Origin of the sequence: Bailinhaonella thermotolerans, from assembly GCF_003594875.1 — a bacterium.
Taxonomy (GTDB): domain Bacteria; phylum Actinomycetota; class Actinomycetes; order Streptosporangiales; family Streptosporangiaceae; genus Bailinhaonella; species Bailinhaonella thermotolerans.
In genome coordinates this window covers 55,663-164,947 of sequence record NZ_QZEY01000020.1, presented here as the reverse complement: position 1 = coordinate 164,947, position 109,285 = coordinate 55,663, and the positions used below count along the sequence as shown (strand labels likewise).

The 109,285-nt window shown below is 74.2% G+C and carries 119 protein-coding genes (2 of these 119 running past the window's edge); 61 read left to right on the top strand and 58 right to left on the bottom strand.

Annotated features, from left to right (window positions below):
• From D5H75_RS34465 to D5H75_RS34445, 6 genes are all read right to left on the bottom strand, one after another.
• A protein-coding gene (locus D5H75_RS34465) for a nucleoside deaminase (RefSeq protein ID WP_119930771.1) crosses the window boundary here: on the bottom strand, positions 1-117 show its 5' portion. Its footprint begins 366 nt before the window's first position; 117 of the gene's 483 nt are visible here — the first part of the coding sequence; the start codon lies at positions 115-117; its stop codon lies off the left edge, out of view.
• A 230-nt stretch (positions 118-347) separates the two neighbouring features.
• Entirely contained in the window at positions 348-956 is a 609-nt protein-coding gene (locus D5H75_RS34460) for a hypothetical protein (RefSeq protein ID WP_119930770.1), read from the bottom strand.
• Positions 957-966: 10 nt separating this feature from the next.
• Entirely contained in the window at positions 967-2,484 is a 1,518-nt protein-coding gene (locus tag D5H75_RS34455; RefSeq protein WP_119930769.1) for a sialidase family protein, read from the bottom strand.
• Positions 2,485-2,871: 387 nt separating this feature from the next.
• Complete coding sequence (locus D5H75_RS42220) at positions 2,872-3,012, bottom strand: hypothetical protein (protein ID WP_202638782.1); 141 nt, start codon at positions 3,010-3,012, stop codon at positions 2,872-2,874.
• Positions 2,982-3,275: a hypothetical protein gene (locus tag D5H75_RS34450; RefSeq protein WP_119930768.1), complete on the bottom strand. Its 294-nt coding sequence runs from the start codon at positions 3,273-3,275 to the stop codon at positions 2,982-2,984. Before D5H75_RS34450 ends, D5H75_RS42220 begins: the two co-directional genes overlap by 31 nt.
• 94 nt (positions 3,276-3,369) lie before the next feature.
• A complete protein-coding gene (locus D5H75_RS34445; RefSeq protein WP_119930796.1) occupies positions 3,370-4,227 on the bottom strand; it encodes a maleylpyruvate isomerase family mycothiol-dependent enzyme in 858 nt (285 codons plus the stop codon).
• A gap of 594 nt (positions 4,228-4,821) precedes the next feature.
• Between D5H75_RS34445 and D5H75_RS34440 the strand changes: the two genes are divergently transcribed.
• A complete protein-coding gene (locus D5H75_RS34440; RefSeq protein ID WP_202638781.1) occupies positions 4,822-6,414 on the top strand; it encodes a DHA2 family efflux MFS transporter permease subunit in 1,593 nt (530 codons plus the stop codon).
• 102 nt (positions 6,415-6,516) lie between these two features.
• Here D5H75_RS34440 and D5H75_RS34435 read toward each other — a convergent pair whose 3' ends face one another.
• Positions 6,517-7,692 carry an amidohydrolase family protein gene (locus D5H75_RS34435; protein ID WP_119930766.1) on the bottom strand — a complete coding sequence of 392 codons (1,176 nt, stop codon included), beginning with the start codon at positions 7,690-7,692 and terminating at the stop codon, positions 6,517-6,519.
• A gap of 58 nt (positions 7,693-7,750) precedes the next feature.
• On the opposite strand from D5H75_RS34435, the gene D5H75_RS34430 reads away from it, so the two are divergent.
• Positions 7,751-8,185: a tautomerase family protein gene (locus D5H75_RS34430; protein ID WP_242454677.1), complete on the top strand. Its 435-nt coding sequence runs from the start codon at positions 7,751-7,753 to the stop codon at positions 8,183-8,185.
• Between the two features lie 47 nt (positions 8,186-8,232).
• Here the strand turns inward: D5H75_RS34430 and D5H75_RS34425 are convergent, their stop codons facing one another.
• The gene (locus D5H75_RS34425; RefSeq protein ID WP_119930765.1) at positions 8,233-8,859 is read right to left on the bottom strand and encodes a LysE family translocator; all 627 of its coding nucleotides are present in this window, start codon (positions 8,857-8,859) and stop codon (positions 8,233-8,235) included.
• Positions 8,860-9,058: 199 nt separating this feature from the next.
• On the opposite strand from D5H75_RS34425, the gene D5H75_RS34420 reads away from it, so the two are divergent.
• The 5 genes from D5H75_RS34420 to D5H75_RS34400 all read left to right on the top strand — a co-directional run bounded on the left by D5H75_RS34420 (position 9,059) and on the right by D5H75_RS34400 (position 13,484).
• Complete coding sequence (locus tag D5H75_RS34420) at positions 9,059-10,003, top strand: ribose-phosphate diphosphokinase (protein ID WP_119930764.1); 945 nt, start codon at positions 9,059-9,061, stop codon at positions 10,001-10,003.
• Between the two features lie 9 nt (positions 10,004-10,012).
• Entirely contained in the window at positions 10,013-10,654 is a 642-nt protein-coding gene (locus D5H75_RS34415) for an NUDIX hydrolase (protein WP_119930763.1), read from the top strand.
• Between the two features lie 39 nt (positions 10,655-10,693).
• A complete protein-coding gene (locus tag D5H75_RS34410; RefSeq protein WP_422674072.1) occupies positions 10,694-11,440 on the top strand; it encodes an alpha-ketoglutarate-dependent dioxygenase AlkB family protein in 747 nt (248 codons plus the stop codon).
• An 85-nt stretch (positions 11,441-11,525) separates the two neighbouring features.
• Complete coding sequence (locus D5H75_RS34405) at positions 11,526-12,479, top strand: DMT family transporter (protein WP_119930761.1); 954 nt, start codon at positions 11,526-11,528, stop codon at positions 12,477-12,479.
• Positions 12,480-12,548: 69 nt separating this feature from the next.
• A complete protein-coding gene (locus D5H75_RS34400) occupies positions 12,549-13,484 on the top strand; it encodes a LysR family transcriptional regulator (protein ID WP_119930760.1) in 936 nt (311 codons plus the stop codon).
• A 120-nt stretch (positions 13,485-13,604) separates the two neighbouring features.
• Here D5H75_RS34400 and D5H75_RS34395 read toward each other — a convergent pair whose 3' ends face one another.
• Complete coding sequence (locus D5H75_RS34395) at positions 13,605-14,312, bottom strand: CTP synthase C-terminal region-related (seleno)protein (protein ID WP_119930759.1); 708 nt, start codon at positions 14,310-14,312, stop codon at positions 13,605-13,607.
• A gap of 78 nt (positions 14,313-14,390) precedes the next feature.
• Between D5H75_RS34395 and D5H75_RS34390 the strand changes: the two genes are divergently transcribed.
• A complete protein-coding gene (locus tag D5H75_RS34390) occupies positions 14,391-15,275 on the top strand; it encodes a LysR family transcriptional regulator (RefSeq protein WP_119930758.1) in 885 nt (294 codons plus the stop codon).
• A 66-nt stretch (positions 15,276-15,341) separates the two neighbouring features.
• On the top strand, positions 15,342-15,503 hold the full coding sequence (locus D5H75_RS34385; protein ID WP_119930794.1) for a DUF397 domain-containing protein: 162 nt from the start codon (positions 15,342-15,344) through the stop codon (positions 15,501-15,503).
• Positions 15,504-15,599: 96 nt separating this feature from the next.
• On the opposite strand, the gene D5H75_RS34380 is transcribed toward D5H75_RS34385, so the two are convergent.
• Both D5H75_RS34380 and D5H75_RS34375 read right to left on the bottom strand, forming a co-directional pair.
• The gene (locus D5H75_RS34380; RefSeq protein ID WP_119930757.1) at positions 15,600-16,286 is read right to left on the bottom strand and encodes a hypothetical protein; all 687 of its coding nucleotides are present in this window, start codon (positions 16,284-16,286) and stop codon (positions 15,600-15,602) included.
• 279 nt (positions 16,287-16,565) lie between these two features.
• Positions 16,566-17,429: a helix-turn-helix domain-containing protein gene (locus D5H75_RS34375; protein WP_119930756.1), complete on the bottom strand. Its 864-nt coding sequence runs from the start codon at positions 17,427-17,429 to the stop codon at positions 16,566-16,568.
• A gap of 102 nt (positions 17,430-17,531) precedes the next feature.
• Here D5H75_RS34375 and D5H75_RS34370 point away from each other — a divergent pair, with 102 nt between their 5' ends.
• Positions 17,532-18,716, top strand: coding sequence for an MFS transporter (locus D5H75_RS34370; RefSeq protein ID WP_202638780.1), 1,185 nt, complete (start codon positions 17,532-17,534; stop codon positions 18,714-18,716).
• A 399-nt stretch (positions 18,717-19,115) separates the two neighbouring features.
• Positions 19,116-20,747, top strand: a complete 1,632-nt coding sequence (locus D5H75_RS34365) for a penicillin-binding transpeptidase domain-containing protein (protein WP_119930754.1) — start codon at positions 19,116-19,118, stop codon at positions 20,745-20,747.
• An 85-nt stretch (positions 20,748-20,832) separates the two neighbouring features.
• On the opposite strand, the gene D5H75_RS34360 is transcribed toward D5H75_RS34365, so the two are convergent.
• Positions 20,833-21,093: a DUF3040 domain-containing protein gene (locus tag D5H75_RS34360; protein WP_119930753.1), complete on the bottom strand. Its 261-nt coding sequence runs from the start codon at positions 21,091-21,093 to the stop codon at positions 20,833-20,835.
• Between the two features lie 155 nt (positions 21,094-21,248).
• Between D5H75_RS34360 and D5H75_RS34355 the strand changes: the two genes are divergently transcribed.
• The 3 genes from D5H75_RS34355 to D5H75_RS34345 all read left to right on the top strand — a co-directional run bounded on the left by D5H75_RS34355 (position 21,249) and on the right by D5H75_RS34345 (position 25,196).
• Positions 21,249-22,166, top strand: coding sequence for a MerR family transcriptional regulator (locus D5H75_RS34355; protein WP_119930752.1), 918 nt, complete (start codon positions 21,249-21,251; stop codon positions 22,164-22,166).
• A 193-nt stretch (positions 22,167-22,359) separates the two neighbouring features.
• Positions 22,360-23,790: an alpha/beta hydrolase family protein gene (locus tag D5H75_RS34350; protein ID WP_119930751.1), complete on the top strand. Its 1,431-nt coding sequence runs from the start codon at positions 22,360-22,362 to the stop codon at positions 23,788-23,790.
• Between the two features lie 161 nt (positions 23,791-23,951).
• The gene (locus tag D5H75_RS34345; RefSeq protein ID WP_119930750.1) at positions 23,952-25,196 is read left to right on the top strand and encodes an MFS transporter; all 1,245 of its coding nucleotides are present in this window, start codon (positions 23,952-23,954) and stop codon (positions 25,194-25,196) included.
• Positions 25,197-25,579: 383 nt separating this feature from the next.
• On the opposite strand, the gene D5H75_RS34340 is transcribed toward D5H75_RS34345, so the two are convergent.
• Positions 25,580-26,086 (bottom strand): winged helix-turn-helix transcriptional regulator, encoded by a 507-nt coding sequence (locus D5H75_RS34340; protein WP_119930793.1) that lies wholly within the window; start codon positions 26,084-26,086, stop codon positions 25,580-25,582.
• Positions 26,087-26,167: 81 nt separating this feature from the next.
• Between D5H75_RS34340 and D5H75_RS34335 the strand changes: the two genes are divergently transcribed.
• The 7 genes from D5H75_RS34335 (at position 26,168) to D5H75_RS34305 (ending at position 33,295) form a co-directional block, all read left to right on the top strand.
• Positions 26,168-26,584, top strand: coding sequence for a nuclear transport factor 2 family protein (locus D5H75_RS34335; protein WP_119930749.1), 417 nt, complete (start codon positions 26,168-26,170; stop codon positions 26,582-26,584).
• 83 nt (positions 26,585-26,667) lie between these two features.
• Entirely contained in the window at positions 26,668-28,125 is a 1,458-nt protein-coding gene (locus tag D5H75_RS34330) for a multicopper oxidase family protein (protein ID WP_119930748.1), read from the top strand.
• Positions 28,126-28,284: 159 nt separating this feature from the next.
• Positions 28,285-29,325 carry an Rv2578c family radical SAM protein gene (locus D5H75_RS34325; RefSeq protein ID WP_119930747.1) on the top strand — a complete coding sequence of 347 codons (1,041 nt, stop codon included), beginning with the start codon at positions 28,285-28,287 and terminating at the stop codon, positions 29,323-29,325.
• A gap of 211 nt (positions 29,326-29,536) precedes the next feature.
• On the top strand, positions 29,537-30,034 hold the full coding sequence (locus D5H75_RS34320; RefSeq protein ID WP_119930746.1) for a pyridoxamine 5'-phosphate oxidase family protein: 498 nt from the start codon (positions 29,537-29,539) through the stop codon (positions 30,032-30,034).
• A 110-nt stretch (positions 30,035-30,144) separates the two neighbouring features.
• On the top strand, positions 30,145-30,621 hold the full coding sequence (locus D5H75_RS34315) for a hypothetical protein (RefSeq protein WP_119930745.1): 477 nt from the start codon (positions 30,145-30,147) through the stop codon (positions 30,619-30,621).
• A 163-nt stretch (positions 30,622-30,784) separates the two neighbouring features.
• On the top strand, positions 30,785-32,116 hold the full coding sequence (locus D5H75_RS42215; RefSeq protein ID WP_202638779.1) for a hypothetical protein: 1,332 nt from the start codon (positions 30,785-30,787) through the stop codon (positions 32,114-32,116).
• A gap of 54 nt (positions 32,117-32,170) precedes the next feature.
• The gene (locus tag D5H75_RS34305; protein WP_119930744.1) at positions 32,171-33,295 is read left to right on the top strand and encodes a helix-turn-helix transcriptional regulator; all 1,125 of its coding nucleotides are present in this window, start codon (positions 32,171-32,173) and stop codon (positions 33,293-33,295) included.
• 104 nt (positions 33,296-33,399) lie between these two features.
• Here D5H75_RS34305 and sigJ read toward each other — a convergent pair whose 3' ends face one another.
• Positions 33,400-34,329 carry an RNA polymerase sigma factor SigJ gene (sigJ, locus tag D5H75_RS34300; RefSeq protein ID WP_119930743.1) on the bottom strand — a complete coding sequence of 310 codons (930 nt, stop codon included), beginning with the start codon at positions 34,327-34,329 and terminating at the stop codon, positions 33,400-33,402.
• A gap of 170 nt (positions 34,330-34,499) precedes the next feature.
• Here sigJ and D5H75_RS34295 point away from each other — a divergent pair, with 170 nt between their 5' ends.
• The gene (locus D5H75_RS34295) at positions 34,500-34,892 is read left to right on the top strand and encodes a hypothetical protein (protein ID WP_119930742.1); all 393 of its coding nucleotides are present in this window, start codon (positions 34,500-34,502) and stop codon (positions 34,890-34,892) included.
• Between the two features lie 81 nt (positions 34,893-34,973).
• Here D5H75_RS34295 and D5H75_RS34290 read toward each other — a convergent pair whose 3' ends face one another.
• Positions 34,974-35,318 (bottom strand): winged helix-turn-helix transcriptional regulator, encoded by a 345-nt coding sequence (locus tag D5H75_RS34290; RefSeq protein ID WP_119930741.1) that lies wholly within the window; start codon positions 35,316-35,318, stop codon positions 34,974-34,976.
• A 157-nt stretch (positions 35,319-35,475) separates the two neighbouring features.
• On the opposite strand from D5H75_RS34290, the gene D5H75_RS34285 reads away from it, so the two are divergent.
• Entirely contained in the window at positions 35,476-36,360 is an 885-nt protein-coding gene (locus D5H75_RS34285; protein WP_119930792.1) for an NAD(P)-dependent oxidoreductase, read from the top strand.
• A 43-nt stretch (positions 36,361-36,403) separates the two neighbouring features.
• Here the strand turns inward: D5H75_RS34285 and D5H75_RS34280 are convergent, their stop codons facing one another.
• Entirely contained in the window at positions 36,404-37,345 is a 942-nt protein-coding gene (locus D5H75_RS34280; protein WP_119930740.1) for a S1C family serine protease, read from the bottom strand.
• Between the two features lie 592 nt (positions 37,346-37,937).
• Here D5H75_RS34280 and D5H75_RS34275 point away from each other — a divergent pair.
• The 3 genes from D5H75_RS34275 (at position 37,938) to D5H75_RS34265 (ending at position 40,787) form a co-directional block, all read left to right on the top strand.
• Positions 37,938-38,573: a GOLPH3/VPS74 family protein gene (locus D5H75_RS34275; protein ID WP_119930739.1), complete on the top strand. Its 636-nt coding sequence runs from the start codon at positions 37,938-37,940 to the stop codon at positions 38,571-38,573.
• Positions 38,574-38,682: 109 nt separating this feature from the next.
• The gene (locus D5H75_RS34270; RefSeq protein ID WP_119930738.1) at positions 38,683-40,185 is read left to right on the top strand and encodes an APC family permease; all 1,503 of its coding nucleotides are present in this window, start codon (positions 38,683-38,685) and stop codon (positions 40,183-40,185) included.
• The gene (locus tag D5H75_RS34265) at positions 40,182-40,787 is read left to right on the top strand and encodes a GNAT family N-acetyltransferase (protein ID WP_202638778.1); all 606 of its coding nucleotides are present in this window, start codon (positions 40,182-40,184) and stop codon (positions 40,785-40,787) included. The genes D5H75_RS34270 and D5H75_RS34265 overlap by 4 nt, the downstream gene beginning before the upstream one ends.
• A 116-nt stretch (positions 40,788-40,903) precedes the next feature.
• Here D5H75_RS34265 and D5H75_RS34260 read toward each other — a convergent pair whose 3' ends face one another.
• A complete protein-coding gene (locus D5H75_RS34260) occupies positions 40,904-41,443 on the bottom strand; it encodes an SRPBCC family protein (RefSeq protein ID WP_119930737.1) in 540 nt (179 codons plus the stop codon).
• Between the two features lie 223 nt (positions 41,444-41,666).
• Here D5H75_RS34260 and D5H75_RS34255 point away from each other — a divergent pair, with 223 nt between their 5' ends.
• A complete protein-coding gene (locus D5H75_RS34255) occupies positions 41,667-42,653 on the top strand; it encodes a DUF5996 family protein (RefSeq protein ID WP_119930736.1) in 987 nt (328 codons plus the stop codon).
• Positions 42,654-42,738: 85 nt separating this feature from the next.
• On the opposite strand, the gene D5H75_RS34250 is transcribed toward D5H75_RS34255, so the two are convergent.
• Entirely contained in the window at positions 42,739-43,947 is a 1,209-nt protein-coding gene (locus D5H75_RS34250; RefSeq protein WP_242454676.1) for an MFS transporter, read from the bottom strand.
• 171 nt (positions 43,948-44,118) lie between these two features.
• Between D5H75_RS34250 and D5H75_RS34245 the strand changes: the two genes are divergently transcribed.
• The 3 genes from D5H75_RS34245 to D5H75_RS34235 all read left to right on the top strand — a co-directional run bounded on the left by D5H75_RS34245 (position 44,119) and on the right by D5H75_RS34235 (position 46,692).
• Complete coding sequence (locus D5H75_RS34245) at positions 44,119-44,991, top strand: alpha/beta fold hydrolase (protein WP_119930789.1); 873 nt, start codon at positions 44,119-44,121, stop codon at positions 44,989-44,991.
• A 22-nt stretch (positions 44,992-45,013) separates the two neighbouring features.
• A complete protein-coding gene (locus D5H75_RS34240) occupies positions 45,014-45,799 on the top strand; it encodes a MerR family transcriptional regulator (protein WP_119930735.1) in 786 nt (261 codons plus the stop codon).
• Between the two features lie 143 nt (positions 45,800-45,942).
• Entirely contained in the window at positions 45,943-46,692 is a 750-nt protein-coding gene (locus D5H75_RS34235) for a dioxygenase family protein (RefSeq protein ID WP_119930788.1), read from the top strand.
• Between the two features lie 15 nt (positions 46,693-46,707).
• Here D5H75_RS34235 and cutA read toward each other — a convergent pair whose 3' ends face one another.
• On the bottom strand, positions 46,708-47,028 hold the full coding sequence (gene cutA, locus D5H75_RS34230) for a divalent-cation tolerance protein CutA (protein WP_242454675.1): 321 nt from the start codon (positions 47,026-47,028) through the stop codon (positions 46,708-46,710).
• A gap of 218 nt (positions 47,029-47,246) precedes the next feature.
• Here cutA and D5H75_RS34225 point away from each other — a divergent pair, with 218 nt between their 5' ends.
• Complete coding sequence (locus D5H75_RS34225) at positions 47,247-47,699, top strand: MarR family winged helix-turn-helix transcriptional regulator (RefSeq protein ID WP_119930734.1); 453 nt, start codon at positions 47,247-47,249, stop codon at positions 47,697-47,699.
• 36 nt (positions 47,700-47,735) lie between these two features.
• Here the strand turns inward: D5H75_RS34225 and D5H75_RS34220 are convergent, their stop codons facing one another.
• The 4 genes from D5H75_RS34220 to D5H75_RS34205 all read right to left on the bottom strand — a co-directional run bounded on the left by D5H75_RS34220 (position 47,736) and on the right by D5H75_RS34205 (position 51,194).
• Complete coding sequence (locus tag D5H75_RS34220) at positions 47,736-48,647, bottom strand: LLM class flavin-dependent oxidoreductase (RefSeq protein WP_119930733.1); 912 nt, start codon at positions 48,645-48,647, stop codon at positions 47,736-47,738.
• Complete coding sequence (locus D5H75_RS34215) at positions 48,640-49,047, bottom strand: PPOX class F420-dependent oxidoreductase (RefSeq protein WP_119930732.1); 408 nt, start codon at positions 49,045-49,047, stop codon at positions 48,640-48,642. Before D5H75_RS34215 ends, D5H75_RS34220 begins: the two co-directional genes overlap by 8 nt.
• Positions 49,048-49,055: 8 nt before the next feature.
• Positions 49,056-50,531: an MFS transporter gene (locus D5H75_RS34210; RefSeq protein ID WP_119930731.1), complete on the bottom strand. Its 1,476-nt coding sequence runs from the start codon at positions 50,529-50,531 to the stop codon at positions 49,056-49,058.
• A gap of 183 nt (positions 50,532-50,714) precedes the next feature.
• The gene (locus tag D5H75_RS34205; protein ID WP_119930730.1) at positions 50,715-51,194 is read right to left on the bottom strand and encodes a DUF2000 domain-containing protein; all 480 of its coding nucleotides are present in this window, start codon (positions 51,192-51,194) and stop codon (positions 50,715-50,717) included.
• A 104-nt stretch (positions 51,195-51,298) separates the two neighbouring features.
• On the opposite strand from D5H75_RS34205, the gene D5H75_RS34200 reads away from it, so the two are divergent.
• Complete coding sequence (locus D5H75_RS34200) at positions 51,299-51,766, top strand: Lrp/AsnC family transcriptional regulator (RefSeq protein WP_242454674.1); 468 nt, start codon at positions 51,299-51,301, stop codon at positions 51,764-51,766.
• Between the two features lie 94 nt (positions 51,767-51,860).
• On the opposite strand, the gene D5H75_RS34195 is transcribed toward D5H75_RS34200, so the two are convergent.
• On the bottom strand, positions 51,861-52,775 hold the full coding sequence (locus D5H75_RS34195) for an alpha/beta fold hydrolase (RefSeq protein ID WP_340137785.1): 915 nt from the start codon (positions 52,773-52,775) through the stop codon (positions 51,861-51,863).
• Positions 52,776-52,889: 114 nt separating this feature from the next.
• Between D5H75_RS34195 and D5H75_RS34190 the strand changes: the two genes are divergently transcribed.
• Complete coding sequence (locus D5H75_RS34190; RefSeq protein WP_242454680.1) at positions 52,890-53,459, top strand: TOPRIM nucleotidyl transferase/hydrolase domain-containing protein; 570 nt, start codon at positions 52,890-52,892, stop codon at positions 53,457-53,459.
• Between the two features lie 51 nt (positions 53,460-53,510).
• Here the strand turns inward: D5H75_RS34190 and D5H75_RS34185 are convergent, their stop codons facing one another.
• Positions 53,511-54,209, bottom strand: coding sequence for a response regulator (locus tag D5H75_RS34185; RefSeq protein WP_202638776.1), 699 nt, complete (start codon positions 54,207-54,209; stop codon positions 53,511-53,513).
• Positions 54,206-55,420, bottom strand: coding sequence for a sensor histidine kinase (locus D5H75_RS34180; RefSeq protein WP_119930725.1), 1,215 nt, complete (start codon positions 55,418-55,420; stop codon positions 54,206-54,208). The genes D5H75_RS34185 and D5H75_RS34180 overlap by 4 nt, the downstream gene beginning before the upstream one ends.
• A gap of 133 nt (positions 55,421-55,553) precedes the next feature.
• Between D5H75_RS34180 and D5H75_RS34175 the strand changes: the two genes are divergently transcribed.
• The 3 genes from D5H75_RS34175 to D5H75_RS34165 are packed head-to-tail and all read left to right on the top strand — an operon-like array spanning position 55,554 to position 58,441.
• Entirely contained in the window at positions 55,554-56,048 is a 495-nt protein-coding gene (locus tag D5H75_RS34175) for a PH domain-containing protein (RefSeq protein ID WP_119930724.1), read from the top strand.
• Between the two features lie 44 nt (positions 56,049-56,092).
• On the top strand, positions 56,093-57,754 hold the full coding sequence (locus D5H75_RS34170; protein ID WP_147425375.1) for a PH domain-containing protein: 1,662 nt from the start codon (positions 56,093-56,095) through the stop codon (positions 57,752-57,754).
• A 9-nt stretch (positions 57,755-57,763) separates the two neighbouring features.
• Complete coding sequence (locus tag D5H75_RS34165; RefSeq protein ID WP_119930722.1) at positions 57,764-58,441, top strand: class I SAM-dependent methyltransferase; 678 nt, start codon at positions 57,764-57,766, stop codon at positions 58,439-58,441.
• A gap of 52 nt (positions 58,442-58,493) precedes the next feature.
• On the opposite strand, the gene D5H75_RS34160 is transcribed toward D5H75_RS34165, so the two are convergent.
• Positions 58,494-59,411: a threonine ammonia-lyase gene (locus D5H75_RS34160; protein ID WP_119930721.1), complete on the bottom strand. Its 918-nt coding sequence runs from the start codon at positions 59,409-59,411 to the stop codon at positions 58,494-58,496.
• Positions 59,412-59,481: 70 nt separating this feature from the next.
• Between D5H75_RS34160 and D5H75_RS34155 the strand changes: the two genes are divergently transcribed.
• Entirely contained in the window at positions 59,482-59,946 is a 465-nt protein-coding gene (locus tag D5H75_RS34155) for an Lrp/AsnC family transcriptional regulator (RefSeq protein WP_119930720.1), read from the top strand.
• A 24-nt stretch (positions 59,947-59,970) separates the two neighbouring features.
• Here D5H75_RS34155 and D5H75_RS34150 read toward each other — a convergent pair whose 3' ends face one another.
• Positions 59,971-61,176 (bottom strand): MFS transporter, encoded by a 1,206-nt coding sequence (locus D5H75_RS34150; protein WP_119930719.1) that lies wholly within the window; start codon positions 61,174-61,176, stop codon positions 59,971-59,973.
• Between the two features lie 57 nt (positions 61,177-61,233).
• On the opposite strand from D5H75_RS34150, the gene D5H75_RS34145 reads away from it, so the two are divergent.
• A complete protein-coding gene (locus tag D5H75_RS34145) occupies positions 61,234-61,746 on the top strand; it encodes an ArsR/SmtB family transcription factor (RefSeq protein ID WP_242454673.1) in 513 nt (170 codons plus the stop codon).
• A 121-nt stretch (positions 61,747-61,867) separates the two neighbouring features.
• Here the strand turns inward: D5H75_RS34145 and D5H75_RS34140 are convergent, their stop codons facing one another.
• Positions 61,868-62,470, bottom strand: coding sequence for a TetR/AcrR family transcriptional regulator (locus tag D5H75_RS34140; protein ID WP_119930717.1), 603 nt, complete (start codon positions 62,468-62,470; stop codon positions 61,868-61,870).
• 101 nt (positions 62,471-62,571) lie between these two features.
• On the opposite strand from D5H75_RS34140, the gene D5H75_RS34135 reads away from it, so the two are divergent.
• A complete protein-coding gene (locus D5H75_RS34135; RefSeq protein WP_242454672.1) occupies positions 62,572-63,498 on the top strand; it encodes a zinc-binding dehydrogenase in 927 nt (308 codons plus the stop codon).
• Positions 63,499-63,594: 96 nt separating this feature from the next.
• A complete protein-coding gene (locus tag D5H75_RS34130) occupies positions 63,595-63,795 on the top strand; it encodes an Lrp/AsnC family transcriptional regulator (protein ID WP_119930716.1) in 201 nt (66 codons plus the stop codon).
• Between the two features lie 133 nt (positions 63,796-63,928).
• On the opposite strand, the gene D5H75_RS34125 is transcribed toward D5H75_RS34130, so the two are convergent.
• From D5H75_RS34125 to D5H75_RS34105, 5 genes are all read right to left on the bottom strand, one after another.
• Positions 63,929-64,336: a nuclear transport factor 2-like protein gene (locus D5H75_RS34125; RefSeq protein ID WP_119930715.1), complete on the bottom strand. Its 408-nt coding sequence runs from the start codon at positions 64,334-64,336 to the stop codon at positions 63,929-63,931.
• Positions 64,337-64,729: 393 nt separating this feature from the next.
• Complete coding sequence (gene nrfD / locus D5H75_RS34120; protein WP_119930714.1) at positions 64,730-65,695, bottom strand: NrfD/PsrC family molybdoenzyme membrane anchor subunit; 966 nt, start codon at positions 65,693-65,695, stop codon at positions 64,730-64,732.
• Positions 65,692-66,774 (bottom strand): 4Fe-4S dicluster domain-containing protein, encoded by a 1,083-nt coding sequence (locus D5H75_RS34115; protein WP_119930713.1) that lies wholly within the window; start codon positions 66,772-66,774, stop codon positions 65,692-65,694. Before D5H75_RS34115 ends, nrfD begins: the two co-directional genes overlap by 4 nt.
• Positions 66,771-70,019 carry a formate dehydrogenase gene (gene fdh / locus D5H75_RS34110; protein WP_119930712.1) on the bottom strand — a complete coding sequence of 1,083 codons (3,249 nt, stop codon included), beginning with the start codon at positions 70,017-70,019 and terminating at the stop codon, positions 66,771-66,773. The genes D5H75_RS34115 and fdh overlap by 4 nt, the downstream gene beginning before the upstream one ends.
• Positions 70,020-70,208: 189 nt before the next feature.
• A complete protein-coding gene (locus tag D5H75_RS34105) occupies positions 70,209-70,826 on the bottom strand; it encodes a TetR/AcrR family transcriptional regulator (RefSeq protein WP_119930711.1) in 618 nt (205 codons plus the stop codon).
• 59 nt (positions 70,827-70,885) lie between these two features.
• Here D5H75_RS34105 and D5H75_RS34100 point away from each other — a divergent pair, with 59 nt between their 5' ends.
• Positions 70,886-71,293, top strand: a complete 408-nt coding sequence (locus D5H75_RS34100) for a RidA family protein (RefSeq protein ID WP_119930710.1) — start codon at positions 70,886-70,888, stop codon at positions 71,291-71,293.
• 61 nt (positions 71,294-71,354) lie between these two features.
• Here the strand turns inward: D5H75_RS34100 and D5H75_RS34095 are convergent, their stop codons facing one another.
• Together D5H75_RS34095 and D5H75_RS34090 are read right to left on the bottom strand one after the other, a co-directional pair.
• A complete protein-coding gene (locus D5H75_RS34095) occupies positions 71,355-71,987 on the bottom strand; it encodes a DUF2867 domain-containing protein (protein WP_119930709.1) in 633 nt (210 codons plus the stop codon).
• A 12-nt stretch (positions 71,988-71,999) separates the two neighbouring features.
• Complete coding sequence (locus D5H75_RS34090; RefSeq protein WP_119930708.1) at positions 72,000-72,287, bottom strand: antibiotic biosynthesis monooxygenase; 288 nt, start codon at positions 72,285-72,287, stop codon at positions 72,000-72,002.
• Positions 72,288-72,384: 97 nt separating this feature from the next.
• On the opposite strand from D5H75_RS34090, the gene D5H75_RS34085 reads away from it, so the two are divergent.
• Entirely contained in the window at positions 72,385-72,945 is a 561-nt protein-coding gene (locus D5H75_RS34085; protein WP_119930707.1) for a TetR/AcrR family transcriptional regulator, read from the top strand.
• A 28-nt stretch (positions 72,946-72,973) separates the two neighbouring features.
• On the opposite strand, the gene D5H75_RS34080 is transcribed toward D5H75_RS34085, so the two are convergent.
• The gene (locus D5H75_RS34080; protein WP_119930706.1) at positions 72,974-73,630 is read right to left on the bottom strand and encodes an SRPBCC domain-containing protein; all 657 of its coding nucleotides are present in this window, start codon (positions 73,628-73,630) and stop codon (positions 72,974-72,976) included.
• Positions 73,631-73,832: 202 nt separating this feature from the next.
• Between D5H75_RS34080 and D5H75_RS34075 the strand changes: the two genes are divergently transcribed.
• Positions 73,833-74,486: a DUF4142 domain-containing protein gene (locus D5H75_RS34075; protein ID WP_202638775.1), complete on the top strand. Its 654-nt coding sequence runs from the start codon at positions 73,833-73,835 to the stop codon at positions 74,484-74,486.
• A gap of 268 nt (positions 74,487-74,754) precedes the next feature.
• A complete protein-coding gene (locus D5H75_RS34070; protein WP_202638774.1) occupies positions 74,755-75,237 on the top strand; it encodes a DUF6098 family protein in 483 nt (160 codons plus the stop codon).
• A gap of 43 nt (positions 75,238-75,280) precedes the next feature.
• Here D5H75_RS34070 and D5H75_RS34065 read toward each other — a convergent pair whose 3' ends face one another.
• From D5H75_RS34065 to D5H75_RS34050, 4 genes are all read right to left on the bottom strand, one after another.
• Positions 75,281-75,691: a VOC family protein gene (locus D5H75_RS34065; RefSeq protein ID WP_119930784.1), complete on the bottom strand. Its 411-nt coding sequence runs from the start codon at positions 75,689-75,691 to the stop codon at positions 75,281-75,283.
• Positions 75,692-75,701: 10 nt separating this feature from the next.
• On the bottom strand, positions 75,702-76,145 hold the full coding sequence (locus D5H75_RS34060; protein ID WP_119930704.1) for a helix-turn-helix transcriptional regulator: 444 nt from the start codon (positions 76,143-76,145) through the stop codon (positions 75,702-75,704).
• An 83-nt stretch (positions 76,146-76,228) separates the two neighbouring features.
• Positions 76,229-77,239, bottom strand: coding sequence for a hypothetical protein (locus tag D5H75_RS34055; protein ID WP_119930703.1), 1,011 nt, complete (start codon positions 77,237-77,239; stop codon positions 76,229-76,231).
• Positions 77,236-77,589, bottom strand: coding sequence for a PadR family transcriptional regulator (locus D5H75_RS34050; protein WP_242454671.1), 354 nt, complete (start codon positions 77,587-77,589; stop codon positions 77,236-77,238). Before D5H75_RS34050 ends, D5H75_RS34055 begins: the two co-directional genes overlap by 4 nt.
• Positions 77,590-77,800: 211 nt before the next feature.
• On the opposite strand from D5H75_RS34050, the gene D5H75_RS34045 reads away from it, so the two are divergent.
• Complete coding sequence (locus tag D5H75_RS34045) at positions 77,801-78,367, top strand: hypothetical protein (protein ID WP_119930701.1); 567 nt, start codon at positions 77,801-77,803, stop codon at positions 78,365-78,367.
• An 85-nt stretch (positions 78,368-78,452) separates the two neighbouring features.
• On the opposite strand, the gene D5H75_RS42210 is transcribed toward D5H75_RS34045, so the two are convergent.
• The 3 genes from D5H75_RS42210 to D5H75_RS34030 form a co-directional block, all read right to left on the bottom strand.
• A complete protein-coding gene (locus D5H75_RS42210) occupies positions 78,453-78,902 on the bottom strand; it encodes a hypothetical protein (protein WP_202638773.1) in 450 nt (149 codons plus the stop codon).
• Positions 78,899-79,306, bottom strand: coding sequence for an SgcJ/EcaC family oxidoreductase (locus D5H75_RS34035; protein ID WP_119930700.1), 408 nt, complete (start codon positions 79,304-79,306; stop codon positions 78,899-78,901). The genes D5H75_RS42210 and D5H75_RS34035 overlap by 4 nt, the downstream gene beginning before the upstream one ends.
• Before the next feature lie 171 nt (positions 79,307-79,477).
• Positions 79,478-80,110, bottom strand: coding sequence for a PadR family transcriptional regulator (locus tag D5H75_RS34030; RefSeq protein ID WP_119930783.1), 633 nt, complete (start codon positions 80,108-80,110; stop codon positions 79,478-79,480).
• A 195-nt stretch (positions 80,111-80,305) separates the two neighbouring features.
• Between D5H75_RS34030 and D5H75_RS34025 the strand changes: the two genes are divergently transcribed.
• Positions 80,306-80,662 (top strand): YciI family protein, encoded by a 357-nt coding sequence (locus tag D5H75_RS34025; protein ID WP_119930699.1) that lies wholly within the window; start codon positions 80,306-80,308, stop codon positions 80,660-80,662.
• On the top strand, positions 80,662-81,906 hold the full coding sequence (locus tag D5H75_RS34020) for an RNA polymerase sigma factor (RefSeq protein ID WP_202638786.1): 1,245 nt from the start codon (positions 80,662-80,664) through the stop codon (positions 81,904-81,906). The genes D5H75_RS34025 and D5H75_RS34020 overlap by 1 nt, the downstream gene beginning before the upstream one ends.
• Before the next feature lie 146 nt (positions 81,907-82,052).
• Here D5H75_RS34020 and D5H75_RS34015 read toward each other — a convergent pair whose 3' ends face one another.
• On the bottom strand, positions 82,053-82,487 hold the full coding sequence (locus tag D5H75_RS34015; RefSeq protein ID WP_119930697.1) for a hypothetical protein: 435 nt from the start codon (positions 82,485-82,487) through the stop codon (positions 82,053-82,055).
• A 489-nt stretch (positions 82,488-82,976) separates the two neighbouring features.
• Between D5H75_RS34015 and D5H75_RS34010 the strand changes: the two genes are divergently transcribed.
• On the top strand, positions 82,977-83,519 hold the full coding sequence (locus D5H75_RS34010; RefSeq protein ID WP_119930782.1) for a dihydrofolate reductase family protein: 543 nt from the start codon (positions 82,977-82,979) through the stop codon (positions 83,517-83,519).
• Positions 83,520-83,732: 213 nt separating this feature from the next.
• Here the strand turns inward: D5H75_RS34010 and D5H75_RS34005 are convergent, their stop codons facing one another.
• The 4 genes from D5H75_RS34005 to D5H75_RS33990 all read right to left on the bottom strand — a co-directional run bounded on the left by D5H75_RS34005 (position 83,733) and on the right by D5H75_RS33990 (position 87,176).
• On the bottom strand, positions 83,733-84,563 hold the full coding sequence (locus D5H75_RS34005) for a hypothetical protein (RefSeq protein WP_119930696.1): 831 nt from the start codon (positions 84,561-84,563) through the stop codon (positions 83,733-83,735).
• On the bottom strand, positions 84,560-85,210 hold the full coding sequence (locus D5H75_RS34000; RefSeq protein WP_147425374.1) for a zinc metalloprotease: 651 nt from the start codon (positions 85,208-85,210) through the stop codon (positions 84,560-84,562). Before D5H75_RS34000 ends, D5H75_RS34005 begins: the two co-directional genes overlap by 4 nt.
• A 147-nt stretch (positions 85,211-85,357) precedes the next feature.
• Complete coding sequence (locus tag D5H75_RS33995) at positions 85,358-86,134, bottom strand: GNAT family N-acetyltransferase (protein WP_119930694.1); 777 nt, start codon at positions 86,132-86,134, stop codon at positions 85,358-85,360.
• Between the two features lie 94 nt (positions 86,135-86,228).
• Positions 86,229-87,176, bottom strand: coding sequence for a GbsR/MarR family transcriptional regulator (locus D5H75_RS33990; protein ID WP_119930693.1), 948 nt, complete (start codon positions 87,174-87,176; stop codon positions 86,229-86,231).
• A 182-nt stretch (positions 87,177-87,358) separates the two neighbouring features.
• On the opposite strand from D5H75_RS33990, the gene D5H75_RS33985 reads away from it, so the two are divergent.
• Entirely contained in the window at positions 87,359-89,020 is a 1,662-nt protein-coding gene (locus D5H75_RS33985; protein WP_242454670.1) for a serine hydrolase domain-containing protein, read from the top strand.
• A gap of 135 nt (positions 89,021-89,155) precedes the next feature.
• Here the strand turns inward: D5H75_RS33985 and D5H75_RS33980 are convergent, their stop codons facing one another.
• A complete protein-coding gene (locus D5H75_RS33980) occupies positions 89,156-90,154 on the bottom strand; it encodes an RNA polymerase subunit sigma-70 (RefSeq protein ID WP_119930691.1) in 999 nt (332 codons plus the stop codon).
• A 232-nt stretch (positions 90,155-90,386) separates the two neighbouring features.
• On the opposite strand from D5H75_RS33980, the gene D5H75_RS33975 reads away from it, so the two are divergent.
• The 5 genes from D5H75_RS33975 to D5H75_RS33955 all read left to right on the top strand — a co-directional run bounded on the left by D5H75_RS33975 (position 90,387) and on the right by D5H75_RS33955 (position 93,674).
• Entirely contained in the window at positions 90,387-90,815 is a 429-nt protein-coding gene (locus tag D5H75_RS33975) for a MarR family winged helix-turn-helix transcriptional regulator (RefSeq protein ID WP_119930781.1), read from the top strand.
• Between the two features lie 91 nt (positions 90,816-90,906).
• Positions 90,907-91,353 (top strand): hypothetical protein, encoded by a 447-nt coding sequence (locus D5H75_RS33970; protein WP_119930690.1) that lies wholly within the window; start codon positions 90,907-90,909, stop codon positions 91,351-91,353.
• Complete coding sequence (locus D5H75_RS33965; protein WP_202638771.1) at positions 91,350-91,622, top strand: hypothetical protein; 273 nt, start codon at positions 91,350-91,352, stop codon at positions 91,620-91,622. Before D5H75_RS33970 ends, D5H75_RS33965 begins: the two co-directional genes overlap by 4 nt.
• 7 nt (positions 91,623-91,629) lie before the next feature.
• A complete protein-coding gene (locus D5H75_RS33960; RefSeq protein ID WP_119930689.1) occupies positions 91,630-92,325 on the top strand; it encodes an HD domain-containing protein in 696 nt (231 codons plus the stop codon).
• A complete protein-coding gene (locus D5H75_RS33955) occupies positions 92,322-93,674 on the top strand; it encodes a Dyp-type peroxidase (RefSeq protein ID WP_119930688.1) in 1,353 nt (450 codons plus the stop codon). Before D5H75_RS33960 ends, D5H75_RS33955 begins: the two co-directional genes overlap by 4 nt.
• A gap of 232 nt (positions 93,675-93,906) precedes the next feature.
• Here the strand turns inward: D5H75_RS33955 and D5H75_RS33950 are convergent, their stop codons facing one another.
• Complete coding sequence (locus tag D5H75_RS33950; protein ID WP_119930687.1) at positions 93,907-94,560, bottom strand: TetR/AcrR family transcriptional regulator; 654 nt, start codon at positions 94,558-94,560, stop codon at positions 93,907-93,909.
• Positions 94,561-94,777: 217 nt separating this feature from the next.
• On the opposite strand from D5H75_RS33950, the gene D5H75_RS33945 reads away from it, so the two are divergent.
• From D5H75_RS33945 to D5H75_RS33935, 3 genes are all read left to right on the top strand, one after another.
• Positions 94,778-96,247, top strand: a complete 1,470-nt coding sequence (locus D5H75_RS33945; protein WP_119930686.1) for an aldehyde dehydrogenase family protein — start codon at positions 94,778-94,780, stop codon at positions 96,245-96,247.
• A gap of 30 nt (positions 96,248-96,277) precedes the next feature.
• Positions 96,278-96,832, top strand: coding sequence for a TetR/AcrR family transcriptional regulator (locus D5H75_RS33940; RefSeq protein WP_119930685.1), 555 nt, complete (start codon positions 96,278-96,280; stop codon positions 96,830-96,832).
• Positions 96,833-96,924: 92 nt separating this feature from the next.
• The gene (locus D5H75_RS33935) at positions 96,925-97,689 is read left to right on the top strand and encodes an NAD(P)-binding domain-containing protein (protein WP_119930684.1); all 765 of its coding nucleotides are present in this window, start codon (positions 96,925-96,927) and stop codon (positions 97,687-97,689) included.
• A gap of 238 nt (positions 97,690-97,927) precedes the next feature.
• On the opposite strand, the gene D5H75_RS33930 is transcribed toward D5H75_RS33935, so the two are convergent.
• The 4 genes from D5H75_RS33930 to D5H75_RS33915 form a co-directional block, all read right to left on the bottom strand.
• On the bottom strand, positions 97,928-99,511 hold the full coding sequence (locus tag D5H75_RS33930) for an ABC transporter permease (RefSeq protein ID WP_119930683.1): 1,584 nt from the start codon (positions 99,509-99,511) through the stop codon (positions 97,928-97,930).
• Positions 99,508-100,398 carry an ABC transporter ATP-binding protein gene (locus D5H75_RS33925; protein ID WP_119930682.1) on the bottom strand — a complete coding sequence of 297 codons (891 nt, stop codon included), beginning with the start codon at positions 100,396-100,398 and terminating at the stop codon, positions 99,508-99,510. Before D5H75_RS33925 ends, D5H75_RS33930 begins: the two co-directional genes overlap by 4 nt.
• Entirely contained in the window at positions 100,395-101,021 is a 627-nt protein-coding gene (locus D5H75_RS33920) for a TetR/AcrR family transcriptional regulator (RefSeq protein ID WP_147425373.1), read from the bottom strand. The genes D5H75_RS33925 and D5H75_RS33920 overlap by 4 nt, the downstream gene beginning before the upstream one ends.
• Before the next feature lie 226 nt (positions 101,022-101,247).
• Positions 101,248-102,426, bottom strand: a complete 1,179-nt coding sequence (locus tag D5H75_RS33915) for a coiled-coil domain-containing protein (protein WP_119930680.1) — start codon at positions 102,424-102,426, stop codon at positions 101,248-101,250.
• Positions 102,427-102,736: 310 nt separating this feature from the next.
• Here D5H75_RS33915 and D5H75_RS33910 point away from each other — a divergent pair, with 310 nt between their 5' ends.
• A complete protein-coding gene (locus D5H75_RS33910; RefSeq protein ID WP_119930679.1) occupies positions 102,737-103,744 on the top strand; it encodes an RNA polymerase subunit sigma-70 in 1,008 nt (335 codons plus the stop codon).
• Positions 103,745-103,884: 140 nt separating this feature from the next.
• Here D5H75_RS33910 and D5H75_RS33905 read toward each other — a convergent pair whose 3' ends face one another.
• The gene (locus tag D5H75_RS33905) at positions 103,885-104,469 is read right to left on the bottom strand and encodes a dihydrofolate reductase family protein (RefSeq protein WP_119930779.1); all 585 of its coding nucleotides are present in this window, start codon (positions 104,467-104,469) and stop codon (positions 103,885-103,887) included.
• A gap of 491 nt (positions 104,470-104,960) precedes the next feature.
• Here D5H75_RS33905 and D5H75_RS33900 point away from each other — a divergent pair, with 491 nt between their 5' ends.
• Complete coding sequence (locus D5H75_RS33900) at positions 104,961-105,608, top strand: maleylpyruvate isomerase N-terminal domain-containing protein (protein ID WP_242454668.1); 648 nt, start codon at positions 104,961-104,963, stop codon at positions 105,606-105,608.
• 435 nt (positions 105,609-106,043) lie between these two features.
• Here the strand turns inward: D5H75_RS33900 and D5H75_RS33895 are convergent, their stop codons facing one another.
• Positions 106,044-106,853: a helix-turn-helix domain-containing protein gene (locus D5H75_RS33895; RefSeq protein ID WP_119930678.1), complete on the bottom strand. Its 810-nt coding sequence runs from the start codon at positions 106,851-106,853 to the stop codon at positions 106,044-106,046.
• Between the two features lie 143 nt (positions 106,854-106,996).
• Here D5H75_RS33895 and D5H75_RS33890 point away from each other — a divergent pair, with 143 nt between their 5' ends.
• On the top strand, positions 106,997-108,013 hold the full coding sequence (locus D5H75_RS33890) for a zinc-dependent alcohol dehydrogenase family protein (protein WP_119930677.1): 1,017 nt from the start codon (positions 106,997-106,999) through the stop codon (positions 108,011-108,013).
• Positions 108,014-108,136: 123 nt separating this feature from the next.
• Here D5H75_RS33890 and D5H75_RS33885 read toward each other — a convergent pair whose 3' ends face one another.
• On the bottom strand, positions 108,137-108,721 hold the full coding sequence (locus D5H75_RS33885) for a TetR/AcrR family transcriptional regulator (RefSeq protein WP_119930676.1): 585 nt from the start codon (positions 108,719-108,721) through the stop codon (positions 108,137-108,139).
• A 238-nt stretch (positions 108,722-108,959) separates the two neighbouring features.
• Between D5H75_RS33885 and D5H75_RS33880 the strand changes: the two genes are divergently transcribed.
• Positions 108,960-109,285, top strand: partial view of an FAD-dependent oxidoreductase gene (locus tag D5H75_RS33880; RefSeq protein WP_119930675.1) — the 5' portion only. 820 nt of this gene lie beyond the right edge of the window; the window shows 326 of its 1,146 coding nt (coding positions 1-326); the start codon lies at positions 108,960-108,962; its stop codon lies beyond the right edge, outside the window.

The following is a 109,285-nucleotide window of genomic DNA, read 5'->3' as shown; positions in this document are numbered from 1 at the left end:
CAGGACGGTCCCGTCCCCGCCGACCAGCACCGACCCGAACGGCTCGTCCCCGTCCGCCAGCGCCTCCTCGGCCAGCTCGACGCACCGCCGCAGATGCGCCAGATCGATCTCCTCCACGTCCCGTTCCTCCCCCGCCGTCTCGCGTACGCGATCAAGGATAGGCGGCGCCCCCGGACCGCCGCACCCGGCCGTACGGCGGGCGGCCCGCCGTACGGCGCAGGGCGGAAAGGGGCAGGGCGGAACCGGGCAGGGCGCGGCAGGACTGATCGGGCGGGATGAAAAGGGGCGACACGGGGCGAGACGGGGCGGCGCGGGCGGGATCTCCCCGGCCCGCGCCGCCGCGGCGGTCAGGGGGTGCCGGGCTCGGCGTGCCGGGGGCCGTCCTGGCCGGGATCGCCGGTGGGACCGGCCGCCGGGGCGTCGGGACCGGCCGCGTCGGTCACCTCGCGGGGCCGGGCGGGATCGGCCTCGGCGGGCTCGTGCCGCAGGAGCAGGGCCCGCGACTCGGCCTCGCGGCGCTCCTCGGCCTCGACCAGGGCGGCCAGGTCCGCGAGGGTCAGGCCCCCGGCCGACGCCTCGGGATCCTCCCGCAGGTCCCCGGTCAGCAGCAGGCGGTCGCCGTCCAGCGGGAACACCCCGCCGTAGAGCGGGACGTACCGGTCCTCGCCCAGGTCGCGCTGGAGGAAGGCGACCGCGGGACGGGCGTCCTCGACGTACGCCGGCCAGGCCGCGCCGCGCGGCTCGGGGCTGATGACGGTGACGCGCGCGGAGCCGGCGATCTCGCCCTTCAGGACGCGCTCGGGGGTGATGCGGGCGTGGCCGAGGGTGCGCACCCCGTGGTCGTCCAGGGCGTCGTGCCAGGCGTCCTCGATGCGCCAGCCGGAGGCGATCACGATGACGTCGGCCAGGCGGACGCGCTCGCGCAGGCCGGGGAAGGTCGTGACGTAGGTGGTCATCGCAGGTCTCCTATTCCGCGCCGTACCACAGCAGCAGGTCGCGCTGGACGGGGCCGTACCCGAGGGCGGGTCCGGTGTGGGTGGTGGAGGAGGGGATCTGCCGCCCCGAAGGCCAGTCCTGCTTGGCCCAGTCCTTGGAGGTGATCCGCAGCGAGGTGAGGAAGTTCTGCTCCCGGAAGGCCAGGACGAACTGGTCGCTGGGCTGGTGGTACGCCAGGGCGGGCTGGACCCGGGTGCGGTCTCCGGAGTAGCCGATGGAGCGCAGGGCCAGGGAGCCCTGGTCGATGGCGCAACTGAAGCTGCGGATGAGGTTCATGGAGGTCTCCGAGGGGGCCGCCCACGCGATGGCCAGCATGACCCGGTTGTCCGGGGCGGCGGCCGCGGCGACCCCGGCCAGGCTCTTGTAGGCGAACTGGCCCCACGGCGCGGCGTAGCTGCCGATGCCGACCGGAGCGCTCCAGGTGGCGCCGTCATTGAAGGAGACGCTGGCGCGCACGTCCCCGGTGATGCCGTGGTTGCCCCGGTCCAGGTGGGACCAGGCCAGCACCCACGCGCGCTGCCCGTTGACCGTGGTGCAGGCCAGCGCGGGGGTCCCGCCGGTCTGGGCGCCGGCGGGCGTGCCGACCCAGTGAAAGGTGGACGCGCCGTCGGTGCTGCGGACCAGGCGGATCGTGCCGTTGCGGTCGTTGTGCACCCAGGCCCACAGCAGGGTCCCGTCGGGGGCCGAGGCGTAGGCGGGGCCGTGGTGGGAGCGCTCGCCGCCGTAGGCGACCCACCCGTCGAAGAACACGTTGACGCCGTCGCCGCGCAGCCAGGTCGGGACGCGGTTGGGCATGCTCCAGCCGATCACGTGCCGGCCGGAGGTCCCGATCGGCGTCGTGCCCGGCGTCAGGCAGGTCCGGGTCTGGTAGAGGGAGTGCGAGGTGAGCTGGTTGTTCTGGACCGCCCAGGAGGTGCCGCCGTCCAGGGAGCGGAACTGGCGCACCCGGTTGCGGTCCATGTCCCGGAAGATCGCCTTGAGCGCGAGGACGTCCCCGTCGTACGGGCCGAACCGCTGCCGCTGGTAGTCGTAGTTGCCGTTCATGGTCCGGTCGGCGTCGGCCACGTCCTCCAGCCAGAAGGTGTGCCCGAACTCGTGCGTGAGCACGGCCTGCATGTCCAGCTCGCCGGGCCGGGCGTTGTGGGTGACCCAGGGCCACAGGCTCAGGTCGGCGCCGTTGCGGCGGTGGATGACGATCGACGCCTTGCGCCAGCTCGTGAACGTCGAGGCCGCGCGGGTGGTGTTGAAGTGCCGCTCGTTCATCGTGATCAGGATCTCGCCGTCGGCCGGGGCCGTCCGGTCGGTCCAGTTCCAGAACTTGGGGCGGCAGTCCACGCCCGCGATCATCATCCAGCGGGTGTAGGCGTTCATCACCGCGTCGGCGACGCCTGCCTGCCACCCGGCGGGGATGCCCTGATCGAGGAAGGTCTGCCAGTTGATGAAGACCTTCGGCTGGTCTCCGTTGTTCCAGTAGGCGGCGTCTGCCATGGGAACCCCTAACGGTTCGCGGGTGCCGACCTTGCCCGGCGCGCGGAGGCGGCCGGAGAAGGGCCCGCGCGCCGCCCGCCTCCGGACCGGCCTCGGCCGCGCCCTACCTACCTCATCGCGGGCGATCACCCCACCGCTACAGATCGTGCATAAACGATCTCCATTCGTCACCACCCGCGCCGACGGACCACCCGGGCCGGCCCATCAGCGCGGGCTCACCCATGACCCGGTGGACAGACCGCGCCGGCCGGGCTGGAACGGCACACGCAGTCCCCGAGTCCGCGGGCGAGGTCGCACCCCTGACCTCCTGGCCCGCAGATGTACGCACTGATGCAGGTGAGCCGGCTGGAAAACTGGCGGGTGGGGCTTGGCGGCGTGGAAGGCAGATCAGCGCGCGGGAGTCCGTCCGGGCTCGTTCGCATCGGCCTGCCGCTCGGTGGCCTGACGATGGAGTTCGGCGAGACCTTGCTCGACGTCGACCGTGGCCTCCAGGAACGTCAGCAGGGCGACCGAGGATCGCTGGAGCATCTGTGGGTGGCGTGGGCGGCGGCGATCTCCTGGTGCCGCTGCCGCCGGAACGCGAGCATCAGCGCGATCGCCGCGCCCACCCCGGTGCCGGCGGCCAGGGCGGTGCGCACGATCTCGATCCGGGCGGTGGCCGGTTCGGCGTCGGGCAGGGCGGGCAGGGCGGGCAGGGCCGCCGGCAGCCACCAGGCGGTCAGCCCGATCGCGCCGCCGATGCCCAGCGCGGCCGGGACGATCCACCACGACGCCGGCCGCGGCTTCCGCACGGGTGCCGAGGCCGGTTTCCCCCACCGCTGACCTTCGGCCGCGATGAATGATCGGCGGTGTCAGCGAACCCATGCTGGAGGCGTCGGGATGGGGTCAGTAGACGATGGACACGATCTGGCAGGCGGCCCTGGCCAACCGCGGGTCACCGTGGATGCGGGCACGGGCCAGGGCGGTGTCCGGCTGGATGCCTCGGGTGCACAGGCGCCAGGCGGTCTCCGCGTCCAGGTGGACGGTCGCGGCGGGCTCTCCGGTGACCGGCTCGGCGAGGGACCAGCCGGGCTCGGTGGCGGTGGCGGTCCAGGCGCCACCGGCCGGGCCGTCGATCCGCACCTGGATCTGCGTGCCGGCGGGGGCGTCGACCGCGCGCAGGGTGTGGGGCAGGGCCCGCAGGAAGGTGTCCAGGACCACGGACAGGAACGGCGCGTGAAGGTCGGTGTCCTGGCCGACGGCGTGACGGATCTGCTGGCGGTGAGTCCAGAACTCGGTGAACTCGCGGGCACTGTCCAGCCACATCGGCGCCGGATCGACGCCCGCCCAGGACACCCCCAGCGACGGCGCGTCCGGATCGGTCGTCTCGAAGAAGCGGCAGACCTGCCCGCCGACCAGATCCAGGGTGTCGGTCAGCGCTGACGGGCTCACCCGGCGGAAGGCGTCCACCCATTCCTGATTGATGCGGTGGATGAACGTCTCCAGCGTCTCGCCTGGGCCGAACGCGGGTCCTTCCCGGTATCCGTCGCGGTCGCGGGCGAGACGTCCGTAGAAGTCGCCCAGGAGGTGGGCGGCCACATCATGCACGCTCCAGCCCGGCACCGCTTCCTTGCGCCAGTCAGCGGGCCCCAGGTCACGCAGCGTGGCCATCAGCGCGGCATGCTCCGGAGCGAAGAGAGAACGGGCATCGATCGGGTCGCCTAGCCACGAACGGCCCGGCGTGTCATCTAGCTGGGAGCGCATGCCCAAAGCCTGCCAGCCGGGTGCCCGGTCGACCACCGAATATCCCCTCTGGTCGATCACGGCGCGCTGTTCCCGCCGGCCGATCGCCTCCATCCTCGCCAGGCCGGCTCCCCGCGTCGGCGGCGTGTTGCCATAGATCACGGGCCTTGTTAGCCTCCCGATCGAGACCTCTCACCGCGGGCTCACGCCTCGCCGACCAGCTTCTCCGGGCCCCGACGGCCCGGACCAGGTGGGAGTCGCACCCACGCCTGGAAGAGAGTCTCCCCGCGATGGTGCCGTCAGTACGGCCAGCGGCCCGGCCCCGCCCCGGTCCCGCCATGATCCGATCGATCTCGTCCCCGGGCCCACGGCCCGCCGCGCGCTCCGGCGATCCCGGACCGGCACCGCGCCGCTGACGCGGCCGGTCCGGGTTCTCACCGCACTCAGTGCCACCCCGCGGCGTCCCACGTCGCCGCCGGGCAGAATCCCCCACCGGTCGCGGGCCCCGGGCTCGCCACCGAGACAGCCTCACCGCGCCCCTCCCCGGACGAGGGCGCGGGCTGGAGCGCGCCCACGCCCATGGCCGGAATCCCGCGTCCATGGAGGTCATCAACCATGACGACAACCGACCCCGCGCAGACGCCGGCCACGCCGCGCCCGTGGCTGGTCCTCGGCGTCTACTGCGCCGGCTTCTTCACCGCCCTGCTGGACGGCACCATCGTCAACATCGCCGTCCCCGCGCTCATCGGCGGCCTCGGCGCCACCTACGACCAGGTGCTGTGGGTGCTCGACGCCTACCTGCTGGTCTTCACCGTGCTGCTGATCACCGCCGGGCGGCTCGGGGACGTCTTCGGCCACCGCCGGCTGTTCCTGACCGGCGTCACGCTCTTCACCGCGGCCTCGGCGCTGTGCGGCCTGGCCGGCTCCGGAGGCTGGCTGCTGGCCGCGCGGGTGCTGCAGGCGGTGGGCGCGGCGCTGCTGTTCCCCCAGGTCATCTCCACGATCCTGACGGTCTTCCCGGGACCGGTGCGCGGCCGCGCGTTCGGCGTCTTCGGCGCGATCGCGGGCCTGGCCCCGGTGGCCGGCCCGATCGCCGGCGGCCTCATCCTCGACCACCTCGGCTGGCGCTGGATCTTCCTCATCAACGTCCCGATCGGCGTGGTCACCATCGCGCTGGCCCTGATCCACGCCCCGGCCGGCCGCCCCGCCGCCGGGCAGGGGCTCGACCTGACCGGCGTGGCCCTGGCCACCGCCGGGCTGACCGCCGTCGTCTTCGGCCTGATCGAGGGCGAGCGCCATGACTGGGGAACCATCGCCGGCCCGATCAGCATCGGCTCGGTGCTCGTCGCCGGCGTCGCGCTGCTGGCCCTGTTCGGGCTCTGGGAGCGCCGCAGGGGCGGCCGGGCCCTCATACCGCCGGCGCTGTTCGCCGCGCGCGACTTCGCCCTCGGCAACGGCGTCGGGTTCGCCTTCCACGCCGGCATGATGGCGATCCCGCTCGTCGTGGTCCTCTACCTGCAGACCGCCCGAGGGCACGGCCCGCTGGAGACCGGCCTGACGCTGCTCCCCGGCGCCGCCCTCACGGCGCTCGGCTCGGCCTGGAGCGGGCGGCTGTCCGACCGGTACGGCGGCGCGCCCATCCTGGCAGCCGGGCTGGCCACGCTCGCCGCCGGGCTGGTCGTCCTGGTCCTCACCGCCGGCCCGCGCGGCGGCGCCTGGAGCGCGCTCCCCGGCCTGATCGTCATCGGGATCGGCAACGGCGCCACCTACGCGCCGCTCCAGCAGGTCACCATGGACGGCGTGGACCCCCGCCTGGCCGGCGCCGCCTCCGGGGTCGCCAACACCATTCGCCAGGTCGGCGCCGTCGTCGGGCTGGCCGTCCTGGGCGCCCTGCTCTCCACCCGGCTGAGCGCCGCCGTCCCGGACGAGGCCGCCCGCCAGGCCGCCCTGCTGCCCGCGCACCTGCGCGAAGGGTTCCTGGCCGCCGCCGCCGACGGCGCCGCGCGCTTCAGCCCGCCCGCCCCACCTCCGGGCCTCGGCGCCGGCGAGGCCGCCCTCTTCCGGCGGCTGGGCCAGGAGGCCTTCACCACGGCCTTCACCGCTGCCATGCACACCACCCTGCTGGTCACCGCCGCCGTCCTCGCCGCCGCGGCCGCCTGCTGCGTCCTCCTGCTCCGGCGTCCGGAGCTCGCCGTACGGCGGGGCTGACCGGCCGGCCGGGTCCCGCCGGAAGTCGGGGCCCGGCCCACCGGGCGAACACGGGAACACGGGCCGCCCGGCGGCCGGGCCAGGCGGGTCAGGCGGCGACGGTCAGACGACGCGGTGGCCGGCGCGGAAGACGGCGGCCGGGGTGGCCAGCACGGACAGGTCGCGCAGCGGGTCGCCGGGCACCGCCAGCAGGTCGGCGTCCAGGCCGGGCGCGATCCGGCCCGCCCGGTGCGACAGCCCGCAGGCGCGCGCGGCCGTCGCGGTGGCGGCGGTGATCGCCGCGCGCGGGGACGCGCCGGTGATCTGGGCCAGATGGGCGATCGAGTGCGGCAGCACGTCGTGCGGCTTGGCCGGGTTGATGCCGGCGTCGCTGCTCACCACCAGGGTCACCCCCGCGCGGTGCAGGTCGGCGAACCCCTTCTCCAGCGCGGGCAGCAGGGCCGCGATGCGCGGGGGCGGCGGCGGGGAGCCCGGGGCCAGCCCCAGCGTGAGCGAGGCCGCCACCCCGCTGGCCGCCAGCCGTTCCACCAGCCACGGATCGAACACCGGCCCGTCGGCCGTCAGGAACGTGGCGTGCTCGACCCCGTCGAACCCCGCGTCGATCACCTGCGCGATCCCGGCGGCGGCGTGCGCGTGCGCGGTGATCGGCAGCCCCAGCCGGTGCGCCTCGTCCACCGCCGCGTGCAGCTCGGCCGGGCTGAAGGCGGGCTCGTGGACGGGGATCCCGGGGGTCAGCTCCCCGCCGCTGGCCATCACCTTGATCACCCCGGCGCCGCGCTCGGCCCGCTCCCGCACGGCCCGCCGTACGGCCGCCGGGCCGGAGACCTCGCCGCCGAGGTACCAGCAGTGCCCGCCCGGCACGGTGATCGGCGCCCCGGCCGACAGCACGCGCGGCCCGGCGGCCGGATCGGCCCGTGTCTCCTCCGCCAGGCGCAGCGCCAGGTGGTCGCGGTCGCCCAGGTCCCGCACCGTCGTCACCCCGGCGAGCAGCGCCCGCCGCGCGGCCCGCCGCATCCGCTCCAGCACCGCGTCCGGGCCCGCCTCGGCCCGGGCGGCCAGGCTCCCCACCGGATCGGCCGAGGCGTCGAACGCCAGGTGCGTGTGCGCGTCCACCAGTCCCGGCAGCAGCGTCACGTCCCCCAGGTCCACCACCTCGGCGCCCTCCGGCGCGGCCCCGCCCGAGGTCACCGCCGTGATCCGCCCGTCCTCCACCAGCACCAGGGGATCGGCCGCCGCCGAGAGCCCGTCGAACAGCCGCGCCGCCCGTATCGCCCGCATGGCCCCAGTGTCCCCCGCGCGCCCCGGCCCCGCAGCCCCTCCCGCGAACTCTGCGCGGGTGCCGGTACTGTTGCGGGTCCACGAGGACGATCTTGGAGGGGTGGCCGTGGCGCAGGTGAAGGTGTACGGGCGGCGGGACGTGTGGGCCGGGCGGCAGCGGGAGGTGTCCGACCTGATCCACGGCTGCCTGACCAGCGCCTGGGGGCTGCCGGACGGCAAGCGGTTCCACCGGTTCCTGCTGCTGGACGAGGACGACCTGATCTGCCCGGCCCGTGGCGAGCGCTACCTGATCGTGGAGATCCTCTGCTTCGAGGGGCGCAGCGACGACGCCAAGCGCGTCCTGATCCGCGCGGTCTTCGCCGCCCTCGGGACCGGGCTCGGCCTGGACGCCGAGGACGTGGAGCTGACCATCGTCGAGACGCCCAAGGTCAACTGGGGCATCCGCGGCCTCCCCGGCGACGAGCTGGCCCTGCCGTACCGAGTCGAGGTCTGAGAGCCGCGCACTGCCGGAGAGCCGGGCACTGCCGGAGAGGCGGGCGCTCAGCGGGTGACGGCCAGGCGGACGCCCAGGGCGACCAGGGCCGTCCCCATGACCGCGTCCATGCCCCGCCGTACGGCGTCGCGCGCGAACACCCGGCGGAACACGGCCACCAGGTTGGCCACCAGCAGGAACCAGGCCACGGCGGTGGCCATGGCCACGCCCGACAGCAGCAGCGTGTCGCCCAGCGCCGCGTCGCCGGGCAGGAACTGCGGCACCAGCGCGATGAAGAACGCCGCGGCCTTGGGGTTGAGCAGGTTGGTGAGCAGCCCCTGCCGGAACCCCGCCCACGCGCTCACCGCCCGCGGCGGCTGCCCGTCCTGCCCGGCGGGGGCACGGCGGGCGGCCGAGCGCAGCGCCCGCACCCCCAGGTACACCAGGTACACCGCGCCGACGATCTTGACGATGGTGAAGGCCAGGGCGGAGGCGGCCAGCAGCGCGGCCACGCCCAGCACGGCGGCCAGCACCCAGGCGAAGATGCCCAGGCCGATCCCGAGGGCGGTGACCATCCCGGCGCGGCGGCCCGCGACCACGGACTGGCGCATCACGATCGCCAGGTCCGGGCCGGGGGCCATGGCGCCGGCGGCGACCACACCGGCGAAAGCGATCACGTGCGCGGCTGAGGACATGACGGGGTTCCCTCCGGAGGCGACCCGATCATCCTAGGAGCGCGCCCGAGCACGAGGGCGTGGCGGGCGGTGCCGTACCCGATGACCCAGGTCAGCGGCGGGTGCGGGTAGCATGTGCGCCGCCGGGTCGGCGTGCGCGCCCGGGGCGGGGATCAGCGGCGGCCGGGCGCACCGGCCGGAGTGTGGCAAGGAGCCATCTGTGCGAGACATCGCGGTGTTCAGCGGCAGCGCTCATCCGGAGCTGGCGGCCGAGATCTGCGAGCATCTGGCGGTGCCGCTGCACCCGGTGCGCGTCAAGCGGTTCGCCAACGACTGCATCGAGGTGCAGTTGCAGGCCAACTGCCGCGAGCGCGACGTGTTCGTGATCCAGCCGCTCGTGCCGCCGGTCCAGGAGAACCTGGTCGAGCTGCTGCTCATGCTCGACGCCGCGCGCGGGGCCTCGGCGGCCCGCACGACCGTGGTCATGCCGCACTACGCCTACGCCCGCTCGGACAAGAAGGACGCCCCGCGCGTGTCGATCGGCGGGCGGCTGGTGGCCGACCTGCTGGTGGCGGCCGGGGCCAGCCGCGTGCTGACCATGACGCTGCACTCCCCGCAGGTGCACGGCTTCTTCAGCGTCCCGGTGGACCACCTGCACGCGCTGCGCGAGCTGGCCGCGCACTTCCGCCAGTACGACCTGTCCAACACCGTCGTCGTCTCCCCCGACCTGGGCAACGCCAAGGAGGCCGCCTCCTTCGCCCGCCTGCTCGGCGTCGGCGTCGCGGCCGGGGCCAAGCAGCGCTTCAGCGACTCCAAGGTCGCCATCAGCTCGGTCATCGGCGACGTCGCCGGCAAGGACGTCATCGTCCTGGACGACGAGATCGCCCGCGGCACCACGGTCATCGAGCTGCTGGACCGGCTGCGCGAGCTCAAGGTCAACTCCGTGCGCGTCGCCTGCACCCACGGCCTGTTCTCCGACGGCGCGATCGACCGCCTGGCCGCCCAGCCGGAGGTCGAGGAGATCGTCTGCACCAACACCGTGCCCCTCCCGCAGGACAAGCGCGGCCCCAAGCTCAAGGTGCTGTCCATCGCCCCGGCCCTGGCCGAGGCCATGCGCCGCATCCACGACGGCGAGTCCGTCAGCGCCCTGTTCGACAACCACTAGGCCCCGGCCATGGACGCCGGCCTGGCCGAGCTGCGCGAGCGGATCGCCGCCAACCTGACCGCCTTCCCCCGCCGCGCCGTACGGCATGAGCCCGCCGGGGGTGCCGGCGTGGGCGGCGGGCTGCGGCGGGCGGCGGTGGTGGTGCTGGTGTTCGCCGACACCGGGGTCCCGTGCGTGCTGCTCCTGCGGCGCGGGCCCGGAGGGCGCAACGCCGGCCAGTGGGCCCTGCCCGGCGGCCGGCTGGAGCCCGGCGAGGACGAGGTCACCGCCGCCCTGCGCGAACTGCGCGAGGAGACCGGGGCCGTCCTCGCCCCGGCGGACGTGGCCGGGCTGCTGGACGACTACGTCACCGACTCCGGGTTCGTGATCACCCCCGTCGTCGCCGTCCGGCCCGGCCCGATCGAGCTGCGTCCCGACCCCGTCGAGGTCGCCTCCCTGCACCCCGTCCCGCTCGACCGGCTGCTGGCGCCCGGGGTGCCCCGCTGGCACGACGCCGGCGACGGGCGGCCCCTGCTCCAGATGCCGCTCGGGCCCGGCATCCTCGTCCACGCGCCCACCGGGGCCCTGCTCTACCAGTTCCGCGAGGCCGCCCTGCTCGGCCGCCCCACCCGCGTCCACGACACCGCCCAGCCGGACTGGACGCGCGACTGAGGCGCGTTCTCCGCTCCCCGCGGGGGTGCCTAACCTGGGGTGATGGACAGCCTGCTGCCGCGTGAACGCGTCGAGGTCGCGCCCGGGGCCGTGCTCGTCCCCGGCTGGCTCGATCCCGACCGGCAGCACGAGCTGCTGGCGGCCTGCCGCGCCTGGGCCCGCCCGCCCGCGGGGCTGCGCCGCACCCGGCTGCCCGGGGGCGGCGTCATGTCCGTCCGCACCGTCTGCCTGGGCTGGCACTGGCAGGACTACCGCTACAGCCGCACGGTGGACGGCGTCCCCGTCAAGCCCTTCCCCGCCTGGCTCGCCGACCTCGGGCGCGCGGCCGTCCTGGCCGCCTACTCCCCCGGCGGCGCGGGCGCGGGCCGTACGGCGGAGCCGGGGCAGGGCGCGAACGGCGCGGACTCCGGCGGGGCCGCCGGGCCGGGCTCGGGCGATGGGGAGGGCGGCGCGGCGGCCGGCCGGTACCGGCCCGACATCGCGCTGGTGAACTTCTACGACGACAACGCGCGCATGGGCCTGCACCAGGACAAGGACGAGCGCTCCCCCGCCCCCGTGGTGTCGCTCAGCCTCGGCGACACCGGCCTGTTCCGCTTCGGCAACACCGAGTCCCGCCGCCGCCCCTGGACCGACATCCCCCTGGAGTCGGGCGACCTGTTCGTCTTCGGCGGTCCGTCGCGCCTGGCCTACCACGGGGTCACCCGGGTCCTCCCGGGCACCGCCCCCGTCTGGCTGGGCCTGCGCGGCCGTCTCAACATCACCCTGCGCGAGTCCGGACTTCCGTAGTGACCAGGACGAATAAGTACGACTGAGGCTTTTGGAAACAAATACTAACTTTTTCTTTTCCTTGTGAGCCGGGATCCTGGGGCGCATGCTCCCGCGCCTCGTCTCCCCCCACGTCCTCGCCCTGGCCGGCACCGTCGTGCTCTGGGCCTCGGCCTTCCCCGCCATCCGGGTCGGCATCGACGGGCTGGGGGTGCAGGCGCTGTCGTTCCTGCGGATCGCGATCGCGGCCGTGGCGCTGCTGCTGGTGGCGCCTCTGGCGAAGGTCCGCCTGCCCCGGCGCCGCGACCTCCCCATGATCGCATTGTGCGGGGCCACCGGCGTCACCGCCTACCAGGTCCTGCTCAACTGGGGCGAGGTGGAGGTGGCGGCCGGGACGGCGAGCCTGCTGATCGCGATCGCCCCCGTCTTCAGCGTGCTGCTGGGAAGCCTCTTCCTCAAGGAGCGGCTGAGCCGGAACATCGTCCTGGGCAGCGTCATCGCGATCGCCGGCGCGGCCATCGTCAGCCTGGCCGCGGGCACCGGCGGCTTCACCGTCTCCGCCCTCATCGTCCTGGCCGCCGCCGTGTGCCAGGGGGTGTACCACTTCGCCACCAAGCCCCTGCTGCGCCGCTACACCGGCCTGGAGGTCGCCACCTACGCGATGGCCGCCGGCACCGTCCTCGCCCTGCCGCTGATCCCCGCCACCTGGCACGCGACCCTGCGCGCACCGGCCGACGCGCTGGTCTCCGCGGTCTACCTGGGCCTGCTCCCCTCCGCGCTCGGCTTCGTCATCTGGGCCTACGCCGTCGCCCGCCTGCCGCTCGCGGCCTCCACCGCCGCGCTGTACCTCGTGCCGCCGGCGGCCCTGGTCATCTCCCTCCTCTGGCTGGGCGAGGTCCCCGACCCCGTCGAACTGGCGGGCGGCGCGGTCAGCGTCGCGGGAGTCGTCCTGATCAACCGGCGCAGGCCGGCGCGGCCCCCGTCCGCCCCTGAGGACGGGGACCCGCCCGCCGCCGGCCCGGGCCGCCGCGCGGCCGACCCCTCCCTGACGGCACGATGAGGACGCCGGCCGTACGGCGCCCGCCGCGCCGCCGGACCCCCGCCGGCCCGGACCGACCAAGGAGCCGCCGTGCTTGACGTACACCGCCTGCGGATCCTCCAGCACCTCGCCGCGTACGGGACCGTCGCGGCCACCGCGGAGGCCCTGCACCTGACCCCGCCGGCCGTCTCCCAGCACCTGGCGGCGCTGCAGAAGGAGACCGGCATGCCGGTGGTGGAGAAGCGGGGACGCACCCTGCGGCTGACCCCGGCAGGGGAGCTGCTCGTGGCCCACGCCGAGATCATCCTGGCCGAGCTGGCGGCGGCCGAGTCCGGCCTGGCCGCCCTGCGCAGCGGCCGGCACGGGGTGGTGCGGATCACCGCCTTCGCCTCGGCGGCCCGCGCCCTCATCGCGCCCCTGTGGGAACGCCTCGCCGGCGCCGGCGGGGCCCCGTCCCTGTCACTGCGCCTGACGGTCCAGGAGCCCGACGAGGCCCTCGACGAACTGCGCAAGCGCGCGACCGACCTGGCCCTGGTCCACAGCTACACCGTGCTGCCGCGCGGCTTCCCCACCGCCTGCGAGCAGGCCGTCCTCATGGAGGAACCGGTGCTGCTCGCCCTGCACCCGCACGAGGCCGCCGCGCTGGGGCTGGCGGCCGGGCAGCCGGCCGACCTGTCCCGGACGGCGCACCTGCCGTGGCTGACCCCGGGGCCGGAGACCTCCTGCTACGAGATGATCCAGCGGGCCTGCGGGGCTGCCGGTTTCGTCCCGGACATCAGGGCGCGCAGCACCGACTTCGCCGTGCTGGCGGCCATGGTGGGCGCGGGCGCGGGCGCGGCCCTCATCCCGCGGATGGCGCTGCCGGAGGCGACCGCGCCCCTCAGCCTGCACCCGCTGGTCCATCCCATCTCCCGGACCGTCTTCACCGTCAGCCGCGCGGGAACCCGCGAACACCCCGACCTGCGGCGCGTGCTCGACCTGCTCCACGACCTGGCCACGTCCCCCGGCGCCGCCGACCCCGCCTGAACCGCCGGCGCCCCCGCCGCCGGAGCGGGCCCGCCTGCGCGGTCTCGCCCGGCGCCGCCCCCGCCCCGCGCCGCGAGGCGCTCCGGCCGTACGGCCTGAAGGCCCCGCCGGCCGTACGGCCTAGAGGCGGGCGGCCGCGTGGGCGGTGGCCGCCTCGGCGAAGGCGCGGATGAAGGGGTGGGGCCGGGGGCCGTCGCCGGACAGCTCGGGCTGGAAGAGGGTGGCCAGGTAGAAGGGGTGGCCGGGGAGCTCGGCGACGCGGATCTCGCCGTCGTCGTCGTGACCGGTGAAGCGCAGCCCCGCCTCCTGCAGGGCCTGGGTGTGACGGGGGCTGGGGCCGTAGGCGCAGTGGTAGCGGCCGGTGGTGGACTCCGCGCCCAGCAGGCGCTCGGCGACAGAGCCGGGGGTCAGGTGGACGGCGGACTCGTGCCCGGCCAGGGAGCACGCCAGCGGCACGATCAGCAGGTCCTCCTCGGGGGCGTCGCTCACCTCGCCGTGGGCCAGGCGGGTCAGGCCGCACACGCCGCGGGCGTACTCCAGCAGGGCGTGCTGGAACCCGCCGCAGGTGCCCAGGAAGGGGATCTCGCGCTCGCGGGCGACCCGCGCGGCGGTGATCGCGCCGGCCTCGCTGCGGTACGGGCTCCCCGGCATGATCCAGATCCCGTCGAAGCCGGCCAGCAGGCCGGCGTCCTCGGCGTCGGGCGTCGCGATCCAGTACGGGTCCACCGCCAGACCCTCGCCCTCCCGCAGCGCCTCGATCAGGGCGGGGACGCGGGCGTGGGCGTGGACGTGCGGGGACCGGTCGGCCACCAGGGCGATTCTCGTCATGCGCCCCATCGTGGCGCGCCTCCCCCGTTCAGCGCCAACGATGATCCGTGAGGTGGGTATCAGGAATACTTATGCGTCGTGGATACGCACCTGCTGCGCACGTTCGTCACCGTCGCCCGGCTCGGCTCGTTCTCGGCCGCCGCCGCCGAACTCGGCTACACGCAGTCGGCCGTCTCCCAGCACATCGCCGCGCTGGAGGCCGACCTGAAGACCCCGCTGCTCGGCCGCCGCCCCGTCGCCCCCACCGAGGCCGGGGCCCGGCTGCTCGACCACGCCGGCCCGATCCTGCTGCGCCTGGCCGCCGCCCGCACCGACCTGGCCCGGCTCGTGCGCACCCCGCCCGAGCGCCTGCTCGTGGCCGCCTCCCCCGGCGCGTTCGGTACGGCCGCCGCCCGCGCGCTCGCCGTCGCCGCCGCCGCGAACCCCCGCGCCCGGACCGGCGTGCGCCTGCTGGCCCGTGAGGCCGTGGCCGGACAGGTGGCCGCGGGAGAGGTGGACGCCGGGCTGGTCAGCGGCGTGGCGGCGCCCACCGACCCCCTCCCGGGCGTCGGCGGCGTGGAGGCGCGGCGGGTGAGCGAGGATCCGCTGGCCGTCCTGCTCCCGGCCGGTCACCCCCTGGCCACCCGCCCCGGGCTGGACCTGACCACGCTCGCCGACGCCCGCTGGATCGACGCCCCCGCCTGCCCCGCCCCGCTCGCCGACCTGCGCGCCGCCGCCGGACCCGGCGCCTTCCCGCCCGGGCCCGTCTTCGAGGGCGCCGACCCCGCCGTACTCGCCGCACTCGTGGCCGCCGGACACGGCCTGACCCTCCTCCCCCTCCCCGCCGCCACCGGGTTCCCCGGCACCACCGCCGTCCCCCTCACCTCCCCCCGCCTGGTCCACCGGGTGGAACTCCTCCTCTGCGGCACCCCCACCCCCACAACCGGCACCTTCACCCAAACCCTGACCACCCCACCCCCCTGACCCTCACCCGCGCCCCGCCCGACGACGACCGCAGCCGTCCCGGCCGCGGGATAGGTACAGCGCTGTCTGAGACGGGGCGAAGGGGCGTGCGTCGAAGTCGCCGCCGCTCCGTCGGACATCGTCGCCGTCCGCGACTCCAAGGACCCCCACGGTCCCGTGCTCACGTTCTCGCCGGCGGCCTGGCACGGCTTCCTGCGGGCCGTCAAGGGCGGGCAGGTGCGGCCGTAGCGGCAGATCTGCCAGTCGTCCGAGTTCTCTACGCGCTTGTTGAGTTCCCGCTTGAGGTGATCGCGCCGCACGGCCGCCATGTCCTGGGCGCTGTTCTCAGCCCAGCGTCTTCCGGAACCAGTCGGGGAGCACTTCGTCGGGGCGGCCGTCATACCACTCCGGCGTCATCAGCACGAGGGGCTGCGGCCGCAGAACCCAGTCCAGCTCCAGGTGGACACCGGTGCGCAGTTCGACGATGGCCAGGGCGGCGGCCTTCCAGCTCGTGTGCCCGAGGCGCTGAGCCTCGGCGACCAGTGTTAGCCCCTCGTCCAGGACGTGGGGTCGGCCGCCCCGGCGCCCGCCGGTGCCCCCCACCCAGTAGTCCCACATGTTCATGCGAAGCAGCACCTGGCCGTCCTCGGCGTACACCAGATCATTGGACGAGTTGATCGACCACCATGTGCCGCACAGCCGCACCCCGCGGCTCAGCTCGGCCAGCACGTCGTCATCCAGCACCCGCGCGCCGTTGCCCTGCGTGAAGACGGTGGCCTCCCCCATGCGCCCGTAGTGCACGGAATCCAACGGAAAGAAGTCACTCTCCCCGGATGGCAACCCCTCGGGTTCATAGGGCTCCAGCAACTCGGCGGCCCGCGGATGCTCCCACCGCCGCAATCGCGCCACCAACTCGCCGGTTCCCGGACCGCCTTCCAGCGGTACGGCCACCGCCCACGCGAACCCTTCCGACAGCGCGGAGTCCAGCAATCCTTCGTAGTACTCCAGCAGCTCAAGCCGATCCATCACCACACCCGCCTCCCTCGAACCCGCACAAGTCGCCACATGATCTCGTAGAGCCGTCGGAGCCCGCCCCCGTCGGCATGCCGGGCTGGAACCGGCCCAGGTCACCGTCGCCACCACTCTTGTGGGTCATCGGCCGCGCCGACCCCGCTGATCTGGGAGATTTGTGATGCCTTTCGGCGACACGCCCCTGACCGCCCCCATGCGGCGGGCGGTCCTGGACGCCTGGGGAAGGCGCATCGACGGTGAGCCGGTACGGCCGAGAGCGGCGGGAGCGACCGCCGCGACTCAGGGAGCCGGTGCCCGGGATGCCGTTGGCGACCGTCGGGCGAGCTCGAGGAGCAGGTTCCGCGCTTCGGGTGTGGTCGGGTAGTAGACGAAGAGCTCGATGTCCGGGGTCGCCGCGGGTCGCAGAACGTGGAAATCGAGGGTGATCGGCCCGATCACGGGGTGGTTGAGGGTTTTCGTGCCGGCGGTCTTCTCGTGGACTCGCCGGTCCGGCCACCACTGGACGAATTCCGGGGAGGCGGTGCCGAGCCGGCCGACGAGTCGCTCGATGCGTGGATCGCCGGGGTGCTGCCCGCCGGCCCGGCGGAGCATGGCGACCTGCTCTTGCGCGCCGGTCCTCCAGTCGGCGTAGAGATCACGCATTCGGGGGTCGGTCAGCATCAGCCACACCATGTTCCGATCCTGCGCAGGGAGCGACGCGAAGTCGGTGACCAGGGCCGCGCCGAGCCGGTTCCACGCCAGGACGTCCCGGCAGTGGTTCAACGCGAAGGCGGGCCCGGAGAAGGATTCCAAGAGATCCTTGAGGCCTCGCATCTTCGGATCGGAGCGCCTCGCGCCGGGCCTGATGGCGAGCGGCGCCCGCAGGTTCTCGGCAAGGGTGTGCAGGTGGGCGCGTTCGACGTCGTCAAGGGCGAGTGCGGTGGCGATGGCATCGAGGACCTGAGCCGACGGACGGACCCGGCCCTGCTCGATGCGCTGGTAGTGGTCAGGGCTGACCCCGGCGACGATGGCCAGTTCCTCCCGCCGCAGCCCCGGCACCCGTCGTCCGCCCGATCGCGGCAGCCCCACCTGCTCGGGTGAGACCTGTGCGCGGCGGTGGCGGAGAAAGGCGGCCAGTTCCTCACGGGGATCGTCCAGCGTCATGCCTCCACCGTGGCATGCCCCGGGACCGGGATGGGTGGCCACGCCATGGCCAGGCACATCTCGGCCTGCCGCGTCCCCGGCGGCCCGCCGAGGATGGGCCGCATGACGATCACCGAATCCACGCACGTCAGGGCGGGGCTGCTCGCGTTCGTCGCGGCCGGCACCGTGGCCAACCTGTACTACAGCCAACCGATCCTGGCCTCCCTGGCCGCTTCGCTGTCCACCTCGGCGAGCCGGGCGGCCCTGGTCGTCGTGGCGACCCTCATCGGCAACGGTCTGGCCCAGTCGCTGCTGGTTCCGCTGGCCGATCTGGTGGAGCGGCGGCGCCTGACGCAGGCGCTGCTGGCGGTCCAGGCGGCCGCGATGCTGGTCATGGCCCTGTGCAACCAGCTCGTCATCGCGGTGGCCGCCAGCGTCGCGGTGGGACTGGGCGGTGCCGCCGCGATGGTCCTGCTGCCCTACGCCGCGGCCCTCACCCCGCCCCAGCAGCGTGGGCGCTCGACCGGTGTCGTCATGAGCGGTGTCCTGTTGGGGATCCTGTTCTCCCGCAGCATCAGCGGGTTCATCAGCACCGCCTTCGATTGGCGCGTCACCTATCTCGCCGGCGCCGTTCTCACCGTGGCCGCCGCCATCCTCCTGTCCGCCTTCCCCCCGTCCCGGGCCGTCCGGCCCCCCTCCGGTTACACCCGCCTGCTCGCCTCGGTGGCGCGCCTCGCCGCCCGGGACCGGTTCGTCCAGCGCCGCATGCTGATCGGCGCCCTCGGATTCGTCTCGTTCAACCTCCTGTGGACCGGCTTGACGCTCCGGCTGTCCGAGCCTCCGTACCGCTTCACCGACCTGACCATCGGGCTGTTCGGCCTCATCGGGCTCGCCGGAGCACTGGTCGCCAAGAACACCGGCGCCTGGTTCGACCACGGTCACGGGGCGCTGGTCTCCCGGATCGGCTGGGCGGCCACAGCGACCGCCTGGGCCGTCTCCGTGGCCTCCGACGGCGGCGGACTCGCCGGAGTGGCAGTCGTGATCTTGGCTGTGGCGCTGCTCGACGCTGGGATGCAAGCCCAGCACATCACCAACCAGTCCGCGCTCATCACCGCGCGCCCCACCCAGACGGCCCGCGTCACCACCGCCTACATGTCCGCCAATGTCCTCGCCGGCGCCGTCGGCAGCACTCTGGCCTCGGCTCTCTACCCCGCCCATGGCTGGAACGCCCTGGCCGCCCTCGGACTGGCCTGCAGCGCCACGGCCCTGCTGGTCCTGCTCACCGGCCGCCCCCGCCATCAGGCATGACCGCCGGAACACCCCCCTTGCGGATGGTCCTCCAGCGCCTCGCGGCGAAGCTCAGCCGGGACCTCATCCACGCCGCGCCGGCACATGCCGATGCCGGTGACCGCCCCAAGCGGGTAAAGGTTGGGGCTGGGGCGGGGACCGCGGGCGGGGATCGGTTAGAGTCGGGGGGCCGATGTGGTCTGTGTCCCCCGGGCCGCAAATAAAGCCTTCACGGAATACCGTTCGGCTGGAGCCGTGTTGTGCCACTCGCCGAGGAGGCGACCGCCACATCGGCACCACGCGTGGGGCGCCCCGCCGGAGATCGGCGGGGCGCCCGGCTTTTGTCCGTTTTGTTACAGTCACTCGGCAGGTGGGGCTAGGGTCGTTAGGCGTTCCGACACTTGCACGAGGGGGGAAGACGTGCCGCGACCACGTACCGTCGTGATCACCTCCGCCGCCGTGGCGCTGGTCCTGGCCGCCGGCGCCGGAGGGGCCTACTACGTCCTGCACACCCGCGGCACCCCGCAGGAGACGGCCCGGGAGTTCACCCAGGCCTGGCAGCGCGGCGACATCGCGGCCATGCGCGCGCGGACCGCGGCCCCGCCGGCCTCCTTCGCCTCGCAGTACCAGGCCCTCGCCAAGGGACTGGGCGTCACCCGCACCGCCGTACGGCTGGACTCCGTCACCCCCGCCCGCGACGACACCGCCACCGCCGTCTACACCGCCACGCTGACCCTCGGCTCGGCCGGGACCTGGAGCTACCAGGGCTCCATCCCGCTCACCGTGCACGAACGCCACTGGCGCGTGAAGTGGTCCCCCCAGGTCGTGCACCCCGAGCTCGACGGCACCCGCCGCCTGGGCCTGGCCACCACCTGGCCGCAGCGCGGCGCCCTGACCGCCGCCGACGGCGAGCGCCTGGACACCGGCGGCCACGGCGGCTCCGTCCAGCAGCTCACCGGGTTCATCGACAAGGCCACCGCCAAGGACGTCGCCCGCCTCGGCCCCGCCTACAAGGCCGGCGACCCGGTCGGCCGCGGCGGCCTGCAGGAGACCTTCGAGAAGCGGCTGGCCGGAACGCCCGCCACCCACATTCGCGTCCTGGACGCCGCGGGCAAGCCCGTCAAGACCCTGGCCAAGCTCGGCGGCAAGCCCGGCCAGAGCGTGCGCACCTCCCTGGACCTGCGCGTCCAGCGCGCCGCCGCCAGCGCCGTCAGCTCCTCGGGCAAGGTCGCCTCCCTGGTCGCCGTCCGCCCCTCCACCGGCGAGATCCTGGCCGTGGCCAACAACCGCGGCGGCTTCAACCGCGCCCTGGAGGGCCGCTACCCGCCGGGCTCCACCTTCAAGACGATCACCGCCGCCGCCCTCCTCGCGGACGGCGTGAAGGCCGGGGACACCACCACCTGCCCCAAGTACGTCACCGTCGGCGGCATGAAGATCCGCAACTCCGAGCACGCCGAGTACGGCTCGCTGCCGTTCTCCGAGGCCTACGCCCACTCCTGCAACACCACGGTCGCCCCCATGACCCAGCAGCGCCTGTCCGGGGACGCGCTCAAGAAGATGGCCGAGACCTTCGGCTTCAACCAGCCGCTCAACCCCGGCGTGCCCGCTCAGCGCGGCAGCTTCCCCACGCCCACCGGCGACGCCGACCTGGCCGCCTCCTCCTTCGGCCAGGGCCGCCTGCTGGCCAGTCCCCTGGTCATGGCCTCGGCCGCCGCCGCCGTCGCCGACGGCACCTGGCGTCCCCCGACGCTGGTCCGCTCCCTGGACCAGAAGGCCGAACCCCACGAGCTGCCCGGCGGCGTCGCCGACCAGCTCCGCTCGATGATGCGCCTGGTCGTCACCGCCGGCACCGCCAAGTCCGCCGGCCTGCCCTCGGGCACCGCGGGCAAGACCGGCACCGCCGAGTTCGGCACCGGCGAGAAGCTCGACACCCACGCCTGGTTCCACGGCTTCCGCGGCGATCTGGCCTTCGCCGTCATCGTCGAGAACGGCGAGGGCGGCGGCAAGGTGGCGGCCCCCCTCGCCGCCCGCTTCCTGCGCGCCCTGGGCTGACCACGAGATCCCCGGCTCCGCCTCGTCCGCGCCGGTCCGCGTCCCGTACGGCGAGCCGCCATGGCCGTACGGCGGGGCTCCGGGGTCAGGGGACGGCGGTGGGCGTGGTCGGGGGCAGGGCGGCCGGGTGGTTGAGGGCGATCACGATCAGGGCCACGACCAGCGCCGTCACCAGCAGCCAGGTCACCGTCAGCAGCACCACGCCGCGCCGTGACATGGGCCTGCCCCGGCGCTCCACGCGCGCGTTGAAGGACTCCAGGCGCGCGGCCAGCCGCGGATCGTCGCGCAGCAGGTGCTCCTCGATCTCGGCGAGCAACCGGCGCTGCTCATCCTGCGACCAGGTCATTCCCGCACCTCCCTGGAGCAAGGTGTGTGCGGTCATTCCTGCCCACGATCAAGATCATTAGCCTCGGCGGCAGGTCTCGATTCCCGCCTTCCCGTCGGCGCCGCCGGGGCCCCTCGCGTTGCCCCTGCCCCAGGGGCGGGGGCGATACTGGCGCGATGTCCGACCTGCCCCGCCCGGCCGCGCCGCCCGAGCCGTCTCCCGCCGCCCCTCCGGCTTGCCCGTCCGGGCTGATGACCTCGGGCGAGTTCTCCGTCCGCAGCGCCCTGTCCATCAAGGCGCTGCGGCTCTACGACGCCAACGGGCTGCTGCGGCCCGCCCTCGTGGACCCCCGCACCGGGGCCCGCCGGTACGGGCGCGACCAACTCGACCTGGCCCGGCGCATCACCGCGCTGCGGGCGCTGGATCTGCCGCTGGCCCAGGTCGCCCGGGTGCTCGGCCTGCCCGCGCGGCAGGCGGTGGCCGAGGTCGAGGAGCACTGGCGGCGCGGCGAGGAACGGCGGCGCGCGCAGCGGGACCTGCTCGCGCACGTGCGCCGCCTGCTGCTGGGCGACGACGCCCCGGATCCGGCGTTCGAGGTGCGTGAGCGGGACGTGCCCGAACAGCGCGTCATCTCCATCCAGGGGCACGTGACCGAGGACCGCCTGGGCGCCTTCATCACCGAGTCCTCCCAGGCCCTGTTCGCGCACCTGGCCGAGGCCGGGGCCTGTCTGTCCGGGCCGCCCTTCACCGTGTTCCACGGCGCCGTCACCCGGGACTCCCACGGCCCCGTCGAGGTGTGCCTGCCCACCCGCTCCCCGATCGAGCCCGCCGGGCGGATCGGCCTGCGCCTGGAACCCGCCCACCGCCAGGCCTACGCCGAGCTCACCCGCGCCCAGTGCGCCCACCCGGCGATCCTGACCGCTCACGACGCCGTGCGCGGCTGGCTGGAGGACCACGGCCTGGCCCAGTGCCTGCCGGCCCGCGAGATCTACCACCCCGGCTGGGCCACCGCCGCCCCCGGCGATCACGCGGCCGACGTCGCCTTCCCCTTCGTCCCGGCACGGGACCTCCACCAGAACCGGGGCGCGCGCTAGGCCACCGGATCGCGCGCCGGGCCGGTCCGGGGGCGGCGCGGAGGTGAGCGGGGCGTGCGCGGTTCGCCCGCGCGTCCCGGTTCGGCCTCCTCCCCCGGTCGCGGGCCGGTCGTGGGAGTCATACCGAAGTCGAGGGCAGATCTCCGCATCGGGGCCGTTGTCCGGCCGAGGTCGCTCCGCCACGGTGATCAACATGACTGTGACCGTGTTCTTCGGCCTGTCCCTCGCCGAGCTCTCGGCCGTGGCGGCGGCCGTCGTGCTGGTGTCGGCCCGCTGGCTGCCGCCCGGCGCGCGCCGGCCCGCGACATGGGCCGGCGCGGCCGCCCTCGCGGTGTCCGCGATCGCGCTGGCCGTGCTCGGGATCCGCTGGCAGCTCACACCCGTCCTCGCGGGCGGGGCGATCGCGCTGGCGTTCGCCGTTCCCACCCTGCTGGGGCGGTGTCCCGGGCGGCCCGTACGGCGGGCGCGATGGTGGGCGGCCCTGCCGGGGTCGGCGGCGTGCCTGGCCCTGATCCTCGCGGGCGTGACCGCGGCCTGGGCCCTGCCCCGGCCCGTGTTCCCCGAGCCCTCGGGGCCGTACGCCGTCGGCACGACGGTCGCGCAGTGGACCGACCCCGATCGGGCCGAGACCGCCACGTCCCGGACCGAGGACAAACGGACGGTCGTCGTCCAGCTCTGGTATCCCGCGCGGCGCGATCCGGCCGCCGGCCGGGCGTGGTATCTGGGCCGCACGGAGCGGGAGGCGCGGCTCGTCGCCCGCGGCGAGGCCGACTACCTAGGCCTTCCGAGCCTGATCCTCGACGAGGCGGCGCGCGCCCGCACGCGCTCGGCGCCTGACGCCCCCGTGGCCGCCGGAGGCGGCCGGTTCCCCGTGGTCCTGTTCTCGCCCGGGCTCGGAGGCGTGCGCACCCAGAGCACCGCCTGGGCCGAGGAACTGGCCAGCCGCGGCTACGTCGTGGCGGCCCTCGACCACCCGTACGACTCGGCCGTCGTCACCCTGGCCGACGGCCGTACGATCCGCACCCGGGTCGCGGCAACCGGCGACCGGGCGGAGGACGACAGGCGCGCGGCCGGGTGGACGGCGGTCAGGGCCGCCGACCTCAGCTTCGTCCTCACCCGGCTCGGCCGCCTGGACCGCGGTGAGATCCCGGGCCCGCTGACCGGCCGGCTCGACATCCGCCGGGCCGCTGCGACCGGCCACTCCCTCGGGGGCGCCGCCGCCCTGCGGGCCGCCCGCCAGGACCCGCGGTTCGCCGCCGTCATCAATGTGGACGGCTTCCCGAGAGACCCCGCGCCGGGACCGTTCCACCAGCCCGTGCTCGCGCTCACCCACGACGTGAGGCCGGGCGAGACGCCGGACTACATCCCCGGCCTCACGCGGGTGCTCCGGCTCAGCACCGCGACGGGCTACCGGCTCACCGTCCCCGGGTCGGCGCACCTCACCTTCACCGACGCCCCGCTCTTCCTGCCACCCCTGCCCGCGCTCGTCGGCTCCCTCGGGCGGACCGCCGGGCCACGTATCACCACGGCGGCCACCGCCGCCTTCCTCGACGCCACGCTCCGCGGCGAATCCGGCGACCTGGCCGCGGCCCTGTCCAGGCACGGCCGCCTCGCCGTCCTGTAGGCCCCGAACGCGACCGGTCCGGATCGGGGTCCGTGGCGAGACCCTGGGGGAACAACCAGTGGTTGTGCCCACCCGGCTCCGCGGTTGTTTGATCCCCAGGTACGGCGCCCGCTTTGATGCTTCCGGTCACGGATCGGTTGTACGAGCGACGGGGGGCGGGCATGCGGAACGGGCACCGGCTGGGACGGCGGTTCGGATGGCTGTGGGCGGCGTACGGCACCAGCGCGCTCGGCACCTGGCTCGCCTTCGGCGCGTTCCCCCTGATCGCCATCCAGGTGCTGCACGCCGGGCCCGCCGAGGTCGCGGCCCTGTCCTCGGCCGGGGCCCTGGCGGGCGCAGCCCTGGCGGTGCCGCTGGGCCCGTGGGTGGAGTTCCGCCGCAAACGGCCGGTGCTGATCGGAATGGACCTCGTGCGGTTCGCGGCGCTGCTGTCGATCCCCGCCGCGTACGCGCTCGGCGTGCTCTCCTTCGCCCAGCTCCTGCTGGTCGCGGTCATCGCCGCGACGGCCGACATCGCCTTCCGCGCCGCCTCCGGGGCGTACCTGAAGACCCTGCTGCCGCCCGAGCACCTGCTCATCGCCAGCGCCCGGTTCGAATCCACGACCTGGACCACCACCATCGTCGGACCACCGCTGGGCGCCGCCGCGCTCGGGCTCCTCGGTCCGGTGGCCACGGTGACCGCCGACGCGGTCAGCTACCTGCTCTCGGCCCTGGGCATCCGGGCCGGCGGCGGACAGGAGCCGCGGCCCGAGCCCCGCCAGGGCGCGCGGACGCGGGCCGGGGACCTGCTCGACGGCTGGCGGCACATCCTCGCCGACCCGGCGCTGCGTCCGCTGTTCTTCAACACCGCCCTGTTCAACGGCCTGGTCATGGCCGCCGACGCGCTGCTGGCCGTCCTGCTCCTCGGCCGGCTCGGGTTCACCCCCTGGCAGTACGGCCTGGCCTTCGCCGCGCCCGCGATCGGCGGGCTGCTCGGATCCCGGCTGGCCCGGCCGCTCGTCACCCGGTTCGGGCAGCACCGGGTCCTGGTCGTGGCCGGGACGCTGCGCGCGATCTGGCTCGTCGGGCTGACCCTCGTGGGGCCGGGCACCGGCGGACTGATCCTGGTGATGACCGTCGAGCTCGGACTGATCTTCTGCTGCGGGGTCTTCAATCCCGTCTGCGCCACCTATCGCCTGGAACGCACCCCCACCGGCCACCTCACCCGCACCCTGACCGCCTGGTCGGTCACCACCAAGGCCACCACCGCGCTCCTGACCGCCACCTGGGGCGTCCTGGGCACCCTGCTCGGCCCGCGCACCGCCATCGGCCTGGCCGGCGCGCTCCTGCTCGCGACCCCCCTTCTCCTCCCCCGGCGCGCCGCAGCGCCCCTCACCGAACCGGACTCAGCGCCGAGCCGCGCCTGAAAGACGCCTCTGGGGAGCGGTCCGCCCTCCGCGCACAGCTCGACGACGACCTCCTCCGTTACGCGGCGGCACCTCACGACTCACGCCCGGCACGCGGGCAGCGGAACGTGATCTCACGTGTCAGGCGCCCTCATCACCCCAAGGGGAGAAATGACCTCCACGCCCCCGGCGCCACCATCGCCTCCCACGTCATCGACACCGCCGAACCGGGCTCCCTCCTGCGCGAGAGCCATCTCGATCGGGCCAGGCGCGGCACCGCACAACCGTCAAGGGAGAACCTGGCGGACCGGCCGGCCGCCTGAACACCCGCCGCGCAGCCCGTGGCGGGCCGCCGGCCGTGCCGGATGGGCGCTCCGGCACGGCGGGCGGCGCCGTACGACGGGTCAGGCCGGGCCGAGCGAGGTGGGGAGGCGGCCGGGGACCAGGGCGGTGCCGGGGGCGGCGCGGCCGCCGGGACCGGGGGCGGCGGTGGTCGTCTCCGGCGTGAGCGCGCCGCCGCAGTGGGAGCAGGTCAGCGAGGGCACGGCGGGGTGGCCGCAGTCCGCGTGCAGCAGTCGCAGCGGCGGTCCGCCCTCCGAGCGGTGGCGGTCGCCCCAGGCCAGCAGGGTGAGCAGGACGGGGTACAGGTCGCGGCCCGCCGGGGTGAGCCGGTAGGCGTGGCGGAGGGGGTTGTCCTGGTAGGCGTGGCGTTCGGCCAGGCCGTCGGCGACCAGGCGGTCCAGGCGGTCGGCCAGCACGTTGGTGGCGATCCCCAGGTCGCGGCGCAGTTCCTCGTACCGGTTCAGGCCCAGGAACAGGTCGCGCAGGATCAGCAGCGTCCACGGGTCGGCCGCCACCCCCGCCGCGCGTGACACCGAGCAGTGGATGTCGGCGAAACGATTACGGTCCACCGCCACAGCCTAGTCGCTTGCTGTTCGCAAGTGACCCGCCGTAGGATCACTTGCAAGTAGCAAGCGACCGAAGGGGTAGCCATGTACCACGCCATCGTCCGTGCCAGGGTGCGCAGCCTGTGGCGCCGCGTCGGCAGCGGAGACTACGCCGCCGCCGTACGGCTGGCCGCGCCCGACGTGCGCTTCCGGTTCGTCGGCGAGCCTCCGCTCGGGGCCGAGCTGCGCGGGCGGGAGGCGTTCGCCCGCTGGTTCGAGGAGACCGGGGCCCGGCTGCCCGGCCTGCGCATGCGCCTGACCGACGTCGTGGTCAAGGGCTGGCCCTGGGACACCACCGTCGTCGCGCGCCTGGCCATCACCGCCACCCCCGCCCACGACCCGCACTACACCAACGAGGCCATCCAGTGGATCCGCCTGCGCTGGGGCCGCATGGTCTCCGACGAGGTCATGGAGGACACGCAGCGCCTGGCCCGCGCCATCCGCGCCGCCGGCCCGGCCTGACCGGGTAGGGCGTCACGACCCGGCGGACATATCCGGACAAAACCGGATGCGTGAGGGCGGGGGAAAGATCGTAGAGTTTCGCCGTGCAACGACGTAGGTTCCTCACGGTCGTGGCCCTGTCCGGCCTGGCCGCCGCGTGCGGCTCCGGATCGGGCTCCGGCGCCGCCTCCCCGCCCAAGCTCGAATTCCGCAACCCCCTGCGGATCCCCCCGCTGCTCCAGCCCAGGCCCGGCAAGGACGGCGTGCGCCGCTTCGAGCTGACCATGCAGGCCGGCCGGACGCAGATCCTGGCCGGCAAGCAGACCCCCACCTGGGGTTTCAATGGAACGTTCCTCGGGCCCACGCTCCGCGCCCGCCGCGGCGACAAGGTCCAGATGACCGTCCGCAACCGGCTGCCGGAGGTCAGCACCGTGCACTGGCACGGCATGCGCCTGCCGGCCCGGATGGACGGAGGGCCCCACCAGCCCATCCAGCCCGGCGCCGAGTGGACGCCGCACTGGACCATCGACCAGCCCGCCGCCACCTCGTGGTACCATCCGCACCCCCACGGGTCGACCGCCCGGCACGTCTACCGCGGGCTGGCCGGGATGTTCATCCTCGACGACGACCTGGACCTCGAACTGCCCGCGGAGTACGGCGTCGACGACATCCCCCTCATCCTGCAGGACAAGGAGTTCGCCGAGGACGGCTCCTTCGGCGGCGACCCGCTGAAGGGCACCTTCGGCATCCTGGGCGACCACATCCTCGTCAACGGCACCCACGACCCACACCTCACCGTCACCACCGAGCGCGTCCGCTTCCGCGTGCTCAACGGGTCCAACGCCCGGATGTACCGGCTGACCTTCGCCGACAAGCGCCGCTTCCACGTCATCGCCAACGACGCCGGACTGCTCGCCGCCCCGGTCGAGGTCGAGGCCATCGAGCTCACCCCCGGCGAGCGCGCGGAGATCGTCGTGGCCTTCGCGCCGGGCGAGCAGGTGGTCCTGCGCAGCGCCGACAACGGGGTGGACATCGGCGAGGGCGACTTCGACCTGCTCAAGCTCGTCGCCGCCGCCAAGCTCAAGCCGGCCCCCGCCGTGCCCGCGCGGCTGGCCGCCCTCGCCCCGATCACCCCGCCGGCCGGCGCCAAGGTGCGGCGCTTCAAGCTCGGCGGGCACGACTCCATCAACGGCCAGGAGATGGACATGACCCGCATCGACGAGGTGGTGCCCGCCGGCGCCGTGGAGATCTGGGAGATCGAGAACACCGTCTACAGCCACAACTTCCACATCCACGAGGTCGCCTTCCAGGTGCTCGACGTGGACGGCTCCGCGCCGCCCGTCTACTCGCGCGGGCACAAGGACACCGTCTACGTGCCCGCCAAGAGCGTCGTGCGGCTGGCGGTCCAGTTCGGGCACTTCACCGATCCGACCTCGCCGTACATGTACCACTGCCACCTGCTGCGGCACGAGGACTCAGGGATGATGGGCCAGTTCGTGCTGGTCAAGCCCGGCACCGAGAGCCAGGTCAACCGCACCCTCCCCGGCCACGGGGCGCACTGACCCGCCGGGGCCCCGCCGTACCCGCATCCGCCGGGGCCCCGCCGTACCCGCATCCGCCGTGCCCTCGGGCTCCCGCCGTACCCGCCGGAAAGGCCGCGGTACGGCGGGGCGCCCGGCGCCCGGTTGCGATCAAGTCGAACAGGTGTTCTACTGGTCGCCATGCGTTGGGACAACCTGCGGCTGACCGGGGAGGCCGAGGACCGGGCGGCCCCGCTGATCGGGCGGGGCGCGGTCACGCGCACCTTCGACACCCCCGAGTTCCGGGGCATCACCTTCCACGAGGTGCATGCCAGGTCGATCATCAACCGGGTGCCGTCGGCCTCGCGGGTGCCGTTCGAGTGGACGATCAACCCCTACCGGGGCTGCTCGCACGCGTGCACCTACTGCTTCGCCCGCAAGACGCACGAATACCTCGACCTGGACTCCGGGCGCGACTTCGACTCCCAGATCGTGGTCAAGGTCAACGCCGCCGAGCTGGTCCGCAAGGAGCTCGCCGCCCCCCGCTGGCGCGGCGAGCACATCGCCATGGGCACCAACGTCGACTGCTACCAGCGCGCCGAGGGGCGCTACCGCCTCATGCCCGGCATCCTGGCCGCGCTGCGCGACGCCGCCAACCCCTTCTCCATCCTCACCAAGGGCTCGCTCATCCTGCGCGACCTCGACCTGCTCGCCGAGGCCGCCCAGGTCACCGACGTCTCGGCCAACGTGTCGGTCGGGTTCACCGACCCCGCCCTGTGGCGCGCCGTCGAACCCGGCACCCCCTCCCCGCGCAAGCGCCTGGAGGTCTGCGCCACGCTCAACGAGCACGGCATCCGCTGCGGCGTCCTGATGGCCCCGATCCTGCCCCACCTCACCGACTCACCCCAGGCGCTGGACGCCACCGTGCGCCAGATCGCCGAGGCCGGCGCCACGCACGTGGTCCCCATCGTCCTGCACCTGCGCCCCGGCGCCCGCGAGTGGTTCCTGGCCTGGCTCCGCCGCGAGCACCCCCGCCTCCTCCCCCGCTACCAGGAGCTCTACGGCCGGGGCGCCTACGCCCCCAAGTCCTATCAGCAGCGCGTCACCGACCAGGTCCGCGCGCTGGCCGCACGCCACGGCGTCGGCCGCGCCACCCCGGCCGCCGCCCGCCGCCTTCCCGTGCGCCCCCGCCCGGCATCCCGGCCCGGCGGCGAGGGCCCCACCCAGCTCAGCCTCCTGTGAGGCCGCCCGCGACGATGCCCCGCGCGAGCGGTGAGAACGGCAGGGGCACGGGCTGAGCCACCGGCCCGGCGGCGTGGACGGCTTGCCATCGCGGCGGCGGCCGGACAGGATTTCGGCCACTTGGGACCGGCTGATGTCGAGAACGCTCCGGCGGCTCCGCCCCGGGGGCGGATCACGACGCGGATCACGACGACGACCTGGAGGGACGGCGATGCGAGCTCACGAGGTAGCCGAGATCCTGGACCGGCCGCTCAGCCGGGAGCTGCTGGCGCGCCCCCTGACCCGGCTGGCGTACGTCGCCAAGGACGGGACACCCCGCAACGTCCCGATCGCGTTCGTCTGGAACGGGTCGGAGATCGTCATGTGCACCACGAAGAACGCCCCCAAGCTCCCGGCCCTGCGCGAGAACCCGATGGTCGCCCTGACGATCGACACCGAGGTGCACCCGCCCAAGATCCTGCTGATCCGCGGCCGCGCCGAGCTCGACGTCGTCGACGGCATCCCGGAGGAGTACCTCCAGGCCAACACCTCGTACGCCATGACGCCCGAGCAGCGGGCCGAGTGGGAGGCCGAGGTCCGCTCGCTCTACGACGGCATGGTCCGGATCGTGGTGACCCCGACGTGGGCGAAGCTGATCGACTTCGAGACCACCCTGCCGAGCGCGGTCGAGGAACTGGTCCGCCGGCGGGCCGAGCGCGAGCGCTCCTGAACGCGGCCGCGAGCCGTACGGCCCGTGAGCGGCGTGGGGTGTGAGAGACGCGTGGGAAAACGTCCCGCGAGGGCTGCCGCCGGGCGGGGCGCCGGGCATAAGATCGTGGTATGGATGCCCTCCCCACCATCCTGGTCCTGGCCGCGGCGGCGCTGGCGGCGATCTTCTGGATGCTGCGGAGGGCGGGCCGGAGCCGGCTCACCGTGCCGGCCCCGGCGACCCCGGCCGACCCCGAGCCGCCCGGTGAGACGCCGATCGCCGAGGGCAGCCCCGACGAGTTCGTCGTGACGCCCGGCAGCACCATCGAGGTGAGCGAGGAGCTCGTCGAGCGCATCCAGGAGCTCCTGGCCCAGGGCATGCCGCTGGAGGCGATCGCGATGGTGGAGGAGGCGACCGGCTTCAGCCCCCGCGAGGCCAAGGCCATCGTCGACGCCGTCCGCGACGCCACCGAGGGCTCCGACCTGGCCGACGCCGCCCGCACCCTCAAGGCCGAGGGCCGCGTCGGCGACGCCATCGAACTCGTCCGCGACCGCACCGGCATGACGCTGACCGAGGCGGCCGCCTTCGTCCAGGGACTGCGCCCCTGACCAGGGCCGATTCGGCCGTACGTCAAGAGAGGGCCGCCTGCCGGCCGCGCATGCCGTGCCCCTGCCAAGAGCGGGTCACGTCTCGCCGCGCCCGGGCGTGAGCACGCCACGGCCGGGTAGCCGGAGCGCGTACGGAGCGTGGGGGGAAGCGTGGGGGAACAGCATGTCCAGACCCGACCAGCCCCATGAAGGCGCGGCGCGCCGCCCCGCGCCGCCCGGCGAGCGTCACCCCTCCCCGGACCGGCCCGCGCCGCCCGGGCCCTGGAGCGGCCGCCTCGACCGGCACGGCGCGCACGAGGCGCCCCGGCCGGGCGACGGGCACGAGCCGGGGAGCGGGCACGAGCCGGAAGGCGGGGGGAGGGACGGCGGGAACGAGCCCGACGTCGTGCTCGACGCCCCGATGGTCAAGGTCGGCGAGATCGACCTGGAGGTGGACGACCTCTGCGCCAAGATCTCCCTCCAGGCCGAGGTCCTGGATCTGGTCAAGCTCAACGTCGGCGCCGACGTGCGCCTGGACCGCGTCAAGGTCACCATCCGGGACGCCGAGACCCAGACCCGTCTCAAGGTCCACCTCGACAACGTCGTCCGCATCCTGGAACGCGTCTTCCAGACCCTCGACGACCACCCCGAGATCGTCGGCGACCTGACCCGTGCCCGGACCGCCGCCCAGCACCCCGGCGAGGAGCCGTCCGCCCGCGCGGGCTCAGGCCGTACGGCGCCGGGCGGTCAGGGGGCGCGCGGAGGCGGCGAGAACGCCGGCCGCGACGGACGCGGCACGGGCCATGCCGGGCAGGGCCCTCGCGGGACGGACGAGGGCGCCGGGCGGGGCCCGCGGCGAACCGCCCATGACCAAGGCCAGGACCAGGACCAGGACCAGGGCCGGGGCCCGCGGGCCGCAGGGCAAGGCCGGGACGCCGGACGGCACCGCCCGGAGGCCCCGGACTCCCCCACGGGCCCGGAACGCGAGCGGCCGCCGAGCCACCCGGAACGGGGCGGGGACCGCGCCCGGCGGGCCGGATACGAAGCGGGCCGGACGGGCCACGACCAGCCCCGCCCCGCCGAGCCCGGCGACCCGACCGGCCGCCGCCCGGATGAGCGCGACCGGCGGGACGCAGGCCGCGCCCCGCGCCCCGCCCCGCACGAGGGCCCCGGGGAAGACCGCCACGAGAACCGCCACGAAGGCCGAGACGACAGCCGCCACGCAACCCGGCACGGAGGCCCCCACGAGCACGGGCACGGGGGCGGCCACGATCACAACCCGCTCCACCTGGCCGCCGAGCTCGGCCGCAAGTCCGTCGAGACCGGCCGCCGCCTCCTGAACCACGATCGCCACGACGACCACCACCGCGAGCCCGGCGGTCACCACCGCGAATCCCTCAAGACGCACCTGGTCCTGGCCGTGGGCCGCAAGTCCCTGCGCACCGGCCGCCGCTGGATCGGCCGCGTCGGCACCTCCGCCGGCGACCGCCTCCGCCACTGGGCCGAGGAGGACTGACCCCTCCGCCTCCGCCGTGTCAGGTATTGGCAGTCATTGCGGTAGCGTCACCGTATGCGCGCCAGCCGCCTCGTCTCCCTGCTGCTTCTGCTGCAGTCGCGCGGCCGGATGACGGCCCAGGAACTCGCCGACGAGCTGGAGGTCTCGGTCCGGACGATCTACCGGGACACCGAGTCGCTCAGCGCCGCCGGCATCCCCCTGTACGCCGACCGAGGGCCCGCCGGCGGGTTCCAGCTCCTGGAGGGCTACCGGACCCGGCTGACCGGCCTGACCGGCGGCGAGGCCGAGTCCCTGTTCCTGGCCGGCATGCCCGGCCCGGCCGCCGAACTCGGGCTGGGCCACGCGCTGGCCGCCGCCGAGCTCAAGCTGCTCGCGGCGCTCCCGCAGGAACTGCGCGACCGCGCCGAGCGCATGCGCGAGCGCTTCCACATGGACGCCACCGGCTGGTTCCGCGAGCCCGACGACACCCCGCACCTGGCGACGCTGGCCGAGGCCGTCTGGAACCAGCGCGCGGTACGGCTGCGCTACCGCCGCTGGAAGGCCCCGCGCGAGGTCACCCGCACCGTCCAGCCCCTCGGCGTCGTCCTCAAGGCCGGCATCTGGTACTTCGTCGCCCGCGCCGCCGACCAGATCCGCACCTACCGCGTCGCCCACATCATCGAGCTGGAGACGCTGGAGGAGACGTTCGAGCGGCCGGCCGACTTCGACCTGGCCGCCTGCTGGCAGGCCTGGCGCGACCGCTTTCAGGCCGCGATCTACGTACGGCAGGCCGTGGTCCGACTCAGCCCCGAGGGCATGCGCCGTCTGGCGATCATGGGCTCGGCGGTCGTCCGCTCCGCCCGCGAGAACGCCTCCCCGCCCGACGAGCACGGCTGGGTGCGGACGGTCATCCCCATCGAGCACCCCAACATCGCCCACAGCGACATGCTCCGCCTCAGCCCCGAGGTCGAGGTCATCGAGCCCCTCGATCTGCGCGAACGCCTCGCCGAGACCGCCCGCGCCCTCGCCGCCATGTACGCCTCCGAGCCCACCGCTCCCGCACCGCCCGAGCCCGCCACGACGCTACGGGCCGAACCCGAGCTCGCATCCGCATCCGCATCCGCATCCGCATCCGCATCCGCATCCGCATCCGCATCCGCATCCGCAGGGACGGTACGGCCGGAGCCCGCCGCCCGCTGAGCCGTACCCGGGCCGCGCTGAGCCGTACCGGGGCCGCGCCCGAGCGGGGCGGCGCCGTACACCCCGCCAGGCGGTTCCGGGGGCGGCACGCCCTGGGCCGTTGCCTAGTCCGGGGGCTCCGCCGTCCACGACCGCAGCTTGGCGGGGTTGCGCATCGCCCAGATCCGGGTGATGCGGTCCCCGGTGATCTCGAACGACGCGACCGTCTCGACGACGCCGCCGTTACGGCCCACCAGGCCGGGGCGCCCGTTGACCGCGCACTCCGTGATCTCCAGGCCGGGCGCCCTGGCCATGAGGGCGAGGATGTACCCGGCGATCCGCTCGCCGCCCTCGATGGGCCGGAGCGCGGCCTGGGCCAGGCCGCCGCCGTCGGCGATCAGCGTGGCGCGGGGGTCGAGGATGCCGACCAGGGCGGCGATGTCCTTGGCCTCCCAGGCCCGGCGGAAGTCCCGCACGACCTCGGCCTGCCGGGCCTCCGGGGCGGCGGAGGCGCGCGCCGCGCGGACGCGCCGCCGGGCGGAGGAGGCGAGCTGGCGGCAGGCCGCGGGAGTGCGCCCCGCGATCCCGGCCACCTCGGCGAACGAGTAGCCGAAGACGTCGTGCAGGACGAAGGCGACGCGTTCGGCCGGGGTCATCGAGTCGAGCACGACGAGGAAGGCCATGGTCACCGACTCGTCGAGGGTGACGTGCTCCGCCGGGTCGGTCCCGCCGCCCCCGCTCCCGCCGGTCCACTCCGCCCGGCCGGGCACGGGCTCGGGGAGCCACTCGCCCACGTAGCTCTCGCGCCGGACCCGGGCGGACCGGAGCAGGTCCAGGCAGATGCGCCCGGCCACCGTCGTCAGCCACGCCCCCGGCGACTCGATCTCCTCCCGCCGCTCCCGCGGCATGGCGTACCACCGCGCGTAGGTCTCCTGCACCACGTCCTCGGCGTCCGCCAGGGACCCCAGCAGCCGGTACGCGACGTTGATCAGGTGCCGCCGCTCGCCCGGGCCCGGGTCGGTCCGGCCGGCCGAGGGGGTGGACGTGGTGGTCATGGGTGCCCGGCTTTCCTGCGTCGTGTCCGCTCTCACCGCCAGAACGAGCGATCGTCCCATTCTGGAACACCGCGCCCGCGTCCTCACACTTCGGGGGGCCATCTCGTCGTACTGGTAGCGGGCCGGCCGCGATCCGGCCCCGTCACAGTGCCGAGAAAGGACGTCCTCCCATGACCACGACCACGACGACCCCGGCGGCCGGGCGGCGGCTCCCCGGGCTCCTGCGCCTCGCGATCACGCTGCAGACCGTGGCCGTCTTCGCGCAGGCGATCACCGCGGGCCTGCTGCTGACCTCGCCCGCGGGCGGGGCCGCGCACAGCGCCGGGTCCTACACGTTGTTCTCGGTGACGCTGGCGCACCTGGTCATCGCGGTCCTGGCCTGGCGGCCCGGAGGCGGCCCGGTCCGGCCGGTCCTGCACGCCGCCGGGTTCTTCGGGCTGACGCTGGCGCAGGTCGCGCTGGGCCTGGCGCACGTGAAGTCCGTGCACGTCCCGCTGGGCGTCGCGCTGTTCGGCCTGAGCCTGCTCCACCTCGTCACCGTGAGCCCGCGCCGGAACCCGTGACCGCGCGACCCCGCCTGCCCCGCCGTACCGCCGGCCGCCCGCCCGCCGTACCGGCGCGGGAGGCGTGACGGGCGGCGGGCGTCAGGGCATGCGGTCCCAGGGGATGGCGGCGATCTCGTCCATGTGGGTCTCGCCCCACTCGCCGAGGGGGGCCAGCGCGGTGTTGAGGCCGTGGCCGAAGTCGGTCAGGGAGTACTCCACCTTGGGCGGGACCTGGTGGTAGACCTCGCGGTGCACCAGCCCGGCGGTCTCCATCTCGCGGAGCTGCTGGATCAGGACCCGCTCGGTGATGGATCCGACCTGGCGGCGCAGCTCCCCGAACCTGAGCGGGCCGTCCTGCAGGGCGAACAGGATCAGGCCCTTCCACTTGCCGCCCATGACGGCGATCGCGGCGTCGAGGCCACAGGTGAACTCGCGCTTCTTCATCGGGGCTCCCATACTTACAAGAATGTCAGTACCTGAGAAAATAGTAGGTACTTGATGAAATGTGCGTGCGGACCCAGCATAGATCGCGCGGGACGCGGACGGCCGGGAGGCGGCCCTCGCTCCGCCTGAGATGACCTATCTGCGACTGGAGCACTCCGTGAACGCATATGACCGCACCCCGGTGACCGTCCTCGGGCTCGGCTCGATGGGCGCCGCGGTGGCCGGGGCCTTCCTCGATGCCGGGCACCCCACCACCGTGTGGAACCGCACGGCGGCCAAGGCCGCGCCGCTGGTGGAGCGCGGCGCGATCCAGGCCGCCACCGTGGCCGAGGCCGTCGCCGCGAGCCCGCTGACGATCTCCGTCCTGACCACGTTCGAGGACACGCGCGCGGCGCTGGAGCCCGCCGGTGCCGCGCTGGCCGGGCGCGCCCTGGTCACCCTGAACAGCGGGGCCCCCGAGGGCGCCCGCCGTACGGCCGAGTGGGCGGCCGGCCACGGGGCGCGCTTCCTGGCCGGGGCGATCAAGAACGTGCCGGCCGCCGTCGGGGCGCCGGACACGCTGCTGTACTACGGCGGGGACAAGGGCGTCTTCGCCGACCACGAGGCCACGCTGCGGGTGCTCGGCGGCGACACCGTGCACCTCGGCGAGGAGCCGGACCTGGCCGCCCTCTACGAGATGTCGGTGGGCGCGACGCTGCTGCCGGCGCTCGTCGGGTTCTTCCACGGCGCGGCCGGCCTGCGGGCGCGCGGGCTGGAGGCGCGCTCGATGGTGCGGTTCAGCGTGAAGTGGCTGGAGATGATCGCCTCGATCCTGCCCGTCCTGGCCGAGCAGATCGACGCGGGCGACCACGGTGACGCCTTCTCCTCGGTGAACCTGTTCCTGGCCGGGGCGGATGAGGAGCGGGAGTTCAGCCGGGAGCTGGGCCTGGACGACGCGTGGATGGCCCCGCTGCACGACCTGCTGCGCCGCGCGGCCGAGGCCGGGTACGGCGAGCACAACATCTCGGCCCTGACGGAGGTGATCAAGCCGAAGGCGGCCTGACGTTCCCGGCCCGCGCGCGGAACCGCCCCGGGGGCCGGGCCGGTCAGCCGCGCGGGACGGGGCCCAGCTCGGTCGGCTCGGCGATCACGTCGACCAGGGCCCCGTTGCGGAGCACGGTGATCGGCAGCGGCCGGCCGATCGCGTCGGCGAACATCAGCCGCTGCAGGCTCTGCGCGTCCCCCACCGGCGCCCGCCCGGCCGTCAGGACCAGGTCCCCGGCGCGCAGCCCCGCCCGCGCGGCCGGGCTGCCGGGCACCACCTCCACCACCCGCAGCCCCCGCCGCTGCCCGGTCCGCTCGCGCACCCCCGCGGTCAGCGGCGCCGGGGAGGTGACCAGCCCGAGGTAGGCCCGCCGTACCCGCCCCTCGCGCATCAGCGTCGCGATGATCCCCCGGGTCGTGGCGTTGACCGGCACCGCCAGGCCGACGCCCACCCCGGCCACCGCCGTGTTGACCCCCACGACCCGGCCGCGCGCGTCCGCCAGCGCCCCGCCGGAGTTGCCGGGGTTGAGGGCGGCGTCGGTCTGGATCACGTCCTCGATCAGCCGTACGGCGTGGCCGTCGCGGGCGGGCAGGGAACGGCCCAGGGCGCTGACCACCCCGGCCGTGACCGATCCGGCCAGCCCGAGCGGGTTGCCCACGGCGACGACGAGCTGGCCGACCACGAGGGCGTCGCTGTCGCCCAGGGTGGCCGGGGCCGGGGTGGGCCCGGAGGCGCGCAGCACCGCCAGGTCCGACAGCGGGTCGGCGCCGACCACGGTGAACGGCGTCTGCGTCCCGTCGGCGAAGGCGGCCGTCCCGCCCGCGGCCGACCCGACGACGTGGGCGTTGGTGAGCAGGAACCCGTCGGCGGTGAATACGACGGCGGAGCCGCCCCCCTCGCCGCCGCGGCGGCGCGCGCGCACGGCCGCGACCGAGGGGGTGAGCGCGGCCGCCACCGTGGACACGACGCGGGAGTAGGCGTCCAGCGGTTCTTCGTCCGGCACTGCGAACCTCCAGGGGGAGTTACACGATTACACCGTAACTCCGCGCTTCGGTCCGCGCGCGGACCACTGACCCGGCACCTGGCCTGGGAATATCGAAAATTCATGATCCTTTGCGTCCGGCGTCCGTTTTATACCGCGGAGTCGGATCGCGGCGACCGCCGGGCCGTACGGCGCACAGCCCCGGAGGTCCAGAATTTGAGACGGCCGGGAGGGGGCTCCGTCCTCGATTCCGGAAACGGTGTCCCGCGATCCGGGAAACCGGAGAGGAACGAACGGGAACCCCGTCCCCGTAGGGGTTCCCGGCCTCCGGTAAAGAAAATTTCCGAGCGCGTGTAATGTCCGGAAGCATGGCCGAATGCCCGATTCGGATGGGTCTATTGGGTAACAATCAGGCGAACCGAAAACCCGCGCCTATTCGGAAAGCATGTCTTCTTGATACATATGTCGCGCCGGATTGGTCCCCCCAACCCCAGGGGCCACTCGGGCACCAAAACATCCGCCACCGAGTCCCGCCCCCAGGAATAGGTCGTGAACACAATCGTCCCGCCCGTGTCCCCGTCCCCTCCCGCCCGGTGCTGAAGGGGGTCGCGCAGTGAGGCTGGCAGACGAGTTCTTCCTGATCGCGTGGGACACCGCCGGGCAGGGCAAGCCCGTTCTGCACCCCCAGGGCGCCGCGCTCGGCCTGGCGGGGGCGCTGCTGGGCGAGCTCATCCTCGGTGAGCGGCTGACGGTGCAGGGCGCGGGCCTGCTCGTGCTCAATCGCGTCCCCGTCGAGGACCCGCTGGCCCGCGACGTGCTCGCCCAGATCGTGGCCGCGCCCGAGCACACCGACGTGCGGACCTGGCTCGCCTACCTGGCCCAGGACGCCGCCGAGGGCGTGGGCGCGCGGCTGCAGGACGCCGGCCTCGTCCAGCGGGTGGAGAGCCGCGTGCTGTTCCGCACCCGCGTGCGCTACGAGGCCACCGAGTTCGCCAAGGGCGCCTGGCCGTCCCTCCGCCTGACCATGCTGCTCAGCGAGCACCAGCCCATGAGCCTGCCCGACATGCTGCTGGCCGCGCTCGTGGACGCCGCCGGGCTGCTCGACCACGTGCTGTTCGAGCCCGAGCAGCGGGCCCCCGCCCGGGAGTACCTCACCACGCTCACGGCCGCCCTGCCCCCGGCGCTGCGCGGCCTGGCCGGCCACGTCAGCGCCGCTGTCGGCTCGGCCGTCATGACCTACCGCACCTGATCCGGGTCCCGGCGCTCCCGGCCCGCCCGGGCCGGGGGCCGTACGGGGCTTGAGGTCCCTTTTATCCCCTGCTGTCCACTCCCACCCCTTGTATCCCTCCGGAGACCCCATGTCCAGATCACGGACACCCTCGGACGCGATCGCGAACGCGCTGGCCGCCAACCGGCTGGGCGTCGGCGCGATCGTGTTCTTCGTCATGTCGGCCGCGGCGCCGCTGACGGTCGTCGCGGGCGTCGTGCCCACCGGCTTCGCCGCCACCGGGCTGCTCGGCCTGCCGATCGCGTTCCTGGTCGTCGGCATCGTGCTGGCGCTGTTCGCCGTCGGCTACGTGGCCATGGCCCGCCAGCTCACCAACGCCGGCGCCTTCTACGCCTACATCTCCCGCGGCCTGGGCCGTCCCGCCGGCGTCGGCGGATCCTGGGTCGCGCTCATCGCCTACAACTCCCTGCAGTGCGGCGCCTACGGCGCGTTCGGCGCCTTCGGCGGCCCGCTGGTGCAGAAGTACCTCGGCGTCGAACTGCCCTGGTGGGTGCTGGCCCTGCTCATGTGGGGCCTGGTCGGCGTTCTGGGCGTGCTGCGCGTCGACCTCAACGGCCGCGTGCTCGCGATCCTGCTCACCCTGGAGATCGCGATCGTCCTGATCTTCGACGTCGCCGACCTGGTCAGCCCCGGCCCCGAAGGCGTCTCCGGCGCGGCGCTCTCCCCCGACGCGCTGTTCGCCGGCGGCGTCGGCGCCCTGCTCGTCATCGCCATGACCGGCTTCGTCGGCTTCGAGTCCTCCGTCGTGTTCAGCGAGGAGAGCCGCGACCCCCGCCGTACCGTGCCGACCGCGACCTTCGTCTCGATCGCCATCATCGCCGGCCTCTACGCGCTGTCCTCCTGGGCGATGACGGTGGCCGCCGGCCCGGGCAACATCGTGGAGATGGCCCGCAAGGACCCGGAGCTGCCCTTCACCCTGGCCGCCGAGCGCCTGGGCGGCACCATCGCCGACATCGCCGCCGTCCTGCTGCTGACCAGCCTGATCGCCGCCTCCATCTCCTTCCACAACACCATCGCGCGCTACGCCTTCGCCCTGGGCCGCGAGCGCGTGCTGCCCCGCGCGTTCGGCACCACCAGCGTCCGCACCGGCGCCCCCAAGGTCGGCTCCATCGCCCAGACCGTGGTCGGCTTCGTCGTCATCGCGCTCTACACCGTCATGGGCTGGGACCCGCTGGTGAACCTGTTCTTCTACGGCGGCACCTTCGGCGGCTTCGGCGTCCTGCTGCTGACCACCGCCACCTCCCTGTCGGTGCTGCTCTTCTTCGCCCGCAACCCCTCGGGTGAGAGCGCCTGGCGGCGGGTGATCGCCCCGATCCTGGCCAGCGCCATCCTGATGGTCTTCGCGGTCCTGGCCACCGCCAACTTCGCCACGCTGCTCAACGTGCCCGAGACCCACCCGCTGCGCTGGGGCCTGCCCATCGCCTACGTGGTCGCCTTCATCCTCGGCCTGGTCTGGGCGCTGATCCTGCGCTCCTCCTCCCCCGGCGTCTACGCCAGCATCGGCCTCGGCCCGCAGGCCGCGTCGGCCCAGGCCGGCGCCGCCCCGGTGCCGCCCGCGGGGGTGAAGCTGTGACCACCGTCGAGATCGAGATCCGTCACGCGCGCCGCGACGAGGCCGCCGAGGTGGCCGACGTCATCGCCCACGCCTTCTCGTCCATGGACCAGACCCGCTGGCTCGTCCCCGACGCGTCCGCGCGCCGAGCCGTCCTCGCCGGGGACTTCCAGATCCTCGTCGAGCACGCGATGGAGCACGGGACCGTCTACCGGGCCGGCGAGCAGGCCGTCGCCGTCTGGGTCGACCGCACCAAGGACGTCCCCGAGCCCGCCGACTACGAGCGCCGCCTGGCCGAGGCCTGCGGGGAGTACGCCGAGCGGTTCGTGACCCTGGACGAGCTGTTCGAGGCGCACCACCCGGCCGACCCGCACCAGCACCTGGCCATGCTCGCCGTACGGCCGGAGGCCCAGGGCATGGGCCTGGGCGCCGTGCTGCTGCGCCACCACCACGCCATCCTCGACGAGGCGGGCGTGGACGCCTACCTGGAGGCCAGCGACCCGGCCAACCGGAAGCTGTACCTGCGTCACGGCTACGCCGACCTCGGCGAGCCCTTCGCCCTGCCGGGCGCCGAGCCGTTCTTCCCCATGTGGCGCCCGGCCGGCGCCACCGCGGCCGGCTGACCCGGCTCCCGGGGGCGCCACCCGGTGCGCCCCCGGGGCCTTCGGCCCGGCACGTGCCGCCCCGGCGGCGCCTGCCGGGCCGTCGTCGTTCCCGGCCGGCTCGGTTCCCGGCCGGCTCAGCGGGGGACCCGCGGCTCCTCGGCCAGTGCCCTGATCCCGTCGAGCGTGGTCTCGATGCCCGCGCGCAGCTCGGCGAGCCGGGTCGCCACGATGGCCTCCTCCTTGTCCGGCCACCGCTCGATCGCCAGCGTCAGGCCCGACCGGCCCGGCCCGATCCGCGCCGACAGCTCCAGCCGCGTTCCCCCGGGCACCGGCTCCAGCTCGAACCGCCACGTCGCCATCGCCGCCGCCGGGTCGGCCGAGGGCTCGCCGTACCGGCCGTCGGCGTCCATCGGGCACCAGGCCATCACCCGCCCGGGCACCAGCTCCACGATCTGCGACACCGTCCGCCACTCACCGAGCATCGGGTGCCGGTTGTGCCCGGCGAAGCGCGCCCCCACCGCCGGCGCCGCGGCCCCGTCGAGCCACTCCACGCGCAGCAGTTCCGGGCTGAACCGCGCCGGCAGGCCGATGTCGGCCACCAGCTCCCACACTCGCGCCGGGTCCGCCGCCACCTCGATCGACGCCGCCACCCCGGGCCCGTCGGCGTATCGCACATCGCCTCCCTTGTCTCGTCCGGCCCCCAAAACTACGCCCGGCCGCCACGCCGCCGGCACCGGCCCTCCCGCGCCGGACGATCCCGCCGGCCGCTCCGCCCCGGCCGCCCCCGACAGGTCGTACGGCGTGAGCGGCGGGAGGAGGGGACGGCGCGCGGATGGGTAGGGGGCGCGGGGAGGCCGGTCCGGGCGGGCCGGCCCCGACCGGGGGCAGGAGGCAGACATGGAGTTGTTTCCGGCGATTCCGCTGGACGCCTGGGCCGACACCAAGGCCACAGTGCATAGGTTCGCGCAGATTGTCGGGAAGGTACGGCTGGCCGGGGCGATCCGGCGCAACCACTGGTGGGATGTGCCCTTCCACCTGACCGGCGCCGGGTACACCACCCGGCCCATCGGCCTGTGCGACGACCGGCAGATCTTCACGATCGACTTCGACTTCGTCGCCCACCGCCTGACCGTGCGCGCGCTGGACGGGCGGCGGACCTCCTTCCCGCTCGCCGGGCAGAGTGTGGCGAGCTTCCACGACCGGCTCGTCGAGGCGCTGGACCTGCTCGGGGTCCAGGTCGTCATCGAGCACCCGCACCCCTTCGACCTGCCCGACGCGGGCCGCCCCTTCGCCGAGGACACCGAGCACCGCGCCTACGACCCGTACTGGGCCAACCGCTACTGGGTCGTCCTCAGCCAGGTGAACCTGCTGCTGGAGGAGTTCTCCTCCACCTTCAGCGGCAAGATCAGCCCGGTCCACCACTTCTGGCACACCTTCGACATCGCCGTCACCCGGTTCGGCGATCGCCGCGTCGACCAGCCCGCCTCGGCCGACCCGGTCACCCGCGAGGCGTACTCCCGCGAGGTCATCAGCGCGGGGTTCTGGTTCGGCGACGACCACATGGCCGAGCCCGCCTTCTACAGCTACACCTCGCCCGAGCCGCCCGGCCTCCCCGACCGGCCGCTGCGGCCCGAGGGCGCCCGCTGGATGAACCGGGGCGACAGCCACCTGGCCGTCTACCCCTACGAGACGGCCCGCGCCGCCCACGATCCGCGGGCGGCGGCGCTGGAGTTCCTGCAGAGCGCCTACCTGGCCGGGGCCCGCCTGGCCGGATGGGACGTCGACGACCTGGCCTGCCCCGGCGGCGTCACCGACCCCGTCCTGCTGGCCGCCCGCCGCCCCGGCCGGCCCCCCGGAGAAGATCAGGACCCCGGCGCGTGGTGAGGCCGCCCGTCCCCGCCCGTCCCCGCCCGTACGGCGGACGCGGCGCGAGCCGTACGGCCGGCACCGCGCGGGCCGTACGGCGGGGTCAGCGGACGGGGACCTTCGGGCGGGTGATGACGCGCAGGGCCGGGGGCCCGGCGAGCGCGACCAGGAGGGCGAGCCCGGCCGGCAGGATCAGCGCGGTGGACAGGCTCGTGGCCTCGGCCAGGTGGCCGACCAGGGCGGGGCCGATCAGCAGGCCCACGTAGCCGACCGCCGAGACCTGGGACAGCGCCCGCCCCGCCGGGCCGCCCGCCGCGCCGACCGCGCTGAACAGCACCGGCACGACCGTGGCCAGGCCGACCCCGGCCAGGATCCACCCGGCCCAGGCGACCGCGATGGCGGCGCCGCCCGACCACGCGGAGGAGCTCAGGGCCAGGGCGTACCCGGCGACGGTGATCCCGCCGGCCAGGCCCAGGATGGCCGGCGGCCGCAGCCGGCGGCGCACCTGGTCGCCGAACAGGCGCACCGTGGTCATGGCCACGGAGAAGACGGTGAACGTCAGGGGGGCCAGCGAGGAGTCCGCGTGGAGGACCTGGGCCGCGTGCACCGCCGCCCAGTCCATGGCGGCGCCCTCGGTCAGCAGGCCCGCGAACGCGACCGCCCCCAGCAGCAGGATCATCCTCCGCCCCAGCGGCGCGGCCGGGGCCGCGCCCTCCTCCTCCGCCGGTGCCGTGGCGGCGGCGGACAGCAGGCGCGGGCCCGCCGCCAGGAACCCGGCAGCGGCGGCGGCCACCGCCACCACGGCCGGGACCCGCGCGTCCAGCCCGAGGTGCAGCCCGCCGGCGACGATCGCGCCGCCCGCGGCGCCGCCCAGGCTCCACGAACCGTGGAAGGCCGAGTTGATGGGGCGGCCGTAGACGCGCTCCACCTCCACGGCCTGCACGTTCATCGACACCTCCAGCAGCCCCACGGTCAGCCCGAAGAGCACCGCGGCGACGGCGAGCACGCCGAACGACGGGGCGAGCACCGGCCCCAGCAGCGCCAGCGCCATCAGCGGGCCGGACACCCGGGTCACCGTGCGCGAGGACCAGCGGTCGCACAGCCGTCCCGCGACCGGCATGGCCAGCAGGCATCCGAGCGACACCAGCAACAGGACCGTGCCCAGGATGCCGGGCCCCAGGTCCAGCCGCTTCGACAACGCGGGCAGGCCCGCCGCCCAGGACCCCATCAGCAGCCCGTTGAGCACGAAGAACCCGAAGACCCCGAGCCGGGCCCGCACCAGGCGCGGCTCGACCCCCCGCGATGTCAGCACATGTCCCCCTTTTTTACTCGGGCTAAGAGTATAAAACGGGCATCGCCTCCCCCACAACGGCCGAATCCCGCCCCAGGCGCGTGAAAACCCCCTCCGGCGCCGCCTCGGCCGGCGATCGCCCCGCCCCGGCGGTTGACCCTGACGCAGGGGCAACCTCGCACCATGGGCGCCATGACCACGAAGACCGGCGCGAACGACGCCGCCGGGCCGCGCGAGCCGTACGGCGGCGCGGGACGGGGCGAGGGGAACGAGACGATGCGGCACTACACGATCCAGCACGACGGCGTGACGATCCCGGTGTCCCGGGGCGGTCGGGGACGTCCGCTCGTCCTGTGCCCGGGGCTGAACACGACCCAGGACGAGCTGGGCGAACTGGCCGGGCTGCTCCGGCGGGACCACGACGTCGTCACCTTCGACCTGCGGGGCCACGGCCGCGCCGCGGCCGCCGGGCCGTACACCTTCGAGGCGTTCCTCGGCGACCTCACCGCCGTGACCGGCCACCTCGACCTGCCCGAGCCGCCCCTGCTCGTGGGCTACTCGCTCGGCGCGGACCTGGCGGTGCATCACGCGGCGCGGCACCCGGTCGCCGGGCTCGTCCTCATCGACGGGGCGAACCCGGTGCCCGAGCCGTTCGTCACCGGGGACGCGCTGCCGGAGTTCCGCGCCATGTGGGAGGACCTGGCGCGGGGGCGGGAGGCCGACCGGGGCACCCCGCGCCAGGTGCTGCTCACCGGCCGGGAGATCCTGGACCTGAACCTGGAGATCGACGCGATCCGCGCCGGGATCCTGTGCCGGTACGCCGAGATCGACCGGCCCGTCACCATGATCATGTCGACCTCGATGGCCGGGAACGGCCGCGACGGGCGCGCGGCGCGGTTCAACCGGAACTGGCGGGCCGGCGTCGAACGGCTCGTCCGCGAACGGCCGGACGTCGCCGTCTCCTGGATCGACGCCGACCACCGGCTGGTCTTCACCCACGCCCCGCGGATCGCCCGGCTCATCCAGGCGGCCGCTTCAGCCCCGCCCGAGCGGGCGTCCCGGTGAGCGGTTCTGCCAGGCTGGTCCGATGCTGACCATCGGGGAGCTGGCGTCGTACGCCGGGGTGACGGTGCGCGCGGTGCGGCACTATCACGCGCGGGGGCTCCTGCCGGAGCCCGAGCGGGACCTCTCCGGCTACCGCAGGTACGACGCCTCCGCCGTGATCGAACTGATCCGGATCCGGGTCCTGGCCGGGGCCGGGGTCCCGCTGGCGCGGGTGCGGGAGCTGCTGCGGGCGGGCGAGGAGGAGTTCGCCGCGGCGGTCGCGGACATCGACGCGCGGCTGCGGGAGGAGATCCGCCGCCGGGAGCGCCATCGCGAGCTGATCGCCCGGCTCACCGCCGGGGACGGGCTGGCGCTTCCCCCGGAGGTGACCGGGTACCTCGACCGGCTGCGCGCGCTCGGCGTCCACGAGCGGATCGTCCGGGCCGAGCGCGACGGCTGGATCCTGCTGGCCGCGCGCTCGCCCGGGCGGGTCCCGGAGTGGGCGGCGCGCAAACGGGAGCAGATCGACGGTCCGCGCCTCGCCGGCTTCTTCCGCGTCCTCGGCCAGGCCCTCGACCGGCCGGCCGACGATCCCCGCCTGGCCGGGCTGGCCGACGAACTGGCCGGCTACTTCGCGCGGCTGGCCGAGGAGAAGGGCGAGGACTACGTCGACGACCTGGACCTCGAACCGCCGCTCGTCGAGCTGATGGACGGGCTGGCGTTCGACACCGTGCCGCCCGCTCGCCGGCTGATCGAGCTGCTGGAGGAGCGGGGCTGGACCGGCTGGACCAGGCTCCGCCGCGTGGACCCGCCCCGCGATCGCGCGTGACACCTCCGGCCTTGCGCCCCTCCGCCCCTCCGCCCCTCCGCCTCTCCGCCCCTCCGTCCCTCCGGTCCGCCGGTCCGCCGGCGTCGTCCGGATACACTCCCCATGTAGTTCAAATCTGAACGATCGAGGAGGCGACCGTGCGCATGCCGGCCTTGTACCTCGGCCACGGCGCCCCGCCGCTCGCCGACGACCCCGTGTGGCCCGGGCAGCTCGCCGCCTGGGCCCGCGAGCTGCCGCGCCCCTCCGCCGTGCTCATGGTCTCGGCGCACTGGGAGGACGCCCCGCTCACCCTGGGCGCCACCCGCACCGTCCCGCTGGTCTACGACTTCTGGGGATTCCCGGACAAGTACTACCAGGTCACCTACCCCGCGCCCGGGGCCCCCGCGCTCGCCGGGGCCGTCACCGCGCTCGCCCGCACCGCCGTACGGCATGAGCCCACGCGCGGCCTGGACCACGGGGCGTACGTGCCGCTGGCCGAGATGTACCCCGAGGCCGACGTGCCGGTGCTGCAGATCTCCATGCCCAGCCTCGACCCGCGCGACCTGTACGACCTCGGGCGCGCGCTGGCCCCGCTGCGCGAGGAGGGCGTGCTCATCGTCGGCAGCGGCTTCTTCACCCACAACCTGCGCGCCCTGACCACCGACGGCAGCGTCCACCCCGCCCTGGCCGAGTTCGATGCCTGGGGCGCGGAGACCCTGGGCGGAGGCGACCTGGACGCGCTGCTCGACTTCGCCGCCAAGGCCCCCGCCGCGCGCCTGGCCCACCCCCGCACCGAGCACCTGGCCCCGCTGTTCGTCACCCTCGGCGCGGCCGGGGACGACCTGGGCGCCCGCCGTACCGTCATCGACGGCTTCTGGATGGGCCTGGCGAAGCGGTCCGTGCAGTTCGGCTGACCGGGGCGGTGCGGGTCAGGAGGTCTCGGCGTCGATCCAGGCCAGGTAGTCGGGCAGGCCGTGCTCGATCGGGACCGTGATGATCTCCGGCACGTCGTAGGGGTGGGCGGCGCGGATGTGCTCGGCCAGCGCCTCGGACAGGTCGGCGCGGGTCTTGGCCAGCAGGAGGTACTCCTCGGCCGTCTCCACCGCGCCCTGCCACCGATAGGTGCTCACGATCGGCCCGACCACCTGCACGCACGCGGCCAGCCGGGCCTCCACCGCGCTCCGCGCCAGCTCCGCCGCCCGCTCCCGCGAGTCCACCGCCACCTGCGCCTGAACGTATCGTCCCGCCACCAGACCCTCCCTCCTGCGTACGGCCACCGCCCCGGATCCTAACCCCGCCCCCCGCCGGAGCCACGGCGGCGCCGCGCCGGGAACTCCGGGCCGGAGGCGGGGCCTCGGCGGAGCCACGGGGGCGACCCGGTCACGGCCCCGGGGCTGCGTCCCGCGCCGGCGATCGGGGTGTCGGGATCCCGGGACGGCGCCCTCTAGACTTCCGGTCAGGAGGTGTGATGACGGTCCCTGGGCCCGGCGGGCTGGGCATGGCTGACGCGCTGGTTCGGCTGTCGCATCTGGTGCAGCACGTGTTCGCCGACGTCGCCAGGGAGCACGGTCTCACCTCGCAGCAGTTGCAACTGGTGTGCATGCTGCTGTCCGGGCCGCTCGGGATGACCGAGCTGAGCCGGCTGATGCGCCTGGAGAGGTCCAGCCTGACCGGGCTGGTGGACCGCGTGGAGAAGCGCGGGCTGGTCTCCCGCGTGGCCGACCCGGCCGACCGGCGGGCGCTGCGCGTCGCGCTGACCGAGGGCGGCAGCGGCCTCGCCGACCGTGCCCACGACGACGTCGTCGCCCGGCTGGACGCGATGACGGGACGGCTGGAGCGCGACGACCGCGACCGGATGGCGGCCGCGGTCGCGCTGATCCTCACCGAACACGCCCCCGCCCCGACGACCTCCGGACCGTGAGGGAAGCGCCGGCGCTCACGCTCCCACGGCCTTCCATCAGCCGGGATGAGACCCGCGGCCGGGGACGAGGTGATCGGGCGGCCGGCCGGGGCCGCGCCGGGCGCGCCCGGCCGCGACCAGTTCCCGGACGGCCGGTGCCGTCTCCGCCGCCAGCCGGCGGATCTGCCCCGGGTCGTCGGTCATCAGGGTGAAGACGCTGACGCCGTGATCGAGGGCCAGTCCGGCCAGGAGCTCGGCGGGCGCCTCCCGCCCCAGGTTGAGCAGGCGGCGGACGTCCCGGGGCGAGCGCCCCGCCTCGGCCGCGGCCTCGTCGATGACGGCGTTGCCCCGGGCCAGCGCGTCCGGGTGTCCCAGGCTCGGAAGTGAGGGCAGCCAGCCGTCGGCGAGCCGCCCCACCAGGCGGAGCATGCGCGGCTTGTACGCGCCGACCCAGATGGCGATGTCGTGGGCGGGGCGCGGGCCGCGGGCCAGGCCGTTCACCCGATAGTGCCGTCCCTCGAAACGGATGGGGCCGGGAGCGCCGGTGTCCCAGGACGCCCGGATGACGCCGATGGCCTCCTCCAGCGCCTCGACGGCCTCCCCGGGGGACCGGCGCGGCCCGCCCATGGCCGTGATGGCGTCCCGCAGTCCGCCCGCGCCCAGCGCGAGTTCCAGCCGCCCGCCGCTGAGCAGGTCCAGGCTCGCCGCGGCCCGCGCGAGGACGGCCGGGGGGCGCAGCGGGATCGGGTGCACGTTGCCCGCCAGGTGGATGCGGGCGGTGGCGGCGGCGACGTAGCCGAGCAGCGTCCAGGTGTCCAGGAACGCCGGCTGGTACGGGTGGTCCTGGAAGGTGACCAGGTCCAGGCCCGCCCGCTCGGCCTCCTGGGCGAGGGCGACGACCGCGGCCGGGTCGCGGGCGGCCGGGATGACGTTGGCGGCGAAGCGCAGGGGATGTCCGTAGTCAGGCATGCTCACCCGCCTCGACGTCGCGGGCGCGGTAGGTGTCCTCGATGGTCGCGCCCTCGTGGAGTCCCCAGCTGATGACGCGCTCGGGGATCAGGCGGATGAGGGGCACCGGGCCGGGGACGGCCTCGGCGCGGCCCCGGATCTCGATCCCCCGGGGCCGCCACGGCGGCAGCACGTCGTCGATGACCAGGGCCGCCCGGCCGGTGGCGGCCACGTCGCGGAACTTCTTGGACCTGGCCAGGCCCCGGCCGCCGATCTCGATGAGGCTCGCGCCCGGGTCGAGCGACCAGCCGAGGGGAACCACGTGCGGGGTGCCGTCCGGCCCGACCGTGGCCAGCCGCCCGAGCCGGTGGGGGCCGCCGCCGCGAAGGTAGGCGAGCTCGGCCTCGCTGAAGACGCTCATGCGGGGCCTCATCTCGTGGCCTGGGGCCGGGGCGAGCGGGCCGAGCCGGGAGCCGAGCCGGGAGCCGAGCCGGGAGCGGCGGTCGCGCGGCGGCGCACGGCCAGGAAGGCGGTGCCGACGCCCAGGACGCCGGTGACCGTGGCCAGGATGAACAGGGTGGTGTAGGTGGAGTCGGGGATGGCGCTGCGCGGGGCGTCCGCCGAGGCGATGACGGCGGCGGCCAGCGCGGTGCCGACGGCGCTGCCCACGGTGCGGGCGATGTTGTTCAGGCCGTTGGCGGTGGCGGTGCGCTCCAGCGGCACGATGTCGGCGATCAGCTTGGGCAGCGCTCCGATCACCAGGCCGGACCCGGCCCCGACGAGGGCGTAGAAGACGACGTGCTGCCACCTGTGGTCGTGGGCGAGCACGAACAGCGCCGAGCCGGCGGTGAAGAGGACGTACCCGCCGGCCATCGGCCAGCGCGGCCCGAGCGCGGACGCGAGCCGTCCGACCGCCATCCCGGCGGGGATGACGGCCAGCATGCCCGCCAGCATCAGCAGCCCCGCCCCGGTGGCCGACGTGCCGAACCCGGCCCCGGTGCCGGCGGCCCGCTGCTGCGCGTACAGCGGCAGCGCGAGATAGAAGAAATACGATCCGGCGCCGAACAGGAACGCCGCCAGGTGGGTCATCAGCATCGGCCGGTCGGCGAGTTCGGCGACGTCGATGAGGGCGTCGCGCCTGGCCCGCTCCACCGGGACGAGTACGGCGAGCGACAGCACGCCGAGCGCCGCGAGCCCCAGCACCCATCCGGACGACCAGCCCCAGGCCGGGCCCTTGGTCAGCGCCAGCAGGATCGCGACCAGGCTCCCGCCCAGCAGCGCGGCGCCCGGCAGATCGACGCCGCCCGGGGCCGTACGCCGGTCGGCCGGCACCCACAGCGCGGCCAGCGCCAGGCTGACCAGCGCCAGGCCGGTCCCCAGGACGAACAGCCAGCGCCAGGACAGGTGGTCGGCCAGCAGGCCGCCGACGATCAGCCCGGCGCCGGCCCCCGCCCCGACGATCCCCGACACCAGCCCCATCGCCAGCGGCAGCCGCCGGACCGGCAGCGCCTCCCGCAGGATCGCCATCGACAGCGGGACCACGGCCAGCGCCGCGCCCTGCAGGACTCGGGCGGCGATGAGCTGGCCGATGTCCTGCGCGGCGGCCGCGCCCGCCATCCCGGCCGCGTAGACGGCCAGCACCGCGAGGATCATCCGGCGCTTGCCGTACTGGTCGCCGAGCCGCCCGAGCAACGGCGTCAGCACCGCGCTGGACAGCAGGAACGCGGTGAGGATCCACGCCGACGCGGCGGGCGTGGTGCGCAGCCCGGCCTCCAGGACCTTCAGCGCGGGGACCACCACGGTCTGCATCAGCGCGTATCCGAACACCGCCACCACCAGCGCGGCCAGCGTCCTGGTCCCGCCCGGCCCGGCAGGCGCGCCGGCGTCCGCGTGCCCGGCGCTCACCGCGCGCCGCCACGTGTCACGTGCCCGATCATCAGCACTCCATTACTTCGCAATACCGAATGTACGTAGTGCGAAGTACTTTAGTTCTTGGCACGAACGATCGTCAACGGGACACCCTGCCGCGCCCCGCCGCGGGACCGGTCCCGCCCCGGGGCTCACGCCGTCCGCGGCGGCGGCGGGCGCTCAGGGCAGCAGGGGGAGGCGGCCGACGATCTTGTCCACGCGGTTGCGGGGGCCGACGACGCTGACGGCGTAGTAGGCGACGTCCTCGGGCGCGGTCTCCTTCATGGCGGCGAGATAGTCGGCGTAGACGCGGGTGTGCTGGGCGGCGGCGGGCATGCCGGCGACGAGGCAGCCGCCGGAGGAGGCCGCCTTGGCGTGGATCCGGCGCAGGGCGTCGGCGTCGGCCGCCAGCACGGAGCACCCGGCCCAGGGCAGTCCCGGATGAACCCCGCCCCCGGCGTCGATCGCGTCGTCCCCCAGGAGTCCGGCCACCGCGGGCGCGGTCGCGGCCGCCGCGCAGACGGCCGCGTTGACCGCGCGCCCCGGCGGCAGGGCCTCGTCGACGACCACCACCCACTTCAGGCGGGCGTTGCGGGTGGGGACGGTGAAGTCGATCTCCTCGGGCGCGAAACCGACAACGCCGGTGCTTGCGTCGGACATCCTCGTCATCCTCTTCTCATTCATACGAATACGGATGCGGTAGGCTATTCATTCATTCGAAGCCACTGCAAGCAATCCGTATAAGTATCGGAAGACACGAGGTTTTGGCGGGCATGGACGAACTTGATAAGGCGATCCTGCGGGAACTGCAGTCAGACGCACGGATGACCAACCGGGACCTCGCGGCGGCGGTGGGGGTCTCCCCCACGACGGCGCTCGACCGCACCCGGGCCCTGCGCCAGCGGAAGGTCATCCGGGGCGCGCTCCTCGACGTGGACCTCGCCGCGATCGGGCGGCCGGTCCAGGCCCTCATCGCCATCCGGGTCCGCCCGCCCTCGCGGCGCAACATCGAGGGGTTCCGCAACTGGGTCAGCGAACTGCCCGACACGCTCGGCGTCTACGTGACCACCGGGACCGAGGACTTCATCGTGCACGTCGCGGTCCCCGACAACGCGAGCCTGTACGCGTTCGTCATCGACCGGCTCACCGAGCGCCCCGAGGTCGCCGACGTGCGCACCTCGATCGTCTACGAGCACATCCGCAACCACCGGATCGCCCCCGCGGGCCCCTGACCACCGGCCTCGTGACGGCGGCCTCGTGACGGCGGCCGGACCGCGGATCGGGAAGCCCCTGAACCCGGCCGGCCTCGGCGGCCGGGTTCAGGGGCTACGCCAGGTGCGAGGTCAGGAAGGGGACGAGCAGGGCCACGAGCGCTCCGGGCGCGTCCTCCTGCACGCTGTGTCCCGCGTCCACTTCCCGGCCCTCCACCTGGTCGGCCCAGGTACGCCAGGGGGCGGCGGGGTCGCCGCCGTACAGCAGCGGCAGGTCGTCCCGGGCGCCCCACAGGACGAGCACGGGGCACGCGACCTTCCTGCCCGCGGCCTTGTCGGCGGCGTCGTGCCGGCGGTCCACCGTGAGACCCGCCCGGTAGTCCTCGCACATCGCGTGGACCGTGGCGGGGTCGCGGCGAGCGGCGCGATAGTCCTCCCGCGCCTCGGGGGACACCCGGTCGGGCTTGTCGGCATACCACGCGTCCGGGTCGCGGTTGATGAGGGGCTCGGCGGGCTTGTCCGTCTGGCCGAGGAAGAACCAGTGCCACCACAGCCGGGCGAAGGTCTCCCCGGCCCGGTCGAGCACCTCGCCGATCGGCGGGCCGCCGATGTTCACCAGGGCCCGCACCAGCCCGGGATGGTCCATGGCGAGGCGGAAGGCGGCGTAGGAGCCGCGATCGTGGCCGACGACCGCGAACTCGCGGTGGCCCAGCGCGCGCATGAGGGCCACGACGTCGCCGGCCATCGCGCGCTTGGACATCTGCGCGTGCTCCGGCTCGTCCGGCGGGACGGTGGACCGGCCGTAGCCGCGCAGGTCCGGGCAGACCACGGTGAACCGCTCGGCGAGCGCCGGAGCCACCTTGTGCCACGTCACATGCGTGTGCGGATGCCCGTGCAGCAGCACGACGGCCGGCCCCGCCCCGCCGTACCGGACCCGCAGCGTCACCGCTCCGACGTCGATGTGATCGAGAACGAACCCGTCGAACATCCCCCGCCGTTTCCCCTCCACCACCACCCCAAACCCGAGCACCCCTCACACCGGTGGCCTCACACTCGGCGGCAGGCCGCCGGACAGAGCTCCCGCCGGGGGCGAAAATGGGGCGAATCTTTCGGGGTTCGGTGCGAGGCTGGGGGCGTGATCGACATGCGAACCGTGGTCCTGGTCGAGGGGGCCAGCGACGAGGCGGCGATTCTGGCGCTGGCCGAGCGGCAGGGCCGGGACCTGGCGGCCGAAGGGGTGTCCATCGTGGCGATGGGCGGGGCCACGAACATCGGGGCCCACCTCGACGAGTACGGCCCGCACGGGCTCGGCGTCCGGCTGGCCGGGCTGTGCGACGCCAGGGAGGAGGCCCACTTCGCGCGGGGGCTGGAGCGCGTCGGGCTCGGGTCCGGGCTCACCCGGGGCGACCTGGAGGCGCTCGGCTTCTTCGTCTGCGTCGCCGACCTGGAGGACGAACTGATCCGCGCCCTCGGCACCGACGCGGTCGAGCACGTCCTCGACGCCGCGGGCGAGCTCGGGGCGTTCCGCACGCTCCAGAAGCAGCCCGCCTGGCGCGGCAGACCTGTCCACGCCCAGCTCCGCCGGTTCATGGGATCGATCGGCGGCCGCAAGCTCCGCTACTCCCGCCTCTTCGCCCAGGCCCTCGGCCCGGACCAGGTGCCCCGCCCGCTGCACCTGCTGCTCGCCCACCTCTCCGCCACCCGCACCGGCTGACCGCCCCCGGCCGTACGGCCCGCCCGGTGGTACGGCCTGGGCCGACGGCGGTCAGTCCGTGAGACCGGCGTCGTGGGCCAGGAGGGCGATCTGGACGCGGTTGTTGAGGTCCAGCTTGACCAGCAGGCGGGAGACGTGCGCCTTGACGGTGGCCACGCTCATGTGGAGGTCGCGGGCGATCTCGGCGTTGGAGTGGCCCCGGGCCAGGGCGACGGCCACCTCGCGCTCGCGGTCGGCCAGCGGGGCCAGCCGGGCGCGGGCCCGCTCGCGGCGGTCATCGGCGCCGCCGGCCCCGATGTGGCTGATCAGGCGGCGGGTGACCCCCGGCGACAGCATCGCCTCCCCCGCCGCGACCAGGCGGATCGCGCGCACGATCTCGGCCGGGGGCGTGTCCTTGAGCAGGAAGCCCGCCGCGCCCGCCCGCAGGGCCCGCAGCACGTGCTCGTCGGCGTCGAAGGTGGTCAGCACGATGACCTCGGGCGCGTCCTGGCGCGCGCGCAGCCGCTCGGTGGCCGCGAGCCCGTCCACCCGGGGCATCCGGATGTCCATCAGGACCACGTCCGGCCGGTGCGCGTCCACGGCCGCCGGGACCTCCGCGCCGTCGGCGGCCTCCCCGACCACGCGCACGTCGGGCGCCCCGGCCAGCATCATCGACAACCCGGCCCGCACCAGCGCGTCGTCGTCCACCATCAGCACCCGGATCACGCGCTCGGGTCCTGGGGTCGGTGCGGGGGGATCTTCGGCGCTCATCCCGGCCATGGTAGCCAGGCGCGCAGGGCGAACTCCCCTCCCGTCCGCCCGTGCTCCAGCGTCCCGCCCGCCAGGTGGACGCGTTCGACCAGGCCGACCAGCCCGAGCCCGGCCCCGGGGATCTCCGCCCGCCCGCCGCCCGAGGGCACGCCGTTGCGCACCTCCACCGTCAGACCGGCTCCCCGCCCGCCGTCCACCCGCACGTTCACCGCGAACCCCGGCGCGTGCTTGCGGGCGTTGGTCAGCCCCTCCTGCACCACGCGATACGCCGTACGGCCGATGCCGGGCGGGACGTCGGGCCCGGCCCGGCAGTCGAGGCGGACGCGGGTCCCGGCCTGGCGGGACTCCTCGACCAGGGCGGGCAGGTCGGCGACGGTCGGCTGGGGACGGTCGGGGTCGGGCCCGGCCTCGTCGCGCAGCACGCCGATGACCTCGCGCAGGTCCTGGAGCGCCTGGTGCGCGCTGTCGCGGATCACCCCGGCCGCGCGGGCGATCTCGGCGGGCGGGGCGTCGGGGTTGTACTCCAGGGCCCCGGCGTGCACGCTCAGCAGCGAGATCCGGTGGGCGAGCACGTCGTGCATCTCGCGCGCGATGCGGGCGCGCTCGAGCTGGCGCGCCTGGGCCACCCGCAGCCGCTGCTCGGACTCGGCCCGGGCGGCGCGCTCGCGCAGGGACAGCACCAGGTGCCGCCGGGCCCGGATGAACAGCCCCCAGATCAGCAGCGCGGTGTACAGCAGCACGGTCACGATCGCCGTGCCCCAGAACGGCATGTCCGGGTTCGGGCGGTAGAGGGCGAATCCCAGGCCGGTCGCCAGGTGGAGCACGCTCACCCCGGCCGCGACCGGGAGCCGCCGGTGCACGGCCACGGTGACCAGGGCGGACCCCACCGCGCCGCTGCAGGAGATCGAGACCAGCGAGACCGGCGCCAGCGCGAGCGCCACCGCGACGGGCCACCGCCGCCGGACCGTCAGCGCGGCGCAGGCGAACGCCCCGCCGATCACGTCCACGACCACCTCCGGCGTGGGCCCGGCGGCGGAGAGCTGCACCCACGCCAGGAACACCGCCATCAGCGCCGCGGCGCCGAGCACGAGGCCGTCCACGATCCGGTCCCCCACGGTCCGCCGGGGCCGCGCCGGGCCGCCGGAGTCCGGATCCGGGTCGGACAGCAGGATCGCCGGCAGCAGCCAGGGCAGTTCGGGGGCGCCGCTCATGAGATCGGAGGTTACGCGCACTTTTCGGAAGGCCGGTACCGACCGAAGTCGACCGCGCCGTAGACCTAGGTCGAACCGGGGGTAGACCGGCGGCCGACGCGATGACCGGGCGGGCCGGGGCAGGCTGGCGTATGTGCAGAACCTCGACTCCTTGCGTCCTCCCCGGCATCCGGTCGATCCGCGCGCCGTGCGCTGGTGGACCGCGCAGGCCCTGGTCTGGACGGTCCCGCCGGTGCTCCTCCTGGCGGCCGGGGCCCTGATCTTCGCCCCGGCCCGCCCGTGGCTGCTGGCCGCGCTCGCCGTCGTCGCGATCCCCTCGGCGCTGTACGTGGCGTTCATGCCGCGCGCCCGGTACCGGGTGCACCGCTGGGAGGTCACCGACGACGCCGTCTACACCTCCGCCGGGTGGATCTGGCAGCGCTGGCGGGTGGTGCCGATGTCGCGCGTGCAGACCGTGGACACCGTGCGCGGCCCGCTCCAGCGCGCCTTCGGCCTGTCCGGGCTGGTCGTCACCACGGCCTCCTCGGCGGGAGCCGTACGCGTGCAGGGCCTGGACCACCGGCTCGGCGCCGACCTGGCCGAACAGCTCACCGAGATCGCCCACGCCCACCCCGGGGACGCGACGTGACCGGCCATCGGGACCCGTCCGTGACCGGCGATCGGGACCCGTCCGTGACCGGCGATCGGGACCCGTCCGTGACCGGCGATCGGGACGCGACCGTGACCGGCCGGGACGCGCCCGGGGCGGGCGAGCGGCTCGATCCCCGGACGCCGCTGCTCGGCCTGCGCTGGCTCCTCCCGCCGCTGGCCTCCACCGCCGTGGCGATGATCGTCACGGGCGGGCGGCCGGAAACCGGCGCGCTGATCGCCCTGGGGATCACCGCCGCCGTGTTCGTGCTGCTCACGCTGGGCGAGGTGGCGCGCTGGGCCACCACGCGCTACCGGATCACCCGCGACCGGCTGGAGCTGCGCACCGGGCTGGCGCACCGGACCCGCACGGTCGTGCCGCGCGACCGGGTGCGCAGCGTGGACCTGACCGCCAGCGTGTTCCACCGCGTCCTGGGGCTGGCCGCGGTGCGCGTCGGCACCGGGCAGGACCGCGGCGCCGACCGGCTCACGCTCAACGCGCTCCCCGCCGCCCGCGCCGCCGCGCTCCGCGCCGAGCTGCTGGCGGGAGCCGCGACCTCCGACGAATCCGGACACGTCGCCCGCTTCTCTCCCGGCTGGCTGCGGTACGCGCTGCTGAGCGGCTGGTCGGTGCTGATCGGCCTCGTCCCCTTCGGGGCGTTCTTCCGCCTCCTGGACGTCATCGGCGTCAACCCCGCCGAGGTGTCCGCGCTCACCGCGCTGTGGTCCGCGCTCGCCGCCTCGCCCCTGCTCGGCGCGGCCATCGCCGTGGCCGTCATCCTGCTCATCGGCGAGCTCGGCTCGGTGCTGCTGTACGCGGAGGCGTGGTGGGGATACCGGCTGGTCCGCGAGCCGAGCGGGTCGTACCTGGTCCGGCGCGGCCTGCTCACCACCCGCTCCCTCACCCTGTCCGCCCACCGCCTGCGCGGCGCCGAGCTGTCCGAACCCCTCCTCCTGCGCTGGGGCCGGGGAGCCCGCGTCACCGCCGTGGCCACCGGCCTGCCCGGCAAGAGCGAGGACGCGCACGAGTCCCGCACCCTCCTCCCCCCGTCCCCCCGCGCTGAGGCCCTGCGCGTCCTCGCCGACGTGCTCGCCCACGTCCCCGCCCGCGACGGCCGTACGGCTCCCGCGCCCGGCGGCGAGAGCCGTACGGCGGGCGCGCCCGCTCCGGCGGAGACGCCGCGGCTGGAGGAGCTGCGGCTGCGCGCCCACCCCCGGGCGGCGCTGCGGCGGCGCGTCGTGCGGGCGGCGGTGGCGACGGCGGTGTTCGTGGTGCCGTTCGGGGCGGCGCAGGCGCTGTTCACCTGGTGGCCCGGCTGGGCCTGGGCCGCGCCGGGCGTGTTCGCGGCGGCGGCCCTGGCGTTCGCGTTCGACGCCCACCGGGCGCTCGGGCACACGGTCACGCCGCGGTTCCTGGTGATCCGATGCGGGACGTTCCGCCGCCGCACCGTCGCGCTGGACCGCGCCGCCGTGATCGGGTGGACCATCACCAGGTCCCCGTTCCAGCGCCGCGCCGGCCTGGCCACGCTCTCGGCCGCCACCGCGGCGGGGTCGGGCGTCTACCGCGTCCGCGACATCGCCCCGGCGCGCGCGCTCGCCCTCGCCGACGAGGCCGCCCCGGGCACCGCTCCCGGCGCCTTCACGCCCTTCCGGATCTCCCCCGCGCCCGGGGAGCGGATCTTGTCCGAGCCGGGCCACGAGGGGTAGACCTGGGACATGAGCGGCATCGGCCCCGGCGCCATCGCGCCCGACGGTTCCCCCGTGGACTTCTACCGCCGGCTCACCGCCGACGACGAGCCGCGCGTCATCGGCTCGGTCGTCCCGCGCGGCGGGTCCCTCCTGGAGCTCGGCTGCGGCACGGGCCGGGTGACCCGGGCCCTGCTGGAGATGGGCCACCCGGTGGTCGCCGTGGACGAGTCGGCCGACATGCTCGCCGCCGTCCCGTCCCCCGCCGAGCCGGTCCGCGCCCGCATCCAGGACCTCGACCTGGGCGGGCGCCGGTTCGACGGCGTGCTGCTGTGCTCGTTCCTGCTCAACACGCCCGACGATGACCTCCGCCACGCCTTCCTCGGCGCCTGCGCGCGGCACGTGGCCCCCGGCGGGTCGGTCATCGTCCAGTGGCAGCCCGCCGCCGCGATCGACGCCTGGCGCGTCGGCCCGGTCCGCACCACCCCCGCGGGCGTGGCCATCTCGATGACCCGGGTCGAGCGCCCGGCCCCCGATCTGGCCGCCGCGACCATGCGCTACGAGACCCCCGAGCACACCTGGGAACAGTCCTTCGTCTCCCGCCGCCTGACCGACGCGGACCTGGCGGCGGAGCTGGCCGCGGCCGGCCTGGCCCTCGACCGCTTCCTCACCGGCGACCGCCTCTGGTTCCGCGCCGTCCCGCGCTGACCGCGCCCTCCCGCCCCGTCCCGCACCGTCCGTGCCGACAGCGCCGACGGCCTCAGGCGGGGCGGGGATTGGCGCCGGTGATGACGGTCGCGGCGCGCTCGCCGGGGAGGTCGTGGAGGGACAGCGCGGTCAGGCCCGCCACGCCGGCCGGCTCGGGGAGGACGCCGAGGAGACGCGCCACCCGGTCCATCATGGCGAGCATCGCCTCGTCGGGGACCAGGACGATGTCGTCGACCAGCTCGCGCATACGGGCGACCGAGTCGGCGATCGGGCGGCTGATCGAGATGCCGTCGGCGATCGTCTCCGCGCGCTCGGTCGGGCGGGGCTCGCCCGCGCGCCAGCTCTGGAACATGGCGGTGGCCTTCTCGGCGCAGACCCCGATCACGCGTACGGCGGGCGCGTGCGCCTTCACCCAGCGGGCCACGCCGCTGATCAGGGCGCCGTCGCCGACGGGCAGCACCAGCGTGTCGAACGGCCCGGCGGCCATCAGCTCCACCCCGATCGTGCCCGCGCCCTCGGCGATCGCCGCCTCCCGGCCGTCCTCCACGAAGACCCGCCCGGGGTCGGCGGCGGCGCGGGCGGCGGCGGCCTCCTTGGCCGCCGCTCCGTCGCCCTCCACCATGATCACCTGGGCGCCGAAGGTCTCCATGCGGGCCTTCTTCGTCGGGTTCAGGTCACCCGGCGCGAACACCTCGACCGGCACCCCGCGCGCCCGCCCGCCGTACGCCATGGCCTGGCCGAAGTTGCCGCTGGAGGCGCACACCAGGGTCTTGCCCGGCGGGAAGCCGCGCAGGTACCAGTCGGCCCCGCGGCCCTTGAAACTGCGGATGGGGTTGAGCGTCTCCACCTTGACCAGCACCCGCCGGCCGAGGGCGGCGTTCAGGCCGTCGTCCTCGTACTGCGGGGTGTGCAGGAACACCGGGTCGATCGTGCGGGAGGCCTCGTCGATGCGCTTCAGGTCCAGATCCATGACGGTGACGGTAGCGACGGAGGCGGTGGCGGCGATTGTAAGTTCTCGCGCCGCCACGCAATAATCTTGCGTGCCTCAGTTCGACGACATCGACCGCGTCCTGCTCGACCTGCTCCAGCGCGACGCCGACCGCCCGCTGCACGAGATCGGCGACCTGGTGGGGCTGTCCCCCAGCGCCGTGCAGCGCCGCATCGCGCGCCACCGCGCCTCGGGCGTCATCGCCGGTCAGGTCGCCGTCCTGGACCCCGCCGCGATACCGGGCACCACGCTCGCGCTGGTCATGGTCACCCTCGAACGCGAGTCCCGCGACCACCACGCCGACTTCGCCGCCCGCCTGGCCCGGGTCCCCGAGGTCCAGCAGTGCTACGCCGTCGCCGGGGAGTGGGACTACGCCGTCATGCTCGTCGCCCGCGACCTGGCCCACTGCCACGAGCTGGGCAACCTGCTGTTCAAGGACGCCCCCAACGTCAAGCGCTACGTCACCCTCCCGGTCTTCAACGCCGTCAAGACCGGCGCCTACATCCCCCTCCCCTGAACGGCCGGGCCGTACGGCGGGCGCCTACGCCTCCCCCGGGACGGAGGACGGCGCGAAGGCCGGGACGCGGCGGGCGCAGAACACCGCGAGCGGGATCGCCGCCACGCCCAGCGTGATCAGGATCGGCCGGTGCCCGGCGACGGCGACGACTCCGGCGCCCGCCGCCAGGGCCACCGCGTTCGGCACGAAGACCACGGTGTTCGCCGTCCCGGCCACGCGTCCCAGCAGGGCCGAGGGGGTCTCCCGCTGCACCTCGGTCAGGACCGCGATGAGCACGGCGGGCAGCCCCAGCCCGATGACCACGCTCGCGGCCAGCGCCACCGCCGGCGACGGCGTCACCCGCGTGACGACCCCGATCGCGAACAGCGCGATCCCGGCCGCGGCGACCACCCGCGCGGGCAGCCGCCGCAGCAGCGGGCCCGTGGCGACGCCCGCCGCGATCGACCCGGCCCCCTGCGCGGCGTACAGGACGCCGGTGAACTCCGGGTCCAGGCCCAGCCCGGCGTCCACCACCTCGTAGATCACCGCGCCGTTCACCCCGGCCAGCAGCATCGCGCCGCCGCCCGCGAGAACCAGCCGCCGCAGCTCCCGGTGCCGCCACAGGAACCGCAGCCCCTCCCGGGTCCCGCCGCGCTCCCGGGGGGCAGGCGGCGGTTCCGGGGCCCGGATCGAGGCGTACACCAGGGCCGCGATCAGGAACGTCGCCGCGTCCAGCAGCACCACGGGCGCCGCGCCGTACGCCGCGAACAGGGCCGCGCCGGCCAGCGGGGCGAGCAGCTTCATGCCCTCGTTGACGCTCATGCGCAGTCCGTTGACGTCGGCCAGCAGCTCGCCGGGGACCACCGCCGTCACCAGCCCGGCCTCCGCCGCGTCGGTCAGCGCCGACGCCGCGCCGTACACCACGAGCACGGCGAACAGCACCCACAGCCACCCGCCGGAGCGGACGGCCAGCACCAGCGGGAGCAGCGCGGCCATCGCGGCGTTGACCGCCACCAGCAGCGGGCGGCGGCGCACCCGGTCGGCCAGCGCGCCCAGCAGCGGCCCGGCCGGCGAGGCGGCCCACAGACAGAACGTCGCCAGCGCGGCCAGACTGCTCGACCCGGTCAGCGACTTGATCCACACGCCCGCGACCAGCCACATCGCCGTGCTGCCGAAGCCCGACACCAGCACGGCCGCCAGGTACAGGCGCGCGTCGCGGTGCCGCAGGACCCGCCCTGCTCCCGATGCCATGAAACGACTCCCTAGCAAATGATTGGGGGTTGTCGTCCCGACCCTACACTGGATCCCGTGACCGCGACCGATCCCGCCCTGCGCGCCCTGGCCCACCCGGTACGGCTGCGCATGCTCTCGCTCATGTGGAGCGCGCCGATGTCGGCCGCCGAGCTGTCCCGCGAGCTGGACATCTCCCACGCGCTGGCCAGCCAGCATCTGCGGCGCCTGCGGGAGGCGGGCCTGGCCGAGCTGGCCGAGGTGCGCGAAAAGCGGGGCGGGCGCGAGCAGCGCTACCGCACCGTCCACGGCTCGCCGCTGTCGGACCGGCGCGACGCCACCCCGCTGCTGACCGAGGCCCTGGCCGAGAACCTGCGCGCCCGCTCCCCGCGCCGCGTCCCCGGAGCCGAGGGCGTGACCGCCGACGTGGAGCTGTGGGTCGCCCCCGAGACCTGGGAGCGTTTCCGCGGCGACCTGGCGGACCTGCTGGCAAACCTGCACGCCGCGGCCGTGCCCCCGCACTCCCCCGGCAGCGTCGGCGTCGGGGCCACGATCATGGCCTTCCCCCTGGCCGACCCCCCGCCCGCCTGACCCCCCGCCCGCCTGACCCGCTGCCCCCGCGTCCGGGCGGGTCCTCTCGCGCGAGCGCGGCCGCCCTCCGGCCGGGCGTCCCGGCCGGAAGGCCAGTACGGCGCTCCGCCTCCGTGCCCGCTCAGGTACCGGGCGGCGGATCCCGGTGGTCGTCCTGGCCGAGCATGGCCGCGGCCATCCGCTGGACGGATCGGGTGAAGCGGCGTGGGTCGCCCGGCGGCGTCACGCGGCGGATCAGCTCCCCGTCGAAGACGGCGAGCACGGCGTGGGCCAGGAAGCCGGCGTCGAGGTCGGGGCGCTCCTCGGCGAACAGCGCGCGCAGATGCCGGTGCCAGAACCGGTAGCTGGGGTCGTCGTACTTGTCCTCCGCGCACGCCTGCTCGTGCGCCGACAGCAGCACGGCGTTGCCCTCGGCGATGGCGCCGAGCCCGTCCAGGAAGGCGTGCAGCCGCTCCCGCGCGGGCGCGCCGGGCCCGAGGGGCGGGGGCCCGCTCTCGATCCCCTCGCGCAGCGCCCTGGACCTCTCCTCCAGCAGCGCCCGCAGGAGCCCGGCCCGGTTGCCGAACCGCCGGAAGACCGTGCCCTTCCCCACCCCGGCCAGCGCGGCGACGCGGTCGAGCGACACGTGCTCCCCGCCGCCTTCGGCCAGCAGCCGCTCGGTCGCGTCGAGCACGGCGCGGCGATTGCGCGCCGCGTCGGCCCGTTCGGTGGCCTGGGTGCCCATCGGCGCTCACTCTCCCAAAACTCGGACTGTCGGTCCGCTTATGCTATCGTCCCTCAAGCGGACCGACAGTCCGCATAACGTCCGAACGGGAGGACCCCCCGATGGAAATGCGTGCGCTCGTCGTCGACCCCGAGGTCCCCGGCGCCCTGCGGCTGGGAACGGCCGCCGAGCCCCGCCCCGCGCCCGGCCAGCTCGTGATCGAGGTACGGCACATCTCCCTCAACCGCGGGGAGGTCGCGTTCGCCGGCCGCCGTCCCGCGGGGACCGTGCACGGCTACGACGCGTCCGGCGTCGTCATCCGCGCCGCCGAGGACGGCACGGGGCCCGCCGTGGGCGCCAGGGTGGCCGCGTTCGGGGCCGGGGCCTGGGCGCAGCGGATGGCCGTGGACAGCACGGCCGTGGCCGAGGTCCCCGCCGGCGTCGATCTCGCCCACGCCGCCGCCCTGCCCATGGCCGGCGTCACCGCGCTGCGCACCCTGCGCTCGCGCGACATCCTGGGCCGGCGCGTGCTGATCACCGGCGCGGCCGGCGGCGTCGGCCGCTACGCGATCCAGCTCGCCGCCCTGGGCGGCGCCCACGTCATCGCCTCGGTGGGCTCCCCGGCCCGCGCCGAGGGCCTGGCCGAGCTGGGCGCCCACGAGGTGGTCATCGGGCTGCGGGGCATCGAGCGGCCGGTCGACCTGATCCTGGACAACGTCGGCGGGCCGCAGCTCGCCGCCGCCTGGGAGCTCCTCGCGCCCGGCGGGAGCGTGCAGAACATCGGCTGGGCGTCCGACCAGCCGGCGGTGTTCGAGCCGTACTCGCTGTTCTTCGTCGGCGAGCCCAAGACGATGATGACCTTCGGCGACGTCCGGAAGGTCGGCCCCGACCTGGGCACCCTGCTGGAGTTCATGGCGGGCGGGCGGCTCTCCCCCGAGGTGGACTGGCGCGGCTCGTGGGAGCGCGTCACCGAGGCCGCCCGGGCGCTGCTCGACCGGCGCATCGCGGGCAAGGCCGTGCTCGACGTGGAACCGGCGGGCACGGGCTGAGCCCGCCCGGCAGAGCGGGCGCCGGTCGGCGGAGCGGGCGGGACGTCCGGCCGCCCTCCGGTCGGACGTCCCGCCCGGAAGCGCGACGCCGCCCGCCTGGCCCGGGCCCCCGAGGTCCAGCAGTGCTACGCCGTCGCCGGGGAGTGGGACTACGCCGTCATGCTCGTCGCCCGCGACCTGGCCCACTGCCACGAGCTGGGCAACCTGCTGTTCAAGGACGCCCCCAACGTCAAGCGCTACGTCACCCTCCCGGTCTTCAACGCCGTCAAGACCGGCGCCTACATCCCCCTCCCCTGAACGGCCGGGCCGTACGGTCGGCGCCTACGCCTCCCCCGGGACGGAGGACGGCGCGAAGGCCGGGACGCGGCGGGCGCGGGCCGTACGGCCGTCATCTGGGAGCACATCGCTTCCTGCCCGCCGGCGGGCAGGGTCACTGAGTCTCGTCCAGCGGCCTGGTGATCTGGTCGATCCGGCGGATCCGGCCGTCTGCCGCCAGGTGGCCGAACATGTAGATCTCCGCCGCGAAGGTCTTGCCCTTGCGCAACATGGTGCGCAGGGTCCACCGAGCGGCGATCCGGTCGCCCGAGACCAGCGCCTGGTGGATCTCGACACCCGACCAGTCGTCAGCGGTCATCGCCTCTCTGTCGACATTCCTGCGGACAGGGCGGACATGATCGATCATGCGCTGCCGGTCGATCACGAATCCGTCGTTGCAGTACTCGAAGTCCGGGACGAAGTAGCGGTCGAGGATCGCGCCCGGCTCCTCGCCGGAGACCGACATGTCCCGAGTGTAGGTGATCAGAAAGTCCACGAGGTCGCGCTCGGATCTGATGCCCATGATGTTCCTTAAGGGAGAGGGTGCTGCGTTCAGCTGCGTTTACGCCGAACCCGCAGGGTCGATCGCCGAGGGCCGGCGCGGGTCCGCACAAGGGAACGGCCGGGAGGCCGCGGGGCTCGGCAGGTGCGCCCGACGCCCGCCCACAGGTGACGCGGCGGGAGTCCCGATCCTCGCCGCCGGTGCCCGCCGCCGTCGTCGTACGGCGGAAGACGTTCGGCGTTACTTCTGCCGCCGTACGTCCCCGCGCGGCTACGACACCGGAAGTATCCCTGCCGTTCGCAGGCGTGTGACGGACGCGTCGCGGGCAAGTCCGTGCCGAACGTCCGACGGCCGTGCCGAACGTCCGGCGGCGGGCGCCGGCTGGGCCCGGCCCCCGGATCGCGGGGCGGCTTCTCAGCCGGGGGCGGTCACGCGCGCGGGGTCGGGCGCGCGGTGGGCGCCGGGCTCCTTCGCCCGCGCCTCCAGGCGTTCGCGCTGCGGGACGACCGTGTACTTCGGGTCGCGCGCGGACGCGACGCCCGCGTGGAAGACGGCGAAGCGGGTGCACGCCGAGGAGGCCAGCAGGGCCGCGCCCGACAGGATCGCGGCCGTGCGGCTGCGGCGGGCCAGGACCGCGGCGCCCGCCGCCCCCGCGACCGACAGCGCCGTCGCGGCCCGCAGCAGGCGTCCCGCCCGGCCGGCGCCGTACGGCTCGGCGGCCAGGCCCATCGATCGCCGCATCCGCTCGACCGCGCCCAGCTCCAGGGCCGCGCCCAGGACGGCCGCCCGCCGCGCCGGGCCCGCCTGGGCGGGCGGGGCGGCGATCATGCCGAGGCCGCCGGCCGCACTGGCCGCCGAGCCGGCGAAGACGAACGGCATCTGCCGGTACCCCTCGTGCCAGGACGGCACCGCCGTGTCGCAGATCAGCACCGCGGTGTACGTCGTGACCAGCGAGCCCAGCACGCCCGCGCCGCAGGAGGCCGCCCGCCCAGCGCGCGGGAACAGGCCGGTCACGTCGGTGACCGCGCCCAGCCCGGCCAGCGGGCCGTACGCCGCCAGCAGCCAGGAGCCCATGCTCATCGGCGAGGTGGGCTTGAAGACCCGCAGCATGTTGGCGAACCGCTCCGGCCGGCCCAGGTCGTGGATGAGCGCGGCCGCCGACAGCGAGATCGCCCCCAGCGCCGTGATCTTGGCCGGGCGCGCGAGTGCGGGCCGCCCGGTCAGCTCCGCGCCCGCCGCCAGCGCCGAGGACGCTCCCGCCAGCCCGCCCATGAACAGGTATCCGGCGATGTCGGCCGCCTTCCAGGTGGGCTGGTTCAGCACCGGCATCCCGTAGTACGACCGGAACTCGCCCTTGGGCACCATCCGGCGTTCCCTCATCGTCCCATCCCCCGCTTCCCGGCCCGCGCCGCCCGCCGTACGGCCTGGGCCGCGCCCCGCCGCGCCGCCGTACGGGGCGCCCGCCGGGTCTCGCCCCGGCCCAGCGCGAACGCGGCGGTCACACCCGCGAGCAGCGTCAGGGCGGCCAGCCCCGCGTGCCGCCACATGTCGGGCAGGTCGCGCGTCGGCACCACCGGATCCGGCGGCAGGCCGTACACCTCCGGCTCGTCCAGCAGCAGGAAGAACGCGTGATCCCCGCCCACCCCGTCCTCGGTGTCCTCGCCGTACAGGCGCGCCTCGCCCACCCCGGCCCGGTGCAGCTCGCCGACCCGCTCGCGCGCCCGCGCCCGCAGTTCCTCCAGCGGCCCGAACTGGATCGACCGGGTGGGGCACGCCTTGGCGCAGGCGGGCTCCATGCCGTCGCCCAGCCGGTCGTAGCACAGCGTGCACTTGAAGACGCGGCCGTCGCCGGGCCGCTGGTCGATCACGCCGTACGGGCAGGCCGACACGCAGTACCCGCAGCCGTTGCACACGTCCTGCTGCACGACCACGCTGCCGAACTCGGTCCGGAACAGCGCCCCGGTCGGGCACACGTCCAGGCAGCCCGCGCGCGAGCAGTGCTTGCACACGTCGGAGGCCATCAGCCAGCGCAGCCGCGAGCCGCCGTCGCCGGTCGTGGCCGTCTGCCCGCCGCCCAGCTCCCCGGCCGCGACCACCCGCCCGTCCCCGCCGTGCCCCAGGTCAGCCCCGGGTCCGCCGTGCCCGCCGGACCCGTGGCTCCCGTGCCCGCCGTGCCCGTGTTCGTCGTGCCCATGCCCGTGCTCGTGCCCGCCGTGCCCGTCGCCCGGGGTACGGCCGGGCAGGGGCTGCTCGACGAACGCCACGTGCCGCCACGTGGACCCGCCCAGCCCCTGCGTGTTGTCGTAGGACATCCCGGTCAGGCCCATGTCGTCCACCGGGATCCGGTTCCACTCCTTGCACGCAACCTCGCACGCCTTGCACCCGATGCAGATGGACGTGTCGGTGAAGAACCCCATCTCCGGCTGGAGCGCGGGCCCGGGCCGCTCGGCCGTGGTCATATCGCCGTCCCCGTCTCCTCGGTGATGCCCGCGCGCCGCCGGTACCGGTCCACCAGCATCGGCAGGTCCGCCCCGCGCGGCCGCCGCCCCGGCCGGATGTCGGCGGTCAGCGCCTTGACCTCCTGGATGTGCACGTTCGGGTCGAGCACGATCGCGGCCAGCTCGTTCGCCGAGTCGCCGCGCGCCACGCCGTTCGGCCCCCAGTGGTACGGCAGGCCGATCTGGTGCACCGTGCGGCCGTCCAGCGCCAGCGGCATCATGCGCCGCGTGACCAGCACCCGGGCCTCGACCGCCCCGCGCGCGGTGATGATCGTCGCCCAGCCGCCGTTGGTCAGCCCGCGCTCGCCCGCCAGCTCCGGCGACACCTCGCAGAAGAACTCCGGCTGCAGCTCGGCCAGGTACGGCGTCCAGCGCGACATGCCCCCGGCGGTGAAGTGCTCGGTCAGCCGGTACGTCGTGACGACGTACGGGTAGACGTCGCGGCCGGGCGCGTCGCCGCTGGGGTGGTACCGGTTCAGCGGATGCGGGTACAGCGCGCGGGCCGGGTTGCGGTCGTGGCCGTACACCGGGTTGGGGACGGGCGAGTCCTCGGGCTCGTAGTGCGCCGGCAGCGGCCCGTCCACCAGCCCGGCCGGGGCGTACAGCCAGGCCTTGCCGTCGGCCTGCATGATGAACGCGTCCGTGCCGCCCAGCGCGGCCACCCCCGTCGCGTCCTCGGGCGGGCGGGCGTCCGGCGCCAGCCCCTCCGGGAAGTCCGGCACGTCGTGGCCGGTCCAGCGGCCGGCGGCGGCGTCCCACCAGACGTACGCCTTGCGGTCGCTCCACGGCCGCCCCTCCGGATCCGCCGAGGCGCGGTTGTAGAGGATGCGGCGGTTGGCCGGCCACGCCCAGCCCCACTCGGCCGCCACCCAGTCCTGCTCGGTGTGCGGCTTGCGCCGCGCGGCCTGGTTCACCCCGTCCTTGTAGACGCCGCAGTAGATCCAGCAGCCGCACGAGGTGGAGCCGTCCGCCTTGAGCTCGGTGTACGACGACAGCGGCCGCCCGCCGGGGCCGGTGCCGTTGATCTCGGCGAGCACGGCCTCGGCGCTCGGCTCGGCCTGTGGCCCACTCACCGGATAGTCCCAGGTCAGGTCGAGGATCGGGCGGTCCCTGGGCTCGGTGGACCCGGCCAGCCTCGCCCGGATGATCCGGCCCAGGTGGTACATGAACCACAGGTCGCTGCGCGCGTCCCCGCCCGGCTCCACCGCCTGGTGGTGCCACTGGAGCATCCGGTTGGTGTTGGTGAACGAGCCGGACTTCTCGGTGTGCGCGGCGGCGGGGAAGAAGAACACCTCGGTCGCGATGTCCTCGGTGCGCAACTCCCCGCTCTGGATCTCCGGGCCGTCGCGCCACCAGGTCGCCGACTCGATCAGCGAGAAGTCCCGCACCACCAGCCAGTCCAGCTCGGCCATGCCCATCCGCTGCATCTTGGTGTTGGCCGACCCCACCGCCGGGTTCTCCCCGAGCAGGAAGTAGCCCTTGCACGTGCCGTCGAGCTGCTTCATCACCGTGTCGTAGGTGCTGTGCGAGCCGGTCAGCCGGGGCAGGTGGCCGAAGGCGAAGTCGTTGTCCGCCGTCGCCGCCTCACCCCAGTACGCCTTGAGCAGGCTCACCAGGTAGGACCGCAGCTCGGCCCAGTACCCCTTGTCCGCCGCCGTCGCCGCGACGAAGGAGTCCAGGCCCTCGCCCAGGTGCGCGTGCGGCATCGGGATGTACCCCGGCAGCAGGTCGAACAGCGTCGGCACGTCGCTGGACCCCTGGATGCTGGCGTGCCCGCGCAGCGCCTGGATCCCGCCTCCCGGCCGCCCGATGTTGCCCAGCAGCAGTTGCAGGATCGACGCCGCCCGGATGAACTGCGCCCCCAGCGAGTGCTGCGTCCAGCCCACGGCGTACACGAAGTTGCTGGTGCGGTCCCGCCCGGAGTTGGCCACGAGCGTCTCGCACACCCGCTCCAGCACCTCGGGCTCGATCCCGCACGTGCGCCGCACCAGGTCCGGGGTGTACCGGGCGAAGTGCCGCTTGAGCACCTGGTAGACGCACCTGGGGTGCTGGAGCGTCTCGTCGCGGTGGGGCCGCCCGCGCAGTGGCGAGGTGCCCGACCCGTGCGCCTCCCCGCGCGAGGACTCCGCCACGCTCTTCCCGCCCCGCGTGCGCTCCTGGTAGAGCTGGTCCCGGTCGCCCGAGGCCGCCGCCACCGTGGTCCCCTCGTACTGCCAGCTCTCCACGCGGTAGTGCCGCGTCTCCTCGGAGAACCCCGAGAACAGCCCGTCCAGGTCCTCGGTGTCCTGGAAGTCCTCGCGCAGGATCGTCGCCGCGTTGGTGTACGCCAGGACGTACTCCCGGAAGTCCTTCTCGTGCGTCAGGACGTAGTTGATGATCGCCCCGAGGAACGCGATGTCGCTCCCGGCCCGGATCGGCACGTGCAGGTGCGCCAGCGCGCTCGTCCGCGTGAACCGCGGGTCCACGTGGATGATCGTCGCCCCGCGTTCCTTGGCCTCCACCACCCACTGGAACCCCACCGGGTGGCATTCGGCGAAGTTGGACCCCTGGATCACGATGCAGTCGGCGTTCTGGAGATCCTGCATGAACGTGGTCGCCCCGCCCCGGCCGAACGAGGTCCCCAGCCCCGTCACCGTGGAGCTGTGGCACACCCGCGCCTGGTTCTCCACCTGCACCACGCCCAGCGCCGTGAAGAGCTTCTTGATGAGGTAGTTCTCCTCGTTGTCGAGGGTGGCCCCGCCCAGCGACGCGATGCCCAGGGTGCGGTTCACCGGGCACCCGTCCACGTGGTCCTGCCAGGTCTCCGCCCGGGTGCGGATGACCCGCTCGGCCACCATCTCCATGGCCCGGTCCAGGTCCAGCGGCTCCCACTCGGTCCCGTACGGCCGGCGGTAGAGGACCCGCCGCTCCCGCGCGCCGCCGGTGGTGAGCTGCAGGCTCGCCGAGCCCTTGGGGCACAGCCGCCCCCGGCTCACCGGCGAGTCCGGGTCCCCCTCGATCTGCACGACACGGCCGGCCTTGACGTACACGTTCTGCGCGCACCCGACCGCGCAGTACGGGCACACCGACTTCACGACCTCGTCGGCGGTGGCGGTGCGCGCCCGCAGGTTCCAGGTCGCCTCCGACTTGGCCGCCGTCCCCCGCGGGTCGTCCCCCCGCAACTGCCGGTAGACCGGCCACGCCCGCACCCAGTCCCGCGCGCCCATCGCGCACCCCCGTTCCCGCTCCGCGACCCCAATACCCCCAGGTCAGCGAGGTGAACACCGACCTTTCGGCACCGGCGGGGCCCAGCCGCCCCCGCCGGTCCCCGTGCGCCCGCGGCTCAAGCGGGGCCCGGGGAATCACCCTCGGCCGCCCGGCCCCCGGCGCGAGCCGTACGGCGGCCGCGGTCTCGCTCAGCCCGGAAGCAGGTCCGCCCAGCCGGCCTCGACGGAGCGGCGGCAGCGGGCGGGGTCGTCTCCGGCGCTCACGAACAGGGCGGTGAGGAGAGGGACGCCGTGGGCGAGCGCCTCGCGCGGCAGCGGCCCGGTGGCGACGAGGGACACCAGCCCGTGCCCGGCCGCCCAGCTCTGGACGGCCAGGTCCAGCGGCGCGACGTCGCGGCGGAAGCGGCCCGCCTCCGCGGCCCGCTCGACGCCGCGGACCAGGCGGTGCAGGGTGTCGTCGGCGGCCCCGGCGTCCTCCAGGTCGAACCCCGCGTCGAACATCGCGCGGTACAGGTCGGGGTTGTCCAGGGCGTTGCGCAGGTAGGCGGCGCCCAGCGCGGCCAGGTCGCGGACCGGGTCGGCCGTCTCCGGGACGGTCGCCAGGCGGGCGGCCAGCCGGGTGAAGCCCTCCTGCCGCAGCGCCTTCCACACGCCGTCCATCCCGCCGAAGTAGGTGTAGACGGCCATGGTCGAGACGCCGGTGCCCGCCACCAGGGAACGCAGGGTGATGGGCTCACGGGTGCGCAGCATGCGCCCGGCCCGCTCGATGAGCAGCGTGCGGATCGCGGGATCTCTCGCCTTCGCCATGACACCACGATACATAGCATTGCTATGCTTTGCCGAATCCGACGACGAGGAGGTACGGCATGGCGATCACCCTGGTGAACCCCGAGGGGTTGCCCAAGCCCGAGGTCTACCGGCAGATGTCGATCGCCACGGGGTCCCGGCTGGTGTTCCTGGCCGGCCAGGTGGCGCGGGACGCCGACGGGGGCCGGGTCGGCGAGGGCGACCTGGCCGCCCAGGTCGAGCAGTGCTATCTCAACGTCGCGACCGCCCTGGCCGAGGCCGGCGGCTCCTTCGACGACGTGGCCAAGCTGACGATCTACGTGGTGGACTGGAGCCCCGCGAAGATGCCCCTGCTGGGCGAGGGCGTCGCCCGGGCGGCCTCCCGCCTCGGCGTCGACCCCGTCAAGCCGATCACGCTCCTGGGCGTCGCCGCCCTGGGCGAGCCCGACCTCCTGGTCGAGGTCGAGGCCACCGCGGTCCTCGACTGACACCCGCGAACCGCGGGGCCGAGCCGTACGCCCGGCCCCGCGGTCCCCGCCGTGCGGGCGCTCACCCCGGCCCTCCGGCCGCCGCGACGCCCCGGTCGCCGGTCCCGGCCCGGTCGCGGTCGCGCCAGGCGCCTTCCCATCTGCGGGTCAGGGCCGGGTAGACGATGAGGTGGCGGAACGGCTTGATGAGGGCCATGTAGGCCTCGCCGAACAGGCCGTTCGGCTTGACCAGGGCCGCCATGCGCAGTTCGTGCCCTCCGTCGCCCGTGGGCACCCAGCCCAGATGGCAGATGGTGTGGACGGTCCGGTTGGCCAGTTCCTGCGCGCATTCGCCGGCGGTCTCGTAGACCGGCGTGAACGGGATGTTGGGATCGTCCACGCCGGGGGTCCGGCGCAGGTCCCCGGGAAGGCGGTCGCGCAGGGAGCGGACCCGCCCGCCGAGGCCGGCGCCGGGCCCGTCCCAGCCGAGCAGAGCGCCGATCCGCCAGCGGACGGCGAACAGGAACCGGACCGGCCAGGTCTGGTACCTCGGCGCGGTGCGGGCGCGCAGCGCGGCCAGCATCACCGGGAAGTCGTCCGGACCGGCCCCGGGGGTCCGGAAGGCCCAGACGTCCTCGACCCGGAAATCCGGCGCGATCTCGTGGATCCGCCACGGCCGCGAGGTGTGCTCCGCGACGGGGAGTCTCCGCGACATGACGGCCGCCGGTCAGCGCGACACGAGGAAGTGGACCTCGCGGGGCTTGACCTCCAGGTCGCTGATGCCGTCGGGCGTGGCGTCCATGTCGCGGCCGATCTGGGCCGCGGCGAGGAAGGCCTCCTCGGACTCGAACGCGCCGGTGGTGACGACGGCCTCGCCGTCGGTGGTGGCCCAGACCCCGACGGACAGGAAGCCCGGCTGGGTCCGCGCCGCCTCGGCGACCTCGTGGCAGCCGGCCACGAACTCCTCGAAGTGCTCGGGGGCCGGGTAGTGGTAGGCGACGAAACCGAATGCCATGACGCTGTCCTCTCGATTTGTACGTTACCGTATAACGCGACGATAGACCGGTTATACGGTTGCGTACAACCTGCTGACGGAGTGAGGTGGGCCACAGATGGGCGCGTTGCGCACACCCCGCGAGAAGTGGATCGAGGAGGGACTGCGGACGCTGGCCGCGTCCGGCGTGGACGCGGTGCGGGTCGAGGTGCTGGCCAAGGCGCTGGGGGTGACCAAGGGCGGCTTCTACGGCTACTTCGCCGACCGCAACGCGCTGCTGGAGGCGATGCTCGACACCTGGGAGCGGGAGAGCACCGACGAGGTCCTGGACCGGGTCGAACGCGAGGGGGGCGACGCCCGGACCAAGATCCAGCTCGCGGGCCGGCTGACGCTCTCCGAGCGGCTGCTGCCGATCGATCTGGCGGTGCGGGACTGGGCGCGCCGCGACGAGGCCGTGGCCGAGCGCCTGCGCCGTGTGGACAACCGCCGCATGGACCTGCTGCGCGAGCAGATCGCCACCTTCTGCGCCGACCCCGACGAGGTCGAGGCCCGCGCGCTGCTCGCCTTCTGCCTGGCCATCGGCCACCACTTCCTGGCCGCCGAGCACGACGGGCGCAGCCCCGCCCAGGTCCGCGCCCGCGCCGCCGACATCATCGTCAAGGGCCCCCGTCAGCCCTGAGGGGGCCCACCCGCCCGGCCCGGGCCCGTCAGCCCGCGGCTTCGCCCTCCCCGGGAGGGGCCTGCCGGAGGAGGAAGTCGACGGTCTTGGCGATCTCGCCCTCCCCGAGGCCCCAGGCGGCCCGGGCCTCCTCGCCCCAGGCCCGGTAACTGGCCACGGTGAACTCCCGGCCCCGCGGCGTCCCCCGCCACGCGGCCCGGTCGAAGTCCTCGCCGGCGGTCAGGCGCTCCAGCGCGAGCAGCGCGAGGTCCCACTCGGCCCCGATGCCGATCGGGCCCACCGGGCCGAGCCGCCGCACGATCTCGTCCACGGTCTCGGCGGGCGAGGTGTGGCACAGCTCCAGTACGGCGCCGCCGCCCTCGCCCGGCGACAGGCGCAGCTCGACCTCGGTCACCGAGTCCGGCCCGTACTCCCACGTCACCACCAGCAGGCGGGGGGCCTCGCAGCGCAGGATCCGCCCGCTCGCCTGCCCCTCCACCCTGAAGGAGCCGCCGGGCCGGAGGTCCCCGCTGACGGGTCCCAGCCAGCGGCCGAGCCGGTCGGCCGTGGTGCACGCCGCCCACAGGTCGCCGACCGGGGCGGCGTAGGCGCGGCGCAGTATCAGCGAACGGCCCGGCCCGCCCGCGATCGGGCGATCTCCCACGGCCCGGTCGGCGGCCTTGATCTCCCCGGTGACGTCGGTCATCTGCCTTCCCTCCGGCATGCGGACTCCCGCGGAACGTCGAACGCGTGCGCGACAAAACATATCAGTAGCGACTTATATAAGGAAGGGCTTTATCGTCGCGTCCGCCCACCCCAAGAGGGGGTCAAAATGGGCGGGAATGCGGTGTTTGTCGGATGGAGGGGGCAGGGGGACCAGGTCCGAAGGCCGATCGGAGGAGGCGTCGATGCTGGCACGGATCGGGGCGGCGCTGGCCGTGGCCGTACTCACGATGTGGAGTACGGCGGCCGCGGCCGGAACGCGCGCGGACTTGAACGAGCAGGACCGGACCTACCTGGTGCGGGCGCACCAGTCGAACCTGGCCGAGATCGCGGCGGGCAAGGCGGCGAGCCAGAAGAGCAATGCCGCCGAGCTGCGCGACATGGGCGCCAAACTCATCGACGACCACACGAAGCTGGACGAGGACGTCAAGCGCGTGGCCCAGCGGGCCGGGGTGGCGTTGCCCGCCACACCCAGCCAGGAGCAGCAGCGGCAGCTCCAGGAGGTCTCCGGCAAGAGCGGGGTGGAGTTCGAGCGGGCGTGGGTGACCTCCCAGCTCGCGGGCCACCGCCAGACGCTCGCCGAGGGCGGCAGGGAACTGGAGCAGGGCTCGGCCGCCGAGGTGAAGCGGCTGGCCCGCGACGCCGAGCCGGTCGTCCAGCACCACCTGGACATGCTCCTGGACCTCAAGACCAAGGTCCGGGCCATGGCGGGCGCGGCGGAACCGCGGGCCGCCGCCCGGGACGCCGGGGCCGGCGCCTGGCCGGTCGCCATCGGCGTGGGCATCCTGCTGGTGGCCGGCACCGCGCTGGCCTGGTGCCGGGGCCGGGCCGCCCGGTAGGCGCCCGGGTGGCCCGGCCGGAACAAGGCCTGAGCCGGAGGGCGGACGGGCGAGCCCCGTCCGCCCTCTCCCCTGCCGCCCCGCCGTACGGCGAGCGCGCCTTATGTTGTGGCATGTCCGTATCGGGTGTTAAAGGGCAGGTCAGGGGTACGCAAGCAGACCCGCCGAGCCGCCGGGGCCGGCGGCGGGTACGCGAAGGAGTGGTGATGAGCGGCCATTCGGAGCCGTGCCGGCAGGTCGTGGGCCCGGACGAACGCGGGAGCGCCCGATGACCAGAGCCGCGAACGGACGGCCCCGGGCCGCCGGAGCGCCGGGCGGATCCCAGTCCGGCCTTCCCGAGGTCCGGTCGCTGCGGGAACTGACCGAACTGGTCACCCGGAGCCCCGACCTGTTCGTCCGCTACTCGCGGGGGCCGGACCACGACGCCGGGGAGAGCAGCCGCGACTACGAGGCCGAGGTCGACATGCCCGGGCTGTCCGTCACGACGATCAGCCCGGAGCCGTGGTGGACCCGCCCGGCGGAGGACTGGATCGCGCGCCGGGTGTGCCAGTACAACGACCTGCGCCGCGACTCCTCCGACGAGCGCCGCCCCTGGCTGCTGCGCGGGCGCGTCGTCGGCGCGGGCCCGGACCACGAGCCCCTGGTCGTCGACGTCGTCCCGGTCGCCTGGATCGGGGAGAGCGCCATCGCCGAGGCGAAACGCCGCTACCAGGAGCGCTTCCACGTGGGCCGGGACTCCACCGACGACTAGCCGGAACCGCCGGGGACCACGCGGCGGCGCCCGCGCGGACGGCTCAGGCGCGTTCCTGGATCCGGATCATGTTCCCCGAGGGGTCGCGGAAGGCGCAGTCGCGGACGCCGTACGGCTGCTTGGCCGGCTCCTGGACGACCTCGGCGCCGGCGGCCTCGATCCGCTCGAACGCGGCGTCCAGGTCCGTGGTGGACAGGACCACGCTGGCGTAGGTGCCCTTGGCCATCATCTCGGCGATGGTGCGGCGCTCCTCCTCCGTGACGCCCGGGTCGCCGCCCGGGGGGTACAGGACGATGGAGGTGTCGGGCTGGCCGGGCGGGCCGACGGTCACCCAGCGCATCCCCTCGTAGCCGACGTCGTTGCGGACCTCGAAGCCGAGCGCGTCCCGGTAGAAGGCCATGGCCGCGTCGGGGTCGTCGTGGGGCAGGAACATCGCGTGAATGCTGAGGTTCATGCCGGTCACGCTAGCTCCGCCTCCCCGCGGGGGCTTCTCGATTCCTGACCGGTCTGGTCACCTGCTTGGCCACGCACGAGGGGATCCCCGCCGTCGCGCCCGCCGCCAGCCGGCGGTAGGCGCTGGGCGGCATCCCGACGAGCTCGGTGAAGCGCGTGCTGAACGTGCCCAGCGACGAGCAGCCCACCGCGAAGCAGACCTCGGTGACGCTGAGGTCGCCGCGCCGCAGCAGCGCCATCGCGCGCTCGATCCGCCGCGTCATCAGATAGCCGTACGGCGATTCGCCGTACGCGAGCCGGAACCGGCGGCTCAGATGGCCGGCCGACATGTTCGCCCCGCGGGCCAGGGCCTCGACGTTCAGCGGCTGGGCGTACTCCCGGTCGATCCGGTCACGGACCCGCCGCAATCTCACGAGATCGCGGAGCCGCTCCTCCTCCGCGGGTCTGGTGCTCACCTTTGAAACTCTGCCACGCCCGCCCGCGGAATGCCCACCCGCCTCTCCGCCCGGAACCGCGCCGGGCGGAGGAGGCCAGGGCGTCACAGCCGTACGGCGGGGGCGGGCGAGGGAAGCGCGCGCCGGCCCAGGCCCAGCAGGACCAGCCCCAGGGCGAGCAGGACGCCCGCCTGGACCGCCGCGCCCGCGAGCAGGGGGTCGCCGGGCGCGCCGACCGACAGGGACACGGCGATCGTGCCCAGACGGGAGGCCAGCGTCGTGAACGCCAGCAGCGCCAGGGCCAGCGGCCACGCCGGGGACGCCGTACGGCCGGTGCGGGCGTGCCAGACGCTGAGGCCTGCGAGCGCCAGGAAGCCCAGCCCGGGCAGGTCGAGCCAGGCCACCACCCATGTCGGGCGCGTGGGCGAACCGGCCAGGGCGAGGATCGCGACGACCGCGAGGAGCCCGGCAGCGGGCGGCGCGAGCGGCATCGCCCAGTGCAGGCGCGGCGCGGCGGCGTCCCGGTGGTACCCGGCGAGCAGCGCCAGCACGGGGATCACGCCCACCAGGCCCATCAGCAGGATCGACAGCACCCACACCGCGGGGACGCCGCCGATCACCTGCCGCACCACCTCCACCGGGAGCGGGACCAGCCCGAGCACCGCAGCGGCCTTGGCCACCCGGAGCCGCCCCCGCGCCAGCGCGGCGAAGGCGGCCACCCAGGCCACCCCGGCGGCCGTGGCGAGCACCCCGAGCGTGGTGACCGCGCGGAACTCCTCGGGCACCGGGCCGATCACCCCGGCGCGGACCAGGGCCTCGGCAGCCAGTCCCTGCGCGGCCGTCATCGCGTTGAGGAAGAGCCCGGCCACCGCGGCCAGCCGTACGGCCTCGCCCCAGGCCGCGCCCCGCGCCGTCGAGCCGGCCCCGCCGAGCCGTACCCGCACCGCCAGGGCGGCGACGCTGAGCACCTCCGACCAGCGGGGATGGGCCTCGTCCTCGTCCAGATCCGCCGCGCCCTCCAGGAAGGCGTCGACCATCTCCTCCTCCCGCTCCGCGCGGTAGTGCGCGGGCAGCAGGCGCAGGACCCTCCGGTAACGGGCCTCCAGCAACGTCACGCCAACCCTCCCAGGGCCTTCGCCCGCCCGCTCCGCGCGGCGAGCCTCTCCGTGGCGCTGCGCGCGTTGGCGGCGAGCCTGGCGGCCTCCGCCTCCAGCGCCGACGCGCCGTCCTCGGTCAGCCGGTAGTAGCGGCGCAGGCGGCCGCGCGCGATCTCCTCCCGGTCGAGCTCCACGAGCCCGTCGGCGACCAGCCGGTCGAGCACGCCGTACAACGTGCCGATCTTGAGCCGCACGCGCCCTCCGGACAGCTCCTCCACCTCGCGGACCACCCCGTATCCGTGCCGGGGCTCGTCCACGAGCGCCGTGAGCACCAGGAACGCGGGCTCGGTCATCCCTCTTGGACTCATGCCACGCACTATATATCGGAAGACAAGATATGCGGGAGATCAAGTGCTCGATTCGGAGGCCTCCGCTCCGGGCACGGAGCCCGGCACAGGTGCCCCCTCCCGCCCGGGAGGCGGCCGCCGCTCCGTGGTCCTCGCCGTCCTGGCCTGCCTCCAGTCCGCGTGAACGGCGGAACGGCTGGCGCCCGCAGCGATTTCACTGCATGATGAATTGGTGAGCGGAGCGGAACCCGCCCGGGAGGGCGTCTCGGACCCGGCGCGGCGGCGCGCGACCGGGGACCCCCTTCCCGGCGCGCACAGGGCCGTGGTGCTGGTGCTGATCGCCTGGTGGGGCTTCGGCAACCTCTACGAGGCGATCGTGGTCATGCCGTGGCTGTGGCGGCTGCCGCCCGGATCGCTCCCCGGCGAGTTCGAGCCGGGCAGCCCCGTGCTCTACTTCATGCCCGCCGGCGCGCTCCTGCTCGTGCTCGTGTGGGCCCTGGTCATCCGGGGCCGCGGGGACCGGCGGGCCGCGCTGCGCGCCGCGGTCCTGATCACCGTGGCGGCGGCGGGAACCGGGGTCCTGGTGGGGGCGGTGAACCCGACGTTCCGCGACCCGGCGGCGGACGTATCCGAGGTGCACGCCGCGATCATGACGTGGGAGGCGGCCAATCTGGCGCGCCTCGTCCTCGCGGGAGCCGCCGCCCACAGCCTGCTCCGCGCACGCTCCGCGACGGGGAATCGGGCGAGCCGGGACGCCGGGCCCCGGAGCGACCGCTCCGGCGCGGGCCGATCGAGGTGACCGTACTCGCGGACGGGTCGGATCGGCGCCCCGACGACGCCGCCCGCCGCGTGTGCACGGCGGGCGGCGGCGTCGGGGCGAGGGGTCAGGGGTCCAGGCGCGTGGGAGCCGAGAGGCGGTCGCCCACACGCGTGAGCAGGGCGGCGAACGCGGCGCGGGTGGCGGCCTCGAAGCCGGCGAAGAAGCGGTTGGCCAGGGGGACGGCCCAGCGGGCGCGGGAGGCGACGTTGCGGACGCGGTGGGAGACGCGGGTGCCGCCGGGGACGGCGGTCAGGGCGTACTCGCCGCGGTACCACCAGCCGCCCTGCACCGCCACCGTGCGGGCCGCGCGGTCCACCTCGACGGTGACCCGGGACGGACCGGCGGCGGTGAACCGGTCCGGCCCGCCCGTCACGGTGTAGGACGCGCCGAGACCGGCCAGCACCTCGGCGTTCCCGGGGCCGGCCGCCCCCGGCCGTACGTCCAGCAGCAGCGCGGCGACCTCCTCCACGGGCGCCGCCACGACCCCGCTCACCTCGGCGATCGTGCCGCTCATGAGGCCCCTCCCGGCGCGGGCACGCGGCGCGTGTTCTGGAAGGAGGTGAAGCGCCAGGCGTCCTCGTCCCGCACGGCGACCAGGGTGATCGTGGACGCGCGGTCGGGGTCGGGCCCGGCGGAGCCGTCGAGCCCGGAGCCGCCCTCGGCGACGATGACGGCCACGTCGGGGCGGATGAACCGGATCTTGGCGGCGGTGGTCATCGGGGCCAGGCGCGAGCCCTTGAGCGGTCCTTCGAACAGCGCGCGGTGGACGTGCTCGATGGCCTGGCGGCCGGGGGTGTTCCGGCCGAGGAACGTGACGTAGTCGGCGTCCTCGGTGAAGAGGGCGGCGTACGCGGCGGCGTCGCCGGCGTTCCACGCCTCGGTCAGGCGGGTCAGCAGGTCGTGGATCTGGTCGTTCATGTCCGTGTCGCTCCTTGGCGGCGTCTGGTGGACGCTCCGCGGGACCGGACGGCCTGACTAGACTTCGTGGTGCGTTTCCTGACGTCAGGCGCCGTTCGCGGAGCCGGTTCGGGATCTGGCCGCCGGTCCGGTGTTGGCGCACCGGGCCGGCGGCGTCTCAGGGCGGTCCGCTCACGCGCCTCCTCCGGGACGGGTGTTCTCGATCGCGGCGGCGCCGGGGCCGCTGTCGGAGAGCAGTCCGGGCCAGCTCAGCTCGCCCGAGGCCAGCTCCGCCAGCAGGCCGCGCACCCAGTCCAGCTCGGTCGCGCGCATCGCCCGTTCGTACTCCACCTCCAGCAGGAGCAGCCGGGGCAGGCCGGTCTCGCGCAGGCCGCGCATCCCGGCGTCCGCCGAGGTCACCATGCCCTCCAGCGTGGCCGCCCGGGTGCGCAGGGCGCGCTCGGCCTCACGCGCGGGCAGGACCCCGGCCAGGGAGACCGCCGCCGAGAACAGGGCCAGGTCGGTGGCGGGCTCGGCCAGCAGGCGGCGCAGCCGCGAACCCAGCTCCGCCGCGCCCTCCGCCGTGATCCGGTACACGGTGCGCTCGGGGCGCCGGCCCTCGCGGCTGGTCTCGACCGGCTCGATCAGCCCGTCGGCGGCCAGCCGGTCCACGGCGTGGTAGAGACTGCGCGGGAGGCCGGTGATGTAGTCCTTGTGGGTGTCGAGGATGAACCGGTGCAGCTCATAGGGGTGCTGCGGCTTCTGGAGCAGCAGCGCGAGCACCGTGATCCCGACCAGGTCCGCACCCGTCCGCCTGCGCGCCACCACGACTCCCTGTCCTAGCGCTAATCCTTATTGCATTTTGCACTATAGCGATCTGCCGGTCAATCGCCGAGACGGCCGCTCATGCCGTACGACCTGGTAGGTTCGGCAGGCCGCACGGATGTCGAGAACGCGGCGTCGGCTCCGACCCGAAGGCGAAAGGTGCCCGAGGGGCGCCGGAGACGAGAGGAGCACCCCGTGAAATACCTGCTGCTGATCTTCCAGAACGAGGCCGCCCGCCGGGCCGTGGCCGAGAACGGCGAGGCGATCTTCGCCGAGGTGGACGAGATCATGGCCGAGTTGCGGAAGAACGGCGAATGGGTCGGCGGTGAGGGTCTGGCCGGGCCCGAGCAGGTCAAGACCGTCCGCGTGCGCGACGGCGTCCCGGCCGTGACCGACGGCCCGTACGGCGAGGCCAAGGAGTTCCTGGCCGGCTACACCATCGTCGAGTGCAGCCGTGAGCGCGCCGTCGAGATCGCCGCCCGCTGGCCCGACGCGCGCTACGCCCGCATGGAGGTCTGGCCGCTCCTCCCCCACCCGGACGAATCGGCTTGATCGCTGATCGTCGCGTCGAGGACCTGTTGCGCGAGCTGGCGCCGCAGGTCCTCGGCACGCTCGTCCGCCGCCACGGCCACTTCGACGAGTGCGAGGACGCCGTCCAGGAGGCGCTGCTGGACGCCGCCGTGCAGTGGCCGGAGGAGGGCGTCCCCGGCAACCCCCGCGGCTGGCTGATCACGGTCGCGGTGCGCCGCATGACCGACCGGCAGCGCAGCGAGGCCGCGCGCCGCCGCCGCGAGATCAACGACGCGCTCATGACCCCGCCCGCCGACCTGGTGGAGGCCGCGCCGGGCGAGGACCGCGCCTCCGGCGAGGACGACACGCTCACCCTGCTGTACCTGTGCTGCCACCCGGCGCTGTCGCCGCCCTCGCAGCTCGCGCTCACCCTGCGGGCGGTCGGCGGCCTGACCACGGCCGAGATCGCCCGCGCCTTCCTGGTGCCGGAGTCCACGATGGCCCAGCGGATCAGCCGGGCCAAGCAGAGCATCAAGAAGGCCGGCGCCGAGTTCCGCCCGCCGCCCGAGCCCGAGCGGGCCGAACGGCTGCGCGTCGTGCTGCACGTGCTCTACCTGATCTTCAACGAGGGCTACACCTCCACCTCCGGCCCCGACCTGCACCGCGCCGAGCTGACCGCCGAGGCCGTGCGCCTCACCCGCGCGGTGCGCGCCCTGCTGCCCGAGGACGGCGAGGTCGCGGGCCTGCTCGCGCTGATGCTGCTCACCGACGCCCGCCGCCCGGCCCGCACCCGCCCCGACGGATCCCTGGTCCCGCTGGCCGAGCAGGACCGCACGCTGTGGCGGCGCGACCTCATCGGCGAGGGGATCGCGCTGATCACCGAGACCCTGGCCCGCGCCCCGCTCGGGCCGTACCAGCTCCAGGCCGCGGTCGCCGCCGTGCACGCCGAGGCCGCCACGGCGGAGGACACCGACTGGCGGCAGATCCTGGCGTTGTACGACCTGCTCGCGTCCTTCTCCCCCAACCCGATGGTCACGCTCAACCACGCCGTCGCCGCCGCCATGGTCCACGGTCCCCGGACCGGCCTGGACCTGCTCGAACCCCTCGACGCCGACGACCGGGTGGCCGGCCATCACCGCCTGCACGCCGTACGCGCCCACCTCCTGGAGATGGCCGGCGACCCCGCCGCCGCCCGCGCCCAATACCTGGAGGCGGCCCGGCGCACCGCGAGCGAGCCCGAGCGCCGCTACCTCGAATCCCAGGCCGCCCGGCTCCCGGTCACCTGACCCCGCGTACGGCCCCGGGCCCCGGCACCGCCGCCCCGGCGCCGCGCCGTACCCCCGTCCCGGCGCGGCGCCGTGCCCGGCGACGCCACCGCCGGCCGCAACGGGGGGCGGCCGGCGGTGGCTCCGAGATGGCGCGTGGAACGGTGCTACTGCTTCTTCAGGTAGACCTTCAGGCCGCAGTCGCGGGCGAGCCAGAGCTTCAGGTTGTCGCCGGGGAGGATGGTGTACTGGGCCTTGCTGCCGCTGGAGCCGGTGACCGTGATGTCCGCGCGCTCCAGGAGCCAGTGGTCGTCGCGCTCGTTGTCCGGGGGCTCGAAGCGGAGGTAGGCGGGGAACCGGTCCAGGTCCGCGAAGTCCAGGGCGGGGTTGCGGGGGTCGTTGCGGGAGGGGTTGTTGACGTTGGCCCCGTCGCCGAGGATGAAGCGGTCGGTGGCGCCGGCCTCGAAGTTGTTGGCGGAGGTGTCCAGGTCGAACTCCCGCCCGGCGAGCGCCAGGTAGACCCAGCCGTCGGTGCCCGTGCGGAACTCGCCGTCGGTGGCGGTGCGGATGACCGCGTCGATGATGGTGATCGTTTCTGCCATGGTTCCTTCCCTGTTCGGAACGGATGGGGTGGAAGGGACCTCGCGCCGGTCGAGGGGTGCCGGGCGGGGGTGCCGGGCGCGGGTCCGGTCAGGTCTGATCCCGCCGCCGCCGTCGTGGGGGCGGGCATCGGGGGGCTGTTCCGCCCAACTACAGCTACTCTCAGTAATCATTCTGTGTCAGAAAGCAATCAGAAGGGAGATCCCCACGGGTAAGACTCCCCGCACCTCCGCGCCCGCCCTTGTAACCGAGCGTGAGCAATCGAGGGCAATCAGAGACTCTCCGTACACGACAATCGGGCGTGCCCACCCCCCGGCCGCCCCGGACGTCCGCCGCCCCCGGCGACGCGCGGCGCACTCCAACTCCGAAAAATTTTTTTGTCTTGACAGAAAAAGAGATCGGATGGGAGGGTTCTGCCGACGGCGAGGACGGGCTCCGAAAGCGGGGCCGGGCCGGTGGCCGCGCGCCGGGCGCGGTGGAAGGAGACGGAGATGCGGAAGATCATCGCGGGCCTGTTCATCTCGGCGGACGGCGTCGTGGAGGCCCCCGAGCGGTGGCACTTCCCCTACTTCGACGACGAGATGGGGGCGGCGGTGGCCGCGCAGATGGACGGGGCGGACGCGCTGCTGCTGGGCCGGAGGACCTACGAGGACTTCGTGGGCCACTGGCCGCACCAGGGCGACGACGTCCCCTTCGCCCGGCACATCAACTCGGTGGCCAAGTACGTCGTCTCGACCACGCTCGACGGGTCGAACTGGAACAACACCACGGTGATCCGCGCGAACGTGCTCGACGAGATCGCCGCGCTCAAGTCCCGGCCGGGCGGGCACATCGGCATGAGCGGCAGCCCCACCCTGGTCCGGACGCTGATCGGAGCCGGCCTGCTCGACGAGCTCCGCCTGCTCGTCCACCCGATCGTCCTCGGCGCCGGGCGGCGCCTGTGGGACGGCCTGGACAAGACCCCGCTCACCCTCACCGGCTCCGCCGTCTTCGGCACCGGCGTCCTCAGCCTGACCTACTCCCCCGCCCGCTGACCTGCCACCACCCCGCACCCGACCCGCAGAAGGAGCGTGCAGCTCCGCACCCCCGCCGACATCGACCCCGCCCGGCTCACCGCCCGGCTCCGCGCCGCGTACGCCCTGGAGACCCCGGCCGCGCCCTGAAACACCGAACTCCGGAGGCGGACCACCCCGACGGTGGTCCGCCTCCGGCGTTCGTGAATGGGCGGAGTGGGCGCGACGCCGGGGTCAGCAGGCGTCGGGGTCGGTGGCGCTGCCCTTCTCGCAGGCCTTCTCCTGGAGGCTCGCGCGGAGCCCGTCCAGGGTCGTGCCGCCGCTCTTGTAGGTGGACGTGCCCGCGGTGCGCAGGAGCTGCCGGGCGCGGTCCTCCTCCGCGAGCGGGGCGATCAGCGGGGCGCCGGCGCGCTCCTCGACGAAGACGCCCTGCCCGATCGGCAGGTGCACGGCCGCGTGGTAGGCCGCGGATTCCTGCTTGAGCCTCCGGTCCCGGCCGAGCGCGTTCGCGCGGTCGAGCGAGTTCTCCACGAAGAACAACCCCTTGCCCGCGGTCTTCAGGGACGCGCGCAGCCCCTGGAGCGTCGTCCCGGCGGGCTGCTCGACCTTGAGACGGATCCGCCGGTCCTGGTAGCCCCGGCCCAGCCTGCCCGCGACGACCTTGTCCACCCGGATGACCAGGTGCGCCCACCGGATCGCGGCCTCCGGGCTGTCGTACGGCACGGCCCGCGCGACCATCGCGTCATCGGCGGCGCCGTACGCCACACCGGGCTCGACGCCGACGACCACGCCCTCGACGAGCGCCGCGGCGGGCCGGAACCCGCGCGGCCCCGCGCTCTTGCCCTTGCCCGCGGGGACGAGCGCGTCGACCGAGTCGAACAGGTACTCCCCCGCGCCCTGTTCCGGAGCGCGGAGCTGGGACCAGAAGGAGGATGCGGCGGCGCGCGAGGGGGCGGACGCCGCGGTCGGGGCGGTGGAGCCCGAGCCCGCCAGGGCGACGGCCCCGACCCCAGCGGCGACGGCGACGGCGACGGCGAACGCCGGGCCGCGAAGACTGCCGGTCACTTCGCGCCGCCCCCGCTCATCGGCTTGCTCAGGCGCGGGCCATATCGCGTGTACAGGTGCGACACGTCATGAGCGCTGTACTTCACGGTGGTGTGCGCGCCCGTCCGCAGGCAGGACGAGGACTCCGTGGAGTGGCTGAGGCCGACCGTGTGACCGACCTCGTGACAGGCGAGGGCGCGCCGCTGGTCGGTGCTGAAGCCGTCCACGTCCCGCAGGTCGAACCGCACCTCGTACTGGTCGCACCGCCAGTCGTCCTCGCTCGGAGTCGGGGCGATGGCCTTGACGCATTTGGCGTAGCCGTACAGGTTGTAGCCCGTCGTCGAGCCGTCCCAGTCCAGATCCCAGGTGTCGACGTAATAGGCGTCGTACGCCTCGACGTCGGTGGACGCGTTCGGGGAGGCGTCATAGGCGTCGGACATGACGGACTGGGCGTCCAGGTTGCCCATCGCGTACCGGAAGGCGCTCTTGGTCCGCGACTCCAGGGAGTCGTCGTTGTACCAGTGCTGGCCGTTGTCCGCGAAGGAACAGCAGCCGGACGGATACCCGAAGTCGTTGGCCTGTGCCCCGGGGGCGAGCCCCCCGACGGCCCCGAGCGCCAGCACCGCGCCCAGGACCGCACGCCCCGCCCTTCGCTTGAAGTACGTCATGGTGACCAATCGGATAGACGGCTCAGACGAGGACGCATCCTTCCGCGATCTTGCAGGGGGTGCAACTTTTCGGTCCGGCCGCGGACGCCCGCGCGCACGCCCGATTCACCGTGAGGTACGGCGAACGGCCTTCCGTGGCGCGCTGGTTCACGGCGTGTAGACGTAGGGCGTGGTGGTGGTGAGGGTGGTGAAGCCGAGGCGGTGGAGGATGGGGCGACTCTGGTCGGAGGCGTCCACCTGGAGGTAGCGGTAGCCGCGCTCGGCGGCGGCGCGGGCGCGGTGGGCCACCAGGGCGCGGTAGATCCCCTTGCCGCGCCACCCGGCGACCGTCCCGCCGCCCCAGAGGCCGGCGAAGTCGGTCCCGGGCTCGAAGTCGACGCGGGCGGCGCTGACCGGCTCGTCCCCGGCCATCGCGACCACGATCTCCAGGGAGTCGGGGTCCTGCTGGAGCCGGGCGCGCAGCCGCCGGGCGAACGCCTCGGCCGAGGTGCCGAAGGCCCGTTCGTGCACCTCCGCCACCATGGCCACCTCGTCCGGGTCGGTGACGCGGCGCAGCCGCACTCCCTCGGGCAGGACCACCTCGGTCGGCTGCCCGGCCACCGGCGTGACCATGACGGCCTCCTCGGGCTCGGCCTCGAAACCGGCCGCGCGCAGCCGTACGCCCAGGTCGCCCGGGGTGTCGTAGTCGTAGAGCTTCCACTCGAACTCACGGCCGAGGCCGGTGAAGTACGCGACCTGGGCCGCGATCGCGGCGTCGGCGTCGTCCTCGGTCAGGTCCGACCACAGCACGGCGTTCCAGCCGCCCTCCCCGCCGACCTGCCGCACCACCGGCCCGTCCCGCTCGACCCGCGCGCCGGGTCCGTCGGGGCGCGCCTCCCGCCGCATCTGCCGATCGAAGGCGGCCATCACGTCATCACCGTTCATCCGGGCACTCCACCAGGTCGCATCCGGTCATGGCAATCGAATTAACCACGAACCGGGCAGGAGACCCCTGATCCCGGGGCCGTACGGCGTGAGCTCACGCCGTACGGGAGGGGCGCGGGGCCAGCGCCTGGCGCTGCGCGGGACTGAGGCGGTCGGGCCTGGCTGCGATGGAGTACGCGCCTCGGCCTGAGCGCTCGACGGTGAGCGGGTCGGTGAGGGCCGGGCGGCGCAGGAGCGCGTTCAGGGCGGCGGCGGTCCGCCCGGCGGGCCAGCCGAGCGACGCGGCCAGGTCGTCCGCCGTCAGCGGTCGCGCCGCGTGGACCAGCGCGGCGATCACCGTCAGCGCGTCGGCCGCGACGGCCTGGGTGAGGTCGTTGTCGGTCATGTGGTCGCTGATGCGCGTGAAGAACCGTCCCATCTCCCGCAGCCGCCGCCCCTGCGGGGTGCCCGGGCCGAAGAGGTCCACGCCCTGCCGCGCCGCCTCGGCGACCTGCGCGTGCGCTCCGACGTCGGCCTTCCAGGCGCGGAGCCAGACGTCGTCCTCGACGCGGTACCGCTCGCGGCGGCCGCCCGCGTCCGGGCCGCGCTCGGCCAGGCCGAGCGATTCGAGGAAGCCGATGGCCTTGGACACCGACGCCGGGCTGACCCGCAGGAGGCGCACGAGGTCGGCCGACGTCAGGCTCCCGGTGTCGGCGGTGAGCAGGCAGACGAACACCCGGGCGGGCATCCGCGGCAGGCCGGTCCCGGTCAGCAGGGTCGCGAACTCCTCCACGAAGCGCCGCGCCTCCTCCGTGCCCGGCCCGGCCTGGGCCTGGCCGGGATCGCCGGCCGCGGCCTTCCGGCTGCGGCGGGCGCGCAGCTCGGCGGCCCGCTGGGCGCGGTCGGGACGGTAGCCCGCCGGGCCGCCGTTGCGGGCGACCTCGCGGGTGATCGTGGACGTGGGCCTGCCGAGCCTCCTGCCCATCTCGGCGTACCCCAGTCCGTCGGCCAGCCACGTCGCGATCCGCCGGCGGTCCTCGTGGGTCAGCCTGCCTCCGGGCATCGGGGCGTCTCCTCTCCAGATGCGTTCACCCACAATACATTGCAACGATCATACGGCGGCAATTGCGTTCATCGGCACGTCTGTTGCAATGATTTCCCTGTTCATAGCGGTAAATGCTCTCTTTTCCGTTGACGATCGTTGAAACGCAACATAGCCTTTCCGCATCTCGAAAGGACATGCCGATGTTGGACATTGAGCGGGCACGCGCCCGGATCTCCGAGCTCCTGGCCGAGTACCGCATCCCCGGCGCCGCGATCGGGATCCTCCACCGGGGGCAGGTCACCACCCTGGCCGCGGGCGTCAGGAACGCGAAGACGCGCGAGCCCGTGACCGGCGGCACCGTCTTCCAGTGCGGCTCCATGACCAAGACCTGGACCGCCCTCGCGTTCATGCGGCTGGTGGACGAGGGGAAGGCCGCCCTGGACGAACCGGTGCGCACCTACCTCCCCGGCTTCCGGGTCGCCGACCCCGGGGTCACCGCCGCGCTCACGCCCCGCCACCTCCTCAACCACACGAGCGGTGTGGAGGAGGCCTACGGCGACCCCGGCGAAGGCGATGACGTGTACGAGCGCATGGTCGCCGCCGTCGCGGGCGCGCCCCAGGTCCACCCTCTCGGGCACACCCACGGGTACAGCGCCGCCCTGGGGTACGCGATCCTCGCCCGCGTCATGGAGGTGATCGACGGCGCGCGGTGGGACGACATCATGCGGGACCGCCTGTTCCGCCCGCTCGGGCTGACCGCCACGAGCACCAGGCACGACCGGGTGGACCCGCGCCGCGCCGCCACCGGGCACCTGGTCCGCTCCCTCGACGAGGGGCCCGTCGTCTCACCGCTGGCCGGCCTGCCGCGCGCCTTCGGCCCCGGCGGGAACATCAGCTCGACCGTCCGCGACGTCCTCGCGATGGCGCACGTCCTCCTCCACGGCGGCCGGGGCCCCGACGGCACGGAGATCGTCTCGGCGGACGCCGTACGCCAGATGATGGAATCGCGGGTCCCGGTGCCGGACCCGTATTCGTTCGGGCCGGAATGGGGGCTCGGGCTCATCGTGTGCGACTGGCACGGCCACACCGTCTACGCGCACGACGGCAGCACCATCGGGCAGAGCGCCCGCCTGCGCGTGTTGCCGGACTCGGAGCTGGCCCTCGTGCTGCTGACCAACGCCGGGCCCCGGGACTCCTTCTACCGGAGGGCGTTCAACGACATCCTCGCCGACCTGGGCGCGCCGGCGATCCCCGAGCTGCCGGACCCCCTGCCCGCGCCGCCCGCGGACCCGTCGAGGTTCGAGGGCGTCTACGGGCGGCCGGGCGCCCGGTACGAGGTCATGGCCGGGGACGACGGGCTCCGTCTCACCTTCACGCCGGACCCGATGGAGGCGCGGCTCACCGGCCTGCCGGAACGCCTCACGTACGAGCTGCGCCCGATCGGCGAGACGCAGTTCCTGATGCCGCCGCGCGGCCCGGCCGAAGACCCCCAGACGGTCGCCATCTACGACTTCCACGACGGGTCCGCGCGGTACCTGCACACCAACTGCCGGGTGAACCCGAGACTTTCGAATCCGACACCGACGAAGGAGAAGAGCACGATGCACGTCATGGCCGTTTCCACCGTTTCCGACACCACCGGTTTCTGGGGCGCGCTCAAGTCGGCGTACGGCCAGTTGCCGCCCGGCGCCGCCTGGACCCTGGCGGTCGCCGGCACCGACGGGACCAGGGCGGTGAACGTCATCGTCCACGACTCGGTGGACACCGTCAGGGCGTTCTTCGAGCGGCACGCCGGACCGTTCGCCACCACGGAGTACTTCGAGGCCGACGCCGCCAACGCGGTCGGCCTCCCCAAGCCCTAGCCGTACGGCGAACCGCCCCGGCCGTACGGCTCAGCCCGTGCGAGCCGTACGGCCGGAGCGGGCCGGGGCCGTACGGCTCCCGGATGCCTGAGCCGTACGGCCCCGGCGGGGCCCGGGTGGTACGGCCCCGGCGGCTCACAGGCGAGGGGGCAGGCCGAAGGCGGGGAAGAGATGGGGGCCGAAGGTGGTGATCTCGGCGACGCGGCCGCCCTCGATCCGCAGGACGTCCAGGTTGACCGCCTCGTAGGACGGCTGGCCCCGCCTCCGGCAGTAGCCGGCGACGGCGGGCTGGCGGTTGGCGCGGGTGGGCAGGTGACGCCAGTCGCCCCAGGCGTCCGGGCCGGTCAGGACGGGGGCCCACATGGCCAGGACGGCGTCGCGGCCGAGGAAGACCGCGGGCTCCGGCGGCATGGTCTGGCGGGCGTCCTCGGCGAGCAGTTCCGCCAGGGCGTCCAGGTCCGCGCCCTCCGAGGCGCGCATGTAGCGGTCGAGCACCTCGCGCTCCTCACGGGTGGGATCGCCGGAGGGGCCCCACTCCGCGCGGCGCTCGGGCAGGTGGTCGCGCATGGTGGCGCGGGCGCGCTGGAGGGCGCTCTTGAGCCCGGCGACGCTCATCCCCAGGGTCTCGGCGGCCTCGGCCGCGGGCTGCCCGAGCACGTCACGCAGGATCAGCACGGCGCGCTGCCGGGGCGGCAGGTGCTGGATCGCGGCGAGGAACGCCAGCTCGATCGTCTCCTTGGCGATCACCACCGCGTCCGGCTCCTCCTCCGGGTCCCCCTGCAGGAACCGGTCGGGGAACGGCTGCAGCCAGGGGATCTCGGCGGGCGAGGACGCGTCGCCCGGCGGCAGCGGCTGGAGCACCGGTGCCCGGCGCGCGGCCGCGTCCAGGCAGGCGTTCGTGGCGATCCGGTACAGCCAGGCGCGGAACGTGGACCGGCCGGCGAAGGTCTCCCGCGCCCGCCAGGCCCGCAGGAACGTCTCCTGCACCAGGTCCTCGGCCTCCTCGAAGGAGCCGAGCATCCGGTAGCAGTGCACCCGCAGCTCCCGCCGGTGCCGCTCGATCCGCTCGCCGAAGGCGTGCTCGTCCTCCGGGGGCGGGATCTCCTCCCCCGCATCGCCCGTGCCACCGCTCATGCCGCGTCCCTTCGATCGCGCTTTCGCCGTACCCCCTGTTATGACGGCTCGCGCCCGGAAAGGGAATCGGTCGCCGGGCGGAGACGGCAGACATGGTCGCACCGCCGGCGCGGTCGGCACAGTGCGCGCGGTGGGCGCGGTGGGCGCGGTGGGCGCGGTCGGCGCGGTCGGCGCGGTCGGCGGGGTCGGCGGGGTCGGCCGCCCGGCGGGGCGAGTGCGGGAGACTGGGACGGTGACCATCGAGAACGGACCGCCCGTCTGGAGCACCTCGATCGTCGTGCTGTCGCTGGCGCGCCGGATCGAGTCCGAGCTGAACGCCGCGCTGACCCCGCTGGACCTCACCGTGAGCAGGCTCGGGCTGCTCGGTCACATCGCGGGTGTGCCGGGCGTCTCCTTCAGCGATCTGGCGCGCATGTCGGGCACGACCGTCCAGACCGTGCACTCGGCGGTGAAGGCGCTGGTGAAGGCGGGGCTGGTGCGGGATCACACCGCTCGCCCCGGGGCGGCCTCCGCGATCGAGGTCACGCCCGAGGGCGAGCGGCTGCTCAAGTCCGCCAGGGAGGCGATCGCGCGGGTGGACGAGCGGCTCTTCGGCCCGGACGGCGACCCGATCCTCCAGGCCGTGAACCGGACCGTGCGGGAGGCGTTCGGCCAGGGCTGACCAGGGCGTTCCCCGCGATACTCCACCCAACCTTCAGGGCACCTGAAGCCAGGGATAGGCTTCAGTCGCCCTGAAGGTTGAAGGAGTTCTCATGGACCATGTCCTGTTATCGGTGCATGTCTTGGCCGCCATCGTGTTCGTCGGCGGATCCGCGGTCGCGGCGAGCCTGTTCCCCCGGTACGCCCCGGTCGCGGGCGACTCCGGCGGCGAGCGGAGCCGCGCGGTCGCCGCGGCCCTGCACCGCATCACCGGCGGGTACGCGGCCTTCGGCCTGATCGTGCCCGCCGCCGGGATCGCGCTGGCCATCGCGCAGGGGCGCATGGGCGAGATCTGGATCACCGTGTCGATGGTCCTAACCGCCGTCGCGGGCCTGCTGCTGGCCACCCAGATCCACCCCCGCCAGCGCAGGGCGCTGGACACCCCCGGCGAGGCGCGGGAACTGCGCATCCTCGGCATGCTCGCCGGCGTCTACAACCTGGCCTGGGCGGTCGTCGTGGTCCTCATGATCGTGCGGCCGGGTACGGAGGCGGCGGCGTGACCGGCGTGCGCGTCCTGCGGATCGCCTCCGCCGTCGAGACGCTCTCCCTCGCCGTCCTGTTCACGAACCTGTTCACCGTCCACGCCGAGGTGATCACGCGAGTCACCGGCCCCGTGCACGGTCTCTGCTACGTGACCGTGATCGGCGCGGCCTCCATGATCCCCTCCAGCCCCGGCGTCCGGCTCCGCGCGCTCATCCCCGGCATCGGCGGCCTCCTCGCCCTGCGCCGCCTCCGGTCCGCGCCGGCGCCCGCCGTACAGAAAGGCTGATCTTCCGATGGACGTCTACGGAGACCTGCCGTTCCCGCGGACCGCGCTGGCCGAGGCCGCCACGCGCTACGCCCGGGAGATCGTGCCGGAGCCGATCTTCAACCACTGCATGCGGACCTACCTGTACGGCCGCGCGCTCGGCGAGGCGCGGGGGATGCGGGCCGGGCACGACTACGACGATGAGCTGCTGTTCCTCGGCAGCGTGCTGCACGACACCGGGCTGAGCGAGCCCGGCGACGGGGACCAGCGGTTCGACCTCGACGGGGCCGACCTGGCGGCCCGGTTCCTGACCGAGCGGGGCGTCGCGGCGGACCGGGTCGAGATCGTGTGGGACGCGATCGCGCTGCACCTGCACTACGACCTCGCCCTGCGCAAGCGGCCCGAGATCGCGCTGGTGTCGGCCGGCGCCGGGTACGACCTGGGCCCGGCCGGGCCGTTCACCCTGCCGGAGGAGTACACGGCCCGGGTGCACGAGGCGCTGCCGCGCCTGCACGCCGCGGCCGTCCTGCACCGGGCGATCGTCGGCCAGGCCCTGGCCAAGCCGCGGAAGGCGCCGCCGTTCAGCCTGCCCGGCGAGCTGGTGCGGCAGGAGACCGGGGCCGTGTGGCCCACCTGGCGCGAGCTGATGAGCACGCCACCGAGCTGGAACGACTACGAGGGCTTCGAGGACGAGGGCCGCGAGCCGGGGGGAGGCGCGGCATGACGCAGGAGCCGAGGCGCGGGCGGTTGTCGCGGCGCGGCCTGATCACCGGCCTGGCGGCCACCGCCGGCGCCGCCGGGGTGGGCGCGGCGCTCGTGGGCGGCGGCCGCGCGGACGGCGCGCCCGCCGCTCCGGCCGCTCCCCCGCCCGCCGGCGCGGCCGCCGCCGTGCCGTTCCACGGAGTCCACCAGCCGGGCATCGAGACGCCGCAGCAGCGGTACGCGATGTTCGTCGCGTTCGACCTGGAGACCACCGACAAGGACCGCAAGCCGCTCCCCGCCGCGAAGATCGCCGCCGGGTTCCGGAGCCTGATGGAGCAGTGGACCGGCGTGGCCGAACGGCTGATGGCCGGGCGCCCGCCCGGCGCGCGCCCGGGCAGCCGGCCCGAGTCGCCGCCGGGCAGCGGGATCGCCGACGGGCTCGCCCCCGCCGGGCTCACGCTCACGTTCGGCCTGGGCCCGGAGCTGTTCCCGCGGATCGGGCGCGAGTCCCTGCGGCCCGGCCGGTTGCGCCCGCTGCCCGCCTTCCCCGGCGACCGGCTGCGGCCGGCCTGGTGCGGCGGCGAGCTGCTCGTGCAGATCTGCGCCGACGACCCGCAGGTGGTGAGCCACGCCTTCCGCGCCCTGCGCAGCCGCGCGCCCGGCATCGCCCGGCTGCGCTGGACCCAGCAGGGGTTCCTGGGGACGTTCGGCGACGCCACCCCGCGCAACCTGTTCGGGCACAAGGACGGCACGGCCAACCCGCGGCCGGGGACGGACCCGTTCGACCAGGCGGTCTGGGCCGCCGGTACCGGCGAGCCCGCCTGGTTCGCCGGCGGCACGTACCTGGTCTTCCGCAAGATCCGGATGGACCTGCCTAAGTGGGACACCTCCACGGCGCGGGAACAGGACGAGGCGATCGGCCGCCGCCGCGACAACGGCGCCCCCCTCAGCGGCGGGCACGAGTTCACGGCGGCCGACTTCGCCAGGACGGGCGCGGACGGGAAGCCCGTGATCCCGGCCGACTCGCACGTCGCGCTGCTGCAGGGCATCTCGATGCTGCGGCGCTCCTACAACTACGACTACGCCTTCCAGGGGCTGACGGAACCGCTGAGCGCCGAGGACGTCCCCGAGCACGAGCACCCTCCCGGAACCCCGCTGCACGACCACGCGGGCGGCGGGCACGACAGCTACGACAGCGGGACGCTGTTCTGCGCCTATGTGCGCGATCCGGAGGAGTTCGTCCGGGCACAGCTCAAACTGGTCGGGACGGACCGCCTCAACGCCTTCATCCAGCACACCGGCAGCGCGGTCTTCGCCATCCCCCCGGGCGTCCAGCCCGGCGGGACGCTCGCCCAGGCCCTGTTCGCCTGATCGGCCCGTCCACCCTGCGCCACGGAGGCCGGCCCCCTTCGCACGGGAAGCGGCCGATCCTTCGTCGCCACAGGAAGGGGCCGCCCCGCCCGGCGCGACGGGAGGGGACCGAGCCGGCGCGGACCTCGGTTCCCCGCGCCGCGGAAGGGGCCGGCCCCCGTGGCGCAGGGACGCGGGCGGGCCCGCCGGCCGTACCGCCGCGCCGCGCCGGAAAGCGGCGGGACGCGCCGGGTCAGGGGGTCCGGGCCTCGATCTGGGCCAGGTGGGCGGCGAGGATCTCCTCGAACGCGCGGCGGCGGTCCGCTCCGAGGGGCCGGATGTCGCGGGCGAAGCGCGCCAGGGCGGGGAAGCGCCCGGGGTCGGCGCCGAGCACCGTGACGCGGAACTGCTCCATGCCCTGTTCGTACTCCTCGGGGCCGATGGCGCTGATACCGGCCTCGGCGGAGATCAGCGCGGCGAGGAGGACCACGATGCGGTGGTACCGCACGGGGACCTCCTCGTCGGGCAGGCCGGACTCGCGCAGGGCCCGCAACAGCTCCTCCATGACCAGCCGGGAACCCGTGCCGCCGGAGCCGTAGCGGCCCCACACCGCGGCGAGCTGGGGCTGCTCGCCGAACGCCTCGCGCAGGCGCAGGGCCACGGCGGTGACGCGCCGCCTCCAGTCGCCCTCGGGGCGGTAGCCGTCCATCGCGGCCAGCAGGACCCGGTCGGAGACCGCGCGCAGCAGTTCGGTCTTGTTGCGGAAGTGCCGGTAGAGGCTGGAGGAGTCGGTCCCGAGCGCCGCGGCGAGCTTGCGCACGCTGAACGAATCGGCGTCGCCCGCGCGCAGCAGCCCCACCGCCGTGTCCAGGATCTCCTCGGTCGACCATCGCCTTCGGCCGGTCATCTCGCCCCCCTCGTCCGGCCTCAGCCTATTTCGGCGATGACCGCGCGCTGGGCGGGAACGGCCACGGCGGGGTCCTCCTGGCGGTAAGCGCTTCCGGGACAGACCGTACCGCCGGCAGGAGGCCCGCGCATTCCCGGCGGAGCGGAGTTGACTAACCGGATGGTTATCTCTAGCTTCTAGGCGAGCCAGTTGAATAACCAGTTAGTTAGGACATGTGATGGCCAACCGTATGTTCATCGACAACCAGTGGGTGCCGGCCCAGGAGACGATGCCCGTCATCAACCCCGCCACCGGCCAGCCCTTCAGCGTCGCCCCGTCAGCCTCCCGGGGCGACGCCGCGAGGGCGGTGGCGGCCGCTCGCCAGGCCTTCGACCATGGCCCGTGGGCGCACACCACTCCCCGCCACCGCGCGGATCTGCTTCGCCGCCTGGGCCAGGCCATGCACGAGCGCCGGGAGGAGCTGGTCGAGCTGGTCGTGCGCGAGAGCGGCTTCCCGCGGCCGCTGGCCGAGGCCGTCCACGTGCAGAGCGCGATCGACTACCTGTACGACGTGGCCGACCGGCTGTTGCCCTCGATGGCCTTCACCACGCCCCTCAACCCGCACACGGCCCCATCGATGACCGGGCGGACGCAGACCACTCAGGGTGTGGTGGCCAGGGAGCCGTTCGGGGTGGCCGCGCTGCTCACACCGTTCAACGCCGCGGTCCCACTGACCGTGCACAAGCTCGCCTCGGCGCTGGCCGCCGGCTGCACCACCGTGATCAAACCGTCCCCGCACACGAGCCTGCAGGTCCTGCTGCTCGCCGAACTCGTCGAGGAGGCCGGCTTCCCGCCCGGCGTGGTCAACGTCATTTCCGGCGACGTGGCCGCGGGGGTGGAGCTGACCAGCAACCCCGGCGTCGACGTCGTCAGCTTCACCGGCTCCGACACGGTCGGCCGCACCATCGCGGCGCAGGCCGCGGCCACCCTCAAGAAGGTGGTCCTGGAACTGGGCGGCAAATCCGCCAACATCATCTTCGCCGACGCCGACCTGGACCGGGCGGCGCTGGAGGTGGTGGGCAACACCGTGACCAACGCAGGACAGGGCTGCCTGCTGCTGACGCGGACCCTGGTGGACGCACGCGTGCACGACGAACTGATCGCCAAGGTGATCCCGATGCTGGCCGCCGTCACCGTGGGCGACCCGGCGGACCCGGCGACGGCCATGGGTCCGCTCATCAGCGCCGCCGAGCGCGACCGCGTCGAGGCGATGATCCGCCAAGGCCGGGCCGAAGGCGCCGTCCTCGCCTACGGCGGCCACCGCCCGGGCGGCCTCGACGGGGGCTTCTACCTGGAGCCGACCCTGTTCACCGGGGTCGAGAACTCCATGACCATCGCCCAGCGGGAGTTCTTCGGCCCCGTCAACGTGGTCATCCCCTTCTCCGGCGACGACGAGGCCGTGCGGATCGCCAACGACAGCGACTACGGCCTCAACGCCGGCATCTTCACCCGCGACTTCGATCGCGCCCACGCCGTCGCCCGCCGGATCCGCAGCGGCACCGTCAACATCAACGCCTCCTGGGGGATCAACCCCGACGCGCCCTTCGGCGGGTTCAAGCACAGCGGCCTCGGCCGCGAAGGCGGCGCCTACGGCATCGCCGAATTCCTGGAGCACAAGTACGTCTCCTGGCCGGTCGGCGTCATCTAACCGGTTGGTCAACCTGTCACAATAGAGGCCATGTCCCGCGCCGAAGCCACCAAGAGTCGCATCCTCCAGGCCGCCACGGCGGAGTTCGCCGCCTACGGCTTCGCCGGCGCCCGGGTGGACCGGATCGCCAAGGCGGCTTCGGTGAACAAGAACCTCATCTACATCTACTTCACGAACAAGGACACCCTGTTCGAGACGGTCTTCGAGGCCGAGGTCGCCAGGGGCCTGGACGCCGTTCCGTTCACCGTCGACGACCTGCCCGGCTACGCCAGGCGTGTCCACGAGCACTGCCGCCGGCACCCCTCGGTCATCCGGCTGGTCGCCTGGCACCGGCTGGAACGCGCGGGCAGGCCCGATCCCACCACGACCTCGCCCTCCCACGCCGCCAAGCTGGCCGCGATCGAGACCGCCCAGCGCGAAGGCCGCATCAGCGACACCTTCGGCCCAGACATCCTCTTGGCGCTCATCGTGGCCCTGGCCACCTCCGACGGCCCCCTCGGAGCCGTCGCCCTCCCCCACCGGCCCGGCGACGCCGAGGAGATCGGCGAGGCGATCGCCGAGGCGGTACGCAAACTCATCTCGTAGGACGGCCCAGAGAAGCCGGATGCACGCACCGCGTGCATAATTGCTGCGACGGCGCCCCGGCGCATCGGCCGCGCGTCTTGGAGGACGGCACAGTGCAGCGAATCGGCATCATCGGAGTGGGCGAGATCGGCAGGGCCATCGTCGAGGGCCTGCTCGGCGGGGACGGCGAGGCGCCGGAGGTCTTCCTCTCACCCCGGGGAGCCCGCGTCGCCGCCGAACTGTCCGGGCGCTTCGAGGGCGTGCGGGTGTGCGCCGGCAACCAGGAGGTGGTGGACCGCTCCGAGCTGGTGATCATCGCCGTGCGCCGCCAGGACCGCCACGAGGCACTCGCCGGGCTGAAGGTGGGCGACGACAAGCTCGTGGTCAACCTGATGGCCGGCGTCTCCATCGACGACCTGCGCCGGACCCTCGCCACCGGCGCCCCGATCGTCCGCGCCATCCCGCTGCCCGCCGTACGCGAGCGCCGCTCGGTCACCGTGACCTGCCCCTCGCACCCGGTGGTGGACGCCCTCTTCGACCGGCTGGGCGGGGCGCTCCCCGTCGCGGACGAGGACGACTTCAACGTCTTCTCCGCGCTGACCGGGACCCTCACCGCCCACTACGCCTACCTCGCCACCCTCACCTCGTGGGCCGCCGGCCACGGCATCGCGCCCGACGCCGCCGACCGGTATGTGCGCGGCCTCTTCCAGAACGTCGGCCGCTCACTGAGCGACGAGTCGCGCCCGCTGCGGCGGCTCGCCGCCGACCACGAGACGCCGCGAGGCAGCAACGAGCGGATCCGCACCACGTGGTTCGACGCGGCCAACGCCACGGCCCTCAAGGAGGCCCTGGACGGCCTCCTCACCGACCTGAGGTGACGCTCCCGGCGGATGGGGCACCGCGAAGATCACCCGCGTCCCCGCCACGCCGTACGCCGCCCCGCGGTGCTCGACGAGAGCGCGAAGCGACCCCCTTCCCATCACAGCGGTCCCGCTGCGACGCGTCAGCGAGTGGTCCCGGAAACCTCGGCGGGGACCGGTGAAGTCCCTCCCGGCGAGAGGCCCGGGTGGAGGAACCGCGCCGCCCGCCGGCCACCAGCGCCTGCCCGGGGCTGATTCAGGCGGAGGGCATCAGGTCCCGGCGGCGCAGGAACGCCAGCCCCGCCGCGGTCAGGGTGACGGCCACCACGGTCAGCCCCAGCAGTGGCGCTGCCGGTGACGCGGCGCCGCCCAGCAACATCGCCGGCACGTGCACGAACGGCGAGAGGTCCAGGATGATCCCGGTGGCCAGCTTGAACTCCGCCAGCAGATCCACGACCAGGAAGAGGCCGAGCGCGGTCCAGCTCACCGCCGCCGCCAGCCGTGGCAACAGGCCGACCAGCAGCGTCGCGATCCCGGCCACGGTCCAGACCGCGGGAAGGTAGGCCAGCGTGGCCCCGGCGACTCGGGCCACGTCGCCGTTGAAGGTGAGCCCGGCCACCGCGCCCAGCACGGTCAGCAGCAGCACCGGGCTCATGACGGCGAACACCAGGTGGCTCAGCGCCCAGCGCAGCCGGCCGACGGGGGTGGACAACAGCAGCTCGGCCCGGCCCGCCGCCTCCTCCGCACGGGCGCGCAGCGCCGACACCAGCGCCGCTCCCGCGACGAGCTGGCTGAGCACGTACATCACGAAGGTGAAGAACACATCCGAGAGCCGGGCGTCGGCGCCACCGAGGGTCGCGGCCAGCTCCCGGAACTGCGGCGTGTCGAGCTGGGTGTGCAGACCGCGCGCCGCCACGCCGAGCAGGGCGCCCAGCGCCCCGAAACCGATCGCGAACCCCGCCAGGGTGCCGCAATGCAGGCGGGCGGCCAGGCCGAACGCGCCCGGCAGAGTTCCCTCGGCGGGTCCGGGGCGGCTGGGAATCAGGCCGCCGGCCACATCACGCCGCGTGGACAGCGCGAACGCGGCCGCCACCAGCGCGGCGGCGAACACCGCGATCAGCCCCAGCACCCACCACTGGTCCCCCGCGTAGGGCCGGGTGAGCCGGACCCAGCCGAACGGCGTCAGCCACGCCAGCCAGCCGACGCCGCCGGTGTCGGCCAGCGAGCGGAGCGCGAACAGCAGCCCGCCGACGGCGATCGCGATGCCGCGCGCCGTACCGGATGACGCGGTGAGCTGTCCGGTGACGGCGGCCACGGCCGCGAACGCCCAGCCGCCCGCGGAGGTGGACAGCCCGAACAGCAGCGAGGAACCCGCGGGCAGGCCGCCCGCGACCAGGGCGGGCACCGACAGCAGACCGTGCAGCAGGTTGGCGGCCAGCACGACCGTGAGCGCGGCGGCCAGCGGGGCGTGACGGCCGATGACACCCGAGGCCAGCAGCTCACGCCGGCCGGTCTCCTCCTCGGCCCGGGTGTGCCTGATCACCAGCAGGATGCTGACGAGCCCGCCGATCAGTGCGAGGGAGGAGCCGAGCGTCCAGGCGGTCAGGCCGCCGACGCTCGCGTCGTAGATGGGGCCGCGCATCGCGAGCTGCGCGGGGTTGGCCGCCGAGGCCGCCGCGAAGGAGTCGCGGGCGGCCTGGGTGGGGTACAGGCCGGTGGTGGCGGAGGCGATGCTCGCCGGCAGCAGCGCGGTGATCGCGATCCACACGGGCAGCAGTACGCGATCCCTGCGCAAGATGAGCCGGATCAGCGTCCCGGTGCCGGTCAGGGTGCCGGTCATCTGGCGGCTCCCTCGTAGTGGCGCAGGAACAGCTCCTCCAGCGTCGGTGGCCGCGTGGTCAGGGTGCGTACGCCCGCCCGGGCCAGCTCGGCCAGGACCGCGGTGAGCGCGTCACCGTCGACCTGGCAGCGCAGCCGCGCGCCGTCCACGCTCAGATCGTGTACGCCGGGCAGGGCGGCCAGGCCGGGCGCGGACCCGATCAGCTCGGCGGTCACGGAGGTACGGGTGAGGTGGCGCAGGTCGGCCAGGCTGCCGGACTCGACGGTACGGCCGGCGCGGACGATGCTGACGCGGTCGCACAGCGTCTCCACCTCCGACAGGATGTGGCTGGACAGCAGCACGGTGCGGCCGTCGCGCTTCTCCCGCAGGACGCACTCGTTGAAGGTCGCCTCCATGAGCGGGTCCAGGCCCGAGGTCGGCTCGTCCAGGATCAGCAGTTCGACGTCGGAGGCGAACGCCGCCACCAGCGCCACCTTCTGCCGGTTGCCCTTGGAGTAGGTGCGGCACTTCTTGCGCGGGTCGAGTTCGAAGCGCTCCAGCAGCTCGGCGCGCCGCTTGGGGTCCAGGCCGCCACGGGCCCTGCCCAGCAGGTCGATGACCTCGCCGCCGGTCAGCGAGGGCCACAGGTTGACGTCGCCGGGCACGTAGGCGAGCCTTCGGTGCAGGTCGGTGGCGTCCTGCCAGGGGTCGCCGCCGAGTAACGCGACCTCGCCCCCGTCGGCGCGCATCTGGCCGAGCAGGATGCGTATCGTGGTGGTCTTGCCGGCGCCGTTGGGTCCGAGGAAGCCGTGCACCTCGCCCGTCTTGACGGTGAGGTCGAGCCCGTCCAGGGCCCTGGTCCGGCCGAAGCTCTTGACCAGGCCGCGGGCGCGCACCGCGGCGTTCATCGCTGTCCCTCGACCTTCTCCAGGCCCGTCCGCGCCTGGTCGAACAGCTCGCGGCCGAGGAAATCCGGTCTGATCAGGTCGAGCTGGGCCTTGCCGGCGCGTAGCGCGCCTTGCGGGGCGTAGAGGTCCGTGCCGAGGGCACGGGAGACGTGCTCGTGCAGCACCGTGATGCCCAGCTTCATGGCCGTCAGCACGGTCGCGCGGGCGCGATGGTCGGCCTCGGAGCGGTCGCCTTGGGCGAGATGTTCCTCCGTCACGCTGACGAGTTCGTCGAACATGGCGGCCGCCGCGGGGGAACCGTCCACCAGCGCGCGGCCGAGGTATTTCATCAAGGGCGGCGCGGTCCGGTGGACGTTCTCGATGAATTCGGGCTTGTCCAGGTTGTGCCCGGTGACGCCGACGGTGATCTGCTCGCGCAGGTAGCTGAGGACGTACTCGTCGCAGGCCTGTCTCAGCTCTTCCTTGGTGCCGAAGTGGTGCTGCACCAGGCCGGGCGAGACCTTGGCGGCCTCGGCGATCCCACGGATGGTCGTGGCCTTGATCCCCTGCTCGGCGAACAGCGCCATCGCGGCGTCGCGGATGCGGGCGCGTGTCGTCAGATCCTCTTCAGAAATTGGTCGCACGTCCAGGAGTCTATACAAACGTATTGCCCGCAATGCAAGTGTTCAACGCTGGCGACTTCCCGCCGACATGGCCGACGTCAAGATCACCGACACCGAGACCCGCCTCGCGCGTCGCCGTGACGGGGCAACGCGCTAGGAACCTTCGCGGCCAAGAACGACCTCGGCTCCCCGCAGTCAAGATCGCTCTCAGCGCCGACGGCTGTCCGCCGGTTCCTCGGCCCCGGGGTCAGGGGGCCTGAGAGGGGGCCGGGGGCTCCGGCTCGCCGGGTGGGGCGATGCGGGGCAGGGCGGCGAGCAGCGTGTCCAGGCGGGCCTCGGCGGCCAGGGCGCGGCGCTCCTCGCGGGTGACGGCCTCGGCCAGGGCGGACCGCGCCTCGGCCTCGCTCCGCCGTGCCTCCTCCAGCTCCGCCCTGATCCGGCCCGCCTCCTCCTGCGACCGGGCCCGCGTGCCCTCGGCGGCCTTCAGCTCGGCCCGCAGGCGCGTGATCTCCTCCTGAGCCCGTACGGCGTGCGCGCGCGCCTCGGCGAGATCGTCACGGACGCGCGCGGTCTCGCTCCGGGCCTCGGCGGTCTCGGCGCGCAGCCGCTCGGCGGCCTGCCTGCTCTCCTCCAGATCGTGTACGGCTCGCGCCCGCGCCTGCTCGGCCTCGCCGCGCAGCCGGTCGGCGGCGTGCAGGCGCTCGCGGAGAACGGCCAGCTCGGAGGCGATCTCGGCGGCGGCGCGGTCGGCCCGGGCCAGGTGCTCGGCCTGGGCGGCGACGGTCTCGCGCAGGCGCTCGATCTCCTCGCGCGCCTGGCGGGCCTCGGCGACGAGGGTGTCGCGCAGGTCCTCGGCCGAGCGCAGCGCCGCCTCCGCCCGGCCCCGCGCCCGCTCGTGCGCGGCCACCTCGTCCCAGGCGGCCCGCCGTACCCGCTCGGCCTCCTCCCGGGCCTGCCCTGCCTCGGCCTCGGCGCGCTCGCGGGCCGCACGGTCCTCCCGCGCCGCCGCCAGCGCCTCGCGCCGTCCGCGTTCGGCCGCCTCGGCCCGCCGTTCGGCCTCCTCCGCCTCGCGCCGGGCCTGGTCGGCCTCGGCCTCGGCGCTGCCCACGCGGTCCAGGGCCCCGGCGCGCACCGCGTCCAGCCGTTCGATCAGCGCTCCGACGGCCTCCCCCAGCCCGGTCGCCGCCGGCACCACCCGCTCGGCCAGCGCCCCGGCCTCGGCCAGCGCCCGCTCCACCTCGCCGCCCTGCCGCACCCGCCGGGCCCGCGAGGCCGCGTCCGCGCACGCCTTCCGGCAGTACCGCCGGGGCCGCCCGCCCTTGCGCCGGCCCTCCTCGTCCAGCGCCTCCCCCGGCAGCGGACTCCCGCAGTACTCGCACCCGGCGCCTGCGCCGCCGTACACCTCGCCCTGAAGCCCCTCGTCCACGCGGATCAAGGTATCAGGTTTCGCGTTTCTTGGCGCGAAACTCAATCGCGTGCGCGCGAAAGGTTAAACACGCTCACGAGAGAAGCACCGTGATAATGCCTGTTATCACGGCTTCACCGAGGAGGTCTCGCGGAAAGAGTCGCCGCCGGGCACACGGCGCGGAGGGAGGCGGCGCGGAGGGAGGGTGGAGCGTCACGCTCCACCGGCCGGGGCGAGCGGCTCGGTGTGTGAGCGGCTTCACCGATCAGGAATCCGCCGCCGCGTCGTCAGTTCTGGCGGCCCCTCGCCACCCGCGGAAGGATTGACGACCATGACCGACGGCACACCGCCGGGCGCAGACAAGGCCGCGTTCATCGCGGCGGCCCGTTCGAACGACACGGCGCAGTTCGCGCTCATCACCGAGCGCTACCGGCGAGAGCTGCAGGTGCACTGCTACCGGATGCTCGCGAACTACGAGGACGCCCAGGACATGACGCAGGAGACGTTCCTGCGGGCCTGGAACGGGCGGGCGTCGTTCAGGGGCCACGCCGCGCCGCGGACCTGGCTGTACCGGATCGCGACGAACGCCTGCCTGGACTTCCTGGACAAGCACGGCGACCGCGCGCCCGGGCCCGCCGGACCGCCGGGCGCGGGCTCGGAGGTGCACTACCTGCAGCCCTACCCGGACCGGATGCTCCCGGAGGATCCGCAGGAAGCGGTGGTGGCCAGGGAGACGATCGAGCTGGCGTTCATCGTCGCCGTCCAGCACCTGCCGCCGCGGCAGCGGGCGGTGTTCATCCTGCGCGACGTCCTCGGGTGGCCGGCGCCGAAGGCCGCCGACGCCCTCGAACTGACCGTCGCGTCGGTGACCAGCGCGCTGCAGCGGGCGCGCGTGACGATGCGCGGGCGACTGGCCGGCCGCCGCCTCGACTGGCGGCGCCCCGCCACGCACGAGCTGTCGGACGACGAGCGCGACGTGGTGAAGTCGTACATCGACGCCCATGAGCGCAACGACCTCGACGGGCTGATGGCCCTGCTCCGCGACGACCTGCGCTTCACGATGCTGCCCGATCCGGGCGCCCTGGTCGTCTCGGCCGAGGACGCGGTGGACGGCTGGGTCTCCAGCGGGCTCTTCCGCCCCGGCTACGACGACTGGCGCTGCGTCGCCACGACGGTCAACCGGATGCCCGCCGCCGCGCTGTACCTCCGCCGCCCCGATGACCCGGACCACCGCTTGTTCACGATGGCCGTCCTGCGCGTCGTGGACGGGAAGATCATCGAGCTCACCGGATTCGACGCCACCGGCAAACCCTGGCTGGGCCTGCCCGCCGCGCTGTGATCACACGCCGGCGCGGCGACGCGAGCACGCCCGCCCCGCCGGTGCCGCCGGCGGGACGGGCTGCCTCATCGCCGAGGGCCACGGTGAGCAGCCAGGAAGGATCCAGGCCCGGCCTCATGAGCCGGGCAGTCGATGCGCGCTCATCGCCTCGTCTCGTATCGGGTCAGCACCACGCCGCCGGGGAAAGTCCGTGTCTCGACCAGGTTCAGGTTCACCCAGTTGTCCAGCGCGGTGAAGAACGGCGTGCCGCCGCCCACCAGGACCGGATGGGTGACGACCGCGTACTCGTCGATCAGCCCGGCCCGCATGGCGGCCCCGGCGAGCGTCGCGCCGCCGATGTCCAGCGGGCCGCCGTCCCCGGCCCTGAGCCGGGCGATCTCGGCGACCGCGTCGCCGGTGACCAGGCGGGTGTTCCAGTCGACCCGGTCGATCGTGGACGAGAACACCACCTTCGGCATGTCCCGCCAACGCCGCGCGAACTCGATCTCCGCCGGGGCGGCGCCCGGCCGCTTGTCGGCGGTCGGCCAGTGGGAGCTCATCGCCTCCCACAGCTTGCGCCCGTACAGCGCCAGGCCCGTCGCCTCCACCCGGTCGGACCACCACTGGAACAGCTCGGCGCTCGGCGACGAGTCCGGCCCCTCCCCTCCGCTCCAGCCGAGGTCGTCGCCGGGCGCGGCGATGTAGCCGTCCAGGGTCACGTTCATGCCGAAGGCCAGTTTCCGCACCATGTCATCCTCTCGGTAAGCCGCTCTCACACGTACAGACGGGCGCGGCGCGGAAACCTAATCGGGTACCGGTGAGGAACGTGCCATGGGCCCCAACGTGCGGGCGCCGGCCAAGGAGCTGGTGGCCGCCGAGCGCGTGGCCGCCGAGCGGATCCGCTACCGGCTGCGGGGTTCCTACTCGTACTACTATCGGCGGATGCCGGCGCCGCTGCCGCGGGAGTTCGAGTGCCACAAGGTCGACGGGGTGGTGCCCGGCTCCGGCGTCTCATGCAGGGCAACGGGCCCAAGCACCTGGTCTACCTGGCCCTGGAGGAACTCGGCCGGGTGGCCCGCACCACGAATTCCGTCGCCGGACCGGCCCGCCCTGCCGCCCCTTCGGCGCCCGCGACCCCATGCGCCGCCGGACCGACGACCCCCGCACCACCACCCGGCCGCATGGCGTCGCAACTCGGCGATCACAACGAGACAACCGGACGCTCCCATGCCAGCTCATGATCGATCTGCCAACCGGTGAGGACGCCCCCATGGACGGAAGCACGGTTCTCCGAACGGCCGGCGAATGCGCGAGATTCCTGCACTCGATATCAGACCGGGCCTGGACGACGGTTCCCATTCCTGGCCTGGACTGGACCGTCGCGCAGGTCGTGGCCCACATCGGCGAATGCCTGCTGTGGTACTCCACCGACCTTGTCGCAGGTGACGAAGAGCTCAGCACCATGGACATGAGTGTCCGGCCCGAGTCCGCTCCGGCGGACCTCGTCGCCACACTGAACTCCTTCGCCACAGTCCTGGCGCGCGTCATCGACGGCGCACCACCCCAGGTTCGCGGATGGCATCCCCATGGCCTCGCTGACGCCTCCGGCTTCGCCGCCATGGCCTGTGATGAGATGCTCGTCCACCCCGCCGATGCCGCCCACGGCGTCGGCCGGGCCTTCGTTCCCTCGCAGGAGCTGAGTCACGCGACCCTGCGCCGCCTGTTCCCCTGGGCACCCGCCGATACCGAGCCGTGGACAACGCTGCTCTGGGCCAACGGCCGTGCTGACCTCCCTGGCCATGAGCGGCAAGTCGGCTGGAGATGGCACTGTGCCCCCCTGGCCGAGTGGGACGGCGTCAATCCGATCAAGCGTTCCTTGACCTGAGCGGTTCGAGTGAGAGGTGCGCATGGAGCCCGAACCCCTGCCGCCTGCTTCCCCGCCTGCCGGACCGGCTTGAAGGAGACCGGACGGCGACCCCTCACCGGGACGCCGCGCGACTCCGGCACGTTGTCCGGTTCATCGTTCGGATGCGTCCGGCGATCGCCCGCCCGGCGGCCGGCATGACCGCCGCCCCGAAGATCACCGCCCGGTGCCGCGGAGACGTCACCCCGGCCGCGGCCACTGATCTGCCATTGGGAGGCGTTGCGGGAGAAGACGAGTTGGCGGTGGGCGCCACCGGGGGTGAGCGCGGGGATGTCGGAGAGCTGGTCGGGGATCGCCGAGTCGTCGATGGCTCGGCGGGTGTAAAGGCCATCTCCCTCCTCTGTGACACCAGCGCCTCGCCACCGTGATCCGCGCACACGCGACGACGGACCGCCGTCAGCGGGCGGCGGCCGTACGGCGTCGATGGCGAGCGTGCAGCAGGTCCGCGGTGGCCTGGTCGGCGGGCAGGAACGCCTCCAGGCGGAGCTCGGCCAGCGTGACGTCGGTGGCGGTGGCGAAGGAGGTCAGCGTGGTGATGAGGCGTAGCTCGCCCTCCGCCGTGGCCAGTCGCATCGGGACGGCGAACCCCAGGTGCGCCGGCCCGATCGGGCCCTGGGGCACGTACCCGGCCAGCTCGGTGACGAAGTCGTCGAGGCGCGGGTCCGGGCTGTGCCGGGCCCTGGCCCGCAGGTTCTCGACGACGTGCCGTCCCCACTCGGCCAGGTTCGCCACCCGTGGCGCCATGCCCTCGGGATGGAGCATGAGCCGCAGCATGTTGACCGGCGGCCGGAGCAGCTCGGGCGCGGCGCCTTCGGTGAACACCTCGACGGCCTCGTTGGCCGCCACGACGCGTCCGTACGGGGCGAGGACCAGCGCCGGGTACGGCAGGTGCCCGTGCATGATCTGGTCGAGCGCGGCGCGGACCGGCCGCAGCGCGGCCTCGTCCAGGGCCGACTCGGGGAACACCGGCGCGTACCCGGCCGCGACCAGCAGCTCGTTGCGTTCGCGCAGCGACAGGCCCAGCGACTCGGCCAGCCGGATCACCATCGCCCGGCCCGGCAGCGAGCGCCCGCTCTCGACGAAGCTCAGATGGCGCTGGGTGGTGCCGGCGCGTGTGGCCAGCTCGAGCTGGCTGATCCGGCGAAGACGGCGCCACCGGCTGAGTTCCGCCCCCACCCCATGCTGCTGGATTGTCCTGCTCACCATCTGTTTCCTACCGCATGTCCGAGGCGCCCGGCGATTCCCTGGAGGGAATTGCCGGGCGTCACCGCGCCCGCGCACCATCGGGACCCGGTCCGGCGGGCGATCCCGCGTCCGCCGGTGGCACGAGTGTGAAGGCAGGTCCTTTGATGAAGAGTTACCGTCTCGATCCCGGGCAGACGGGCGCCCGGCTCTCCCTCGTCGAGCGGGACGCGCCGGAACCCGGGCGTGGCCAGGTCCTGGTGCGGATGCGTGCGAATTCGCTGGGGTTCCGCGACCTGATGGTGCTGGCGGGCACGTATGTGCTCCCGGTCAGCCCGGGTGTCGTGCCGGGTTGCGAGGGAGCGGGCGAGGTCGTGGCGGTCGGCGAGGACGTCACCCGGGTCAAGCCCGGCGACCGGGTCGCCGCCACCGTCTTCCCCCGCTGGCTCGACGGCCCGTTCAGGCGCGAGAACGCGGCCCAGCTCGGCACCACCATCGACGGTGTGTGGACGGAGTACGCGCTGCTGAGCGAGGACGGCGTCGTCCCCCTCCCGCCGCACCTGTCGTACGAGGAGGGGGCGGCGCTCCCGCTGGCGGCGGTGACCGCGTGGAACGCGCTGACCACCGGGGCGCCCGTGCGTCCCGGCGGGGTGGTGCTGACCCTCGGCTCCGGAGCCGTGTCGCTGTTCACCTTGCAGTTCGCCAAGCTGGCCGGCGCCCGGGTGATCATCACGACGTCCACGGAGAGCAAGGCCGAGCGGCTGCGCGCGCTCGGGGCGGACGAGGTGATCAGCTACCGGGAGCACCCCTCCTGGTCGGTTCAGGTACGCGCGCTGACCGACGGCCGGGGCGCCGATCGCGTCGTGGACGCGGCGGGCCCGCTGGAGCAGTCGCTCAAGTCGGTGGCGCCCGGCGGCGAGGTGGCGTTCGTCGGTTACTCGCTGTCGGGTGAGGTGGGCGCCCAGCCCCTCGACCCGGGGACGCTGTTCATGGCGGGCGCGGTGCTGCGCCGCGTGGCCACGGGCAGCCGCGCGCACTTCGTCGAGCTGAACCGCACCGTGGAGGCCCACCGCCTGCGGCCGGTGATCGACCGGGTGTTCCCGTTCGAGCGGCTTCCCGAGGCCCTGGAGCACTGCAGGTCACACGAGGGCTTCGGCAAGATCATCATCAGCCACGGCGGCTGAATCGCGCGTGTCCCGGACGCGGCGGCGACCGTGGGCGCGCAGCGAGCCGCGCGACACGCCGCCGCCCCCGACGATCACGTGGGTGGTGCTGGTCTCCTCGGCCGGTTCCGGGTGATGCCCGCGTCAGGGGGTGGCGGGCTGGCGCCAGCCGTGGGCCAGGATGTCGAAGATCGTCTCGACGGCGGCCCGGGGGTCGCGGCGGCCACGGGCGAGGGCGGGGATCTCCAGGACGTAGCGGGCGAGGGCGGCGCAGGCGAGGTCGTCGCGGTCGGCGCCGAACGCGTCGGCGACGGCCGCGGCGAGGGCTTCGGTGTGCCGGGTCCACATCCGCTCGGCGTAGGCGCGCAGTTCGGGCGTGGAGTCCACCAGGCGGGCGAACTCCGCCTGCTGGGGGTGGGTCTCGAACGGGATCCAGGTGTCCAGGACATGCCGGCGGAGGGCGTCGAGGACGCTCTGGCCTGGCAGGCGCTGCGCGACGGCCGCGACCAGCCGTGCCTCGCGGTCCTGGTCCTCGTCGAAGACGAGTGCTTCCTTGCCGGGGAAGTGCTTGAACACCGTGGTGGTCGACACGTCTGCGGCGTCGGCGATGTCACGGATGCTCACCTGGTCGTAGCCCCGTTCGAGGAAGAGCCGCAGGGCCGCGTCGGCGATCGCCTGCCGCGTGGCCGCCTTCTTGCGCTCGCGGCGCCCGGCGGAGGACACAGTCATGGATGAAGCGTATCCCATGATGAAACCAGGCAAATTGTGGTTTGAGTACATTAGTTGACTCATTGCACTTTTGTACTTAGTCTCGTCAGTGTCACGAGGCCCGGGCCGGCACGTCCTTCCAGGTCGGCGCGGCGCTCGCCCCTCACGGGCTTCGGCGTCCCTCCGCCTGCCCGCGAGGCCGATGAGCGTCCGGCCCCATGCCGGAGGCCCCGCCCCCCCTGATCGGAAGGAAGCAACCATGTCTTCTCCCGCGCCCCACAACGCCCGTATCAGCGTCATCGGCGCCGGCCCCGGCGGCCTGACCTGCGCCCGGATCCTCCAGCGGAACGGCCTGGCGGTCACCGTCTACGACCGCGACGCCGGACCGGACGTCCGCGACCAGGGCGGCAGCCTGGACCTGCGCGCCGGCGACGGCCAGGTCGCGCTGCGCGAGGCCGGCCTGCTGGAGGCGTTCTTCGACCTGGCCCGCCCCGAGGGGCAGGAGATGCGCCAGATGAACCCCGAAGGGCAGGTCCTGTTCCACCACGTCCCCGGCGACGGCGAGCTGTTCAAGCCCGAGATCGA

Bases quoted from the DNA above. Each gene is read 5' to 3' on its own strand.
- D5H75_RS34460 (WP_119930770.1), bottom strand. From the start codon at position 956: ATGACCACCTACGTCACGACCTTCCCCGGCCTGCGCGAGCGCGTCCGC.
- D5H75_RS34455 (WP_119930769.1), bottom strand. From the start codon at position 2,484: ATGGCAGACGCCGCCTACTGGAACAACGGAGACCAGCCGAAGGTCTTC.
- D5H75_RS42220 (WP_202638782.1), bottom strand. From the start codon at position 3,012: ATGCTCCAGCGATCCTCGGTCGCCCTGCTGACGTTCCTGGAGGCCACG.
- D5H75_RS34445 (WP_119930796.1), bottom strand. From the start codon at position 4,227: ATGCGCTCCCAGCTAGATGACACGCCGGGCCGTTCGTGGCTAGGCGAC.
- D5H75_RS34440 (WP_202638781.1), top strand. From the start codon at position 4,822: ATGACGACAACCGACCCCGCGCAGACGCCGGCCACGCCGCGCCCGTGG.
- D5H75_RS34435 (WP_119930766.1), bottom strand. From the start codon at position 7,692: ATGCGGGCGATACGGGCGGCGCGGCTGTTCGACGGGCTCTCGGCGGCG.
- D5H75_RS34425 (WP_119930765.1), bottom strand. From the start codon at position 8,859: ATGTCCTCAGCCGCGCACGTGATCGCTTTCGCCGGTGTGGTCGCCGCC.
- D5H75_RS34415 (WP_119930763.1), top strand. From the start codon at position 10,013: ATGGACGCCGGCCTGGCCGAGCTGCGCGAGCGGATCGCCGCCAACCTG.
- D5H75_RS34405 (WP_119930761.1), top strand. From the start codon at position 11,526: ATGCTCCCGCGCCTCGTCTCCCCCCACGTCCTCGCCCTGGCCGGCACC.
- D5H75_RS34395 (WP_119930759.1), bottom strand. From the start codon at position 14,312: ATGACGAGAATCGCCCTGGTGGCCGACCGGTCCCCGCACGTCCACGCC.
- D5H75_RS34375 (WP_119930756.1), bottom strand. From the start codon at position 17,429: ATGACGCTGGACGATCCCCGTGAGGAACTGGCCGCCTTTCTCCGCCAC.
- D5H75_RS34370 (WP_202638780.1), top strand. From the start codon at position 17,532: ATGACGATCACCGAATCCACGCACGTCAGGGCGGGGCTGCTCGCGTTC.
- D5H75_RS34360 (WP_119930753.1), bottom strand. From the start codon at position 21,093: ATGACCTGGTCGCAGGATGAGCAGCGCCGGTTGCTCGCCGAGATCGAG.
- D5H75_RS34355 (WP_119930752.1), top strand. From the start codon at position 21,249: ATGTCCGACCTGCCCCGCCCGGCCGCGCCGCCCGAGCCGTCTCCCGCC.
- D5H75_RS34350 (WP_119930751.1), top strand. From the start codon at position 22,360: ATGACTGTGACCGTGTTCTTCGGCCTGTCCCTCGCCGAGCTCTCGGCC.
- D5H75_RS34345 (WP_119930750.1), top strand. From the start codon at position 23,952: ATGCGGAACGGGCACCGGCTGGGACGGCGGTTCGGATGGCTGTGGGCG.
- D5H75_RS34335 (WP_119930749.1), top strand. From the start codon at position 26,168: ATGTACCACGCCATCGTCCGTGCCAGGGTGCGCAGCCTGTGGCGCCGC.
- D5H75_RS34325 (WP_119930747.1), top strand. From the start codon at position 28,285: ATGCGTTGGGACAACCTGCGGCTGACCGGGGAGGCCGAGGACCGGGCG.
- D5H75_RS34320 (WP_119930746.1), top strand. From the start codon at position 29,537: ATGCGAGCTCACGAGGTAGCCGAGATCCTGGACCGGCCGCTCAGCCGG.
- D5H75_RS34315 (WP_119930745.1), top strand. From the start codon at position 30,145: ATGGATGCCCTCCCCACCATCCTGGTCCTGGCCGCGGCGGCGCTGGCG.
- D5H75_RS42215 (WP_202638779.1), top strand. From the start codon at position 30,785: ATGTCCAGACCCGACCAGCCCCATGAAGGCGCGGCGCGCCGCCCCGCG.
- D5H75_RS34305 (WP_119930744.1), top strand. From the start codon at position 32,171: ATGCGCGCCAGCCGCCTCGTCTCCCTGCTGCTTCTGCTGCAGTCGCGC.
- sigJ (WP_119930743.1), bottom strand. From the start codon at position 34,329: ATGACCACCACGTCCACCCCCTCGGCCGGCCGGACCGACCCGGGCCCG.
- D5H75_RS34295 (WP_119930742.1), top strand. From the start codon at position 34,500: ATGACCACGACCACGACGACCCCGGCGGCCGGGCGGCGGCTCCCCGGG.
- D5H75_RS34290 (WP_119930741.1), bottom strand. From the start codon at position 35,318: ATGAAGAAGCGCGAGTTCACCTGTGGCCTCGACGCCGCGATCGCCGTC.
- D5H75_RS34270 (WP_119930738.1), top strand. From the start codon at position 38,683: ATGTCCAGATCACGGACACCCTCGGACGCGATCGCGAACGCGCTGGCC.
- D5H75_RS34255 (WP_119930736.1), top strand. From the start codon at position 41,667: ATGGAGTTGTTTCCGGCGATTCCGCTGGACGCCTGGGCCGACACCAAG.
- D5H75_RS34245 (WP_119930789.1), top strand. From the start codon at position 44,119: ATGACCACGAAGACCGGCGCGAACGACGCCGCCGGGCCGCGCGAGCCG.
- D5H75_RS34240 (WP_119930735.1), top strand. From the start codon at position 45,014: ATGCTGACCATCGGGGAGCTGGCGTCGTACGCCGGGGTGACGGTGCGC.
- D5H75_RS34235 (WP_119930788.1), top strand. From the start codon at position 45,943: ATGCCGGCCTTGTACCTCGGCCACGGCGCCCCGCCGCTCGCCGACGAC.
- D5H75_RS34225 (WP_119930734.1), top strand. From the start codon at position 47,247: ATGACGGTCCCTGGGCCCGGCGGGCTGGGCATGGCTGACGCGCTGGTT.
- D5H75_RS34220 (WP_119930733.1), bottom strand. From the start codon at position 48,647: ATGCCTGACTACGGACATCCCCTGCGCTTCGCCGCCAACGTCATCCCG.
- D5H75_RS34215 (WP_119930732.1), bottom strand. From the start codon at position 49,047: ATGAGCGTCTTCAGCGAGGCCGAGCTCGCCTACCTTCGCGGCGGCGGC.
- D5H75_RS34205 (WP_119930730.1), bottom strand. From the start codon at position 51,194: ATGTCCGACGCAAGCACCGGCGTTGTCGGTTTCGCGCCCGAGGAGATC.
- D5H75_RS34190 (WP_242454680.1), top strand. From the start codon at position 52,890: ATGCGAACCGTGGTCCTGGTCGAGGGGGCCAGCGACGAGGCGGCGATT.
- D5H75_RS34185 (WP_202638776.1), bottom strand. From the start codon at position 54,209: ATGAGCGCCGAAGATCCCCCCGCACCGACCCCAGGACCCGAGCGCGTG.
- D5H75_RS34180 (WP_119930725.1), bottom strand. From the start codon at position 55,420: ATGAGCGGCGCCCCCGAACTGCCCTGGCTGCTGCCGGCGATCCTGCTG.
- D5H75_RS34165 (WP_119930722.1), top strand. From the start codon at position 57,764: ATGAGCGGCATCGGCCCCGGCGCCATCGCGCCCGACGGTTCCCCCGTG.
- D5H75_RS34160 (WP_119930721.1), bottom strand. From the start codon at position 59,411: ATGGATCTGGACCTGAAGCGCATCGACGAGGCCTCCCGCACGATCGAC.
- D5H75_RS34150 (WP_119930719.1), bottom strand. From the start codon at position 61,176: ATGGCATCGGGAGCAGGGCGGGTCCTGCGGCACCGCGACGCGCGCCTG.
- D5H75_RS34140 (WP_119930717.1), bottom strand. From the start codon at position 62,470: ATGGGCACCCAGGCCACCGAACGGGCCGACGCGGCGCGCAATCGCCGC.
- D5H75_RS34135 (WP_242454672.1), top strand. From the start codon at position 62,572: ATGGAAATGCGTGCGCTCGTCGTCGACCCCGAGGTCCCCGGCGCCCTG.
- D5H75_RS34125 (WP_119930715.1), bottom strand. From the start codon at position 64,336: ATGGGCATCAGATCCGAGCGCGACCTCGTGGACTTTCTGATCACCTAC.
- nrfD (WP_119930714.1), bottom strand. From the start codon at position 65,695: ATGAGGGAACGCCGGATGGTGCCCAAGGGCGAGTTCCGGTCGTACTAC.
- D5H75_RS34115 (WP_119930713.1), bottom strand. From the start codon at position 66,774: ATGACCACGGCCGAGCGGCCCGGGCCCGCGCTCCAGCCGGAGATGGGG.
- fdh (WP_119930712.1), bottom strand. From the start codon at position 70,019: ATGGGCGCGCGGGACTGGGTGCGGGCGTGGCCGGTCTACCGGCAGTTG.
- D5H75_RS34105 (WP_119930711.1), bottom strand. From the start codon at position 70,826: ATGGCGAAGGCGAGAGATCCCGCGATCCGCACGCTGCTCATCGAGCGG.
- D5H75_RS34100 (WP_119930710.1), top strand. From the start codon at position 70,886: ATGGCGATCACCCTGGTGAACCCCGAGGGGTTGCCCAAGCCCGAGGTC.
- D5H75_RS34095 (WP_119930709.1), bottom strand. From the start codon at position 71,987: ATGTCGCGGAGACTCCCCGTCGCGGAGCACACCTCGCGGCCGTGGCGG.
- D5H75_RS34090 (WP_119930708.1), bottom strand. From the start codon at position 72,287: ATGGCATTCGGTTTCGTCGCCTACCACTACCCGGCCCCCGAGCACTTC.
- D5H75_RS34085 (WP_119930707.1), top strand. From the start codon at position 72,385: ATGGGCGCGTTGCGCACACCCCGCGAGAAGTGGATCGAGGAGGGACTG.
- D5H75_RS34080 (WP_119930706.1), bottom strand. From the start codon at position 73,630: ATGACCGACGTCACCGGGGAGATCAAGGCCGCCGACCGGGCCGTGGGA.
- D5H75_RS34075 (WP_202638775.1), top strand. From the start codon at position 73,833: ATGCTGGCACGGATCGGGGCGGCGCTGGCCGTGGCCGTACTCACGATG.
- D5H75_RS34070 (WP_202638774.1), top strand. From the start codon at position 74,755: ATGACCAGAGCCGCGAACGGACGGCCCCGGGCCGCCGGAGCGCCGGGC.
- D5H75_RS34065 (WP_119930784.1), bottom strand. From the start codon at position 75,691: ATGAACCTCAGCATTCACGCGATGTTCCTGCCCCACGACGACCCCGAC.
- D5H75_RS34050 (WP_242454671.1), bottom strand. From the start codon at position 77,589: ATGAGTCCAAGAGGGATGACCGAGCCCGCGTTCCTGGTGCTCACGGCG.
- D5H75_RS42210 (WP_202638773.1), bottom strand. From the start codon at position 78,902: ATGAGCGGCACGATCGCCGAGGTGAGCGGGGTCGTGGCGGCGCCCGTG.
- D5H75_RS34035 (WP_119930700.1), bottom strand. From the start codon at position 79,306: ATGAACGACCAGATCCACGACCTGCTGACCCGCCTGACCGAGGCGTGG.
- D5H75_RS34015 (WP_119930697.1), bottom strand. From the start codon at position 82,487: ATGGCAGAAACGATCACCATCATCGACGCGGTCATCCGCACCGCCACC.
- D5H75_RS34010 (WP_119930782.1), top strand. From the start codon at position 82,977: ATGCGGAAGATCATCGCGGGCCTGTTCATCTCGGCGGACGGCGTCGTG.
- D5H75_RS34000 (WP_147425374.1), bottom strand. From the start codon at position 85,210: ATGACGTACTTCAAGCGAAGGGCGGGGCGTGCGGTCCTGGGCGCGGTG.
- D5H75_RS33995 (WP_119930694.1), bottom strand. From the start codon at position 86,134: ATGAACGGTGATGACGTGATGGCCGCCTTCGATCGGCAGATGCGGCGG.
- D5H75_RS33990 (WP_119930693.1), bottom strand. From the start codon at position 87,176: ATGCCCGGAGGCAGGCTGACCCACGAGGACCGCCGGCGGATCGCGACG.
- D5H75_RS33985 (WP_242454670.1), top strand. From the start codon at position 87,359: ATGTTGGACATTGAGCGGGCACGCGCCCGGATCTCCGAGCTCCTGGCC.
- D5H75_RS33980 (WP_119930691.1), bottom strand. From the start codon at position 90,154: ATGAGCGGTGGCACGGGCGATGCGGGGGAGGAGATCCCGCCCCCGGAG.
- D5H75_RS33970 (WP_119930690.1), top strand. From the start codon at position 90,907: ATGGACCATGTCCTGTTATCGGTGCATGTCTTGGCCGCCATCGTGTTC.
- D5H75_RS33960 (WP_119930689.1), top strand. From the start codon at position 91,630: ATGGACGTCTACGGAGACCTGCCGTTCCCGCGGACCGCGCTGGCCGAG.
- D5H75_RS33955 (WP_119930688.1), top strand. From the start codon at position 92,322: ATGACGCAGGAGCCGAGGCGCGGGCGGTTGTCGCGGCGCGGCCTGATC.
- D5H75_RS33950 (WP_119930687.1), bottom strand. From the start codon at position 94,560: ATGACCGGCCGAAGGCGATGGTCGACCGAGGAGATCCTGGACACGGCG.
- D5H75_RS33945 (WP_119930686.1), top strand. From the start codon at position 94,778: ATGGCCAACCGTATGTTCATCGACAACCAGTGGGTGCCGGCCCAGGAG.
- D5H75_RS33940 (WP_119930685.1), top strand. From the start codon at position 96,278: ATGTCCCGCGCCGAAGCCACCAAGAGTCGCATCCTCCAGGCCGCCACG.
- D5H75_RS33930 (WP_119930683.1), bottom strand. From the start codon at position 99,511: ATGACCGGCACCCTGACCGGCACCGGGACGCTGATCCGGCTCATCTTG.
- D5H75_RS33925 (WP_119930682.1), bottom strand. From the start codon at position 100,398: ATGAACGCCGCGGTGCGCGCCCGCGGCCTGGTCAAGAGCTTCGGCCGG.
- D5H75_RS33910 (WP_119930679.1), top strand. From the start codon at position 102,737: ATGACCGACGGCACACCGCCGGGCGCAGACAAGGCCGCGTTCATCGCG.
- D5H75_RS33900 (WP_242454668.1), top strand. From the start codon at position 104,961: ATGATCGATCTGCCAACCGGTGAGGACGCCCCCATGGACGGAAGCACG.
- D5H75_RS33895 (WP_119930678.1), bottom strand. From the start codon at position 106,853: ATGGTGAGCAGGACAATCCAGCAGCATGGGGTGGGGGCGGAACTCAGC.
- D5H75_RS33890 (WP_119930677.1), top strand. From the start codon at position 106,997: ATGAAGAGTTACCGTCTCGATCCCGGGCAGACGGGCGCCCGGCTCTCC.
- D5H75_RS33885 (WP_119930676.1), bottom strand. From the start codon at position 108,721: ATGACTGTGTCCTCCGCCGGGCGCCGCGAGCGCAAGAAGGCGGCCACG.